Source organism: Pantoea eucrina (assembly GCF_001691555.1).
Classification (GTDB): Bacteria; Pseudomonadota; Gammaproteobacteria; order Enterobacterales; family Enterobacteriaceae; genus Pantoea; species Pantoea borealis.
Genome location: NZ_MAYN01000004.1, coordinates 56,887 through 172,229, shown reverse-complemented (window position 1 = coordinate 172,229; position 115,343 = coordinate 56,887). Strand labels below are relative to the sequence as shown.

Genomic DNA, 115,343 nt, shown 5'->3' with positions numbered 1-115,343 from the left:
CTACCTGGTCGTTTCGACTGACCGCGGGCTTTGTGGTGGTTTGAACATTAACCTGTTCAAAAAATTGCTGGCTGAAATGAAAGGCTGGGCAGACAAAGGCGTTCAGAGCGATCTGGCGATTGTCGGTTCTAAAGGCGTTTCATTCTTCGGCTCTGTCGGTGGTAACGTCGTGGCTCAGGTTACCGGCATGGGCGATAAGCCTGCGCTGTCCGATCTGATCGGCCCGGTAAAAGTTATGCTGCAGGCCTACGATGAAGGCCGTATCGACAAGCTGTATATCGTCAGCAACAAGTTTAACAACACCATGTCTCAGACTCCGACCATTACCCAACTGCTGCCGTTACCGCCAGCGGAAGGTGAAGAAGAGATGAAGGCGAAGACCTGGGATTACCTGTACGAACCCGATCCGAAGGCGCTGCTCGATACGCTGCTGCGTCGTTATGTCGAATCGCAGGTTTATCAGGGTGTGGTGGAAAACCTGGCCAGTGAGCAGGCCGCGCGTATGGTAGCGATGAAAGCCGCAACCGATAACGGCGGAAACCTGATCAAAGAGCTGCAGTTGGTCTACAACAAAGCTCGTCAGGCCAGCATCACCCAGGAACTTACCGAGATCGTCTCGGGAGCCTCCGCGGTTTAACCAGGCATATATCCTGTCGCCCGAGCGCGGCCGGATATTCTCGTATTAGGTAGAGGATTCAAGATGGCAGCTGGAAAGATTGTCCAGATTATCGGCGCCGTAGTTGACGTCGAATTCCCTCAGGACGCGGTACCACAGGTATACAGCGCTCTCGAGGTTAAGAATGGTGATACTCGTCTGGTGCTGGAAGTTCAGCAGCAGCTGGGTGGTGGCGTAGTACGTACTATCGCCATGGGTTCTTCTGACGGCCTGAAGCGCGGTCTGGAAGTAATCGATCTGAAAAAACCTATTCAGGTTCCGGTTGGTAAAGCGACCCTTGGCCGTATCATGAACGTGCTGGGCGAGCCTATCGACATGAAAGGCGACCTGACAGAAGAAGATGGCAGCGCAGTAGAGGTCTCCTCTATTCACCGCGCCGCGCCTTCCTATGAAGATCAGTCAAACTCGCAGGAACTGCTGGAAACCGGCATCAAGGTTATCGACCTGATGTGTCCGTTCGCTAAGGGCGGTAAAGTCGGTCTGTTCGGTGGTGCGGGCGTGGGTAAAACCGTAAACATGATGGAGCTGATCCGTAACATCGCGGCTGAGCACTCAGGTTATTCGGTCTTTGCTGGTGTAGGTGAGCGTACTCGTGAGGGTAACGACTTCTACCACGAAATGACTGACTCCAACGTTATCGATAAAGTAGCGCTGGTGTATGGCCAGATGAACGAGCCGCCGGGTAACCGTCTGCGCGTAGCACTGACCGGTCTGACCATGGCGGAAAAATTCCGTGATGAAGGCCGTGACGTTCTGCTGTTCATCGACAACATCTACCGTTATACCCTGGCAGGTACTGAAGTGTCTGCACTGCTGGGCCGTATGCCATCTGCGGTAGGTTATCAGCCAACGCTGGCTGAAGAGATGGGTGTGCTGCAGGAGCGTATTACCTCCACCAAGACCGGTTCAATCACCTCCGTACAGGCCGTTTACGTTCCTGCGGATGACCTGACTGACCCGTCTCCGGCAACCACCTTTGCTCACCTGGACTCAACCGTTACGCTGAGCCGTCAGATCGCCTCTCTGGGTATCTACCCGGCCGTTGACCCGCTGGATTCTACCAGCCGTCAGCTGGATCCACTGATCGTGGGTCAGGAGCACTATGACGTCGCACGTGGCGTACAGTCACTGCTGCAGCGTTACCAGGAGCTGAAAGACATCATCGCCATCCTCGGTATGGACGAGCTGTCTGAAGAAGATAAACTGCTGGTGGCACGTGCGCGTAAGATCCAGCGCTTCCTGTCTCAGCCATTCTTCGTTGCTGAAGTCTTCACCGGTTCTCCGGGTAAATACGTGACGCTGAAAGATACCATTCGTGGTTTCAAAGGCATCATGGAAGGCGAATTCGACCACCTGCCAGAGCAGGCGTTCTACATGGTCGGCGCTATCGAAGAAGCCGTAGAAAAAGCGAAGAAACTGTAATAACGGTTTCCCGGGAGGAATGGTATGGCTATGACTTATCATCTGGACGTGGTCAGCGCGGAGCAGCAGATGTTCTCCGGTCTGGTACAGCGTATCCAGGTGTCAGGTAGCGAAGGCGAGCTGGGGATCCACCCGGGCCACGCCCCGCTGCTGACTGCCATCAAGCCTGGCATGATTCGCATCGTGAAACAGCACGGCGACGAGGAGTATATCTACCTCTCCGGCGGCGTGCTGGAAGTACAGCCGGGCAGCACGACCGTTCTGGCCGACACCGCTATTCGCGGTGAAGACCTTGACGAAGCGCGCGCGCTGGAAGCGAAACGTAAAGCAGAAGAGCACATGAACAGCAGCCACGGCGACGTGGACTACGCTCAGGCCTCTGCGGAGCTGGCGAAAGCTATCGCGAAACTGCGTGTTATCGAGCTGACCAAAAAAGCGATGTAATCAGGCTTTATGCGTCATGAAATGCCAGCCCACCGGGCTGGCATTTTTTTTGCTCCGCGCCCGGCAAACCTGTTGTTATGCTCTGTCTCTGATCCCCCTTTCCGCTTTCCTCCGGTTGTCTAATTTCGCCACGAGAAAAATGTAGTAATCTCAGGGGTAAACCTTACACTTTCGAAAGTTAAATTGAGTCTGGAAAATTATGTCTGTAAGCGCGATGAGTGTGGTGATCCTGGCCGCTGGCAAAGGCACCCGTATGTATTCCGATCTGCCTAAAGTTCTGCACACGCTGGCAGGTAAACCTATGGTGCAGCATGTTATTGATGCTGCCACCGGGCTTGGCGCCCGGCAGGTCCATCTGGTCTATGGTCACGGTGGTGAGCTGCTGCAGCAAAAGCTGGCGCACAACACCCTGAACTGGGTGCTGCAGGCGGAACAGCTGGGTACCGGACACGCTATGCAGCAGGCGGCGCCCTTCTTTGCGGATGACGAAGATATTCTGATGCTGTATGGCGACGTCCCGCTTATCTCGCAGGCAACGCTGCAGCAGCTGCGCGCGGCAAAACCCGCTGGCGGCATCGGGCTGCTGACCGTGGTGCTGGATAACCCCACCGGCTATGGCCGGATTGTGCGGGAAAACACGATCGTGACCGGCATTGTTGAACAGAAGGATGCATCTGCTGAGCAGCTGGCTATTCAGGAGATCAACACCGGTATCCTGATCGCCAGCGGGGGCGATCTCCGGCGCTGGCTGGCACAGCTGGATAACAATAACGCGCAGGGCGAGTTCTACATCACCGATATCATCGCGATGGCGCATCAGGAAGGCCGCGTGATTAATACCGTTCATCCGGCGCGTATCAGTGAAACGGAAGGCGTAAATAACCGTCTGCAGCTGGCTACGCTGGAGCGTGCCTTTCAGCAGGAGCAGGCGGAAAAGCTGCTGCTGGCGGGCGTAATGCTGCGCGATCCGGCGCGTTTTGATCTGCGCGGTACGCTGGCGCACGGGCGCGACGTGGAGATTGATACCGGCGTCATCATCGAAGGGAATGTCACGCTCGGCAACCGGGTAAAAATTGGCACCGGCTGCGTGATCAAAAACAGCATTCTGGGTGATGACTGTGAGATCAGCCCTTACTCTGTGATTGAAGACGCGACGCTGGCTGCAGCCTGCACGGTCGGGCCGTTTGCCCGGCTGCGCCCGGGCAGCGAGCTGGCGGAGCAGGCGCACGTTGGTAACTTTGTGGAAATGAAAAAAGCCACGCTCGGCAAAGGCTCCAAGGCGGGCCACCTCTCCTACCTGGGTGATGCCGAAATAGGCGCGGGCGTTAACATCGGGGCAGGCACCATCACCTGCAACTACGATGGGGCTAACAAATTCAAAACGATTATTGGTGACGACGTCTTTGTCGGCTCCGATACGCAGCTGGTGGCGCCGGTGCGCGTGGCCGCCGGTGCAACGATTGCCGCCGGTACCACGGTGATGAAAGATGTCACCGCCGCCGATCTGGTCTACAACCGCAAAGAACAGCAGCAGAAAGCGGGCTGGCAGCGCCCGGTGAAGAAAAAATAAATTTTAAGGGCCGGCAAAGATCGGCCCGTTTAGCAGTGCTATAACGATATCCCCACTCTCTACAAGGCTCGGGGAACCGGCGTAGCCGGAAATCAGGTCAGATGACAACGCAATGGCCGAACGCCATGAAGTCAGGAAACGAATATGTGTGGAATTGTTGGAGCAGTAGCGCAGCGTGACATTGCAGAGATCCTGCTGGAAGGTCTGCGTCGTCTGGAGTATCGCGGTTATGACTCAGCCGGTCTGGCGGTCGTCGATCGTCAGGGGCACGTGACGCGTCTGCGTCGCGTAGGTAAAGTGGCTAATCTGGCGGAGGCCGCAGACCAGCAGCCGCTGATTGGCGGTACCGGTATTGCCCACACCCGCTGGGCTACGCACGGTGAACCTTCAGAGGCAAATGCGCATCCGCATGTCTCAGAGCAGATCATCGTGGTGCATAACGGCATTATTGAAAACCATGAGCCGCTGCGCGCGCAAATGATTGAACGTGGCTACCATTTTGCCTCCGAGACGGACACCGAAGTGGTGGCGCATCTGGTGCACTGGGAGCAGAAGCAGGGCGGTACGCTGCGCGAGGTGATCCTGCGCGTGATCCCACAGCTGCGCGGTGCTTACGGTATGGTTATCATGGACAGCCGCGATCCGTCGGTGCTGGTGGCCGCGCGCTCCGGCAGTCCGCTGGTGATTGGCCGTGGCGTGGGCGAGAACTTTATCGCATCCGATCAGCTGGCACTGCTGCCGGTTACCCGCCGCTTTATCTACCTGGAAGAGGGCGATATTGCTGAGGTTACCCGCCGCGAAGTCACTATCATCGATCGCGAAGGCCATCAGGTACAGCGTGCCGAGATCGAATCAAACGCGCAGTATGACGCGGGTGATAAAGGGATCTATCGCCACTATATGCAGAAAGAGATCTACGAGCAGCCTAACGCCATCAAAAACACGCTGGCGGGTCGCTTCCACGACGGGATTGTCGATCTGCGCGAGCTGGGTGAGCATGCAGAGTCGCTGCTGAGCAAAGTAGAGCATATCCAGATTATCGCCTGCGGCACCTCCTACAACTCCGGTATGGTATCGCGCTACTGGTTTGAATCACTGGCGAACATCCCCTGTGACGTTGAGATCGCTTCTGAGTTCCGCTACCGCAAATCCGCAGTACGTAAAAACAGCCTGCTGATCACCCTGTCGCAGTCGGGCGAAACCGCTGATACGCTGGCGGCCCTGCGTCTCTCTAAAGAGCTGGGTTATCTTGGCTCACTGGCTATCTGCAACGTGGCCGGTTCTTCACTGGTGCGCGAATCCGATCTGGCGCTGATGACCAAAGCGGGCACGGAAATTGGCGTGGCTTCCACGAAAGCCTTTACCACGCAGCTGACGGTACTGCTGATGCTGGTGGCTAAACTGGGCCGCCTGCACGGTATGAAGCCGGAAACCGAGCATGAGATTGTCCACGCGCTGCAGGCGCTGCCAAGCCGTATTGAGCAGATGCTGGCGCAGGACAAGATCATTGAGAGCCTGGCAGAAGATTTCTCTGACAAGCATCATGCACTGTTCCTTGGCCGCGGCGATCAATACCCGATTGCCATGGAAGGGGCGCTGAAGCTCAAAGAGATCTCCTATATTCATGCGGAAGCCTATGCGGCTGGCGAGCTGAAACACGGCCCGCTGGCGCTGATTGATGCTGATATGCCGGTGATCGTGGTCGCACCTAACAATGAGCTGCTGGAAAAACTGAAGTCCAACATCGAAGAAGTGCGCGCACGCGGTGGCCTGCTCTATGTCTTCGCCGATGGCGATGCAGGCTTCAGCGACAGCGAAGGGATGAAAATTATCTCACTGCCGCACGTGGAAGAGGTGATCGCCCCTATCTTCTACACCGTGCCGCTGCAGATGCTCTCTTATCATGTGGCGCTGATCAAAGGCACCGACGTGGACCAGCCGCGTAACCTGGCAAAATCGGTTACCGTTGAGTAATCGCTAAGCCGGGCGGGCCTGCAACGGGCCCGCCCGGTTTTTATCTTCGTCATAAAACTGTCATATTTCGTACATTTCGCTGTCATCAAACTGTCCTATTTTCCCTCCAGCAGCAATCACTGACTCCAACTAAAACGGCGTTAAGCCTGATTTATACTCCCCCGGAGGGAACATGACACTGATGCGTAGCACCGTAGCCCGACTCCTCGCCGCCACTTTCGCCGTCAGCGCAGTTTCTGCGTTTGCCGCCACCGATCTGACGGGTGCTGGCGGGACCTTCCCGGCCCCGGTTTATGCCAAGTGGGCAGCAGAGTATCAGCAGGCCACCGGTAGCAAAATCAACTATCAGGGGATCGGCTCTTCGGGTGGCGTAAAGCAGATCATCGCGAAAACGGTGGATTTCGGTGCCTCTGATGCGCCGATGAAAGAGGAAGATCTGCAGAAAAATGGCCTGTTCCAGTTTCCGACCGTTATCGGTGGTGTGGTGCTGGCCGTTAACCTTCCGGGTGTGAAGTCAGGCGAGCTGACCCTTGACGGCAAAACCGTGGGTGACATCTATCTTGGCACCATCAAAAAGTGGAACGATCCGGCGATTGCTAAGCTGAACCCGGACCTGAAGCTGCCTGACACCAATATCAACGTTGTGCGCCGCGCCGATGGCTCCGGTACCTCCTTTGTGTTTACCAGCTACCTGACCAAAGTGAACAGTGACTGGGCAGGCAAAGTAGGCAAAGGCAACACCGTTAACTGGCCAACCGGCCTTGGCGGCAAAGGCAATGATGGCGTGGCCGCCTTTGTGCAGCGTCTGCCAGGTTCAATTGGCTATGTCGAATATGCCTATGCGAAACAGAACAACCTGACCTACACCAAACTGCTGGATGCGGATGGCAAGCCGGTGGCCCCGAGCGAAAGCAGCTTTGCCAACGCCGCGAAAGGCGCTGACTGGAGCAGCTCGTTTGCCCAGGATCTGACGTTCCAGAAAGGTGACGACGCATGGCCGATCGCCTCCACCACTTTTATCCTGATTTACAAAGATCAGGCCAATGCGGAGAAGGGCGCAGAAGTGCTGAAGTTCTTTGACTGGGCCTATAAAGGCGGCAGTAAAACCGCAACGGCGCTGGATTATGCAGCGCTGCCGGAGAGCGTGGTGACGCAGATCCGCGCGGCATGGAAAGCGAATATCAAAGACAGCAGCGGCAAAGCGCTCTGGCAGTAAGCCACTGTCAGACTCGGCGGCTGGCTGAGTATTCCGGGGGCGGCTATCTGGCCGCCCTGCATATCCTCTGAGAACCGAGAATTTTATGGCTGCTACCAAGCCGACATTCAAAGCACCGGGTAAGCAAGGCGACATGATTTTTGGCGCACTGGTCAAACTCTCTGCGCTGATTGTCCTGCTGCTGCTGGGTGGCATTATTGTCTCCCTGATCGTCTCTTCCTGGCCCAGCATTCAGAAGTTTGGCTTCGCCTTTCTCTGGACCAAAACCTGGGATGCCCCAAACGAAGAGTTTGGCGCACTGGTGCCGATTTACGGCACGCTGGTGACCTCCCTGATCGCACTCATCATCGCGGTACCGGTAAGCTTCGGGATCGCGCTGTTTCTGACCGAGCTGGCACCCGGCTGGCTGCGTCGTCCGCTTGGCACCGCCATTGAGCTGCTGGCGGCCATCCCGAGCATTGTTTATGGCATGTGGGGTCTGTTTATCTTTGCGCCGCTGTTTGCAGAATATTTTCAGACGCCGGTCGGCAACGTCATGGCTAACATTCCCATCGTCGGCACGCTGTTCTCCGGCCCGGCGTTTGGTATCGGTATCCTGGCCGCAGGCGTCATTCTGGCGATTATGATCATTCCCTATATCGCTTCGGTGATGCGTGACGTTTTTGAACAGACGCCGGTGATGATGAAAGAGTCCGCATATGGCATCGGCTGCACCACCTGGGAAGTGATCTGGCGCATCGTGCTGCCGTTTACCAAAAACGGCGTTATCGGTGGCGTAATGCTGGGACTGGGGCGTGCGCTGGGAGAGACCATGGCGGTGACCTTTATTATCGGTAACACCTACCAGCTCGACAGCGCTTCGCTGTTTATGCCCGGCAACAGTATTACCTCAGCGCTGGCTAACGAGTTTGCTGAAGCGGAGTCGGGCGTGCATGTCGCTGCGCTGATGGAGCTGGGTCTGATCCTGTTTGTCATTACCTTTATCGTGCTGGCGATCTCGAAGCTGATGATCCTGCGGCTGGCCAAAAGTGAAGGGGCCCGTTCATGACCGCTATAGAAATGCAGAGCCGTACTGAGCTGGAAGCCTCGCGCCGTAAAATGCAGGCGTGGCGCAGTACAAAAAATAAAATCGCCCTGACGCTGTCGCTGCTCACTATGGCGTTTGGCCTCTTCTGGCTGATCTGGATCCTGTTCACCACGGTGACCAGGGGCGTCGACGGGCTAAGCTGGTCGCTGTTTACCGAGTCGACGCCGCCGCCCAATACCGCTGGCGGCGGGCTGGCAAATGCGCTGGCGGGCAGCGGCCTGCTGATTTTCTGGTCCACCTTTTTTGGTACACCGCTGGGTATTATGGCCGGGATCTGGCTGGCGGAGTATGGCCGTAAGAGCTGGCTGGCAGAGGTGATCCGTTTTATTAACGACATCCTGCTCTCCGCGCCTTCTATTGTGGTCGGACTGTTTGTTTACACCATTGTGGTATCGCAGATGCAGCACTTCTCCGGCTGGGCAGGCGTTGCGGCGCTGGCGCTGCTGCAGATCCCGATTGTGATCCGTACCACCGAGAATATGCTGCGGCTGGTGCCGGACAGCATGCGCGAAGCGGCATACGCGCTGGGCACGCCGAAGTGGAAGATGATCTCAGCCATTACGCTGAAAGCGTCGGTCTCCGGCATCATTACCGGCGTACTGCTGGCAATTGCGCGTATCGCCGGTGAAACCGCCCCGCTGCTGTTTACCGCGCTCTCAAATCAGTTCTGGAGCACTGACATGATGCAGCCGGTGGCTAACCTGCCGGTCACTATCTTCAAGTTCGCCATGAGCCCGTTTGCCGAATGGCAGAGTCTGGCGTGGGCGGGTGTGCTGATCATTACGCTGTGCGTGCTGCTGCTGAATATTGTTGCCCGCATGATCTTCACCAAAGGCAAACACTAATTTTCCGGCGCGGCTCTGGCGGCGCTGCATAAGAGAGATAAGCAATGAGTATGGCAACCCCTTCTGCCGGTAAAATCCAGGTGCGCAATCTGAACTTTCATTACGGTAAGTTTCACGCGCTGAAAGATATCAATCTGGATATTGCCCGAAATCAGGTCACCGCGTTTATCGGCCCGTCAGGCTGCGGAAAATCAACGCTGCTGCGCACGTTTAATAAAATGTATTCGCTCTATCCGGAGCAGCGTGCAGAGGGTGAAATTCTGCTGGATGGCGACAATATCCTCGCGTCACACCAGGATATCGCCCTGCTGCGCGCGCGCGTCGGCATGGTGTTTCAGAAGCCAACGCCGTTTCCGATGTCAATTTATGACAATATCGCCTTCGGCGTGCGTCTGTTTGAGAAGCTGTCGCGCGCGGATATGGATGAGCGCGTGCAGTGGGCGCTGACCAAAGCCGCGCTGTGGAACGAAACCAAAGACAAGCTTCATCAGAGCGGTTACAGTCTTTCCGGCGGGCAGCAGCAGCGTCTCTGCATCGCACGCGGTATCGCCATCCGGCCGGAAGTGCTGCTGCTGGATGAGCCCTGCTCGGCGCTGGACCCTATCTCCACCGGCCGCATCGAAGAGCTGATCACCGAGCTTAAGCAGGATTACACCGTGGTGATTGTGACGCACAATATGCAGCAGGCCGCCCGCTGCTCCGATCATACGGCGTTTATGTATCTTGGTGAGCTGATTGAGTTCAGCGACACCGATACGCTGTTTACCAAACCCGCACAGAAGCAGACTGAAGATTACATCACCGGTCGTTACGGCTGATTCAGGAGAGACCCATGGATAATTTAAATCTTAATAAACATATCTCCGGTCAGTTTAACGCCGAGCTGGAGCACATTCGCACGCAGGTGATGATCATGGGCGGCATGGTGGAGCAGCAGCTCACTGACGCCATTACCGCCATGCATAATCAGGATGCGGAACTGGCGCGCCGGGTGATTGAGGGCGACCAGAAGGTCAATATGATGGAGGTGGAGATTGATGAGGCGTGCGTGCGTATTATCGCCAAGCGTCAGCCCACCGCCAGCGACCTGCGGCTGGTGATGGCCATTATCAAAGCGATCTCTGAGCTGGAGCGTATTGGTGACGTGGCGGAGAAAATCAGCCGCACCGCGCTGGAAAAGTTTGGTCAGCAGCATCTGCCGCTGCTGGTCAGTCTGGAGTCGCTGGGCCATCACACGGTGCAGATGCTGCATGACGTGCTGGATGCGTTTGCGCGCATGGATCTCAGCGCCGCCATCACTATCTACCGCGAAGATAAAAAAGTGGATAAGGAGTACGAAGGCATCGTGCGCCAGCTGATGACCTACATGATGGAAGATCCGCGCACTATTCCCAGCGTGCTGACCGCCCTGTTCTGCGCGCGTGCCATTGAGCGAATCGGCGACCGCTGTCAGAATATCTGCGAAATCATCTTCTATTTTGTTAAAGGGCAGGATTTCCGCCATGTTGGCGGCGACCGGCTGGATGAACTGCTCTCCGGCGACGACGGCAGCAACCGGCCCTCCTGATTATCCTTTCCGGCTGCCGGCGCGGCAGCCATTACCATTTCTGATTGGTCACTCCGCCGCCCGCTCTTTATACTTGGCGCACTTTTTTTCGCCAGGTACTCTTTTATGTCCCTTTCCCGCTCTGCTAAACCTGCCGTAACGCCGGCTAAAGCGATGCTGGCCGCAATCAGCGGCTACGCCATGGATGGATTTGATCTGCTGATCCTCGGTTTTATGCTGCCGGCCATCAGCGTATCGCTGGTACTCGACCCGTCGCAGGCGGGCTCGCTGGTGACCTGGACGCTGATTGGTGCAGTGATCGGCGGCATTCTGTTTGGTCATCTCAGCGATCGCTTTGGCCGGATCCGCATCCTGACCGTGACGATACTGATGTTTTCCCTGTTTACCGGTCTGTGCGCGGTGGCGCAGGGCTACTGGGATCTGCTGGCGTACCGGACCCTGGCCGGGGTGGGGCTGGGCGGTGAATTTGGTATCGGTATGGCGCTGATCGCCGAAGCCTGGCCGCAGGAGAAGCGCAACCGTGCATCGGCCTGGGTCGGCATCGGCTGGCAGCTCGGCGTCCTGCTGGCTGCCTTTATCACGCCGCCGCTGCTCAGCGTAATTGGCTGGCGCGGCATGTTTCTGGTGGGCATGCTGCCTGCGCTACTCTCCTTTGTGCTGCGGCGCAGTATGGGTGAGCCGGAGAGCTTCACACGGCAGGTAAAAAGCGTACCGGCACTCTCATTTACAGCCCGTATAAAAATGCTGTTTGCTGACCGTGCCACCCGCAAAGCGAGCCTGGGCATTTTTATCCTCTGCTCGGTACAGAACTTTGGCTACTACGGTCTGATGATCTGGATGCCGAGCTATCTCTCCTCCAGCTTTGGTTTCAGCCTGACAAAATCGGGACTGTGGACCGCGGTGACCGTAGTGGGTATGACCCTGGGGATCTGGCTGTTTGGCGTGCTGGCCGATCGCTTCGCCCGCTGGAAAATTTTTCTGCTGTACCAGTTCGGTGCCGTGGCGATGGTGGTGGTGTATGCGCAGCTACGCGATCCGACGATCATGCTGTTTACCGGCGCCATCATGGGGATGTTTGTTAACGGCATGATTGGCGGCTATGGCGCGCTGATCTCCGATACGTTTCCGCCGCAGGCGCGTGCCACCGCGCAAAATGTACTGTTTAACCTCGGGCGCGGCGTTGGCGGTTTTGGTCCGCTGGTGATTGGCGCGCTGGCTACGCAGATTTCATTTACCGCGGCCATTACGCTGCTGGCGCTGATTTATCTGCTGGATATTTTCGCCACGCTGTTTCTGCTGCCGAAGAAGCAGAGTAATGAGGACTCGCTGGGCGCAATAGGCTGATAGCCTGCACGCACGCCAGGGGCGCATAAATGCGCGCCCTACAAAACATTGCAGGGGCGGCATTAGATGCATCCGCAGGGGCGGCATTTATGCCGCCCTGGTGTAAGGCGGTGCCGCCCGGGTCATCAGGCGATGCACGGCGTCTCATGCCAGGGGCGCATAAATGCGCCCCCTACAAAACATTGCAGGGGCAGCATTAGATGCATCCGCAGGGGCGGCATTCATGCCGCCCTGGTATCAGGCGATACCGCCCGGTTCATCAGGCGATGCACGGCGTCTCGTACCAGGGGCGCATAAATGCGCCCCCTACAAAACATTGCAGGGGCAGCATTAGATGCATCCGCAGGGGCGGCATTCATGCCGCCCTGGTATCAGGCGATGCACGGCGTCTCATACCAGGGGCGCATAAATGCGCCGCCTACAAAACATTGCAGGTGGATACCAGCGTCCAGCCGCGTGCCTGCCACAGCGCCGGTAGCTGCGCCATATCATCAAACCGCGTTACCAGCGGATGATCGATTGCGGGATTATGCGCATCGGCGCAGTAATAAAACACCGGAATACCTGCGGCAATGCCGGCGCGGGCGCCCGCTTCGGAATCATCCACCAGAATGCAGCGGTCAAGCGGCACCTGCATCTGTTCTGCGGCGTGAAACATCAGCTGCGGATCGGGTTTCCATGCCTGAATGTCATAGCCGCTGTAGAGGCGATCGGTAAACCACGGCAGCATGCCGGTGAGACCCAGCGAATGCTGCATTTTCTTTACCGGTCCGTTGGAAACCACGCACATCGGAACGCGGATCTGCGCCACCAGCGCCGCTGCACCGCTGATCGGCTGCAGCTCTTGCTCAAACAGGCGTGCGACTTCGGTGCGATAGGCGTGCTCCACCTCTGTTACCGGCAGCGCCTGATGATACTGTTCGCTGATGTCGCGAATAATGTCGTAAAGCTTCACGCCTTTATACCGCTCAAACATCTGCTGCAGCGATAGCGTAATGCCATAGCGCGCAAAAGTATTCACATAGCCCTGCGTGCAGAGCATTTCGCTGTCGACCAGCGTGCCGTCACAATCAAAGAACACACATTCCACTGTCATTGCATTCTATCCTTTTGATAACTGTTCAGCTTTTACTCTAGCCTGGATTACGCCAGGCAGCAGCAGGCAACCGGTTGCGAAAATTCCGTGTTTTACCGCGATAAAGCCTATAGGATACGCGGCGATAAATTTTTCAGCGGAACAGCAAAATGAAGACTCAGGGCCTGCTGCAGCGCATATTTAAACTGCAGGAACACGGGACCACGGTACGCACTGAAGTGATTGCCGGGTTCACCACTTTTCTGACGATGGTCTATATCGTCTTTGTTAACCCGCAAATCCTCGGCGCTGCCGGTATGGATACCCAGGCGGTATTTGTCACCACCTGCCTGATTGCCGCCTTTGGCAGTATCCTGATGGGGCTGATAGCAAACCTGCCGGTTGCGCTGGCACCGGCGATGGGTCTGAACGCCTTTTTCGCTTTTGTGGTAGTCGGTGCAATGGGGTATTCCTGGCAAATAGGGATGGGCGCCATTTTCTGGGGCGCGCTGGGACTGCTGATTCTGACGCTGCTGCGCGTGCGCTACTGGATGATAGCCAATATTCCGCTCTGCCTGCGTACCGGGATCACCGCCGGTATTGGCCTGTTTATCGCAATGATGGGGCTGAAAAATGCCGGCATCATTGTGCCAAACGCGGAAACGCTGGTGGCGGTCGGTAATCTGACGTCGCACAGCGTGCTGCTGGGGGCGCTGGGCTTTTTCATTATCGCTATTCTGGCATCGCGTAATATTCATGCGGCGGTGCTGGTCTCTATTGTGGTCACAACCAGCATAGGCCTTGCGCTGGGTGACGTCAGGTTCACCGGTTTCTTTGCGCCGCCGCCGTCAATCTCGGCGGTAGTGGGTGCGGTGGATATTAAAGGCGCGTTCAATATCGGTATGGCAGGCGTGATCTTCTCCTTTATGCTGGTCAATCTGTTTGACTCGTCCGGTACGCTGATTGGCGTGACGGATAAAGCGGGCCTGACCGATGAAAAAGGAACGTTTCCGCGTATGAAGCAGGCGCTGTATGTGGACAGCATCAGCTCCGTCACGGGGGCGCTGGCCGGTACGTCATCGGTGACAGCCTATATTGAGAGTTCGTCAGGGGTTGCCATTGGCGGCCGTACCGGGCTGATGGCGGTTATTACCGGCCTGCTGTTCCTGCTGGCGATATTCCTGTCGCCGCTGGCGGCGATGGTGCCGGGCTATGCGGCAGCGGGTGCGCTGATCTATGTCGGCGTACTGATGACGGCATCGCTGTCGCGCGTACGCTGGGACGATCTTACCGAAGCGGTACCGGCCTTTGTCACCGCGGCGATGATGCCGTTCAGTTTCTCAATTACGGAAGGGATCGCGCTGGGCTTTATCGCCTACTGCGTGATGAAGCTGGGAACCGGACGCTGGCGTGAAATCAGCCCCTGTGTCGTGGTGGTTGCGCTGTTGTTTACACTGAAAATCGCGTTTATCGACGCGCACTGACGCTCCAGGTGGCCTGGGTGGCCACCCGCTTCAGAGCTGTCGCATCTCCTGCTGTCCGGCGATACGCTCGCCGGGCAGGCTGGTCAGCCGCAGCGTATGCGAATCCATGTTCGGCTTATTCATTTCAATATCACGCAGCGCAACCCACTGCTGCTGCGCGTCAATCTCCCACAGACGCAGATGCTCTGTGCCAGGTGAAAGTGCACATGACCAGACCAGCGTCGGCTCGGCGTCGCAGATGGCCTGAATATCGGGAAATACCGTGGACCGCAACCGGCCTGACGCCGGATGAAGCCGCAGCGAAGAGAGGCCCCGATCTGCTTCATCGGTCAGCTTGAGAACGCTCTGGCGCAGCGTCCAGATTTGCGTTGCTGCCTCCATAAAATCCTGCTGCGCGTTGATCCACGCTTTTTCACCGGAAGAGAGCTCCTGCATCAGCGCTTCCTGCGTCTGCCGGCTGTGCGCGCGCACAATCTCCATATCCAGTCCGGCACGCCCGCCTTCTTCCGCCAGCAGCACGCCGGTGATATGGCCTGTATAGGAGATGCTGAAATCAGGCAGGGCCGGGTCGGCAAAGCGCGGACGCCCGCTGTTGCTGACGCTCAGCTGCGGCAGCTGATCAATGCCGTAGATCCGCAGCATCAGCTGTGCCAGCAGTTCGCGGGCAGCCAGAAAACGCCCGCGTCGCCGGTCGGGCAGACGGGCTGCGCTATCCAGCACATCCGGGGGGATCCGTGAAGTCGTTACCGGCAGGGGCGTGGTGCCCGTCCAGCGCACAAAATGACCAGCCATCTGTCGCTCCGTGAAAATGGGCGAATAATCATCAGCGGCATTGTAAGAATTTTCTTAGATGTTTGCATCCGGCTTTCCCTGAAGAACGGTAAATTCAGATAAGACTGAATATCAGCGCGGAATAAGGCGGGACAGAAACTCTGCCGGACCGACCGGCAGAGCGCAGACGGACTGCCGGCTTTCAGGCAAAGGCGGTGGCTTCATCGAAACTGAGTCGCGTCAGGCGCGGATGCAGTTTACCTGCCTCACCGTAGCCAAGATTGATCAGCATGTTAACCTGCCATTTGCTTTCGCTGAAGAAAGCGGCATTAACTTTGGCGGGATCAAAGCCGGACATCGGACCGGCATCCAGACCGAGCGAACGCGCGGCAAGGATCATGTAGCCTGCCTGCAGGCTGCTGTTACGGAACGCGGTCTCTTTTGTCAGCTCCGGGCTGCTGGTAAACCAGTTGCGCGCGTCACCAAACGGAAACAGTTTTGGCAGCTGCTCAAAAAATTCCGGATCCCAGGCGACAATCACCGTTACCGGTGCCGACATGGTTTTGTCCACGTTGCCTGAAGAGAGGGCGGGCTTCAGCTTTGCTTTGCCTTCCGCCGAGGTAACAAACACAAAGCGGCCCGGCGAACAGTTAGCAGAGGTCGGGCCCAGTGCTGTCAGGGTATAGAGCTCCCGCAGCAACGCCTGTGAAACCGGCTTATTCTGCCAGTGGCTGTGGGTGCGGGCGTCAGTAAACAGCGCATCAAGCGCCGCGCTGTCGAGCGGTGTACTCATGTTTCTCTCCTGTTCAGGCTGCGGCGCAGGCCCGGTTTTTAGCATGAATAATAGAGGCTGCGTTTAACGCAGCCTTCATCGTTATACTGCAAAGGAGAAAGGGTGCCAAATAACAAAGATGTATGATCGACCGGCAAAGAGCGGTACGCGCTTATTTCCCGATGCAGAAGCTGGAGAAAATACGGCCCAGCAGATCGTCAGAGGTAAATTCGCCGGTGATTTCACTCAGCGCCTGCTGTGCCAGCCGCAGCTCTTCCGCGAGCAGCTCTCCCGCCCACGCGCCCAGCAGCTGCGCTTTTCCCTGCTGCAGATGTGCGGCGGCACTCTCCAGCGCCTGCAGGTGGCGGCGGCGCGCAAGGAACCCGCCTTCCATATTTCCGGCAAAGCCCATGCTCTGCTTCAGATGATCTCGCAGCGTTTCCACGCCGTCGCCGGTCCGGGCTGAAAGGCGGATCAGCGCATGGCCGTTTGCCTCACTCAGTCCCAGGGTCTCACCGGTCATGTCCGCTTTGTTACGCACTACGGTAATGGGCAGCGCCGCCGGTAAGCGCGCGACAAAATCGGGCCAGATAGCCGCTGCCTCGGTAGCGTCCGTGGTTGTACCATCCACCATAAACAGCACCCGATCGGCCTGTTCAATCTCCTGCCAGGCGCGCTCAATGCCGATGCGCTCCACTTCATCGCTGGCTTCACGCAGTCCGGCGGTATCAATGATGTGCAGCGGCATTCCATCAATATGAATATGTTCGCGCAGAACATCGCGCGTGGTGCCGGCAATGTCAGTGACGATAGCCGCTTCGCGTCCCGCCAGCGCATTCAGCAGGCTCGATTTACCTGCGTTCGGGCGCCCGGCAATCACCACTTTCATGCCTTCACGCAGCAGGCTGCCCTGACGCGCTTCGGCGCGTACGCCATTCAGGTCGCCGATCACCGCATTAAGCTGCGCTTCAATCTTACCGTCGGAAAGAAAGTCGATCTCCTCATCCGGAAAGTCGATGGCGGCCTCGACATAGATACGCAGATGGGTCAGCGCTTCCACCAGCGCATTCACGCGCTGTGAAAATACACCCTGCAGCGAGTTCACCGCCGAGCGCGCCGCCTGCTCCGAGCTGGCATCAATCAGGTCGGCAATCGCCTCGGCCTGCGCCAGATCGAGCTTGTCATTCAGAAACGCACGCTCAGAAAACTCACCCGGTTGCGCAATGCGCAGGCCGGGCAGGGCGACAATGCGTTTCAGCAGCAGGTCGAGGATCACCGGTCCGCCGTGACCCTGCAGCTCCAGGACATCTTCACCGGTAAAGGAGTTCGGACCCGGGAACCACAGCGCAATGCCCTGATCCAGCACGCTGCCGTCTGCATCGGTAAAGGGCAGGTAATCGGCGTAGCGCGGCTTTGGCAGTTTACCCAGCACAGCCTGTGCAACGTCTGCTGCCCGGCTGCCTGAGATACGCAGTATACCGACGCCGCCGCGGCCCGGCGGGGTTGCCTGCGCAACGATAGTATCGCTGTGGCTCATGATCGTCCTCTTGCCCGCGCTGTGCCGGGCTGAAAAAATAGAAAAAAAACAGGGCGACATAAATGCCGCCCCTTGATTATACCTGTTGCTCAGCCGGGCTGAAGGTTACGCTTTCTTCTTGTCGCGGCTATGCAGGCCCCGTTTTTCCAGGCCGCGGTAAATCAGCTGCTGCTGGAGAATGGTGACCAGGTTGCTGACGATGTAGTACAGCACCAGACCCGCCGGGAACCACAGGAAGAAGACGGTGAAGATCACCGGCATATAGGTCATGATCTTCTGCTGCATAGGATCGGTCACGGTGGTCGGTGACATCTTCTGGATGAAGAACATGGTGATCCCCATCAGCACCGGCAGAATGTAGTACGGGTCCTGCGCAGAGAGGTCATGGATCCACAGTACAAACGGCGCGTGGCGCAGTTCTACCGAGCCAGACAGCATATAGTAGAGTGCCAGGAAGATTGGCATCTGAATAACCAGCGGCAGACAGCCACCCAGCGGATTCACTTTTTCCGCTTTGTAGAGCGCCATCATTTCCTGGCTCTGCTTCTGCTTGTCATCGCCCAGACGCTCACGCATCGCCTGAATCTTCGGCTGCAGCATGCGCATCTTGGCCATCGAGGTGTACTGCGCTTTGGTCAGCGGGTACATGATGCCGCGCACGATGAAGGTGATGACGATAATGGAGAAGCCCCAGTTACCGATAAAGCTGTGCAGGAACTTCAGCAGCTTGAACAGCGGCTGAGAGATAAACCACAGCCAGCCGTAATCCACGGTCAGGTCAAGGTGCGGCGCAATGGCAGCCATCTTATCCTGAATTTCCGGGCCGACCCACAGCGTTGCGCCCAGCGTCTGCTGTGCACCTGCACCAACCGTAACCGGCGCTGACTTATAGCCAATCGCCGCCACACCGTTGCCGAGGTTGCTGGTATACAGGGTGTTGTTGCCCTGTGTACGCGGCACCCATGCCGTGGCGAAATACTGCTGCAGCATCGCGACCCAGCCGTTGCTGGTGGTGGTGCTCAGGTTTTCGTTATCAGCGATGGTATCGAACTTATATTTCTCATATTTCGCATCGCTGGTGGAGTAGGCGGCACCGCGGAAGGTGTGCAGCGCAAAGTTGTTGCTGCCCGTATCGCGATGTTTAGGCAGGTCGATGGTCTGCTTCAGCTGACCAAACATCGCCACTTCCAGCGGCTGCTGTGAGGTGTTATTGATGTTGTAGTCAACGTTAACCGCAAACTCGCCACGCTTAAAGATGAAGGTTTTGGTATAAACCACACCGTTTTCGCCGGTCCAGCTCAGCGGCACACGCAGTTCAGTCTGGCCATCGGCCATGTCAAAGCTATCCTGTGCGGCAGTATAGAGTGGACGCGCGCCATTGTTCGGGTTATCCGGGCCGTTACGACCGGTCAGGCCGCTCTGCGCCTGATAAACAAATGCCGGCGTGGTTTCCAGCAGCTGGAATGGGGCGTCGGAGCCGAGCTTATCCGGGTAGGTCAGCAGCTGAGCCTGTTCAATATCACCACCGCGCGTGTTGATATTAAGTGACAGGACGTCAGTTTTAACGGTGATCGTTTTGCCCTGACCGCTGGCCGGCACGCCGGAAGTGGCGGCATCACCCGCTGCGCTGCTTGTGTTCTGCGTGGTCTGGGTCTGCTGTGGCTGCGGAGCGTGGTCCGTCTGCCAGGCTTGCCAGATCATAAAAGACACGAACAGAAAAGCGATGAGAAAAAGATTGCGTTGCGAATCCATCGTTAATGTTCTCTGGTATCAAAGGTTTTTGGCGGCACAGGATCGTCGCCACCCGGGTTCAAGGGGTGGCATTTTAATACGCGTTTAATCGTCAACCAACTGCCTTTTATCACGCCGAAACGGCGCAGGGCCTCAATCCCGTACTGCGAACAGGTGGGATGGAACCGGCAATGAGGTCCCAGCAGAGGGCTGATAGCGCGTTGATAGACGCGTATCAGGGCGATCAGGAGCCGCGAGCCAGGCGACAGTGACGACGCCATAGTTTCTCCAACGCTTCCATCAGTGCCCGGTTATCGAGGTCGGCAATCCCTTTTTTCGCAACAATAACAAAATCCATCGCAGGCAGTTCATGCTGACGCAGACGAAAACTTTCGCGGGTCAATCGCTTGATCCGGTTGCGTTCATGCGCGCGCTTTACATGTTTTTTAGCGACGGTAAGACCGATGCGGGGATGCCCCAGCGAATTGCGGCGGCCGAGGATGGTGATTTGCGGCGTGCCAGCCCGAAGAGGTTGCTGGAAGACGAAAGTGAAATGAGCGGGAGTTAACAAACGTAACTCCCTGGGAAATGCGAGCTGAACCACGAGGGTTAGCTTTTATTACTTAGAAACGGTCAGACGAGAACGGCCTTTAGCACGACGACGTGCCAGAACCTGACGACCATTTTTGGTTGCCATACGAGCACGGAAGCCGTGTGAACGGTTGCGCTTCAGTACGGACGGTTGAAAAGTGCGTTTCATGGCGATTTCTACCTAAACTTGAAAAATTTCACTGGGTGACGCGTTTTCGGGGCAGTAAAGCGACCGACGCCTCAATGTGTCTTTAATAAAGAGGCGGGATTGTAATAATTGTACAGTCCGGAGTCAATTTACTTCGCTGGTCGCGGGACCTGAATACCCGGAAACACCGCAATTCCGGGCATTAATGCACCACGTGCCAATGCCGGGTGGGGAATTATACGGCCTGTAAAGGAAAGCGCAAGGATCGTCCAGGATCTTCTTGCGATCGCACACGCTATCCACAGGGAAAAAAACGCGACGGCGGCTGAAAAATTCGCGTCTGCTGTGCGATCTTCGCTTGCTTTTTTGCCAGAACGGATAAACTGTTCAAAGGTTTTACACCCTGTGGATAAATTGGATCAAAACTGTGTAGAAAGGGAAGATCTCTGGTGCGCTTTGCGCTATGATCCGCCCTTCCGCTGACGATCCTCACTGCGATCGCCGGGGATGACTACCGCAGACAGCGGTCGCAGGCGCTTTCTGACCGCCTGTGTCAAAAAAGACAGTTTCTATTATTAGCGCCTGAAATTCTTATCGATTTTGTACGAGTGGAGTCCGCCGTGTCACTTACGCTTTGGCAACAGTGTCTTGCCCGTTTGCAGGATGAATTACCTGCCACCGAATTCAGCATGTGGATCCGTCCACTGCAGGCTGAGTTAAACGACAATACGCTGGCCTTGTATGCACCAAATCGGTTTGTACTCGACTGGGTTCGGGATAAATATCTCAACAGTATTAACGGGCTGCTGAACGAATTCTGCGGCGCAAATGTGCCGTTGCTGCGATTTGAAGTGGGCACGCGTCCTGTGGCTCAGGTTGCCGCTGCGCAGCCGGTGATGACCAGTACCGTCAGTGCGCCGGCGCCGGTGGAAACCCGCCCGGCACCGGCACAGCTGCTGCGTCCGAGCTGGGATTCCGTACCGGCACCTGCAGATGTGACGTATCGTTCGAATGTGAACAACCGCCATAACTTCGACAACTTTGTTGAGGGTAAATCGAACCAGCTGGCGCGCGCGGCGGCACGTCAGGTGGCTGATAACCCCGGTGGGGCCTATAACCCGTTATTCCTGTATGGCGGCACAGGCCTGGGTAAAACGCACCTGCTGCACGCGGTAGGGAATGGCATTATTGCCCGCAAGCCCAACGCCAAAGTGGTCTACATGCACTCTGAGCGCTTTGTGCAGGACATGGTAAAAGCGCTGCAGAACAATGCGATTGAAGAGTTCAAACGCTACTATCGTTCTGTGGACGCACTGCTGATCGATGATATCCAGTTCTTTGCCAATAAAGAGCGCTCGCAGGAGGAGTTTTTTCACACCTTCAACGCGCTGCTGGAAGGCAATCAGCAGATCATTCTCACCTCTGACCGTTATCCTAAAGAGATTAACGGCGTGGAAGATCGTCTGAAGTCGCGCTTCGGCTGGGGGCTGACTGTCGCCATCGAGCCGCCTGAGCTGGAAACGCGCGTGGCTATTCTGATGAAAAAAGCGGATGAGAATGACATCCGCCTGCCGGGTGAAGTCGCTTTCTTTATTGCCAAGCGTCTGCGTTCCAACGTGCGTGAGCTTGAAGGCGCGCTGAACCGCGTGATCGCAAATGCCAACTTTACCGGACGCGCCATTACTATCGACTTCGTGCGTGAAGCGCTGCGTGATTTGCTGGCGCTGCAGGAGAAGCTGGTTACCATCGACAACATTCAGAAAACCGTAGCGGAATATTACAAAATCAAAGTGGCGGATTTGCTGTCGAAACGCCGGTCGCGCTCTGTGGCGCGGCCGCGTCAAATGGCGATGGCGATGGCAAAAGAGCTGACCAACCATAGTCTGCCAGAGATTGGCGATGCGTTTGGTGGCCGTGACCATACCACCGTGCTGCACGCCTGCCGTAAAATAGAGCAGCTGCGTGAAGAGAGCCACGACATCAAAGAAGATTTCTCTAACCTTATCCGAACATTATCTTCCTGACGCATATGAAATTTATTGTTGAACGTGAGCAGTTGCTGAAGCCCCTGCAACAGGTAAGTGGTCCGCTTGGCGGACGTCCGACGCTGCCGATCCTCGGAAATTTGCTGCTGCAGGTAAATGAAGGATCGTTGCTGCTGACCGGAACCGATCTGGAAATGGAAATGGTGGCACGCGTGGCGCTGAATCAGGCTCACGAGCCGGGTGCAACCACGGTGCCGGCGCGCAAATTCCTTGATATCTGCCGCGGCCTGCCGGAAGGCGCTGAAATCAGCGTTATGCTGGAAGGCGATCGCATGCTGGTGCGTTCCGGGCGCAGTCGTTTTTCGCTGTCAACGCTGCCCGCCAGCGATTTTCCCAACCTGGATGACTGGCAAAGCGAAGTTGAATTTACGCTGCCGCAGGCCACGCTGAAACGGCTGATTGAAGCCACGCAGTTTTCAATGGCGCATCAGGATGTACGCTACTATCTCAACGGTATGCTGTTTGAAACCGAAGGTGAAGAGCTGCGTACCGTCGCCACTGACGGCCACCGTCTGGCGGTCTGCGCCATGCCGATTGGCCAGGCGCTGCCAGACCACTCTGTAATCGTACCGCGTAAAGGGGTGATTGAGCTGGTTCGGCTGCTGGACGGGGGCGAGAACCCGCTGCGCGTGCAGATTGGCAGCAGTAACATCCGGGCGCACGTCGGCGATTTCATCTTTACCTCTAAGCTGGTGGATGGTCGTTTTCCTGATTACCGGCGCGTGCTGCCAAAAAATCCGGACAAGGCGCTGGAGGCGGGCTGCGATCTGCTCAAGCAGGCGTTTGCCCGTGCGGCCATTTTATCTAATGAAAAATTCCGCGGCGTACGCATCTATATCACCGAAAATCAGCTGAAAATCACGGCAAACAATCCGGAGCAGGAAGAGGCAGAAGAGATGCTGGATGTCTCTTACAGCGGCACCGAGCTGGAGATTGGCTTCAACGTCAGTTACGTACTGGATGTGCTGAATGCGCTGAAGTGTGAGAACGTCCGTCTGCTGCTCACCGACTCTGTGTCCAGCGTACAGATTGAAGACGTAGCCAGTCCAGCTGCGGCATACGTCGTCATGCCGATGCGCTTGTAGCAGAAAATATCGGCCTGGCTTACTTGCCATTCTGGTCCCGGGCAGTGCTCGCCCCTGGTCACATACTTCAGTATGCTCCCAGGATCTGCGCGCTGGCCGTGACCAGACTGCCTGCGCCGCCAACGGCCCGCATTGTTAACGTTAGGCTATTCCCTTCTGGCTGGATTCGTTCATGGCTTTAACCCGCCTTCTGATTAAAGATTTTCGTAATATTGAGCAGGCTGACTTAGACCTGGCACCCGGTTTCAACTTCCTCGTCGGCGCCAACGGCAGCGGTAAAACCAGCGTGCTGGAGGCGATTTACACGCTGGGCCACGGGCGGGCGTTTCGCAGCCTGCAGGCGGGACGGGTGATCCGTCATGAGCAGGAGGCGTTTGTACTGCACGGGCGTATTGATGGCAGCGGTGAACGCGCGCTGGCGGTGGGGCTGACCAAAAATCGTGCCGGCGACAGTAAAGTGCGGATTGACGGCAGCGACGGGCATAAAGTGGCTGAACTGGCACAGCTGCTGCCGATGCAGCTGATTACGCCCGAGGGGTTTACATTGCTCAACGGCGGCCCCAAATACCGCAGAGCCTATATCGACTGGGGCTGTTTTCATGCTTACCCTGGTTTTTTTATCGCCTGGAGCAATCTGCGTCGCCTGCTGAAGCAGCGCAACGCGGCACTGCGTCAGGCCTCACGCTACAGCCAAATCCGTCCGTGGGATCAGGAGCTGGTACCGCTGGCCGCACAGATCAGCGCCTGGCGCGCAGAGTACAGCGCGGCCATTGCCAGTGAGATCACTGCGACCTGCAGCCAGTTCTTGCCTGAGTTTGCCCTGTCGTTCTCTTTCCAGCGCGGCTGGGATAAAGAGAGCGACTATGGCGACCTGCTGGAGCGCAATTTTGAGCGCGATCGCGCGCTTACCTACACCGCCAGCGGCCCGCACAAAGCGGATTTCCGTATTCGTGCAGAAGGGACGCCGGTAGAAGATTTACTCTCACGCGGACAGCTGAAGCTGCTGATGTGCGCGCTGCGCTTAGCGCAGGGCGAGTACCTGACGCGCAGCAGCGGACGTCGCTGTTTATACCTGATTGATGACTTCGCATCCGAGCTGGATGACACACGCCGGCGACTGCTGGCAGAGCGGCTGAAAGCCACACAGGCTCAGGTGTTTGTCAGCGCTATTGGCACAGAGCATGTAATCGATATGAGCGACGAAAAGGGCAAGATGTTCCGCGTGGAACAGGGTAAAATAGCGGTTCAACCTGAAGATTAAATGAGCGAGAAACGTTGATGTCGAATTCTTATGACTCCTCAAGTATCAAAGTCCTGAAAGGGCTTGATGCGGTACGCAAACGCCCGGGTATGTATATCGGCGATACGGATGACGGCACCGGTCTGCATCACATGGTATTCGAGGTCGTGGATAACGCCATCGACGAAGCGCTCGCCGGACACTGCAGTGATATCGTAGTCACTATCCACGCGGATAACTCCGTGTCGGTGCAGGATGACGGGCGCGGTATTCCGACCGGTATTCACCCGGAAGAGGGGGTCTCTGCGGCGGAAGTGATCATGACCGTTCTGCACGCCGGCGGTAAGTTTGATGACAACTCTTACAAAGTATCGGGCGGCCTGCACGGCGTGGGCGTTTCCGTGGTTAATGCCCTGTCGCAGAAGCTGGAGCTGACCATTCGTCGCGACGGCAAAGTGCACCAGCAGACCTACGTGCACGGCGTGCCGCAGGCGCCACTGGCCGTTACCGGCGATACCGAGACGACGGGTACGCGCGTGCGCTTCTGGCCAAGCCACGAGACCTTTACCAACGTCACCGATTTTGAATATGAAATCCTTGCCAAACGCCTGCGTGAACTGTCGTTCCTGAACTCCGGCGTCTCTATTCGCCTGCAGGATAAGCGCGACGACAAGAGCGACCACTACCACTACGAAGGTGGTATCAGGGCGTTTGTCGAGTATCTGAACCGCAACAAAAACCCGATTCACCCTAACGTGTTCTACTTCTCTACCGAGAAAGATGGCATCGGAGTGGAAGTGGCGCTGCAGTGGAATGATGGTTTCCAGGAAAACATCTACTGCTTTACCAATAACATCCCGCAGCGCGATGGCGGAACGCATCTTGCCGGTTTCCGTGCGGCGATGACGCGTACGCTGAACGCTTATATGGATAAAGAGGGCTACAGCAAAAAAGCCAAAGTCAGCGCCACCGGTGATGATGCGCGTGAAGGCCTGATTGCTGTGGTTTCCGTGAAAGTGCCGGATCCAAAGTTCTCTTCGCAGACCAAAGATAAGCTGGTCTCCTCCGAGGTGAAATCTGCGGTAGAGCAGCAGATGAATGAACTGCTGAGCGAATACCTGCTGGAAAACCCGGCGGATGCAAAAATTGTCGTGGGCAAAATTATCGATGCGGCGCGCGCGCGCGAAGCAGCACGCCGTGCGCGTGAGATGACCCGCCGCAAAGGCGCGCTGGACCTGGCGGGCCTGCCGGGCAAGCTGGCAGACTGCCAGGAGCGCGATCCGGCGCTCTCTGAAATCTACCTGGTGGAGGGTGACTCTGCAGGCGGATCGGCGAAGCAGGGGCGTAACCGTAAAAACCAGGCGATTCTGCCGCTGAAAGGCAAAATCCTTAACGTGGAAAAAGCGCGTTTCGACAAAATGCTCTCTTCGCAGGAAGTCGCCACGCTGATCACCGCGCTGGGCTGCGGTATCGGCCGCGATGAGTACAACCCGGATAAGCTGCGCTATCACAGCATCATTATCATGACCGATGCGGACGTCGATGGCTCACATATCCGTACGCTGCTGCTGACTTTCTTCTACCGTCAGATGCCGGAAATCATTGAGCGCGGCCACGTTTACATTGCGCAGCCGCCGCTGTTTAAAGTGAAAAAAGGCAAGCAGGAACAGTATATTAAAGACACCGACGCGATGGATCAGTATCAGATCGCCATCGCGCTGGACGGCGCTACGCTGCACACCAACGCCAGCGCACCGGCGCTGGGCGGTGAGCCGCTGGAGAGCCTGGTCGCTGAGTACAACAGCACGCAGAAGATGATCAAACGCATGGAGCGTCGCTTCCCGGCAGCCCTGCTTAATGCGCTGGTCTACCATCCAACGCTGGCAGGGCTGGATGATACCGCCGCCGTCAGCAGCTGGCTGGAGACGCTGGTAGCGTATCTTAACGAGCGTGAAGCACACGGCAGCACCTATGTGGCGCAGGTACGTGAAAACCGTGAGCTGCAGCTGGCTGAGCCGGTACTGCGTGTGCGCACCCACGGTGTGGATACCGACTACCCGCTGGATAGCGAGTTTATCGGTGGCCCGGAGTATCGCAAAATCTGTGCGCTGGGCGAGCAGCTGCGCGGCCTGATTGAAGAGGACGCCTATATCGAGCGTGGCGAACGTCGTCAGCCGGTTGCCAGCTTCGAGCAGGCGATTGAGTGGCTGGTGAAAGAGTCACGCCGCGGTCTCTCCATTCAGCGCTATAAAGGGCTGGGCGAGATGAACCCGGAGCAGCTGTGGGAAACCACCATGGATCCGGACAGCCGCCGTATGCTGCGCGTCACCATCAGGGATGCGATTGCTGCCGATCAGCTCTTCACCACGCTGATGGGCGATGCGGTGGAGCCGCGTCGCGCCTTTATCGAAGAGAACGCGCTGAAAGCCGCTAACATCGATATCTGATACGCTCTGACCCCTCCCGCCCGGGAGGGGTTTTTTATATCCGCAAAGTCCTTTCTCCTGCACCATCCGGCATCTCAACCACCAGGCTCAGCCTGCCGCCCACCGCATCTGCGATCCGCTGCGCCGATAAACTGGTCAATGAGAGCTGAATCGCGCTAGCATTAAAGCCAGACACTGAATTAACCGAGGACGTTATGGCGATAAAACTGATTGCGATCGATATGGACGGCACGCTGCTGAATCCGCAGCATGAAATTACTCCGGCGGTAAAAGCAGCCATCGGGCGGGCGCGCGATAAAGGCGTGTCGATTGTGCTGGCAACCGGCCGTCCGTTTGTCGGCGTTGAGCGCTATCTGACAGAGCTGGATCTGCGCCAGCCGGGTCAGTACTGCATCAGCAACAACGGCGCGCTGGCGCACCGCGCTGACAGCGGCGAAGTGGTTGCCGAGAAAACGCTGAGCTTTGACGATTACCTCTATCTTGAGCAGCTGGCGCGTGAACTCGGCGTGCATTTTCAGGCATTCGACAAATCTTTCCTCTATACGCCTAATAAAGACATCAGCGAATACACCATTCATGAAGCCAGCCTGACCGGTATTCCGGTGCGCTATCGCGCGGTTGATGAGATGGATCCGGCGACGCGCTTCCCGAAAATTATGATGATCGATAAACCGGCGCTGCTGGATAAAGCGATCTCCGGGCTGCCGGCGAACATGCGCGACAGCTACACCGTGCTGAAAAGCGCGCCTTATTTTCTGGAAATCCTTAACCCGCTGGTGAACAAAGGCTATGGCGTGAAGATGCTGGCGGAAAAACTGGGCCTGCAGCAGTCAGAGGTGATGGCGATTGGCGATCAGGAGAACGATCTGGCGATGATTGAATATGCCGGCACCGGCGTGGCGATGGGCAATGCCATTGAGTCAGTGAAAAAAATCGCGCAGTTTGTGACCAAAAGTAACAGGGAAGATGGCGTAGCGCACGTTATCGAAGAGCTGGTGCTGTAACAGCATCAGGTTTATGTGATTTCCGGCAAGCAGCATTTGTGCTGCTTTTTTGCGGCCCGACGGGCTGCGAAACTCTTACAGATAATTACCTCGCCGCTTTGCATCTATAGCGCGAAGGCTGCTGCAGGCCATGCACGCTTTCGCGTCCTTCAGGCTTCTTCATTGCCGTAATTAAAAACGCACCTCCATACAGGTAATGATGATCCGGCAGGAAGACCGCCTGCCAGAGCCCGCAGGAGCGGGTGTTGCCGTTCCCGGCGTGCTGACTCTCCTTTCTGACCCTGCGCCGTATCCACAACGGTAAAATCCGCCTGATTGTCTGTTTTGTGATCTGAATTGTAGTACGAGAAACATATATAGTACTACAATCTTCCGCAGTGGCTCAGGCAGCCGTTAGGTTTCATACCAGGAACGCAGTAATCTGACGGGCTGACCCCCTGCATATACCGGACCCCTATGACACAACAACCGCTGAGTAAAACAGAGCGCATCATCCATACGCTGGGTGAAGAGATCGTCGCCGGAAAATATGTACCGGGCGCGGCGCTGCCTGCAGAAGCAGAGCTGTGCGAACAATTCGGGACATCGCGCAACATAATCCGCGAGGTTTATCGTGCGCTGATCGCAAAGCGCCTGATGGAGATGAAGCGCTATCGTGGTGCGTTCGTAACGTCACGCAATCAGTGGAATTATCTCGATAGCGATGTACTGCAGTGGGCGCTGGCGCACGATCAGGATCCGCGCCTGATTGCCGCCATGAACGAAGTGCGTGTGCTGGTGGAACCGCAGATTGCGCGCTGGTCAGCCGAGCGGGCGACCTCTACCGATCTGGCCGCTATTGAACAGGCTTATAACGATATGGTAGCCAACCATCTCGATCGCGAAGCATTTAACGACGCTGATATTCGCTATCACGAAGCAGTGATGGGGTCTGTACATAATCCGGTGCTGCAGCAGCTCAACGTGGCGATAAGCCAGCTGCAGAAAGCGGTGTTTGCGCAAACGTACATGGCGGACGCCGGCAACATGCCGCGCACATTAGCTGAACATAAAGCGCTGTACGACGCGATTCGCCATCAGGATGGCGATGCCGCGGAACGTGCAGCAAAAGCAATGATTGCCAGCTCCACGGCCCGACTGAGAGACATTTTGTGACCAGCTATATCGCTATTGACTGGGGCTCAACAAATTTGCGCGCCTGGCACTATCAGCAGGGCGTCTGCGTTGATGAGCGCCGTTCGCCCGCCGGCATCACGCGCCTCGGCGACCAGACGCCAGCGCAGGTTTTTGCCAGCATCACTGCCGGCTGGCCCGTTGATGAGGTGCCGGTCATTATGGCTGGCATGGTCGGCAGTAATGCCGGCTGGCTGTCCGTTCCCTATCTGCCCTGTCCGGCCAGCCTGAATGCGCTGCACGATCATCTGACGTGTGTGGAGCAAAAAGCGTGGATTGTGCCGGGACTGAGCGTTGAACGTGATGATAACTATAACGTGATGCGCGGTGAAGAGACGCAGCTGCTGGGGGCGCTAACGCTGCAGCGGGTGCCGCTGTGCGTTATGCCTGGCACGCATGCCAAATGGGTTCAGCTGGAACAGGATCGGGTGCTTGATTTTCGTACGGTAATGACCGGCGAGCTGCACCATTTGCTGCTGCTGCAGTCGCTGATTGGTGCCGGTCTGCCCGGGCAGGAGACCTGCCAGGCGGCATTTATGCAGGGAGTGGAAAGAGGATGTCAGGATGCGTCTGTTATCGCCCGCCTGTTTGAAGTCCGTGCGGCGCATGTGCTGGGCGCACGCGATCGCCGGCATGTGAGCGAATTTCTTTCCGGCCTGTTGATTGGCCATGAAGTGGCGCTGATGACGCAGCAAATGGCATCGTCACCACAACCGATCGCCATCATTGGCGGTCATGCACTGGCGCAGCGCTACCAGCAGGCGCTGACTTTTATTAACCGGGATTCAGTTACGCTGGAAGGCGATGTTGCATTCCAGCATGGAATGAGGAGTATTGCGAATGTCCTGGCCCACTAAACTGCCGCTGATTGCCATTCTGCGCGGCATTACACCGGATGAAGCTGAAGCACATGTTGGTGCGCTCATTGACGCTGGCTTTGATGCCATTGAGATCCCGCTGAATTCGCCCGACTGGGCGCAAAGCATTGGGGCGATGGTGGCAAAGTTTGGCGATAACGCGCTGATTGGTGCCGGAACGGTGCTGGAAACGGCGCAGGTCGACACGCTGGCAACGCTGAACAGTAAACTGGTGGTTACGCCTAATACGGATGCGGCCGTGATTCGCCAGGCGGTCGCGCAGGGCATGATGGTTGCGGCCGGTTGTGCTACCGCTTCAGAAGCTTTTACCGCTTTAAAAGCGGGCGCACAGGCGCTGAAAATTTTTCCCTCTTCAGCCTTTGGCCCCGGCTATATCAAAGCGCTGAAAGCAGTCCTGCCGCCGGAAGTACCGGTGTTTGCCGTTGGCGGCGTCACACCAGAAAATCTGCATGAATTTATGGCTGCAGGCTGCATCGGCGCCGGTCTGGGCAGCGATCTCTATCGCGCCGGCCAGCCGCTGTCACGCACGGCAGAGAAGGCCCGCGCATTTATTGCTGCTTACAAGGACGCTGTACAATGAAAATTACCCGACTCACGACGTATCGCCTGCCGCCGCGCTGGATGTTCCTGAAGATCGAAACCGATGAGGGCATTACCGGCTGGGGTGAACCGGTGATCGAAGGACGCGCCCGCAGCGTTGAAACAGCGGTGCACGAACTGTCAGACTATCTGGTCGGGCAGGATCCGGCGCGCATTAACGACTTATGGCAGGTGATGTACCGCGGCGGCTTTTACCGTGGCGGCCCGATTCTGATGAGCGCCATTGCCGGCATCGATCAGGCGCTGTGGGATATTAAAGGCAAAGCGCTTGGCGTACCGGTGTATCAGCTGCTGGGCGGCCTGGTACGTGACAGTATCAAAGCGTACAGCTGGGTGGGCGGCGATCGGCCGGCGGAAGTCATCGATGGCATTCAGAAACTGCGTGCCATCGGGTTTGATACCTTCAAGCTCAACGGCTGCGAAGAGATGGGGATCATTGATAACTCCCGCAAAATCGATGCGGCGGTGAATACCGTTGCGCAAATCCGGGAAGCATTCGGCAGCGACATTGAGTTTGGACTGGATTTCCATGGCCGCGTCAGCGCGCCAATGGCAAAAGTGCTGATCAAAGAGCTGGAGCCTTATCGTCCGCTGTTCATTGAAGAGCCGGTGCTGGCCGAGCAGGCGGAATACTATCCGCGTCTGGCAGCTCAGACGCACCTGCCCATTGCCGCCGGTGAGCGGATGTTCTCGCGGTTTGAATTCAAACGCGTGCTGGAAGCGGGTGGACTGGCCATTCTGCAGCCCGATCTGTCGCACGCTGGCGGCATCACCGAATGCTACAAAATTGCCGCGATGGCCGAATCGTATGATGTCGCACTGGCACCGCACTGTCCGCTGGGGCCGATTGCGCTGGCGGCCTGTCTGCATGTCGACTTCGTATCGCGTAATGCGGTATTTCAGGAACAGAGCATGGGCATTCACTATAATCAGGGCGCCGAACTGCTCGATTACGTGATTAATAAAGACGATTTTAAAATGGACGATGGCCACTTTTATCCGTCAAATAAACCCGGCCTCGGCGTGGAGATTAACGAAGAGCTGGTTATTGAGCGCAGTAAAAATGCGCCGGACTGGCGTAATCCATTATGGCGCTTCCCGGACGGTTCTGTGGCTGAATGGTAACCGCGGTTCTGCTGCGCACGTTTGCGCGGGTGAATGATTAAAATAATCGCCTTACAACATGCCGGATTATTCAGGCTATTAAAAATTTATAAATATTTTAAAAGATGTGCCGGATAAATAAGGCTCAGGTTATTCCTCAGCCTTACTGACGGCACGGCATATTTACCGCTGCGGCGGCTTACATCCGAAAATCTTACCCTGCATTGTTTGCGGTGCGCCCTGTTACGCCCTGCGAACAACATCACGACGGAGAAACACCATGGATCTCTCTGCTGTTCAGGCCAGACCAACGCGGCGCCGTTATATAACGCTGTTAATGATCTTTATTACCGTGGTTATTTGTTATGTGGATCGCGCTAATTTAGCGGTGGCTTCGGCCCATATTCAGGAGGAGTTTGGTATTACCAAAGCGGAAATGGGTTACGTTTTTTCCGCCTTTGCCTGGCTATATACGCTTTGCCAGATCCCCGGAGGCTGGTTTCTCGATCGCGTGGGTTCACGGCTGACCTATTTTATTGCCATTCTTGGCTGGTCGGTGGCGACATTATTTCAGGGGTTTGCCACCGGCTTATTATCACTGATTAGCTTACGTGCAATTACCGGTGTATTCGAGGCACCGGCATTTCCGACAAATAATCGTCTGGTCACCAGCTGGTTTCCGGAGCAGGAGCGTGCGTCTGCCGTTGGCTTCTACACCTCCGGACAGTTTGTCGGGCTGGCTTTTCTGACGCCGCTGCTGATCTGGATCCAGGAACTGCTCAGCTGGCACTGGGTGTTTATCATCACCGGCGGAATTGGCATTCTCTGGTCGCTGGTATGGATCAAGGTGTACCGGGCACCAAAGCACAGCAAGGGGATCAACCAGGCCGAGCTGGACTATATTCGTGAAGGCGGGGCTATGGTCGACGGTGATGCACCGTCAGAGAAAAAAGCGCGTACCCGGCTTACCGCTGCCGACTGGAAACTGGTATTTCATCGTAAATTGTGCGGTGTGTACCTTGGCCAGTTTGCGGTGACCTCAACGCTGTGGTTCTTCCTGACATGGTTTCCTAACTATCTGACTCAGGAAAAACATATTGCCGCATTAACCGCCGGTTTCATGACCACCGTACCGTTTCTGGCTGCGTTTTTCGGGGTGATCCTGTCCGGTATCGTTGCCGACAGGCTGGTGCGCCGTGGGCGCTCTATCGGCTTCGCACGTAAAATGCCGATTATCTGCGGCCTGCTGATCTCCACCTGTATTATGGGCGCTAATTACACCAATGACCCCGTGTGGATTATGGTGCTGATGGCGCTGGCGTTCTTCGGTAACGGTTTCGCCTCAATCACCTGGTCACTGGTATCCTCACTGGCCCCGGTGCGTCTGATTGGCCTGACCGGCGGCATGTTTAACTTTATCGGCGGGCTTGGCGGTATCACGGTTCCGCTGGTCGTCGGTTATCTGGCACAGGATTATGGCTTTGCGCCGGCGCTTGTTTATATCTCCGCCGTGGCGCTGGTCGGCGCGCTCTCCTATATTCTGCTGGTCGGAGACGTGAAGCGCGTAGGCTGACAGGCGAGGCGCGCATGGAGGCGCGCATCCCCGCAAAACTGCTGCACCCCCTGAGGGAATCGCGTACCGTATCAGCATCGGTTATCTGTAAGAGCATCCCATGTCAGAAAAACAGCTTACCTTTGCGCAGCGGCATCATCAGCTGACCAATATCAACGTCTGGACCGCCGACAGCCAGTGGCTGGCGTTTGACGTGCGCCCCTCCGGTGCCTCCTTTACCGGCCTGACCATTGAGCGGGTTAACGTTTTTACCGGCGCCGTTGACGTTCTCTATCAGGCACGCGACGGTGCTCACGTTGGCGTAGTGACCGTCAGCCCCGATCTGCCGCCGCGCTACGTCTGTATTCATGGTCCGGAACATCCTGATGCAGACTGGCATTACGATTTTCATCATCGCCGTGGCGTCATCGTGCAGGAGGGGCATGCGGAAACGCTGGACGCCTGCGATATTACCGCGCCCTATACGCCGGGTGCACTGCGTGGCGGATCGCATGTACATGTCTTCAGTCCGGACGGCACCCGCCTCAGCTTTACCTACAACGACCATGTAATGCATGAACGGGACCCGCGCGAGGATTTACGTAACGTCGGCGTAGCCGTGCCGCTGCATCCGGTCTGCCCGGCTGAAAAACATCCGCGTGAGTATGATGGCAGTCACTACTGCGTGCTGATCAGCCAGACGCAGCGTGACCCGCAGCCCGGCAGCGATGCGATCGATCGCGCCTATGAAGAGTGCTGGATAGGCGAACGCGGCTATCAGAAAGCAGACGGCAGCTGGCAGCGCTGGGCTATCGCCTTTATCGGCGACACGCGCGACGCCAGCGGGCAAAAAGTGCCGGAAGTCTTTATCGTTGATTTACCGGAGGCGCTGACTGATTACGCCCGTCCCGGCAGTTCGCCGCTGGAGGGCAGCGATACCCGGCTGCCGGCACCGCCGGCGGGCGTGCAGCAGCGACGGCTGACGCAGACCCGGGGCCTGGCGCTGCAGCCGCGTCACTGGCTGCGCGCGGCTCCGGACGGCAGCGCAATTGCCTTTCTGCTGGCGGATGAACAGGGCATCATTCAGCTCTGGAGCGTGTCACCTAATGGCGGTGAGCCGCGGCAGATCACCCGGCTCAGCAGCAGTATCCAGTCTGCTTTCAGCTGGCATCCGCAGGGGGATGCCATCGCCTTTATCAGCGCCGGGCGTGTGATGCGCTGTGAAATAGCTGACGGTCGCTGTACGCCACTGACGCCAGTCAGTGCTGCCGCGCTGAGCGGCGACGCGGTGGTCTGGTCGCCGGACGGAAATCAGATCGCCTATATGCGTGAAGTAGCGGGCTGGCGCCAGCTGTTCTGCGTCAGTGCGACGCCGGCATCGCCGCAGCCGTAGCGAGGCTTGCCTGCGTATTGGCCTCTTTTTCACTTTGCAGTACGCGTTCGCGCGGTGAGGTACCGCGCTTATCCTCACCGGCGTGGAAGTAGTCCCACGGCAGCAGCAGCGTATCCAGCACGGCAGAGAAGGGCAGATCGAGCAGCGCCAGCGGCTTCAGCACCCAGCCCGTATCGTCATCAGTGAGCATTTTTGCGCTGGCGCGCGTGCCAGGATAGTAACCCTGGCTGCCGCCGGAGTGCGACATCATGCTGGAGCAGCCGGAAGTGGTTATCACACAGCACACCAGCAGGCCGGTCAGCGGAAAACGTTTTATCATCTTCATCGTCATCATCCCTTCAGTCATGGCTGCATCCCTGGCAGCAATAGGTCACCTGACGTCATCAGCGCTCTCTGGCCCTGTTTTCAGTGCAGGTGCAGGGTTTCCTGAGTGTATGTCATCTCACCGGTTTTGCTGCAAAAAAATCACGCCGGCGGCCCTTGAAAAGATCGCTACCATACCCATTTTCACATTACGGCCGTATGACTGTTGCCGCACGGGACAGTGCCGGGCCGGACAACCTGTCCATAGTGGAAGGTTGCCAAAACTTGCTGATTATCAGGAGTCTTATTATGCGTAACTTTGATCTCTCTCCACTTTATCGTTCTTCCATCGGTTTCGATCGTCTGTTCAATCTGCTGGAAACCAATCAGAATCAGGCGAACGGAGGCTATCCTCCTTACAATGTTGAGCTGGTGGATGAAAACCACTACCGCATTACGATTGCGGTGGCGGGCTTTGCTCAGAATGAGCTGGATATCACCGCCCACGACAATATGCTGGTGGTACGCGGCGCGCACCCTGAAGAGCAGCCAGAGCGCAAATATCTTTATCAGGGCATCGCCGAGCGTAATTTTGAGCGTAAATTCCAGCTGGCCGATCACATCGTGGTGCGCGACGCGCGTCTCGAACTTGGGCTGTTGAGTATCGATCTGGAACGCATCGTTCCTGAAGAAGCGAAACCGCGCCGGATTGAAATTCTGAAATAAGGCTGTCACACAAGCCTCAGGCGCCGCAGCAATGCGGCGTTTTTTTTGGCCAGGATCAGGCGCGGGAGAGCAGGCGCTGGCTCAGCAGGCCGCCAAAGACATTGATCAGCAGACCGGCAACGATCACCGCTGCGCCCAGCAGCTCCTGTGTGGTCAGCGCTTCATCCAGCACGACTGCCGCGCTGATAATACCCACCACCGGCACCAGCAGCGTCAGCGGGGCGACGCGCCAGGTTTCATAGCGGCTCAGCAGCCGGCCCCAGATGCCATAACCGATGATAGTGGCGATAAACGCAAGATAGATCAGCGCCAGAATAGTCTGCAGTGAAATTCCCTGCAGGCTGTGCACGATTAGCGTCCTGCCTTCAAACCACCACGAGCAGGCGAAAAAGGGAATAACCGGCACCAGCGCGCTCCATACTACCAGCGACATTACCGGCACATGGTGATTGCGCAGAATGACTTTATTGGTGATATTGCCCAGCCCCCAGGAGGCCGCCGCCGCCAGCGTCAGCAGCATGGTTGTCAGGGTAATGCCGCCTGCCGTCTGGCCAGTCATACCGGCGCTGGCGAGCAGATACATACCCAGCGTCGCAATCACAATGCCGGTAATGTGGTTCCAGCGCAGCTTCTCAGCCAGCAGCAGCGCACCCAGCAGCAGGGTGAAGAACGCCTGCGCCTGCAGCACCAGCGAGGCGACCCCGGCGGGCATACCAAGCTTGATGGCTAAAAACAGGAAGGCAAACTGTCCGAAGCTGATCGTCATGCCATAGGTCACCAGCCAGCGCAGCGGAATAGCCGGACGCTTTACAAACAGCAGAGCCGGAAACGCCACCAGTGCAAAGCGCAATCCTGCCAGCAGAAAAGGCGGCATGCCCTGCAGCCCGAGTTTGATCACCACAAAATTGACGCCCCACGCCACGACGACGCACAGCGCTAACAGCATATCTTTTACGGACATAAGGGCTTCCTGTTCTCAGGCTGCAGGCGGTTCCGGGTGCTTAAACCCGGTTCCCGTCTGAGGGTAGCGTAACGCTTTCGGCCTCGCGGAGTGCGCGCTCCAGCTCCTCCGCCAGAATCTGTACTGCACGCTCAATCTTTGCCGCTTCCGGCACATAGTTCATGCGCATGCACTGATGCGTATGCGGCCACGCCTGCTCCAGTCCCGGAAAGAAAAAGTGGCCTGGCACCATCAGCACACCGCGCGCCTTAAGACGCTGGTAGAGCACTTCAGTGGTGATAGGCAGATCGCGAAACCAGAGCCAGAGGAAAATGGCCCCCTCTGGCTTGTGGATCAGGCAGCGATCTTCGGGCAGATAGCGGCGCAGGATCGCCAGCGTCTCCGCCACTTTAGCCTGATAAAACGGGCGGATAACCTCATCAGACAGGCGCAGCAGATCGCCGCGGACAATCATTTCGTTTGCCAGCGCCGGACCAATGCTGCCGGGGGCCAGACTGATGATGCCGTTCATATTGCCCAGCGCACCAATGGTGCTTTCATCAGCAATAATGATCCCGCAGCGTGCGCCAGGCAGGCCGAGCTTGGAAAGGCTCATGCAGAGGATAGTATTGGGATTCCACAGCGGGCGCGCTTCGCTAAAGATAATACCGGGGAAGGGCACGCCGTAGGCGTTATCGATCAACAGCGGCACACCGTGCTGCTGTGCCAGCGCATCCAGCTGCAACAGCTCATCATCAGTGATCACGTTGCCGGTCGGATTAGTAGGGCGCGAGACGCAAATCAGCCCGATATCCTCATTCAGCGGCAGATGATCGAAATCGACATGATATTTAAACTGTCCCTCTGGCAGTAGCTCGATGGTGGGCTTCGCTGAAACAAACAATCCCTCCTCGAGACCGGCGTCGGCGTAACCAAGATATTCCGGCGCCAGCGGAAACAGCACGCGCTTTTTACTGCCGTCGGCGCGGTGTCCGGCAAACAGATTAAACAGGTAGAAAAACGCACTCTGGCTGCCGTTGGTGAGCGCAATATTTTGCGCCGTGATGGGCCAGCCGAACTGCTCGCGCAGCAGGGTGGCAAGCGATGCCAGCAGCTGCGCCTTGCCGCGCGGGCCGTCATAGTTGCACAGCGCCTCGCTCAGCGTGCCATCTTTATGCATCTGCAGCAGCAGCTGATCAAAATAGTCATTCATCGCCGGGATCTGTGCCGGGTTACCGCCGCCCAGCATGATGGTGCCGGGAGTGCGCAGCCCCTCTCCCATATCTTCCATCAGACGGGAGATACCGGTGGGTTGCGTAAATTTGTCGCCGAACTGAGAAAAGGACATAGGAAGTAAAAATTTTGTGAAAGAGAATGGAGAAAACCACCATAACGCCCGCCGCAGGCGGGCGCAATGGCTAAAGCGGTCGCATCAGCGCAGAACCTGCGGGTTAACGCAGTTTTTATCCGGTGTACCGGTCAGGGCGGCGATCAGGTTTTCAACCGCATCACGGGCCATGCCGTAGCGCGTCTCATGCGTGGCGGAACCAATATGCGGCAGCGTCACCACGTTCGGCAGGGTAAGGATCTCCGCCTCAGCGGGAACGGGTTCCACCTCAAAAACGTCCAGTCCGGCCGCCAGCAGGGTGCCCGCTTTCAGCGCGGCCGTCAGCGCCTGCTCATCTACGACCGGGCCGCGACCCGCGTTGATCAGAATCGCGCCGGGTTTCATCAGCTGCAGCTGCGCAGCACCAATCATGTGGTGTGTCTGTTCGGTCAGCGGCAGACTGATACAGACGAAATCACTCTCTTTCAGCAGCGTCTCCAGATCGCAGGCGCGCGCCTGAAAACGGCTCTCCGCTTCTTCATGCTGACGGCGGGCGTTATAGAGAATATTCATGCCAAAACCAAAATGGGCGCGCTGCGCCAGCGCCAGACCAATACGGCCCATGCCCAGAATTCCCATGGTTTTATGGTGAACGTCGGTGCCAAACAGATCCGGACCGATGCTCTTTTTCCAGTTCCCTTCCTTGACCCATTTATCCAGCTCGGCCACGCGGCGTGCGGTGCTCAGTACCAGTGCCATCATGGTATCAGCTACGGTTTCGGTCAGTACCGTCGGGGTGTGCATCAGCAGCACCTTGCGCTGATTCAGCGCATCAACGTTAAAGTTGTCGTAGCCGACAGAGACCGTGGAGCAGGCGCGCAGCGTCGGCATATGCGACAGCAGCGTGTCATCGACCTTGCCACCGGAACCGATAATGCCTTCTGCCTGTGCAAAGGCGTCTGCATGCTGATGCACCGTTTCTGGTGTGACATCTTTTACTTCAGTGACGCGAAAATGGGTGTCGAGCTGGCGGCGCAGATCGTCAGGCAGGCTTTTGTAAAGGATCACAGCAGGTTTCATGAATAGCTTCCTGTAGAAATAGGTGACGGGCGGCAGGTGCCGCCCGGAGAAGTCATTTCTTACGCTTTCAGGCGTGCTTCGCCCCGGGAATTGGCGGCGTTTTGTTTGCGGCAGGCTTGACGATCAGCGTCAGCCAGACCGAAACCAGCAGGGCTGAACCCATGAAGATATAAGACGCGGCCGGGCTGCCGGTTGCTCCATTAAGATAGCCGACAATCCATGAACCGATAAAGGAACCCAGTGCGCCCATGCTGTTAATCAGCGCCATAGCACCACCTGAAACGTTGCGTGGCAGCATTTCCGGAATGATGGCAAAGAAAGGACCGTAAGGGGCATACATGGCTCCGCCGGCAATCACCAGCAGCGCATAGGAGAGCCAGAAATTGCCCGGACCTACCAGATAAGAGCCGAGGAACGCCAGGGCACCAATCAGCAGCAGCGGCCAGACAAACAGTTTACGGTTTTGCGTTTTATCTGACGCCCACGACACCACCACCATGGCGATAGTGGCGACCAGATAAGGCACCGCTGAGAGCCAGCCCGCTTCCACCATACCCATCTGCGTGCCGTTGCGCAGAATGGAAGGCAGCCACAGCACAAAGCCGTATACGCCAATACTCCAGGCAAAATATTGCATGCAAAGAATGATCACATTGCGATTGCGAAACGCTTCACTGTAGTTGCGCACCGCTTTGATATTTTCCTGCTCTTTCTGCAGCTGCGCCTGCAGCGCGGCTTTTTCCTCATCGCTCATCCATTTTGCCTGCGCCGGTTTGTCCTGCACCAGGAACCACCAGGCGATGGCCCAGATCACCGCCGGAAAACCTTCGATGATAAACATCTCACGCCAGCCAAAGGCATTAATCAGATAGCCGGATACCACTGACATCCACAGTACGGTGACCGGGTTGCCGAGGATCAGAAAGGTATTGGCGCGCGAGCGCTCCGATTTAGTAAACCAGTTACTGATATAGATCAGCATCGCGGGCATGACGGCCGCTTCTACCACGCCGAGGATAAAGCGGATCGCCGCCAGCATCGGAATGTTACTGACGATACCGGTCAGCGAAGCGCAGCCGCCCCACAGGATCAGGCACCAGAAAATCAGTTTTTTTACGCTGCGACGCTCGGCATAGATAGCACCAGGGATCTGAAAGAAAAAGTAGCCGAGAAAAAACAGCGCGCCCAGCAGCGATGACATGCCTTTGGTAATGCCGAGATCGTCATTGATGCCGGCGGCAGAGGCGAAGCTGAAGTTCGCCCGGTCCAGATACGCCAGACTGTAGGTGATAAACACGATGGGCATGATATACCACCAGCGTTTTGGCGCGATTGTCTGCGATTTCATGCGTGACTCCTCTGGTTGAGGCGGGCACATTCCGTGGATGCGCCTCAGAATAATAGTGTTGTAGGGTAAGTAGTATTGTGCCGGCGCAGTAGATCAGTAATCACCCAGCGCCGCGCGGGTGGGTAAACCTTCGCTGTCGCCCGCCACCTGAATAGCGAGCGATCCGATTTTGTTGCCGCGCAGAATCGCCTGCGGCAGTGTTTTACCTTCCAGCAGGGCGCTGATCAGGCCTACGGCAAACCCGTCGCCTGCGCCTACGGTATCCACCACGTTGTCGACCAGCACCGGGGCGACCACGCCTTTTTCGCCCTGTGCCGTTTTATACCAGGCGCCGTCGCAGCCGGTTTTGATCACCACGGCTTTCACGCCTTTATCGAGGTAGAAATCAGCAATGGCTTCCGGCTGGCGATAGCCGGTCAGGATATAGCCCTCTTTTTCACCCGGCAGCACCCAGTCGGCATACTCTGCCAGCGCATTAAGCTGCTGGCGCATCTCTGCTTCGCTGCGCCACAGCACCGGACGCAGGTTGGGATCGAAAGAGATGGTTTTGCCCTGCGCGCGCATGGACTGCGCTGCATACTGCAGCAGCGCCAGCGAGGAGTCAGAGAGTGCAGCGGCCACGCCGCTCAGGTGGAGGTGGCGCGCACTGCCAAAATAGTCCGGATTGAAATCTTCCGGTGAGAGATGGCTTGCCGCCGATCCTTTGCGAAAATATTCCACTTCCGGATCGGAGCCGTCGTCAACGCGTGCTTTCAGCTGAAAGCCGGTACGGTAGCGGGGATCCGTGGTTACACAGCGGTGATCAACGTTTTCTTTTGCCAGCTGCTGCAGCGTAAAGCGTCCGAAGCTGTCATCACCTACACGACTGACCCAGCCAACCTGCAGGCCAAGCCGCGCCAGGCCAATGGCAACGTTCAGTTCGGCACCGGCAATACGCTTGATAAAGCGCTCTGCCGCTGCCAGGTCACCGGTTTGCTGCGCGATAAACATCGCCATCGCTTCGCCAATGGTAACGACATCAAGTTGAGAATGGTGTGTCATGGCAGGCTCCTCACGCGGCACGCAGCAGGTCAACATAGTGGCGGGTTACCGCCAGCAGATCGCCGCCTTCCAGCGGAAACTCAATACCGCGCGGTGCATCAGCGGGCAGGGCGTGCAGCAGCGTGCGCCAGCTCTCATCCGCCTCATCAAGGGCGATAGCACGAAACGAGTCGCGATGCGCAACCGCTGCCTTAACGTGCACATAGCTGACATAGCGACTGAGCTGGTGAGCGGCCTGCAGCGCATCCTCGCCCGTCCAGAGCCAGTTTCCCATGTCAAATGTCATATCCAGCGGCAGCGCGGCATCGCAGGTGTGGTGAAAAAAGCGCAGCATCGGCGCCAGCGTACTGTCAGCAGTCTGATCGTTCTCAATAACCAGCGTCACAGACGTAGACGCGAGGATTTCCACCAGCTGCGGGTCAGCCAGCTGAATAAAGTGGCCGATAGCGAGCTTCAGCCGCTGCGCACCGAGCTGTTCTGCTTCATGGAAAAACTGTGCCAGGCGTGGGTTGAGTGCACCATCTGCCAGCCACAGCGATTCCGGTACCGAGTAGCTGACCTGCAGCGACTGCTCACGCGCCGTCTGGCCCAGTTCCGGCAGCTGCAGCAGCTCAGTGTCGCTGAACAGCTCGCGACGGATCTCAACGCCGTCAGCGCCGGCCGCTTTGATCAGCGGCAGCAGGCGGATTTGCCCGCCAAGCTCGGCAATTTTATGCGCGCCATAGGCGGCAGTCACTACAATAATTTCTGGTCTCATTACGTCTCTCCGGGCACCAAACTGCCTCCCAATCGTTAAGAAAACGTTAGATGGAACCGGTTCCAAAGGAAAGACGCAGACTGCGGATTTATGATCCTGCTCACGAAGTCAGTATCAGGTCCCGATCTCAGCGCAGCGGCTGGCTCGACCCGCGAACGATCAGCTCGCCGGAAAAAACCTGATCCCGTATGGGCGCATCGCTGCCGTCAATGCGGGTGATCACCTGTTCCAGCGCCGCATAGCCAATCTGCCACGTAGGCTGACGCAGCGTGGTGATACCGACGCCGGCCAGCGCCGCCCACTCCAGTTCATCAAACCCCAGCAGGCCGATATCTTTACCCCAGACCAGCTCCAGGCGCTGGAGCGCCCGGGCCACCTGCAGCGTCAGGGCCCCATTGGCGGCTATCACGGCGACGCGTCTGCCGGCATGCTGCTGATAGAAGTTCAGCAGCGCCTGCTCCAGAGGGGCAGGCTGATGCAGCGGCACTTCCGCATTCTCCGCCACTGTGTCCGGCGCAGCGCCTGCGGTGGCGAAAAAGGCGCGCAGGCGTTCGCGGCGGGTGTTGACGCTGCCCAGCGGCTCACTGAGAAACAGCAGTGCGTTATAGCCGTTATCCAGCAGATGGCGCGTGGCGTGGCAGGCTGCTTCCTGGTTATTCAGTCCGACGACATCGCAGGCGAACTCAGGAATTTTACGGTCGATCAGCACCATCGGCAGCATTGACTGCTGCAGCCGGTTGAGCACTACCTCATGCATACCCACTGCATTAACCACAATACCCTCAACCTGATAGCTGCTCAGCAGCTGCAGATAGTGCTGCTCCAGATCGACCTCATTGTTGGTGTTACACATCAGTAGCGTAAAACCGCGGGCGCGGCAGGCGGCTTCAATACCGCTCAGCACATCCACAGAATAGGGATTGGTAATATCTGCAATGATCAGGCCAATTAATCGCGTGCGGCCGCGTTTCAGGCCGCGCGCCATCTGGCTGGGACGATAATTCAGCGCGTCAATTGCCTGTTCAATGCGGGTTTTCAGATCGGGCGAGAGAAGGTGTTCTTCCCCGTTCAGATAGCGGGAAACACTGGTTTTACCGGTATTTGCCGTGCGGGCAACATCGCTGATTGTGGCGCGTGGCGGCCTGGTTTTCATTGCATATCCCTGAGAAGTTAAATCAGGCGAAGACTACCACAGCACGCGCGGCACGCCATCATCAGGCGTCAGCGGCCAGGCGCAAAACCGGCTGCCAGAGCGTCTGTAACTCGGTAACCGGTCTGTCTGCCAGCAGCTGCAGCACCATATCTGCCACGCATTCGCCGATACGCTGCTGAGAGATTTGCAGAATCACATTAACCGGATGATCAATGATCGAGTCATGGGGCAGGCCGTCATATACGTAGAGCGCTATCGCGCCGGTACCGGAGAGCCGCTGCTGCTGCTGGAGCGCAATTGCAGCGCCCTCGCCGAGCGTGCTGCAGTCGGTGATAATGGCCTGCGGTGGCGCTGGATGGCGTAGCCAGGCGAGCGTCTGCTGCAGACCGGCACGGCGGGTGGGTGGCAGTGACGCGACAAATTCTGCGGGCTGTGCGGCAGCCTGCAGCGTATCCAGAAAGCCGCGGCGGCGATCGATGATATAGGTGCCCGGCTCATCGGTGCCGAGCCAGGCAAGCCTGCTCAGTCCCTGCTGCAGGGCGTGCTGTGCTGCCAGCTGTGCACCCGCATAGTTATCGTAATCGAACCAGGCGTAGGGCTGCGGCAGCTCACTACGGCCGAGGGTAAGAAAGCGAAACCCTTTCTGCTGCAGGCGCTGCAGGCGGGCATCGTGCGGGGTGGTATGGGTAACGATCAGCGCATCAAGCGCGCCGCTGCGCAGCATGCGCAGTAAATTGCGCTGCTGATCGCGCGGTTTATCAGGCAGCAGCAGCAGGTCGATATCCTGACGCGCAAGACACCGATCCAGCGTCAGCAGCATGTCGCTGTAGTAGCTGTCGTTAAGCGAGGCAGTGCTGACGGGTAATACCAGCCCGACGGCATTTGCCCGGCCGGTTTTCAGGCGGCGTGCCGCAATGTTTGGACGATAACCGCGGCGGCGCGCTTCGTCCTGAATGCGTTGTCGTGTTGTTTCCGCCACGTCATCGTAGCCGTTTAACGCGCGACTGACGGTGGTAACAGAGAGGCCAAGAGCGGTAGCGATCGCTTTGAGTGACATGGGCGTATCCGACCGGTTAAGTTTTCGTCACGCTGGTATGATCCAGTGTAGTATTCAGACAGCGAAGGCAGTATACACACTTTTCTGGAAGGGTTTCCAGTTATTTCCGGAAGGATTCAGAAAGCCGGCCTGCGGGCGCAGGCCGGCTGGGTACTTAGTTCAGCGGGCTGAGAGTGATCTCAACGCGGCGGTTCTGCGCTTTCCCCTCTTCAGTGCTGTTGCTGGCAACCGGGTTATCCGGACCCATGCCCTGCGTACGCAGACGATTCTGTGCTACGCCCTGCAGCACCAGTGCGCTGGCCACGCTTTCAGCACGCTGCTGCGACAAACGCATATTCAGCGCGCGCGACCCGGTGCTGTCGGTATAGCCGACAACGTTAACAGCAGTTTTTGGATACTCTTTCAGCACCATTGCCACGCCGTTCAGGGTGTTAGCACCGGCCGTTTTCAGCGTCGCGCTGCTGGAGTCAAAGGTCACATTGTTTGGCATATTCAGAACAATGTTGTCGCCCTGACGGGTTACGCTGACGCCCGTACCGCGCATTTTGTCACGCAGTTTTGCTTCCTGAACATCCATGTAATACCCCACGCCGCCACCCAGCGCTGCACCAGATGCCGCGCCGATCAGCGCACCTTTTTTACGATCTTTTTTGGAGGAGGAGAGCACGCCTACTCCGGCACCGACGACGGCGCCCAGACCCGCACCAATTCCGGATTTACCCGCCTGCGATTCGCCGGTATAAGGATTGGTAGTACAACCCGACAGCGCAAGGCTGCCGCTTACAAATAAGGCCAGCGTCAGAGCACGCTTTTTCATCATCAGTCCCTCAATATACTTATGGGTAACAGTCCCGGAAAGCCACTATTATGCCGTTCAAAGATAGGGAAATTCGTGAGGCTGAATCTGAAAATGTAACTTTTTGCGTTAAAGATTATCAGGATGGCAGAAACAGGTCGTCTGATGATCGTTAATCAGCCCGCAGGCCTGCATAAATGCGTGGCATATTGTGGGGCCGATAAATTTGAAGCCGCGCTGCTTCAGGGCTTTTGAGAGCGCTATTGCCGGTTCGGAAGTAACCGGTGCCTGCCGGTAATCAGCATAATGGTGCAAAATGGGGCGATCGTTCACGAATGACCAGATAAAGCAGGGAAAGTCTTCGCCCTCTGCTTCCAGCGCCAGCAGGGCACGTGCGTTCTGGACAATCGCTTCCAGCTTACCGCGATGGCGGATCAGCCCGCTCTCCTGCATCAGACGGTTGATATCTTTCTCGTTCATCCGCGCCACGGCTGCCGGCTCAAAATCATGAAACGCCTGACGGTAGTTTTCACGCTTTTTCAGCACGGTGATCCAGGAGAGGCCCGCCTGCTGCCCTTCAAGGCAGATCATCTCAAACAGGGCGCGCCTGTCTCGCTGCGCCACGCCCCACTCCTGGTCATGATAATTCACGTAAAGCGGATCTGCTGTTACCCAGCCACATCGCTGCATGTTCTGCTCCCTGGTTCTGCTGCGGACGTTAACCGGCGAGGCTGAAAACCGGCACCAAATGAGAAGCGCAACGAGTCAGGTGAAATATACTAAGCGCGCTAATTATTTTCTTATTTGGTTACATTATAATGCGTGAACATATTACTCTTATTAGCCGCGAGATGGCGGCCTTTCTCATCAGTGGATCGCTTCTGGTTTTCTGCATGTCGATGGTATACATCGATGTGGCGTGGATGCACAACGCGCTACACGAAACGTCGTTTACGGAAATCACACAGGCAGTGATGCTGACTCTGCTTGCTGCGCTTTTCTTTCGCGCCGCGTCGCAGCGACCGCAGCAGCGCAGCGCGCTGATTCTGGTGGGCGGATTTTACAGTTGCATGCTGATACGCGAGCTCGATTATCTGTTTGATTTTATTCAGCACGGTGCCTGGCTCTGGTTTGCGCTGGCGACCACCGCAGCCTCACTGGCGCTGGCGCTGCGCACGCCGGCGCAGATTCTGCCCGGCCTGGCTGCGCTGCTGCAGCACCGCAGCTGGCAGATGATGGCTGCGGGCTTACTGGCCATACTGGTGTTTTCCCGGCTGTTCGGTATGCATCAGCTCTGGCAGCAGCTGATGCTGGAAGGGTATAACCGGGTCGTGAAGAACATGGCTGAAGAGGGCTGCGAACTCTTTGGTTACAGTCTCTGCCTGATCGCATCGCTGCGCTACCTGTGGCAGACGCGTGTTACACAGCAGGATGCGGCCCGAGATAGCGTCTCGCCTGCGCTAAGCCATGCCCGTTACGCTCCGCGCTAATTCCTGCTTTTATGACGATCCCCGGTGTTAAAACAGGTACACTGTCTGTCTGGCGCCGGGTTATCTGGCGCCCCGGAATGCTCAACGTCAGGTCTCTTCATGTCCGTAAAAATCTTATCTTCAACGCTGGCCGGTCTGGACAGCTTCTGCCGCGATCCGCTTGCCGCACTGAATCAGGCCGATAATGGTACGCTGGCCGTGCTGCAGGATAACGCGCCCGCTTTTTATGCGGTTACGCCGCAGCGCCTGGCGGCGCTGCTGGCGCTGGAGGCGGCAACACAGCAGCCCAGCGATGTCGCGCTGGATGACAGTTTGTTTCAGCCGGATAGCGCAGCGCTGGCTATCCCGGCAGGTAAGTTTGCCATGTATCAGGGGTGGCAGCCCGACAGCGATTTTCAGCGTCAGGCAGCCGTATGGGGTGTGGCACTCAGCGAGCCGGTGACGCCTGCGGAACTGGCCACCTTTGTGGCTTACTGGCAGGCAGAAGGGCGGCCGTTTCATCATGTGCAGTGGCAGCAGAAGCTGGCACGCAGCGTACAGATGCACCGTGCCGGCAATGGTGGTCAGCCAAAACGCGATATTACGCGTATCGACAATACTGATTACGATATTCCCGATGGTTTCCGAGGTGAGTAATGAAAACTCCGACCAATCTTTTCAATCGCCTGAAAAAAATCATGCCGGCAGATGTGCAGCCAAAGTTTAAGAATGGTGCTGAACTGCTGGCGTGGAATCAGGAGCAGGGCCGTCTGCGTTCAGAAGCAATCGTGCGTGAAAACCGTGCCATGAAGATGCAGCGCATCATGGGCCGCTCCGGTATTCGCGAACTGCATATGAACTGCTCTTTTGACAACTATCGCGTAGAGAATGACGGGCAGCGCAAAGCGCTGATGCTGGCGCGCGAGTACGCGGCCGGATTTGAAAACAGTATTGCCAGCTTTGTTTTTACCGGCCGGCCCGGCACCGGCAAGAACCATCTGGCAGCGGCGATTGGGAATGATTTGATCATTCGCGGCAAGAGCGTACTGATTGTGACGGTAGCCGATTTGATGTCCAGCATGAAGGGCACGTTCAGCGGCGGCAGTGATATCACAGAAGAGCGGCTGCTGCAGGATCTTACTCTGGTTGATTTGCTGGTGATTGATGAAATCGGCATGCAGAGCGAGTCGCGCTACGAGAAAGTGATTATTAATCAGATTGTTGATCGACGTTCTTCCTCAAAGCGCCCTACCGGCATGCTCTCTAATCTCGATCCGGCAGGGATGAACAGCCTGCTGGGCGAGCGCGTAATGGACCGGATGCGACTGGGAAACAGCCTGTGGGTACGCTTCGACTGGGAGAGCTACCGCAGCCGCGTGCGTGGTGATGAATATTGATAGCTGAAACGCGTAAACTGCGCTGCAGCCTGCGCGCCAGGTGATGCCGGGCTGCTAAACTGAACCGTATCTCTTTGTCAGGTGAAGGTGCCATGAAAGCAGGCGGTAAAGGACCAGCGGTACTTCGACTGAATAATATGAAGCGGGTCATGACGCAGCTGCGTTCCACCCGTGTCACCTCCCGTCAGGACATTGCCCGGGCGCTGGATCTGAGCAAAAACACGGTTTCACTGATTATTGATGACCTGCTGGCGCAGGGGCTGGTCCGCGAGCTGGGGCCGGTCAGCGTAGCGGCCGCAGGGCGGCCCAAAATAGAGATCGCCCTGCGGCCGGAAAAACTAAAAAGCGCTGGCATCATGGTGGCGCGGCAGACGATTCACTGGCAGGTACGCGATTATTTCTCACAGGTCATTGCGGAACAGACGTGGCGCACCGAAACGGCCGTACCAGAGCGGCTGCTGCAGGAGCTGGCCGAAGTGTGTCAGACATTATGTGCTGCGCATCCGGAGCTGACAGGGATTGCCATTGGTCTGCCGGGCATCATTGATTCACAGCGCGGCTTTGTACACTTCTCTGCGCCACTGGGCTGGGAGAACGTGGCGGTGCTGGCGCCGCTGCAACGCTGCGTCCGCCTGCCGCTGCAGGTGCTCAACAACGTCAAGGCTGCCGCACTGCTCTCTGTACAGCAGCTGCAGCTCAGTAAGACGCAGAGCCATTTTTATCTGCGTATCGCTGAGGGCGTGGGCGGGGCGCTGATCGATCGTGGCGCGCTGTTTACCGGCAGCAGCTGGACCGCCGGAGAAATCGGTCATCTGCGGGTGCAGCGCGAGGGCCTGCTCTGCAGCTGTGGTCGCCGGGGGTGTCTTGAGACCCTGATTAGCCAACCCGCCATTCAGCAGCAGCTGAGCAAACGCAAGCCGGGTTTGCGCTGGCAGCAGGGCGAGAGTGACCCTTTACTTTTCAATCCGCTGATGAGCGAAGCAGGCGGGCATCTGGGGTTTGCGCTGAGTCAGGTTATGCAGCTGGTCAACCCGGCCTGTATTATTATTGATGCGCCGTGGAACAGCGCATCTGTTTTCAGGGATGCTGTAAAGCAGACGATGCAGGCCAGTACGCTGGCGTTCACTCACGCGCATACTACCCTCCATTTTCTGTCGCAGCGTCTTGAGCCGGCCCAGGGGCTGGCACTGGCTGTTATTGCGCAGTATGAACAGGCAGATTATTAACCCCGTGCACCACCTTCTTTGCCACATTGCTGACAGATCAGGCTAAGCCACCCCTTGTTACGGAACGCATCATGAAAACGCAGCGCATCACGCTGGATGATATTGCCACGCTGGCAGGCGTGACCAAAATGACGGTGAGCCGCTTTCTGCGCACTCCGGAAAAAGTGAAACCCGCCACCGCCGGGCGCATTGCGGCAGTGATCACTGAAATCGGGTACGAGGCAGAAAGAGAGAGTCCGGTTGCGCCGCGCGCACCGCGCATCGGCGTGCTGATCCCCTCTTTCTATAATCAGATTTTTGCAGATGTGCTGGCGGGAGTGGAGTCGGTGGCGCATACGCAGGGCTATCAGACGCTGGTGGTCAGTTATGACTACGATTTACAGCGCGAAGAGGAGCAGATTGCCACCGTGCTTGCTCTGGGTGTCAAAGGCCTGATACTGACCGGAACGGTACATACGCTGCGGGCTGAAAAATATCTGCAGGCCGCAAGCGTGCCGGTGGCTGAAGTGATGGGGCTGGGCACAGCGCCCGGGCGAATCAATGTGGGCTTCGATAATTATCGCGCCGGGTTTGAGATGACCCGCCTGCTGCTGAAGAGCGGCAAGCAGCACATTATCTATTTTGGCGCCATGTCCGATCACCGGGACGAGCAGCGCTACGCGGGCTACCGTGACGCAATGCTGCAGGCGCAGCGACCCGCGGGGCGTATTGTGCCAAAGCGCATCTCTTCTGTTTCCGCCGGTAATGAAATGATGGCGCAGGCGCGCCAGCGCTATCCGCAAATGGACGCTATTTTCTGCACTAACGACGATCTGGCCGTTGGCGTACTGCAGGCGTGTCATCAGGCCGGCATCGCCGTACCGCAGACGCTGGCGATAGCCGATTTTCACGGGCTTGATATCGGTCAGGTCACAACACCGGGGCTGGCCAGCGTGATCACGCCACGCTTTGAGATGGGCAAAATTGCCACGGAAAGGATATTGCAGCAGAGCAGTGGTCAGCCATCAGCGGCAGAGCAGGTGGAGCTGGCTTTCCGGCTGACCCGGGGACAAACCATCTGAACCGATGCAGGCCACCCGGGGGTGGCCTGCGCAGGCTGATTTAGTCGCGGGCAGCGGCCGGCGGCACGATAGAAGGCGGCGTATGATGCGCCCGTTTCAGGAAACGGCTTTCCAGCAGGGTCCATGAGGTCCACGCCAGTGCCAGAGTCATGACGATGGTCAGCAGCAGGCCGGCAAAGGCGTTAGCGCTGAACACACCAAAATGCTGCAGTACCTGAATAATTGGCCAGTGATAGAGGTACATGCCATACGAAAGATCGCCAAACTGGCTGATTTTTATCTCACGGCACAGGCTGGTACAGCAGAAAATCACCACTGAAGAGAACGCAACCGGCTCAATGATAAATGCATACTCGCTGCGTTTGCACAGCAGCCACGCCGCCATCGATACCAGCGTAATCATCTTCAGCCGATCAAAAGCGGGCTTGTGTACCGCCAGCAGGCTGCCAAAGAAGAAGTACGAGGAGAGGGCGACAAACTGCTTCGCCAGGGTATCTGCTTTGGGACCGCTATAGACAGAAGTAAAATAGAAGAACCAGGCGCAGGAAACGAGGAAGATCACGCCCCAGACTTTCAGCGGATTACGCTTCATCAGCGGAACGATAAAGGGCAACAGCACGTAGAGCGTCAGTTCTGCTTTAATGGTCCAGAGTGAGCCATCCATCGGCTGATTCGGGTTATCAGTAAACACCCCCGGCAGCGAAGCCTGAATAAAATTCAGAAAGGTAAAGTTTGCCACCAAATACTTAATCGTTTCACGATGTTTCAGGAAATCCATCAGCGGCAGCGTAGTCAGGCACAGGCCAATCGTAAAACACATCAGGATTACAAATATATAAGCGGGCAGAATACGCTGGGCACGCTTAATAAAATAGGAGTTCAGTGAGCGGCTTCTTAAGTAACTTTTTGCAATAAGAAATCCGCTTATTGCAAAAAATCCTTTCACAGCAAAATCGCTATTCAGATAGTGTGCAAGGAAACGAATGTCAGCATTCCTGGTGACTTCAGCTGAGTGAACCAGCAAAACGATAAAGGCGAGCGAAAGCCTGACAATATCAAAATTATTTTTTTCGTTCATATCAGTGTTCTTTTTAATGAAATGACAACGCGCTGTAACACTAATTAAAGCGCCTGTACCGGATGGTGTTCTGATTAAAAGCGTCTGGATCTGCCGTGGCAGACGTAAACTATTAGAGTTTTAAATGATAGAAAAATCAAGTGATGTATAAGGCCGGCATGATATTCAGAATTTCCCTGGTAGAGCGGAAAGGAAAGGGGATAAATTAAAAACGCTAACCGGTGGGTTAGCGTTTTTAACGATTAACGGAACAGCTGGAAGCTGCGTGAGACCTCATAGCCGACGATCGATTGCTTACTGGCCATGGTGTTGTAGTAGAGGTAGTAGAGCACCATCAGCACGGTTATCGCTACGGCAATCACCTTTCGCAGCTTTTTGGTTTCCCAGATGCAGAGCGAGATCAGCACGGGCTCAACCTGCAGCAGGTAGTTTGCCAGGCGGCCGCCAGAAGCATAGTCCTGCAGCGCCATACGCAGGCCACTGCCGATGGCGAACGTAATCGCCAGAATATAGTAAGTGTTAAATTTTGCCGGATCGGCGTTTCTGATCTTATCGCTCAGCAGCATATAGCTGAAGATAAAGACAAAACCAATGTTCTTCAGGTTAGAGAGCGTCAGAATACCCTGCTCCTGGCGCGACTCCGCATCGGCATAGCCCATGGCCCTGTCGCCGAGTGAACCCAGATGGCTGGAGAGTGCGGTAATCAGCGCCGAGCTTCCCATAAATGCCAGCGGCAGGCTGATAACAACGATCGCAATCGGCACATATTTGTTTTTGCGGATAATCATCGCCATCGGAATAAGCAGCGCGACAACAGCCGTTGCGTGGCAGAAAAACGACAGCAGAAACGTGGTCACCATACCCGATTTACTGCGACGCGACATATGCCAGATAAAGCCGAGCAGAAACGCCGAGCAGAGACCAAAGCGGATCTGGTTCATGTCTTTGTTGATAAACAGGTGCGCCGAGTAGACGGCCAGCGCGACCAGCGGCAGCGGCGTCAGCTTGCGGAAATAGTGCGCGTTAACGCATACCGCGATGAAGGCGATAACAAAGATAAAGATGTCAGCATTGGCCGTAAAAACGCGCGTTGCACCAGCAATCGCATAAATAGCAGGCTCATAGCGAAACTCGACCACGGCGCGCCAGAATCCCTCGATAATAATTTTATCGAGAAACTGTGCATAGAAGTCGCGATACTGGAAGTCATCAAGGCCGGTTCCCAGGCCACGGATGCCGCCAAAAGTAAAAAGTACTACAACAGCAATAAAATAAAGCCACGTCCTGATATGTGCTGTGTTTTCATTTTTACTTAACATGATTTCGACAATAGCGACGAAAGTCAGGCTAAGACTTATGATCCAGTAAATTCCCATGGTCACAGATTCTTATAGTTTAAAATGCACTTATAACATAGGGCTATGTTTTGGTAAACATGAGAAAAGTCTAATTTTTCCTGGCCCGGTATTTTATCAGATTACTGCCGGGATTATTATTCATCCGCTTTCTGCTATTTTCAAATTCTGCCGCTGATATTTTTCCTTTTCAGAGAGTTGCCGAGCCTCAGTCGTAAAGAAAAGGCAGAGCGCAGGGCAGGTTTGTGATTGTTTTTATTAATAATATGGAGCCAGAAGAATGATTTTTTTTCGCCTGATAAGCGCGTTTTTACTGCTTTATCTTCCACTGGCCTTTGCCGCTAAGGAAATTCCTATCTGGCCAGGCGAAAACATGACGCAAAATAAATTTATTAATTTCAGTAAAAATCCTGCTGATAATAATCGAGCCGTCACACAGGTTAATTCGCCGGAAATGATTTATGTGCCGCCAGCGGGAAAAAATAATCACACAGCCGTGCTTATCATTCCCGGTGGGGGGTTTTCTTATATTATGAAAGATCTTGAGGGCCTTAATATCGCCACAGTATTAAGCCGTCAGGGTTATTCGTCATTTGTTCTTCTGTATCGCATGCCACACGACGGAACTGCACAGCATCGCCTGGCGGCTTTTGCCGATGCGCAGCGGGCACTGCGGCTTATCCGGGCCAGCGCCCCGCACTACCATATTGCTGCTGACCGTATTGGCGTAATGGGTTTCTCAGCGGGGGCTTATCTGGCCGCGAATCTCAGTAACGATCCTGATGGTGATAACTATCCGGCACAGGATGCGCAGGACAGCGTTTCAGCACGTCCTGATTTCACCGCGCTTATTTACCCGGTACTCTCCCTTAAGGATGGCGTAACGCATCCGGGCACGCGTGCCGCGATGTATGGCAAAACCATCAGCCCGCAAACCATCATGCAGCAGTCGCAGGAAGCGCGCGTCAGTGCGCATACGCCGCCAACGTTTCTCGTCCAGGCGCTGAATGACGGCACGGCTTCACCGCAGAATACGCTGCTGATGTTTGCGGCGCTGCGCGAGCACAAAGTGAAAACAGAACTGCATCTGTTCCAGCAGGGCGGGCACGGTTTTGGCACCGGACAAAAACTGAAGCTGCCGGTACGAAACTGGCTGACGCTGTTTCATGACTGGCAGAGCCACCTGGCTGACCGGTAAAAGCGGGCATGCGCGCGCCTGGCCTACCGGTCAGCGCTTTCAGCTGACCAGCTGTCGCGTATCGATACGTTTCAGCAGCATCGCCAGCAGCAGACTTCCCAGCAGCGTCACGCCAAAGACCCACGGCAGGTCGAGCCAGGGTCGTGACATATCGTCATAATGGTGAGTGCGCAGATAGTGAATAAATAGCGCGTGAAAGCCATATACCGGCAGCGAATAGCGTGAAATGGTTGCCAGCAGCGGCAGCGGCCGCTGGTTCAGGCTGTTTTTAAACAGGACCAGCAGGCTGATGGCCGCGATAAAGACCAGCGGCCCGCAGTAAAGATACCAGGTGTCGTTAAAGGCGCCGTTGATTTTCAGCAGCTGTTTTGTTCCCAGTGCGATGCCCAGCACGCAGGCGATAAACACGCTACCCGCCAGCCAGCTGATCCGCCGGCCGCCTGTTTCCATACAGCCGATAGCGCGTCCGAGCAGGGCGTACAACAGGTAATAGAAGCTGTCGCCACTGACATAGAGATTGACCGGCAGCCAGCGAAAGGATCCCACTGACTGACTGACCGTATTCGGGTTGGCCACCACTGCCAGCACCACCACCAGCAGCGCCACGTAGCGTTTCTGTACCGTTTTGACCTGTATCAGCGGCGAAAGCAGGTAGATGCCGATAATCGCAAAGAAGAACCACAGATGATAGAACACCGGCTTCTGCAGCAGCTTCATAATGGAACGGCCTTCACTGATCGGCGTCAGCCAGGTGATATACGCCAGCGCAACCGCGCTGTAGAACAGCAGGCAAAGCACAATGCGTATCAGGTGCCGCGTCTGCGCGCTGCGCTCGCCAAAAAACAGGTAGCCTGAAATCATAAAGAACAGCGGCACGCAGACGCGTGAGGCAGCGTTCATCAGGTTGGTCACATCCCAGGTGATGCCGGTGACCGCCATCGGCCCGGTGATATACCAGGTCGTGGTATGGATCACGATCACCATCAGGCAGGCGACCGCGCGTAAGTTGTCGATCCAGCTAATTTTTTGCGGCATGGGATCCTCGCGTACAGATGGTGCGTGGAAGGGTAGCCGCTGTACCGCCACTCAACAATATCTGACGCCGTAATTCAGAGCCCTCTGTGCGGCCAGCGCGCGCGCGACCCGCACAGCCTCAGGATTTCCGGCTGCACATTGCCCGGTCAAAGGGTATACTGTCGAACTCTTTTTAATTCACCCGTATCCCGTGCGAATTCAACATGCAAAAGTTTGATACCAAGACCTTTCAGGGCCTGATCCTGACCTTGCAGGATTACTGGGCGCGCCAGGGCTGCACCATTGTCCAGCCGCTGGACATGGAAGTGGGCGCCGGCACCTCACACCCCATGACCTGCCTGCGCGCTATCGGCCCGGAGCCGATGGCCAGCGCCTACGTGCAGCCTTCACGTCGTCCGACCGACGGACGCTATGGTGAAAACCCTAATCGCCTGCAGCACTACTATCAGTTCCAGGTGGTGATTAAGCCTAACCCGGACAATCTTCAGGAGCTCTACCTCGGATCGCTGAAAGAGCTGGGTATCGATCCCACTGTCCACGATATTCGTTTCGTTGAAGATAACTGGGAGAACCCGACGCTGGGTGCCTGGGGCCTCGGCTGGGAAGTGTGGCTCAACGGCATGGAAGTGACGCAGTTTACTTACTTCCAGCAGGTTGGTGGCCTGGAGTGCAAGCCGGTCACGGGTGAGATCACCTATGGCCTGGAGCGTCTGGCAATGTATATCCAGGGCGTGGACAGCGTCTACGATCTCACCTGGAGCGACGGTGCCTTTGGCAAGACCACCTACGGCGATGTGTTTCACCAGAACGAGGTGGAGCAGTCGACCTATAACTTCGAGTATGCCGACGTCAGTTTCCTGTTCAGCTGCTTTGAGCAGTATGAAAAAGAGGCGCAGCAGCTGCTGGCGCTGGAGAAGCCGCTGCCGCTGCCAGCCTACGAGCGTATTCTGAAAGCGGCACACAGCTTTAACCTGCTCGACGCGCGCAAGGCGATCTCCGTTACTGAACGCCAGCGCTATATTCTGCGTATTCGCACCCTGACGAAAGCTGTGGCGGAAGCCTACTATGCGTCACGCGAGGCGCTGGGTTTCCCGATGTGCAACCGTAATAAGTAAGAGGCAGCCATGACCGATAAAACTTTCCTGGTGGAAATTGGCACCGAAGAGTTGCCTCCGAAAGCCCTGCGCAGCCTGGCAGAAGCCTTTGCAGCACACTTTACTGCCGAGCTGGACAGCGCTGGCCTGACGCACGGCGAAGTCAGCTGGTTTGCTGCCCCGCGCCGTCTGGCGCTGAAAGTGGCGGCACTGGCGGCGGCACAGCCCGATCGTGAGATTGAAAAGCGCGGCCCCGCTGTCGCAGCGGCGTTTGACGCTGCAGGTAATCCGACGAAAGCAGCAGAAGGCTGGGCACGCGGCAACGGCATTACTGTTGATCAGGCTGAACGCCTGAGCACTGACAAAGGCGAATGGCTGGTGCATCGCGCTGCGGTGAAGGGTGAGCAGGCCAGCGCGCTGCTGCCGGCAATGGTCACGACCGCACTGAGCAAGCTGCCGATCCCTAAACTGATGCGCTGGGGCGCCAGTGACGTCCAGTTTGTGCGCCCGGTGCATACCGTGACGCTGCTGCTCGGAGAGGAACTGATCCCGGCGACTATTCTGGGCGTGCAGTCAGCGCGCACCGTTCGCGGTCACCGCTTTATGGGTGAGCCAGAATTTACGCTGGAGCACGCCGATCACTATCCGCAGCAGCTGCTGGCGCGCGGCAAGGTGATGGCTGATTACGCTGAACGTAAAGCGAAAATCAAGGCGGATGCGGAAGCGGCCGCACAGCAGCTGGGCGGCATCGCCGATCTCAGCGACAGCCTGCTGGAAGAGGTGGCTTCGCTGGTGGAATGGCCGGTGGTGCTGACCGCAACGTTTGAAGAGAAGTTCCTGGCAGTGCCGGCGGAAGCGCTGGTCTATACCATGAAAGGCGATCAGAAATATTTCCCGGTCTACAGCCCGGAAGGAAAACTGCTGCCGAACTTCATCTTCGTGACCAACATTGAGTCAGGCGATCCGCAGCAGATCGTGGCCGGTAATGAAAAAGTTGTGCGTCCCCGTCTGGCGGACGCGGAGTTCTTCTTCAACAGCGATCGCAAAAAGCGTCTGGAAGATAACCTGCCGCGTCTGGAGACGGTGCTGTTCCAGAAAGAGCTGGGCACGCTGCGTGATAAGACCGACCGCATTCAGGCGCTGGCAGGCTGGATTGCCGCGCAGATTGGTGCAGATGTGGATCACGCAACCCGCGCCGGCCTGCTCTCCAAGTGCGACCTGATGACCAACATGGTGTTTGAATTTACCGACACCCAGGGCGTCATGGGTATGCACTACGCCCGTCATGACGGAGAAGCGGAGGATGTGGCGGTAGCGCTCAATGAGCAGTATCAGCCGCGCTTTGCCGGGGATGCACTGCCCTCTAACCCGGTGGCCTGTGCCGTCGCGATTGCAGACAAAATGGATACGCTGGCGGGCATTTTTGGTATCGGTCAGCATCCGAAAGGCGACAAAGACCCCTTTGCGCTGCGCCGCGCCGCGTTAGGCGTGCTGCGTATTATCGTCGAGAAGAATCTGCCGCTTGATCTGCAGAGCCTGACCGAAGAAGCCGTGCGTCTCTATGGCAGTAAACTGAGCAATGCGAAAGTGGTTGATGAGGTGATCGACTTCATGCTGGGCCGTTTCCGTACCTGGTATCAGGAAGAGGGCCACAGCGTCGATACCATTCAGGCGGTGCTGGCACGTCGTCCGACCCGCCCGGCAGATTTCGATGCGCGCATGAAAGCGGTATCGCACTTCCGCACGCTGGAGGCCTCGGCAGCACTGGCGGCGGCTAACAAGCGCGTATCAAACATTCTGGCGAAAGCCAGCGATCTGCTGAACGACAGCGTGCAGGCGTCATTGCTGAAAGAGAACGCTGAGATCCAGCTGGCGACCTTTGTCACCGCGCTGGGCGACAAGCTGCAGCCTTATTTTGCAGAGGGCCGCTATCAGGATGCGCTGGTGGAGCTGGCACAGCTGCGTGAGGCGGTGGATAACTTCTTCGATAACGTTATGGTTAACGCAGAAGATGATGCCGTGCGCGTGAACCGTCTGACGCTGCTGGCACAGCTGCGTCAGCTGTTCCTGCAGGTGGCAGACATTTCCCTGCTGCAGTAAGCAGCAGCAGGCTGCGGTAGCGAAAGGGACGAGCAATCGTCCCTTTTTTATTGCCGTTAACCTGCCGGCGGCACGGTACGCGCAAAGCTCTCACGCTGAAACAGGGTTTCCGCCAGCCTGACCAGCGCCGGACGGTTTACACACCAGTTAGGCAGGACGCGGCGGAAATTCAGATAGCCAATCATGCAGCCGGTCGCGATATCCGCCAGATTCAGGGTGCCGGTATTGAGCAGCTCCGCCTGTGCCGCAGCGGCCTCCAGCGCATCCAGGCCGCGCTGAATTTTTTCGCGGTTGCGCAGCAGCACCTCTTCAGACTGCTGCGTGCCGGGCCGCATTTGCTCCCGGACAATGGTCACAGCCGCGTCGTTAATGCCATCAGCCAGCTTTGCCAGCTGACGTATCTGCAGCGCGCGCAGCGCGTCATCAGGCAGCAGCGCTGGCGCGTCATTACGCAGTTCAATAACCTGAGCAATGACAGAAGAGTCGTACCAGGTTAATCCGCGCTCATCTATCAGGGCTGGCACCTTTCCCAGCGGATTGTAGTGCGGCACCTGACTGTCTTCAGCCCACGGCGTGTGGTTGATAAACTCAAACACAATGCCTTTTTCCAGCAGAATCACTGAAATTTTGCGCACGAACGGGCTGGTATAGCTGCCTATCAGTTTCATCAAAGCCTCCGTGTAAAACGCGGTACGTAACGGTTGCGCCCGGCCAGCTACTCGCCAGGGAGCATAAATGGGTTCAGGCTGCTGCGGGCAAAGCCTTCCTGCTCCATGCGCGCATCCAGCACCAGCGACGCAAGGTCATCGGCAACAGGCTCAACCGCCGGATCTCTCGCCTGGCAGAGCAGCTTCATATAGGTGCCGCAGTCGCCGCAGCTTTCTGCATTCACGGCAGCCTGATGATTATCGAGCGACCAGAGGTGCAGATCGCGCGTCTGCTCGCAGTTGCAGCAGCGGTCACTGGCGACGTGCCACTCACTTTCGCACAGGTTACAGTGCAGGTAGCGCACGCCTTCCTGCGCCATATCCATATGCACCAGGCCGGTGACCGGAACGCTGCCGCAGACCGGGCAGAACTGCCGGTGATCGCCCTGTTCCGTCCGCACCTTGCCGGGTATCATGGCGGCCATCTGCGCCCAGTAAAGCGACAGCGCTGCCCAGACGAAAGGAGATTTATCGCTGCTGACCCGGCTAAATTCACCCGCCAGCAGCGCGCTGGCAAGTGTCTCCAGCTCGCTGGCGGACGATTTTTCCAGATTTTCCAGCACCGCCAGCGCCTGGCCACTCATCTCCGGCTTGAGTTCCGCAATCAGTGAATGCAGCAGCAGCTGCCAGTGACGATCGCGTGGATAGTGGCGAATATCAAGCGGCGGCTCATTCCGCTGCGCGCTTTCTGCAAGGCGCGGATGCAGATCGAGCCGCAGCGGATGGTCGTACAGCACGATCTCCTGCGCCTGAGCGATAACCGCAGCAAAGCGCAGATAGTCGCCCAGCGGATTTTTTGCCGCCAGATGGCGCAGGCGTGCGGCGCGACGGCTATAGAGATTTTTCAGCCGGGGAAACAGCAGCGACGGGATCTGTTCCGCTGTCTGCGGTTCGCGTGCTTCCGGCTGATTCTGCGGAATAATGCGAATACTCATCAGGGACCACCTGTTTTTTCTGGCGATAACGCTGCCAACAATGAAAGCAGCACGACTACGCTGATGATAGCAGCCTGACACTCAGGCGGCTGCCTGACAGACGATTAACTGCCGGTAACGGCAGCCAGCCGGGCAGGTGACTCTGCTGCTGCCGGACGCCCAGCACATAAGTTGAAGAAAAATTTTCGGCTGACGTTCATGCTCAGCATCTGAACCGGCAGCCGGTATACCCTCCAGGCCGTGAGGCCCGCCGCTTTCTGATGGGTGCAATAAGAGAAAGATAACGTGACAGCAAAACAGCAGGCAGGTGAGCAACCTGTGAAAACGATCGCCGGTGTAAGCCAGGCTGAAGTGTGGCAGCGCCAGACGCCCGAAACGGCCGAAACCGACTGGCTGGCGCAGGAAGTGCCGGTAGCGCTGGTCTATAACGGCATTTCACACGTGGTAATGATGGCGACGCCCGATAACCTTGAGGCATTTGCGCTGGGCTTCTCGCTATCTGAAGGAATTATTGAACAACCGGCTGAGATTTACGGTATCGATGTGGTGCCGGGCTGCAACGGCATCGAGGTGCAGATTGAGCTTGCCAGCCGCCGGTTTATGGCGCTAAAAGCGCAGCGCCGGTCGATGGCGGGGCGAACCGGCTGCGGCGTCTGTGGCGTTGAGCAGCTGGAGCAGATTGGTAAACCGCTCCAGCCGCTGCCCTTTACCCAGACGTTTGACCTCGCTTTGCTGGACGGCGCACTGGCCCGGCTGCGTGATTATCAGCCCGCGGGCAATCTTACCGGCTGTACGCACGCTGCTGCCTGGCTCTCATCCGAGGGATTACTGCCGGGCGGTTGTGAAGATGTGGGACGGCACGTTGCACTGGATAAGCTGCTGGGTTTGCGCAGTCAGCAGCGATGGCAGCAGGGGGCGGTGCTGGTTTCCAGCCGCGCCAGCTACGAGATGGTGCAGAAATCCGCCATGTGTGGCGTGGAAATTCTGTTTGCGGTCTCGGCAGCCACCCAGCTGGCGGTAGAAGTTGCGCAGCGCAGTAATCTGACGCTGGTGGGCTTCAGCAAACCGGGGCGGGCAACGATCTATACCCATCCGCAGCGGCTGCGGTAGCCGTTTCAGGCCGCTGCGCCACAAACCCTTATCGTTTCTACGGCATTGATAACCCTTTTATGGATCATGATTTTAACTATAATGATCCCACTGCTTACGCGGCACACTGGTAAGGTGATGCTGCAAAACATTAAATGGAGAGGAAGAACATGAGTTATTCACTGCCATCCCTGCCGTACGCCTACGACGCACTGGAACCGCACTTCGACAAGCAGACGATGGAAATCCATCACACCAAACACCACCAGACCTACGTAAACAACGCTAACGCAGCGCTGGAAGGTACCGAATTCGCCGATCTGCCGGTTGATGAGCTGATTACCAAACTGGATCAGCTGCCAGCAGACAAAAAAGGCCCGCTGCGTAATAACGCCGGTGGCCACGCTAACCACAGCCTGTTCTGGAAAGGTCTGAAGACCGGCACCACGCTGCAGGGCGATCTGAAAGCGGCTATCGAAAAAGATTTCGGCAGCGTTGAAAACTTCCAGGAAGCGTTTGAAAAAGCCGCTGCTACCCGTTTTGGTTCCGGCTGGGCATGGCTGGTTAAGCAGGGTGATAAGCTGGCCGTGGTCTCTACCGCTAACCAGGACAACCCGCTGATGGGCGAAGCGATCGCCGGTGCGTCTGGCTATCCTATTCTGGGCCTGGACGTCTGGGAGCACGCTTACTACCTGAAGTATCAGAACAAGCGTCCGGACTACATCAAAGCGTTCTGGAACGTAGTGAACTGGGACGAAGCGGCAGCACGTTTTGCTGCAGCAAAATAATCAGCGCTGATTTCTGCGTTATAAACCGGTGCATGTCACCGGTTTTTTTTGTCTGCATAACGGCAACCTAAACCCCGGCTAAACAGCAAACCGTTTCATTCTGACGGGGCGGGGTCATTAACGAATCGTTGAAGCGGCTGTGCTTAACATTGCAGCAGGTTTTTTCGAGACGTTAAGCTCCTTATGACAACAATTACACACACTGAACCGGGCGATCTCACTTCGTCAGCGCTGTTTTTTCCGCTGATCAGCGGCAAACTGCGCCCTGATAATCTCTGGCACAGCGGCCGCTTTCGTACCAAATTTGCGTTGCGATCGGCGCTCTATCCGCTCACGACGCTGACCTATCTGCAGCAGTTAGCACAGCTGCCGTTTTTGCCGCAGCTGATGGCCAGCCAGGGCCTGCTGCCTGCCAAGCCGCATCGTCCCTATCTCTGTTCACGGTTTAGCGTGGCGCAGCGCGCACGCGCCATTGTGCAGCACTACCAGCATGTTGCGCAGCTCACGAATCCCGATCTGCGTCAGATGATGCTGAACCCGGCCGGTACGCCTGTTGCCCGGCTCAGCGGCAGAAATGAAGAGCAGTTTACGATTGCCTGCAGCTCCGGCTATTACGATCGCGAAGGTGAGCTGACGCTGACGCTGCACTATCAGGATATGCTGCTGGCCTCGCTCTCATTCTCGCTGATTGGCGAGCCGCAGCGGCGCACACTGTTTATTGGCGGACTGCAGGGGCCGCGCAAGCATATTCCGTCGGAAGCGATCCGCGAAGCGACTAAAGCGGCGCACGGTCTGTTTCCCAAGCGCGTGCTAATGGAAGCGCTGTTTCTGCTGGCGGAGGCGTGTGGCGCAGAAGCGATAGCCGCCGTCGGCGACACCACGCATGTGTTCCGCAGCCTGCGCTATCGGCACAGTAAAGGGGATAAGTTTTTTGCCAGCTACAGTGAGTTCTGGCTGTCGCTGGGCGGCGAGGAGCGAGCCGATGGCTGCTTTACGCTGCCGCGGCAGATGGAGCGCAAAGCGCTGGAGGAGATAGCCAGTAAAAAACGCGCCGAATATCGCCGGCGCTACACGCTGCTCGATAGCCTGAAAGAGCAGGTTCAGCAGGCCGCCGGCTGCGCTCACCGCGCAAACCGTGCAGCCTGAACAGCTTCAGAACGGCTGTTTTGCGTAGCCGGTCATGACTTTCAGACCCATTTCACGTCCCAGCGCGGTCATCGGATGCACTACCACCAGGCCGCGCACGCTTTTCTTCAGCGCACCCATGTTGGCCTGCTCTTTTTTCGTGATTTCACGGCTGAATGGCAGCTGCTGCAGCTGCTGTGCTTCTTTGCTCAGCTTTTCATCACGCACGCCGCGCAGACGTTCAATCTCCTGCACCAGCGTCTCTTTCTCTTTCAGCAGCGCGCCCAGCTTTTCAGCGTCACCCGCTTCCAGCAGCTGGGGCTCTTTGCGGTTCAGTGCGTCCAGCTGATCGCTGAGGCGTTTGATCTCGGCTTTGACTTGTTCTTTCATTGGAAAAACTCATTAAGGAAAACAGGGAAAGGATACATTAATTTATGCCGGGCGGGCAGTATGACTGTTCGATACACCGCTGCCTGACGTCAGACAGCGGGCTTTTTAAATGCCTGCTTGTGCGAAATACGTGAAATAAGTTCGGTCAGAGAGAGCACCATGGTGGATCGCACCATCTGCAGATAACGCTGCTGCTGCATAATGCGCAGCGCCTCATCATCGCGGATGAAGTCGGGTTTTGGCGGCCAGGCGACCACGCAGTGCAGTTCATTAAACGGGCCCAGCACTTCATCATCGGTAAAGCGATAGTCGCTGGCGTCGTGATTCAGCTCTTCGCGTAGCGTCAGCAGCAGTTCGCAATCCTCATACTCCTGACGCGTAATCACGCCAAGCCCGTAAACAAGCTTAAGCCGGACCGACAGCTCGCCCAGCGGGCCATCTCCCAGCAGCAGCGGCTCAACGGCGTACCTTACGGCATAATCATCTTTGCGAAAGACCTGCAGCACCAGCAGATTAACCGCTTCTGCCAGCAGTTCAACTGCAGCAATCAGAAAGCTTCTCACCGAACGACCGGCGTTCAGGCGCTCAAGCACCTGGTTTTCAAAAGCCTGCTTCTCTTCCATCATTGCCTGCATCGTTCAGCTACCATCTGCGGGCGCAACGTGGTTGCGCCCGGTTTGCTCACCAGAGGGCGCGCATTATGCCATAGCGTCGTAAGCGCTCACCACAGCCTGTACTGCCTTGCTCTCCGGCTCCAGTCCGGAAATGTTTACCAGCGCGCCCGCTACGCCCTGTTCCGCGATCAGCGTGGCCAGCTCCTGCGCCTGCGGATCGGCATCGCTGCGATAGTGCATTGCGGCCGCGATCCCCTGCACCAGATTACCGTGCGGCAGCTGATATTCCAGCGTACCGAGCAGCGGTTTAACCAGACGATCGCCCGCGCTCAGCTTGCGCAGCGGCTGACGTCCCACACGCTCGACGTCATCTTTCAGGTAAGGGTTTTCAAAGCGGGTAAGGATTTTGCTGATGTACGCCGCATGTTTTTCTGCATCAAAACCGTAGCGCCTGATCAGAACGGCGCCGCTCTCCTGCATGGCCCCCTCAACCACCGCGCGAATGCGGCTATCCAGGATCGCATCGCGAATGGTCGCATGACCCGCCAGTTTGCCCAGATAAGCGGTAATGGCGTGACCGGTGTTAAGCGTAAAGAGTTTGCGTTCAACAAACGCCATCAGGTTGTCTGTCAGCTCCATGCCCGGGATCGCCGGTAGCGTGCCTTTAAACTGCGTTTTATCAACAATCCATTCGCTGAAGGTCTCAACGGTCACTTCCAGCGGATCGCTGCTGCCGGCTTCAGAAGGGGGAACAATGCGATCCACCGCGGAATCAACAAAGCCGACGTGCGCTTCTGCCCAGGCGTGGTGCTGCGCCGGCAGCGCCTTCAGGACATGCTGTTTTAGCTGACTGGTGCCACGCACCATATTTTCGCAGGCGATGATATTGAGCGGCTGCGTATTTCCCTGGTCGTGACGTGCGATCAGACCCTGTGCCACACTGCCGGCAATACGCTCAAGGATCTGCGGTCCGACGGCGGTAGTGACCAGATCGACTTCAGCGATCAGCGCGATGATGTCATCGCTGGTGCTGTTAACGGCGCTGACGCCGGTGACCGTTTCCGTTTTTGCCTGTTCGCCAACAACATGAACCGGATAGGCGTGACGGGCGTTGAGGGCGTCCAGGACGACCTGATTGACGTCAGCAAAGATCAGCTCAATACCGGCATCTGCCAGCAGTTTGCCGATAAATCCGCGACCAATATTGCCTGCTCCAAAATGTAACGCTTTCATAAAATTGACCCATCTCAAATAGCGAAAGGGCGGGCATTTCCGCCCCGAAAACAGGGCGGGCCTGCCCGCCCCGGGGAAAAAACTGCTGGCTGATTACGCTTTTACGCCGCTGCCTGAGAGCAGATCCAGCACTTCCTGCACGCTGCGGGTCTGCGCCAGCCGTTCAATCACGCTGTCATCATCCAGCGCGTTGGTCAGGCTGGTGATCACCTGAATGTGCTCATTGTTGCGGGCCGCAATGCCGATTACCAGGCGTGCAACCTCATCCGGCTCATCGCCAAACTGTACGCCTGCCGGATACTGACAGAACACTACGCCTGTTTTCAGCACGCGATCTTTCGCTTCTACCGTACCGTGCGGAACCGCAATCGACTCACCCAGATACGTTGGCGTCAGCTTTTCACGCGCCAGCATCGCTTCAACGTATTCTGGCTGGACATAGCCGCCTTTTACCAGCTGCTCACCGGCAAAGCGGATCGCCTGCTCTTTGTTGCTGGCGGTCAGGTCGAGGAATACGTTATCAGTACCGAGCTTAAACAGGTGCGTATTCTCATTATCAAAGCTGTCTCCCAGCGTTGTCTGCACCGTTTCGCGATGCGTCACGCTGCGGTTTACCGTCACCAGACGCTCGGTCAGGTTGGTGTAGAGCGCGCTATCAAGGAAGTTATTCAGCGAGATATGCTGTGCCTGAGGTGCCTGTCGCATTGCCCGCTCTGTGAGATCGCGGTGCGTGATCACCAGATCAACATCACCCGGCAGCGCGTTAATCGCGCTGTTCGTCACCGAGACACTGGTGAGGCCCGCATCCTGAACTTTTTTGCGCAGCACGCCGGCACCCATAGCGCTGGAGCCCATACCGGCGTCACAGGCAACGATGATTTTACGCACGTGGCTTACGTCTACGCTGTTAGCGTCGGCCACAACCGGCGCGCCTGCAACCGGCTGACCTTTCGACTGCGCTTTCATGTCACGCATACGCTGGGTGGCCGCTTCAATATCATCCTCTTCTTTGACTTTGCTGGTTTTCAGCAGAATGGAAGAGACAACAAAAGAGACGGCAAATGCGGCCACGATAGCGGCAACGTTAGCAAAATAGGCGCCTTTCGGCGTCATCGCCAGCACGGCCAGAATGGAACCTGGTGAAGCCGGCGAAACCAGACCGCCATTGAGCAGCGTCAGCGTAAATACGCCGGTCATACCGCCCAGGATCACCGCCAGCAGCAGACGCGGTGCCATCAGCACATACGGGAAGTAAATTTCGTGGATACCACCCAGGAAGTGGATAATGGCTGCACCCCCCGCTGACTGTTTAGCGCTGCCGCGACCAAAGATCATGTAGGCAACCAGCACGCCCATGCCCGGGCCTGGGTTGGCTTCAATCAGGAAAAAGATCGATTTACCTGCTTCGCTCGCCTGCTGAATACCCAGCGGCGAGAAAATGCCGTGGTTAATAGCGTTGTTAAGGAACAGGATTTTTGCGGGTTCAACAAAAATAGAGGTCAGCGGCAGCAGGTTGTTCTGCACCATCAGGTTGACCCCGGCGGCGAGAATGTGCGACAGCCCCTGCACCAGCGGACCAATCGCCAGGAACGCCAGCAGCGCCAGCAGCATACCGATGATGCCGGCGGAGAAGTTATTCACCAGCATTTCGAAACCGCTTTTGATCTTGCCGTCAACGGCCCGGTCAAACGCGCGAATTGCCCAGCCGCCCAGCGGTCCGGCAAGCATAGCGCCGAGGAACATCGGCATATCAGCACCGACAATGACGCCCATGGTTGTAATCGCACCGACAACGCCACCGCGATCGCCGCCAACCAGACGGCCGCCGGTAAAGCCGATCAGCAGCGGCAGCAGATAGGTGATCATCGGACCGACGAGCTTCGCCAGCGTTTCGTTCGGGATCCACCCGGTTGGAATAAACAGCGCGGTGATGATACCCCATGCGATAAACGCACCGATGTTAGGCATCACCATATTACTCAGAAAGCGACCAAAGCTCTGCACTCTGACCTTGACTGATGAGGACATAAACCCACCCCTTATTGAGACGCGCTGCAACAGGAGCGCGCATTTGTTTTTGTTGAGACGTTACGGCGGGGGCCGCGGCATTACTGTATGCAGGCGGACTCTAGCACTAGTTAAGGGGCGTGCGTAGCGTCCTGAATTAGTGTGATCTATATCACGCAAAAATGGGGTGGGCAGGGGGGTGTAACGTGATTTGCATCACACAAAAGCGGCTTAAAAAAACAGCAGTGCCGGAAAATTGCGCAAAAAAGCGGCCTTTTTGTGATAAGACTCACCTTTTAGCGATGAGGTTTTATTACAAAAGTGTGATTCCAGTCACAAACAATTTCTGGTCATAATTGCGCCAGATCACAGGCGGGCAGATAAAGCGGCAGACCGTTATAAAGCGAAGCGCAGCAAGAATCGGGCAGTGGTGATACTGCCCGAGCCCAGCGTTATTGCCAGGAACCCTGTACGGCATTTTGCGCCTGCGTAAGCGCCTGCGCGTTTGCTGACAGCTCGCTCATGAGCGCATTGTACTGGGTGGCCTGATCCTGCGTCGGGAACTGTACGCCGCCATCATTAAAACTGACACGCGTTCCCTGCGATTGCAGATAGTCACCGGTCTGTACTGCGCTCTGGCTCAGCGCCTGCAGCTTAGGCAGCAGCGGGATCAGCGTACCTGCCGGCTGGGTAACCACTTTCGCGTAGGCTGCGTCATACGACTTTTTCAAATCGTCGGGCTGTTTAAGCGTGGCCTTGCTGCTGTCGGCCTGCATTTTCGCGCTCTGGATCTGCTGAGTCAGAACGCTGAGATTACCGCTGACCTGGCGCAGGGTATCGCGGCGGGTCAGATAATCCTGCGGAACGCGAATTGCAGCCAGCTCATCGACAACCGGACGCATTCCCTGTTCCGTGGCCTGGCTCACCTGCTGAGAAAAGCCATACAGAATGGCATAGTCGCTGGCATAGTTACCGAAGGTCTGCTTCTGATTCTCACTCAGCGCCGGCAGATGTTCACCGCTGCGCATCACGGTATTTTGCAGAAAATCGTTAAACGCTTTGCGCTGATCGCCCTCTTTGTCACCGCAGGCGGTGAGTTGTAATACAACCAGCGCGCTGGCAAGCAGCATGCCGGTACGCATCCAGATGCGGGAAGTTCCTGACGCCATGTTTCAACTCCTGTCGTGACAAAATGGCAATGTATGAATCGCTGAGAATGGTCCTAAAGAATAGTGCAATGGCCTGGCCTGCACAATGACCGAAAGATGTGCAGCGCGGCACGCTCAGGTTAGCGCACCAGCACGGCGTATTAAGGGGTCTTTCTCCGGTAAGCCGCTGCAGGGCAGCTGCCGCGTTTTATCTCCTGACCGGCAGGTAATCTGAAGGAGAACGCGCAGTAAGGCCGGCCTCATTCATCACCTTTCTTTTAATATGCATCAGACGGGTGCATGCCTGCTCTATTATTGCGCATGATCCGCGCAAAAATGCCACAGCGGTGGCGCAAAAGCCCTGCAGGATGCGGAATGTAAACCTGGCGCTATTTTTGCTCTATTCCGGGTGGGTTCAGAGTGTGACAGACAGCAAGTTTTTACCTGACAGGCACTTAAGTGTTATTGCAGGTTTTAGCCATAAGCAAGATGAAAAAATAATCAAAAAACAGGCAGCAATTCCTGGAATCTGACCCATACTAAGAAACCCGGCAATTATTGCATTGCGCTGACATGTTTTGCAGCGTCCAGCAGGCTGTGTCCCGTAACGGTTTTATAACTCTAACGTCCAAACCGCTGCGGGATGCAGCCTGATAAAGCCTGGTTTCAGCATCATTTGATGCTTACCTCTCTACTTTCACGTGCTTCATAGTGAGTTTTAAGGAGTTCTCTATGGAATTAAAAGATCCAATGGTTGAATTACTCAGCAGTCTTGAGCAAATTGTTTTGACACGTGATGCCAAGCCTTCTGTATCAGATATTGCACTTAACACGGTGTCAGTTCCCGAGCCACAGCGTTTACGTGAGATGACCGGCATGCAGGTGGATGAATTCGCCCGCGTAATGGGGGTGAGCGTCTCATCAGTGAAAAGCTGGGAAGCGCAACGCACGCGCCCCTCCGCTACGGCACGCAAATTGATGAAGTTGCTGCAGGCGAATCCCTATCTGGGACGGCAGCTGCTTGAGTAACAGAATTACCGCTTCTCCGACCCGCCTGCACGGCGGGTTTTTTATTCCAGCGTTTCAAACTTAGCCGCCTGACGGGCAAACCAGCTTTCCGGAACGTTATAGGGAGGCTGCGACAACTGCTGCAATCCCTGTTTAATATTTTGATGTGCCTGCTGCCAGAGCTGTTTATCGCCCTGCAGCAGCAGCTGAATCTGCACCTGCTTCTCAATCAGATAGACACGCGCAAAATCCGGGTCAAACTGCACTATTGCACGGGTATTATCGATAATATCTGCCAGTTTGATGGTCTGCGCGTCGGGCGAGGCGTCTGCCGTATGCCGAAAATGTGCCAGCTTGCGCGCCGCACGGTTTCTGGCCTGCGGCTGCGCGCTGTCGGTCAGCATAGCGACCAGCCCGGCCACGCGCTGGCCAAACTGCTGCTCAATATCCTGCAGCGTACTGGATGTGTCTTCTACCGTGTCGTGCAGCCAGGCAGCAGCCAGCATCTCTTCATCATCGGTGACGCTGCGCACCAGTTCAGCCACTGCCTGCGGGTGAACGATATAGGGCTCATCGGTATATTTACGCCGCTGGCCTGTAGCCGCATGAAGCTCAGTAGCAAAACGACGCGCCTGCTCCTCCAGTGAATCCTGCATCTTCACTCTCCCGTGAAAAGTAGCTTGCAATTATCTAGCGCGCTATCTATATTGGTTTGCATGAACAGTAATCAAGATGGCAAAAAAGTGAAGCGTCCGCCACTCCAGGTTGATCAGCATCTCTGTTTCGCACTCTACTCAGCCAATCTGGCGATGCATAAAGTCTATCGTCAGCAGCTGGCAGCGCTCAATATCACCTATCCGCAGTATCTGGTGATGCTGGTGCTCTGGGCGCAGGATGATGTCACGGTGTCAGAGATTGGCGAACAGCTGTTTCTTGATTCCGCTACGCTGACGCCGCTGCTTAAGCGAATGGAAACTGCCGGGCTGGTGCGCCGGCAGCGTTCACGCCAGGATGAACGCCAGGTCGTGGTGACGCTGACCGATGAGGGACGTGCGTTACAGGCGCGTGCCGCTGCGATTCCGGAAGCGGTGCAGTGTGCCACTGCCTGCGATACCGACACAATGGCAGCGCTGAAACAGCAGCTTGATATGCTGCGAACTAATCTGAACCGCGCAGGCTGACTGCGCAGGTAAGAAAGCATTAACCCCGGCGCGAATAAGTAGCGCACTATTATATAGCGAATGGAGATAAAGTATGTCTTTAGAGAAAGTAGTGTATACCGCTAAAGCAAAAGCAACCGGTGGCCGTGATGGTCGTGCAACCTCCTCTGACAACGTGCTGGACGTCAAGCTGGGCGTGCCAAAAGAGATGGGCGGTGCCGGCGGTGAGGCGACCAATCCGGAACAGCTGTTCGCTGCGGGTTATTCAGCCTGTTTCCTCGGCGCCATGAAATTTGTTGCCAGCCGCGACAAAATCGCCATGCCAAAAGAGGCGTGGATTGAAGGCGAAGTCGGCATTGGCCCGATCCCGACCGGTTTTGGCATTGAAGCTACGCTGAATATTCACCTGCCGGAGATGGATACTGCAGAAGCACAGAAGCTGGTTGATGCCGCACACATTGTGTGTCCTTACTCCAATGCCACCCGTGGCAATATCGACGTCACGCTGAATATCATCAACTAAGCCGGTACGTGATTAAAAAGGCTCCTGCGGGAGCCTTTTTTATTTGCCCGATTTTGCGCCAGACAAAAAAATCTGGTCTAACCATTGGTTAAATGTTCTACTGCTGCGCTTAATACGGCATCGCAGTTATTTTCGGTTCAGATTCGTCCCGATCCTGCTCGATACGTCACGCTTTTCCATTCTCAAAGCGAACCTTGCTGTCTGAACAGAGTCACAGGAACGGTGATAAATCGACACCGGGTCGGGAACATAAAATTTAAATGAATTACATCAAAAGCTTAACACAGCAGAAGCTCTCTCTGCTGCTCGCACTTTATCTTGGCATTTTGCTAAACCTGCCAATTTTTTACCGCCGCTTTGACGGCTTCTTAACCAAATCAACCCTGTCCGACTGGCTTTCTGCTGTTGCTGAAGTCACAGCCGCTGTTTTGCTTACCTTTTTCCTGATGCGCCTGCTTTCGCTGGGAGGAAAATGGGCTTACCGCGTACTGGCCAGTCTGCTGGTGGTGATTTCAGTGGCCGCAGCGTATTACATGACTTTCTTTAATGTCGTAATCGGCTACGGCATTGTGGCGTCGGTCATGACAACCGACATCGATCTCTCGAAAGAAGTGATCGGCCTGCACTTTATTGTCTGGATGGTGCTGGTCAGCGCGCTGCCGCTGCTGCTGATCTGGCGCAACCGGCTGCGTATGACGCTGATCGAGCAGCTGAAAACACCGGGGCAGCGTCTGAAGCCGGTAGCCATTTTGCTGCTGAGCGTGGCGCTGGTATGGCTGCCGATCCGCTATTTTGACAAACTGCAGAAAACGCAGGAAGAGATCACGAATATCGATCTGCCCAGCTACGGCGGGGTAGTGGCACACTCTTATCTGCCCTCTAACTGGATCGCCGCGCTGGGCCTGTTCACCTGGACTAAAGTGGATGAAAAGCTGGACAGCGAAGCGCTGTTTGATCCGGCGAAAAACTTTACCTATGTCGCACCGGCGGGCATTGATGACACCTACGTAGTGTTTGTGATCGGTGAAACCACGCGCTGGGATCACATGGGGATGCTGGGCTACGATCGCGATACCACACCAAAACTCTCCAAAGAGAAAAACCTGGTGGCGTTTCGCGGGGAATCCTGCGATACCGCAACCAAGCTGTCGCTGCGCTGCATGTTTGTTCGCGAAGGCGGCACCATGGATAACCCGGGCCGTACGCTGAAAGAGCAGAATGTGTTTGCCGTCATGAAAGAGCTGGGCTTTACCTCTGAGCTGTTCGCTATGCAGAGTGAGGTCTGGTTTTATGACAATGCCGATGTGAATAATTTCTCTTTCCGCGAGCAGATCGGCTCAGAGAAGCGTAATCAGGGTAAAGCGGTGGACGATATGCTGCTGGTGCCGGAACTGCAGGCTTCGCTGCAGCGTTTTCCGAAAGGCAAACATCTGGTAGTGCTGCATACCAAAGGCTCACACTATCTTTACTCGCAGCGCTATCCGCGCAGCTTTGCACGTTATCAGCCTGAATGCATGGGTGTGGATGACACCTGCAGCAAGGCACAGTTGATCAACGCTTATGACAACTCCGTTTTGTATGTGGACTCCATGCTCGACAGCGTACTGGATCAGCTGCGTGATAAAAAAGCGCTGGTGTTCTATGCGGCAGACCACGGTGAATCAATCAGCGAAAATATGCATCTGCACGGAACCCCGCGTGAGATGGCGCCGCCTGAGCAGTTCCGCGTGCCGATGATGGTCTGGGCGTCCGATAAATATCTGGACGATCCGGTTAACCGCAGCAACTTTGAGCGGCTGCAGGCGCAGCAGCGTATCGGTAAAACACACCGTCACGTTGAGCTGTTTGATACCGTACTGGGCTGTCTGGGCTACACCTCACCCAATGGCGGTATCAATCCGGCGAACAACTGGTGTCAGGCGCCCGCCGCTAAAGCGCAGAGCAGTCTGTAACCGATCTACCCGCGCGGGATCACCTTAACCGCGCGGGTTGCCTGCTTTTCAGGCAATCAGGCAGCTTTAAAGGCAAAAGGGATTGACGCTGTAAAGGCGCAGCAGTAATATTCGCCCCCATCGGCGAGTAGCGCAGCTTGGTAGCGCAACTGGTTTGGGACCAGTGGGTCGGAGGTTCGAATCCTCTCTCGCCGACCATCATTTAAGAAACCTGCTTTGCGAAAAGCAGGTTTTTTTTCGTCTGTCGTATTTGCACTCTCAGGGTGAAATACGCGACCGCTCCGTAAAGGCGCTGCCTCATCCCTGATCGCCCGGCACACGCCATCCATGGCGTGTGATGCTTTACTCCACGGCCCCGCATTTCACCCTTTATCCGGCTTCGGTGATGACTGAGGATTTACTGGCCTTCCCTGAGCCAGACTCACATCCCGGCAGCGACCAGGCAAAGTCATCAATTTACGCGTTCCATTAATCATCACCGGGATAAACCTTATTATCCCTCAACACCGCTCTTCATCCCTTGCTGCATCAAAGCACCTTTCTTAATTCGCGACGCATTCTGCTTATGACCAGCTTTTGCTTTTTGCTGATTTCTTATGCCATTACGCCAGCATATTTCGCTGCCTGAACGTCATAACGCACAGGGAATCGTTCAGATATTCAACATTTACCGACAACTTTAAGATGTTTTTTAACGGTGATAATCACTGTTATCTGACGCAAGCGCCAGATAATCCAGCGGTATCGAGCGCTTTTTCACCGCTTTATATATCGGTTTCTCTCTCCAACACTCTTTTTTATCGTTGCTTGCACTTACTCACACTCTGTGTAAATAACCCCACATTGTATTGACGTTCGTTGCAACTGTTGACAAATTGATGCCTCAGTAAGATGTAGAGACGGACGCATCCGGCTGGTTAATCCCGCCAGGGCAACAACAATAACCGCTCACATTCTGGTCGCTGTCAGACCTGCCCGTACCGCATAAAAAAATCAGAGGGCGGGCGATGCACACAACATCACATCACAATGGAGCAAAACATGATGAACTCCCGGGCTAAATCCAGGATGCTAAAGGCCGGTCTCAGCCTGATTGCGATGACCGTCGCCGCCGGTGTTCAGGCGAAGACCCTTGTCTACTGCTCAGAAGGCTCGCCGGAAGGTTTCAACCCGCAGCTCTTTACCTCTGGCACCACCTATGACGCCAGCTCGGTCCCTATCTATAACCGTCTGGTGGAGTTTAAAACCGGCACCACGGAACTGAAGCCAGGCCTGGCTGAAAAGTGGGATGTCAGTGAAGATGGTAAGACCTACACTTTTCATCTCCGTCAGGGCGTAAAGTGGCAGAGCACAAAAGATTTCAAGCCTACGCGTGAATTTAACGCCGACGACGTGGTGTTTTCATTTGAGCGCCAGCTCGATAAAAACAATAAATTCCACGGTGTCTCTGGCGGCAGCTACGAATATTTCGAAGGCATGGATATGCCGAAGCTGATCGGCAAAATTGAGAAAGTTGACGATCACACCGTGCGTTTTACCCTGACCCGTTCTGAAGCGCCTTTCCTCGCTGACCTGGGTATGGACTTCGCTTCTATTCTTTCCAAAGAGTATGCGGATAACATGCTGAAAGCCGGCACGCCGGAAAAACTCGACCTTAATCCGGTCGGCACCGGTCCATTTGTGCTGCAGCAGTATCAGAAAGATTCACGCATTCTGTATAAAGCGAACCCGGACTTCTGGGGGACTAAACCAAAAATCGATCGCCTGGTCTTCTCTATCACGCCAGATGCATCAGTGCGCTACGCCAAGCTGCAGAAGGGCGAGTGCCAGGTAATGCCTTATCCGAATCCTGCTGACATCGCCAGCATGAAGAAAGACAGCAAAATCAATTTGATGGAGCAGCCTGGCCTGAACGTAGGTTATCTCTCATTCAACACAGAGAAAAAGCCGCTGGATAACGCCAAAGTACGTCAGGCGCTGACCATGGCGGTGAATAAGCAGGCGATCATCGATGCGGTCTATCAGGGAGCCGGGCAGGCAGCGAAAAACCTGATCCCGCCAACCATGTGGGGCTACAACGACGAGATCAAGGATTACGCTTACGATCCGGAAAAAGCCAAAGCGCTGCTGAAAGAAGCTGGCATGGCAGATGGCTTCTCTATCGATCTCTGGGCAATGCCGGTGCAGCGTCCTTATAACCCGAACGCGCGCCGCATGGCTGAGATGGTTCAGGCTGACTGGGCGAAGATTGGCGTAAAAGCCAAAATTGTTACCTATGAGTGGGGCGAATATCTCAAGCGCGCCAAAGCAGGTGAACACCAGACGGTAATGATGGGCTGGACCGGCGACAATGGCGATCCGGATAACTTCTTTGCCACGCTGTTCAGCTGTGCCGCTGCGAAAGATGGCTCCAACTACTCACGCTGGTGCTACAAGCCGTTTGAAGATCTGATCCAGCCGGCACGTGCCGAAGCCGATCACAACAAACGTATTGCGCTCTACAAGCAGGCACAGGTTGTTATGCACGATCAGGCTCCGGCGCTGATCATTGCCCACTCAACCGTGTATGAGCCTGTCAGCAAGAAAGTGAGTGGCTATGTGGTGGATCCATTAGGTAAGCATCACTTCGAAAACGTCGATATTCAGGAATAACCCTTTCGGATTATCACGGTGAGGGCCAGCCTGCTGGCCCTCGGATACGCACTTTGCCATCCGCACCCCGTACTTTTTTCCGGCAAATACTTTTACTGAAGCGCTGCCTGCATCGCGTCCGGCTTTGCCGACCGCGCGTTGTGAGCAATGTAGTCCCGTGACGACTTCCCGCTGCGGGAGAATGACAGAGAATCCGGCTTATGCTGCAATTCATACTCCGACGTCTGGGCCTTGTCATCCCGACGTTTATCGGTATTACCTTACTGACCTTTGCGTTTGTTCATCTGATCCCCGGCGATCCGGTGCTGATCATGGCGGGCGAGCGCGGTATCTCTCCGGAGCGTCATGCACAGCTGATGGCGCAGTTTGGCCTCGACCAGCCGATGTGGAAGCAGTACATCACCTATATCAACGGAGTGCTGCACGGCGATCTCGGTATTTCCCTGAAGAGCCGCATTCCGGTATGGGATGAGTTTGTACCGCGCTTCCAGGCGACGCTGGAGCTGGGCATCTGCGCCATGCTGTTTGCGATCGCCGTGGGTATCCCGGTGGGCGTACTGGCCGCCGTAAAGCGCGGCTCCATTTTCGATCATACCGCCGTAGGTATCTCCCTGACCGGTTACTCCATGCCGATTTTCTGGTGGGGGATCATGCTGATCATGCTGGTATCGGTGCAGCTTAACCTGACGCCGGTATCGGGCCGGGTCAGCGATACCATCTTCCTTGATGACAGCCATCCTCTGACCGGCTTTATGCTGATCGATACGCTGCTGTGGGGAGAAGAGGGCGACTTTAAAGATGCGGTCATGCATATGATCCTGCCGGCGATTGTGCTGGGCACTATTCCGCTGGCGGTGATTGTGCGTATGACGCGCTCCTCCATGCTGGAGGTGCTGGGCGAGGATTATATCCGCACTGCCCGCGCGAAGGGACTGACGCGTATGCGGGTGATCGTCGTGCATGCGCTGCGCAACGCGATGCTGCCGGTCGTCACCGTTATTGGTTTGCAGGTCGGTACGCTGCTGGCCGGGGCGATTCTGACCGAAACTATCTTCTCGTGGCCGGGGCTGGGCCGCTGGCTGATTGAAGCGCTGCAGCGCCGTGACTATCCGGTGGTGCAGGGCGGCGTGCTGCTGGTTGCCATCCTGATCATTCTGGTCAACCTGCTGGTTGATCTGCTGTATGGCGTGGTTAACCCGCGCATCCGACATAAGAAATAAGGGGGAGTTATGTCTGCTGTTGAACCCGCGCGCGTAACTGCCGCACCAAAGCCGATGACCCCGTTTCAGGAATTCTGGCACTATTTTAAACGTAATAAGGGCGCGGTTATCGGCCTGGTCTACATCACGCTGATGCTGCTGATTGCGATTTTTGCCGATTTTCTGGCACCGCACGGTCCGGCGGAGCAGTTCCGCGATGCGCTGCTGCATCCGCCGATATGGCAGGAAGGCGGCAGCTGGAGCTATATCCTCGGCACCGATGATGTGGGTCGCGATATTTTGTCGCGCCTGATGTTCGGCGCACGCCTGTCGCTGCTGGTAGGCTGCCTGGTCGTGCTGCTGTCACTGATTTTCGGCGTGATCTTTGGCCTGATGGCGGGCTATCTCGGTGGCGTAGTGGATGCCACTATTATGCGTCTGGTCGATATCATGCTGGCGCTGCCCAGTCTGCTGCTGGCGCTGGTGCTGGTAGCGATCTTCGGCCCCTCCATCGTCAACGCGTCACTGGCGCTGACGTTTGTGGCACTGCCGCACTATATCCGCCTGACGCGCGCAGCGGTGCTGGTGGAGGTTAACCGCGATTACGTGACCGCTTCCAGCGTAGCCGGTGCGGGCACGCTGCGTCAGATGTTCATCAATATTCTGCCAAACTGCCTGGCTCCGCTGATTGTGCAGGCATCGCTCGGTTTCTCCAACGCCATCCTCGACATGGCGGCGCTGGGCTTTCTCGGAATGGGGGCGCAGCCGCCGACGCCGGAGTGGGGCACCATGCTCTCCGACGTGCTGCAGTATGCGCAAAGTGCCTGGTGGGTAGTGACCTTCCCTGGAGTGGTCATTCTGCTGACGGTTCTGGCATTCAACCTCATGGGCGATGGTTTGCGTGATGCACTCGACCCGAAACTCAAGCAGTAAAAGAGGCACCGAGATGGCGTTATTAAATGTAGAGAAGTTATCGGTGCATTTCGGCGACGAAAAAACACCGTTCCGTGCGGTTGACCGCATCAGTTATCAGGTAGAGCAGGGCCAGGTGGTAGGGATTGTCGGTGAATCAGGCTCCGGTAAATCGGTCAGCTCCCTGGCGATTATGGGCCTGATCGATTTTCCTGGCCGGGTCATGGCAGAGAAGCTGGAGTTTAACCAGCGTGATTTGCAGAAGATTTCAGAAAAAGAGCGCAGGCAGCTGGTTGGCGCAGAAGTCGCCATGATTTTCCAGGACCCGATGACCAGCCTGAATCCCTGCTATACCGTCGGCTTTCAGATTATGGAAGCGCTCAAGGTGCATCAGGGCGGCAGTAAACGCACCCGGCGTCAGCGCGCCATCGATCTGCTGGAGCAGGTCGGCATTCCCGATCCGGCCTCGCGGCTGGATGTCTATCCGCACCAGCTGTCGGGCGGCATGAGCCAGCGCGTGATGATCGCCATGGCGATCGCCTGCAAGCCTAAACTGCTGATTGCCGATGAGCCAACCACGGCGCTGGATGTCACCATTCAGGCGCAGATCATCGAACTGCTGCTGGCGCTGCAGAAGCAGGAGAACATGGCGCTGATCCTCATCACCCATGACCTGGCGCTGGTTGCCGAAGCGGCGCATCACATCATTGTGATGTATGCCGGACAGGTCGTGGAGAGCGGCAAAGCCGTGGATATCTTCAAAGCGCCGCGTCATCCCTATACGCAGGCGCTGCTGCGGGCGCTGCCGGAGTTTGCGGCAGACAAAGCGCGGCTGGCCTCGCTGCCGGGCGTGGTGCCGGGTAAATATGACCGCCCCTCCGGCTGTCTGCTGAATCCGCGCTGCCCCTATGTGACCGATCGCTGCCGTACCGAAGAACCTGCGCTGCGCGACATTCCGGGCCGCCAGTCTAAATGTCACTTCCCACTGGATGATGCCGGGAGACCGACCTATGAGTCCTGATAACACGAAGCAGGATTACCTGCTGCAGGCGATTGACCTGAAAAAACACTACCCGGTTAAGAAAGGCCTGTTTGGTCAGGAGCGTCTGGTTAAGGCGCTGGACGGCGTCTCCTTTAACCTTGAGCGGGGTAAAACGCTGGCGGTAGTGGGCGAGTCGGGCTGCGGAAAATCCACGCTGGGTCGTCTGCTGACCATGATTGAAACTCCGACCGAAGGCCAGCTTTACTGGCACGGACAGGATTTGCTGAAGCACGATCCGCAGGCGCAAAAACTGCGCCGGCAGAAAATTCAGATCATTTTTCAGAATCCCTACGGCTCGCTCAACCCGCGCAAAAAAATCAGCCAGATCCTTGAAGAGCCGCTGATTATTAACACCGCGCTGAGCAAAGCAGAGCGGCGTGAAAAAACGCTGGAAATGATGGCGAAAGTGGGTCTCAAGACCGAACATTACGATCGCTACCCGCATATGTTCTCTGGTGGTCAGCGCCAGCGTATTGCGATTGCGCGCGGGCTGATGCTGGATCCGGATGTCCTGATCGCGGATGAGCCGGTCTCAGCGCTGGATGTTTCTGTACGTGCGCAGGTGCTGAATCTGATGATGGATTTGCAGCAGGATCTCGGCCTCTCTTACGTCTTTATTTCGCACGATCTCTCAGTGGTCGAGCACATCGCCGATGAAGTCATGGTGATGTACCTCGGACGCTGTGTGGAAAAAGGCAGTAAAGAGGCGATCTTCAGCAATCCGCGCCATCCTTATACGCAGGCGCTGCTTTCTGCCACGCCACGCCTTAATCCGGATGAGCGTCGCGAGCGCATTAAACTGACCGGTGAGCTGCCCAGTCCGCTTAATCCACCGCCAGGCTGCGCGTTCAACGCGCGCTGCCGTCGCCGTTTTGGCACCTGCGTACAGTTGCAGCCAAAACTCAAACGCTATGGCGATCAGCAGGTGGCCTGCTTTGCCGTTGATCAGGATGAAAACCAGCCGCTGGAAACGTCCTGATTAACGCCATTAATAAGAAAGGCTCCCGCGGGAGCCTTTCTTTTTTCAGCAAAAACAGTTCAGTGATGCTAATCTTTATCAGGCTGGCTGACAAAACTGCCGGAAATTTATCATATTACGTTATCTGATAGTCAGCGACAGAACATCCCGCGCCGCGCGCTAAGACAAATTCTGAAATAAGCGCGCAGGCGTTGCAGGCTCAACCGGCGAAAATACGCAACGCTGAATTCATGAATATCCTTTATTTACATTGAGTTATATGGATATAAGTTCATCGTTCGTTTTGGTTAATGGCAATGCATAAGGCGCTTTTTGCGGCGCATTTCCTGCCGGCAAGACAGCTGGTTTCTCACGCCTGCAGATAAAACCGCTTAATCAGATATGCGGTTTTAATAATCAGAATTTTCTCACCGTCTTTTAATGTGTGTGCTATATTCGCCAAAAAATTCCCTCTGCTTTCACAGGCACTGATCATGAAGAATTATGACGATCTGCAGCGTTTCAAAGAGAAAACGCAGACGCTTGATATCGATTTCAAAGATATGTCGGGTCAGGCGCAGAGCGCCGATCATCATCAGTGGGCTATTCTGCGCCAGCTGAGCACAGATGACGCGCCGGAACTGGGCCAGGGGCAGCGTATCGATCTGCCGCAGCCGCAGCCCGCTGGCCCTGAAGCATTTGCTGCGCCAGCTATGCCAGCCGCTCCGCGTGCTCCGGCTGAGCACCGCACCTCTGTTCTCAGTCAGACGGCCAGCGCGCCAGCCAGCGAAGCCGCACCGGGCAGCAGTGGGTTGTTTCCGCCGCCGTCGCCACAAAAGCGCGCGCCGGCAGCAATGCCAGCGGCAGTGCTCGTTGAGCGGCAGCATGCCGGCTCACTGTTTCCGCCTCCGCTTCCTGAGCCGGTCGTGACCCGCCCTGCTGCTCCGCTACCGCCTGCCAGCGCGGTGCCGGCCGCCGCAGTAGCCCCGGCTCCGGTCACTCCGTCCGCCTCTGCACGCTTCAGTACGCTGTTTCGTTCGCGTCCGGCTGAGCCCGCTGTATTGTCCAAAGAGACACCCCTTAAACCGCTACTGGAGAAGATTGCGTTATGCCGTTAGTTTGTGTGTGCTCGCCAAAAGGGGGAGTAGGGAAGACCACGATGGCGGCCAACCTTGCGTGGAGTCTGGCGCGCGCCGGCAGCAAGGTGCTGGCAATTGATTTTGATGTGCAGAATGCGCTGCGTCTGCATTTTGGTGTGCCGCTGCAGGATGGACGTGGCTTTGTTGCGCGTTCCGAAGAGCAGGCTGACTGGAGCCAGTCGATTCTGACCACCGGCGGAAATATTTTTGTGCTGCCCTATGGTGACGTTACAGAGGAGCAGCGTGAACGCTTTGAACACAAGCTTGCCAGCGACGCCCATTTTCTGCGGCGTGGTCTGGATACCGTGCTGAATTACCCCGGCCTGGTGATTGTGGCTGATTTTCCTCCCGGTCCGGGGCCGGCGCTTAAAGCGATGCAGCAACTTGCCGATATGCATTTGGTCGTGATGCTTGCGGATACGGCGTCGGTGTCACTGCTGCCGCAGATTGAAAATAACCGCATGATTGGTCAGCCGCTGAATAATAAACATGGCCACTATTTTGTGCTGAACCAAAGCGATAATCGCCGCAATATTAGCCGGGAAGTGACGTCATTCATGCAGCAGCGTCTGGGCGATAACCTGCTCGGCGTTGTCCACCGTGATGAAAGCGTGGCGGAAGCAAATGCATCACAGCAGTCAGTTTATGATTTCAGTCCTGCCTCGGCGGCCGCATTTGATATTGAACTGGTGGCGAAACGCATAGCGAATCTGCTGAGCATCCAGGTTGGTAATGGTGAAGTTCAGGCACCGATCCGCAGCCAGTATTAATAGCCGGCTTCGGCCCGGCTCAGATAATTTACAACGCTTTTTCAGGGTGACTCATGAGTAAACTCGGGTTTTACCTGCTGCTGCTGGTGCTCGCACCGGTTGCGGCGGTAATCATCATCACGCCTATGGACAGCCAGAAACAATATATTTTTGGTTTAATCAGCATCGGGATGATGTTTTTACTGGGCTTCAGCAAAAGCCGTAAAATAACCGTGGTAATGGTTATTCTTTCCGCGCTGATGTCGACCCGATATATCTGGTGGCGCACTACCGAAACGCTGGAATTTAATTCCGAGATTGAAGCTATTCTCGGTATTGGTCTATATCTGGCTGAGCTTTATGTCTGGCTGATTTTAATTCTCGGGTTCCTGCAGACCACCTGGCCTTTAAAGCGTACGATTGAACCGCTGCCGGATGATACCCGCCTGTGGCCTACGGTGGATGTTTACGTACCGACCTATAACGAAAGTCTGGATGTGGTGCGCGATACCGTGCTGGCGGCGCAGTGTATTGACTACCCGCGCGACAAAATCAAAGTCTATCTGCTGGATGACGGCAAGCGCAGCGAGTTCGCGGTATTTGCCGCCGACGTGGGCGTTGGCTATATCACGCGCGATGATAACCGCCACGCCAAAGCGGGCAATCTTAACCACGCGATGACGATTACCAAAGGCGAGCTGATCTGCGTATTCGACTGCGATCACGTCGCCACGCGCGCTTTCCTGCAGGCAACGGTCGGCCCTTTCCTGAAGGATCCAAAGCTGGCACTGCTGCAGACGCCGCACTATTTCTATTCGCCCGATCCGTTTGAGCGTAACCTGCGTGCCGCCCGCACTATCCCTAATGAGGGATCGCTGTTTTATGGTCCGGTACAGCAGGGCAATGACAACTGGAATGCGACTTTTTTCTGCGGTTCCTGTGCCGTTATCCGGCGCAGTGCGCTGGAAGAGATCGGCGGCTTTGCTGTTGAAACCGTAACAGAAGATGCGCACACCGCGCTGAAAATGCAGCGTCGCGGCTGGGGCTCAGCATTCCTCGCGATCCCGCTGGCGGCCGGTCTGGCGACCGAGCGCCTTGGCCTGCACGTTATTCAGCGTACCCGCTGGGCGCGCGGCATGACGCAGATTTTCCGCGTGGATAATCCGCTGTTTGGTCGCGGCCTGAAGTGGCAGCAGCGTCTCTGCTACCTCAACGCCATGCTGCACTTCCAGTTTGGCCTGCCGCGCGTGGCATTTCTTACCGCGCCGCTGGCTTATCTGCTGTTTAACCTGAATATCATCCACTCCTCGGCGTCGCTGATCTTCGCGTATGTGCTGCCGCATCTGGTGATGTCCCTCTATGTAAACTCCCGCATGAATGGTCGCTTCCGCTATACCTTCTGGGGAGAGATTTACGAAACGGTGATGTGTTTCCATCTGGTGATCCCAACCCTTCTGACGCTGCTGTCGCCAAAACACGGCAAGTTCAACGTAACGGACAAAGGCGGCCTGCTCGATCAGGGCTTCTTTGATTTTCATATCGTACGGCCGCACGTCATCGTCGCGACGCTGCTCTCCATCGGTATTGTCGCCGGCGTGGTTCGCGCGACGGCACATGACTATTTCGGGGTCGATCCCTGGGTTATTGCGCTTAACGTTGGCTGGGCGATTTTTAGTCTGGTTATTTTAATGGCGGCCATCGCCGTGGCGCGCGAAACCAAACAGGTGCGTAAAACCATTCGTATTGAGGTGCAGATCCCGGCTGTGATCCACTACGCCAGCGGGATTTCGTCGCGTACCCGCACCAGCGATCTCTCGATGGGCGGCGCGCAGCTGGATGCGCCTGACAACCGGCATGAACAGGATGAGATTGAAGAGATCGATCTGCTGCTGAAGTCCGGCACCATCACCATTCCGGTCAGTAAAATTTCCGGTGATGCGGAGACGATTCGCCTGCGCTTTGGCGCAATGCCGCTGGCGCGTCGCCGCGAGCTGGTGCGCGTCGTGCTGGCGCGAGCGGATGCGTGGATCCAGCCGGAGTATAAGCAGGATAATCCGCTGGTGTCGATCGGCACTATTATTCGTACCGTTTTTGAGCTGTTCTGGCTGACCTGGAAAGATCGCCGCGAGAAGCACAAGCGTGATGACCAGCCTGCGGCGAAAGAGGACAGCGCAGCATGAAGAAATTAACGCAAACGCTGCTCGCCAGTTCGCTGGCGACCGCACTGCTGCTGACATCGGTTCAGGCTGAAGAGCCTGCGGTTACGCAGGACAGCAGTGCGCTGTCAGCCGTGCCGCCGCCGGAAGGGCTCGACAGCACGGCTGACGCGCAGCTGCAGCAGGCGGCCGGTGCCGCCCCGTACACGCCGGAGAGCAGTACTGCCGCGCCAGCTGAGGCTGAAGCGCCGGCAATCCTGTTGCCTGCGCCTGATACCGGAAGCGCCATTCTTAACCAGCCGGTAAGCAGTACCATTTCGGTGTCGCAGATGGGGCAGAAGCAGGGTATCACCCTGACCGGCGGGCAGCTGCAGTCGGGCATTGTCTTTACCCTGCCCGGTGATGAGGTAGTTACCAACGCACGGCTCAACCTGTCGCTGCGCGTCTCATCAGCGCTGGCCGCGCGCAATACGTCGCTGCAGCTGATGCTGAACGGACAGCCGCTCGGCACGCTGCCGCTCGGCTCCAGCGACAGCGACGTCAGTGACTATCAGCTGGATATTCCGGCTGCCATGGTAGTGTCAGATAACAACCTCAGCTTTAAAATCAACGATGCGGATAAGCTGCTGTGTGAAAAAGAGAGCGCACAGCAGTATCAGGTAACGATTCTGCCGCAAACCACGCTGAGCCTGGAGGGCCAGCAGCTGAATATCGGCACCAGCCTGCGTAACTTCCCGCGTCCGTTTATTGATGCGCAGCGTATGACGCCGGCCAGCGTCACCTTTGGTTTTGCCAGCAGCGTAACGCCGGATGCGGTGAGCGCTGCCGCACTGGTGGCGTCGTGGATGGGCATTCAGTCTGACTACCGCGGTATACGTTTTCCGGTGAGTCGCGGCGTGCTGCCAGAGCGTAACGGTATTCTGATTGGGCATCCGGGCGACAAAATCGGTACGGTGACGCTGCCGGCCAGCAATGGCCCGCTGCTGCAGGTCATCGATAATCCTGATAATCCGGTCTATAAACTGCTGCTGATTGTGGGCAGTGACGACGCGCAGCTGCGTCAGGCGGCGAATCGTCTGACAACCAAACCGCTGACCACGGATGCGAGCCAGCTTAACGTGCAGCCGCAGCCGCTGGCCCAGCGTAAACCTTATGACGCGCCGCGCTGGATCAACACCTCACGTCCGGTACGCCTGAGTGAGCTGCTGCGAAAAGATCAGAGCCTGACCACCACCGGTATCTGGCACGATGCGCTGCGCGTTAACTTCCGCGCGGCACCCGATCTGTTTTTGTGGGATGGCGATACGATCCCGGTAAACCTGAACTACCGTTTTCCCACTGAAAGCTGGATCGACGAAAACAATTCGTTTCTGAATGTCGCCCTCAACGGAACCTTCCTGCGTAATCTGACGGTCAACAAAGTTGGCCTGCTGGAGAGCGCCTGGCACCGGCTGGGGGGTGACGCGCGCCAGGAGCACTACACCCTGAAGCTGGAGCCCTATCTGATTTACGGTGATAACCAGCTGGCGCTCTACTTTAATATCAAGCCCAAAGCGGATGCGCCGTGCGGCGTACTGCTTAACAACAATATCAAAAGCCGCATCGAAGAGGATTCGTGGATCGATCTGAGCCACACCCGTCACTTCACCATGCTGCCGAATCTCTCTTACTTTGTCGGGGCCGCGTTCCCGTTTACGCGTCTGGCAGATTTTTCGCAGACCACGCTTCTGCTGCCGGAAAAACCGGGTGATGCGGAGATCGCCACGCTACTCGATATGGCGGCGCGCGCGGGTAACGCAACCGGGGTGGCGCTGGTACAAAATCAGGTACTGTTTGGCCTGCCTGAAGGCGGCACCAATCTGAGCCGGCTGCAGCAGAATGATGTGCTGGCGGTGAGCACCATGCAGCACAGCGCCTTTACGCAGCAGATGCTGCACGGCACGCCGTGGCAGACCAGTGGCAATACGCTGAGCGTTAACGAGCCAGGCCTGATGGAAAAACTGCACGGCTGGCTGACCGGCGACTGGTATCGCCAGGAGCTGGATGCCGATCGCTACTTTTCCTCAAATGAGGCGTGGCGCGGCTTTGTCAGCTATCGCTCGCCGTGGAGCGCCGACCGGCTGGTGGTCATGACGGTGGCAACCAGCGATCAGCAGCTGCTGCGCCTGCATGACGATCTCAATTCAGCGCGTATCAACGCCGGTATTCGCGGCGATACCGCCATCATTACCGATGAAAATGGGATCCGCAGCTTCCGGGTTGGTCCGCAGTTTCCGAGCGGTGAAATGCCGTGGTACATGATGGTGGTCTGGTATGCCAACCAGCACTCGGTGCTGATGGCACTGGCCGCGCTGCTGGTGGCCGTACTGATCGGCAGCAGCGCCTGGCTCATGCTGAAGCGTCATGCATGGCGGCGTCTTAACCCCAAAGCAGACAGTCAGTCCGGCAGGAAGTAAGGATAAAAAATGCATAAAAATATACTGAGTGCCGGCATCCGCCACGCCCTGTTGCTGGGCGGGGCGCTGACGCTTTCTCAGCCGCTGCTGGCGGCAGAGAGCAATAACCCTGCGCTTCAGGCGCTGTTTGACCAGGCGGCCTACTGGCATCAGAAAGCGCATGACGATCTGGCGAAGGCGTCGTTGCAGAAAATTCTGCAGGCGGAGCCCAATAATACTCAGGCGCTCTATCTGCTGGCGCTCTACTCTCAGCAGACCGGGAGTACCGCCGAGGCAGCACAGTGGCGTGCGCGGCTGAGCGCCGTTTCACCCAATGATGCGCATCTGGCCGAGCTGGATAACGCACGTCAGCTGCAGAGTATTCCGCAGGCGCAGCTGTCGCTGGCGCGTCAGCAGGCGCGCAGCGGCAATATCGCTGCCGCGCTGCAGACGTGGCGTAATACCTTTAGCGGCAACGAACCACCGGCGAGCGTCGCCGCCGAATATTACCTGGCCATGGCCGGCGATCGCACGCTGCTGCCGCAGGCCGTAGAGGCACTGCGCCAGTTCGCTGCCGATCATCCGCAGGATACCGGCGCGCAGCTGGCGCTGGGCAAAGCGATGACCTATCAGGAGTCGACCCGCCGGCAGGGGATCGAGCTGCTGGCCGGTATGGCTGACGGCAACAAAGAGGCCGATCGCTCGCTGCGTCAGGCGCTGCTCTGGCTGGCACCGCAGGCCTCTGATGCTGCGCTCTATCAGACATGGCAGCAGCGTCATCCTCAGGATAACGGGGTGCTGGATTACTACCGCAAAAACGTGGGCGGTGCGGAAAAAGGGGCCGGCTTTACGGCACTGAACAGTGGCGATGTCAGCGGTGCGCAGTCCAGCTTTGAGAAGGTGCTGCAGGCGAACCCGCAGGATGCGGATGCCCTGGCGGGTATGGGTTATGTCGCGCAGCGTGCCGGACGCTACGCTGAAGCCGCAGACTACCTGAACCGGGCGGCACAGCTGGGCGGCGATCAGAGTGAGGCACGGCAGAAGCAGGCGGCGGACGCCCGTTTTTACGCACAGCTCGCGGCCGCGCAGCAGGCGCTGAAAAGTGGCGACAGTGCACAGGCGCTGTCGCTGAGTGAACCCCTGACCCAGGCGGAAGGTGAAAAAGGCGTAGCGGCTAAACTGTTCCGTGCCGATGTGCAGCGCCGCACTAATCAGCCGGAGCAGGCGGAGCAGACCTACCGTGCGATCCTGCAAAGCGATGCGGATAACCGCAGCGCCAAAGAGGGGCTGTTCTATGTGCTGCGTCAGCAGAACCGCAGTGCTGAAGCCAGCAGCCTGCTCGCCTCACTGCCCGACAGCGTGCGGCAGAGCGTGGCGCCACGCGGTAACAACAGCGATCCCATCCGGGCACAGGCGAAACGCGAGCAGGCCGCAGGCAACAGCGCTGCCGCGATCGCCACGCTGACCAGTGGCGTACAGCGCTATCCCACCGATGGCTGGCTGCGTCTGGATCTGGCGCGGCTCTACCGCGCGCAGGGCAATACGCTGATGGCCGCCAACGTGATGCAGCCGGTGATGCGCAATGGCGCGACCAGCAGCGAACTCTATGCCGGTGCGCTTAACGCCAGTGAAAGCGGCGCATGGCAGCAGGCCAGCCAGCTGCTGGCGCGTATTCCCGATCGCAGTAAAACCGCTGCCATGCGCGAGCTGGCGCAGCGCGTTAACTTCAATCTGCAGATGGCGACGGCTGACCAGTATCTGGCGCAGGGCTCGGATGCGGCGGCGGCGAACACGCTGCGCGCGCTGGCCGCCACGCCGCCGGCTAATCCGGTGGACGCCGGCAATCTGGCGGAGAAACTGGCTAAAGCGGGTGATATCACCAGCGCCGTAGCGGTGGTACGCAGCAACATGCAGCGCGGCGTGCAGGGTAACGCCGGGGACTATGCTGCGCAGGTCACGGTGCTTAATCAGGCCGGATTAGGCAGTGAAGCGCAGCGTTTTCTCAGTTCACCTGAGCTGCAGGCACGCAGTACGCCCGCGCAGCTGGCTGATGTACGCAACGGCTATCTGATCAACGAAGTGGATCGCCTGCGTGAGCAGAAACAGTATGCGGCGGCCTATGACAAACTGGTGGGTGCGCTGCAGCAGGATCCGCAAAACCGCGATCTGATGTTTGCCATGGCGCGCCTCTATCAGTCCGGCAAAATGAATAAAGAGGCGGGCGTGGTCTATGACTATCTGATCACGCAGGATACGCCGCAGCAGGACGCGCGCACCGGCGCCATTAACGTGGCGCTGGCAGAGAATGATATCAGCAGGGCAAACACGCTGACGCGCGGGCTGCGCAATGAAGAGACACCGGAGCGGCTGCTGCTGCTGGCGCGCGTAGCGGAAGCCAACGGCGAACATAGCGAAGCGATGCGTTATCTGCGTACCGCGCGCGGTAAAATGATTGGTCTGCAGGGTGCACAAAGCGGCAGCGTACCCACGGTTGGCGGACTGGCGCTGGCGGATAATCCCTTTATCAATCGCAGCACCTCGCCGGTTGGCCGGTCATCTTCCAGCTATGGCGCGGTCATGCCGTGGCAGAACGCACCGGCTGCAGGCAGCACCGCCGACAGTACGCTGGCAGCCAATACGCCTGTGCTGCAGCAGAACCAGACGCTGCATCAGATTGACACGATGATGGACGCGCTGCAGGAGAAAACCGGGACCTGGGTACAGGGACAGATGCAGGTGCGCGGACGCGATGGCGAATCAGGATTGAGTAAGCTGACCGAAGCGAAAGCGCCGCTGACCTTTTCCACGGTGCCGTTTGGCGAGTCGCGGTTTGATTTTACTGTTACGCCGGTTTCACTGACCGCGGGCAGCGCTGGCGGAGATGCATGGCGCCGCTTTGGCAGCAATGCGCTGGTGCAGGGCAATGTCGTGGCAGCCGGGGATGCGAAAATCACGGACGTTCCCGCTTCAGCCACCGATTCACAGTCCGCTTCCGGCGTTGAGCTGAATATGGCGCTGAAGGGCGACAGCTATAAAATCGATATTGGCAGCACGCCGCTGGGCCAGGATCTCAGCACGCTGGTGGGCGGGATCCAGTGGTCACCAAAACTCACGGATTTCCTGACGCTGATCCTGACCGGTGAACGCCGGGCCATGACCGACAGCCTGCTCTCCTATGTGGGAGCAGAAGATAAGACCAGCGGTAAACGCTGGGGACGCGTCACGAAAAACGGGGCGAATGCGCTGCTGAGCTATGACAACGGCGATGCCGGACTCTATGCCGGCGGTGGCGCCTATAGCTATATTGGCGAAAATGTGGCGAGCAACCAGAGCGTGCAGGCAACCGCAGGCGTTTATGTACGGCCTTTCCATTATGACGATCGCGAGCTGAAGGTGGGGATGAACCTCTCCTGGATGGATTTCTCCAAAAACCTCAGCTATTTCAGTTATGGGCAGGGCGGTTATTTCAGCCCGCAGAACTACGCGTCCGTCTCGTTCCCGGTGGAGTTCAGCCGTCAGTTTGACGATTTGAAAGTCAACGTCGGGGGATCGGTCGGCTATCAGTCTTACAGCCAGGACAAGAGCGCCTACTTCCCGGACAACGCTGCGCTGCAGTCGCAGCTGCAGAGTCTGGCCGACCGCGGCTTTGTCAGAAGTGCTTACTACAGCGGTGAAAGTAAAAATGGCGTGGGCTACAACCTGCACGCCGGTGCAGATTATAAGATCAACAAAGATGTCACGATCGGCGGTCAGCTGGGGTATGACACCTTTGGCGACTATAACGAAAGCACCGCTAACCTCTACTTCCGCTATATGTTTGGAGACAACTGATGAGCGAGCAACCCACCGCACGTGCGACCTGGTCGCATCAGCCTGGCTGGTTTGATCTGGTCTGCGTAATGACAGAGAGCGTACTGGAGAACGGCGGCGACGAGGCCGCGGCTTTCCTGGCCAGCACCGGGGAGACGCTGGCCAGGCGTTATCCACTGCCGGTTGCGCATACCGTGCAGGATCTGGAGCGGGAGATGAATCTGCAGCTGGCCCGCTTCAACTGGGGATTTGTGCAGCTGCATCCGGCAGAAAATGCGATTCAGATTGAGCATCATGCGCTGCCGGCAGGTCACGACACGCTGCCAGCGGAACGCTGGCAGCTGGCAATGGGCGCCGTGCTGGGCGGCCTGTATGCGCAGTGGCTGCGCGATCAGGGCGGCAGCGACGCAGTACCGCTGACGCTGGAAAACAACAATGGCGTAACGCTGCTGTATCGATATCAATAGGAAGCGGTAATGAATGTAATGCGGCACGGGCGTCAGTGGATGCTCTGTTTAATGATGATATTTTTTAGCGCCCAGGCGACGGCAGACGGCTGGAGCAGTTATAAATCCCGCTTTCTGAACAGCGACGGACGCATTGTCGATACCGGCAATAAAGGCGTCAGCCATACGGAAGGTCAGGGCTACGGGATGCTGCTGGCGGTGGCGAATAACGATCGGGCTACGTTTGATCTGCTGTGGCAGTGGACGCGTACGCACCTGCATAATCCGCAAAATGATCTGTTCTACTGGCGTTATGTGCCTGACGCTGCCGATCCGGTGGCGGACAAAAATGACGCCAGCGACGGTAATGTGCTGATCGCCTGGGCACTGCAGCGTGCGGCACAGAAGTGGGGAGGCGACTACCAGCAGGCTTCCGATCGCATTCAGCGTGCGATCATCAAACTGAACGTGATCGATTATGCCGGACATAAAGTTATGCTGCCCGGTGCCAGCGGCTTTAATAAATCGAGCTACGTCGTGCTGAACCCCTCCTATTTCCTGTTTGCCGCCTGGGAGGCGTTTGCCCGGCAGAGCCATCTGCGCGTCTGGAATGCGCTCATTGACGATGGTATGACGCTACTGGGTGAGATGCAGTTTGGTAAAACCGCGCTGCCGCTGGACTGGGTCGCGCTGAACGCCGATGGCTCTGTCGCCCCGGCTGTGGGTTACTCTAACCGGTTCAGTTATGATGCGATTCGCGTGCCGCTGAATATCTGGTGGTACGATCCGCAGAGCCTGCGACTGGTGCCGTTTCAGCGCGTCTGGCAGGGCTATCCGCGCCAGACCACACCGGCCTGGTTCGATGTCCTGGCTAACAGCCCGGCACCCTATAATATGGAAGGTGGCCTGACCGCCGTACGCGATTTGACGCTGAACCAGACCAGTCATCTCAGCGACCGCATTCAGCCGGAACAGAATTACTTCTCTGCCAGTCTGCAGCTGCTGGTATGGCTTGCCCTGCAGGAAAAGCGTTAATGCTGCTCCGCGAGCGCGCGGTGCGCGCTCGCTTTCTCCCGTAACCTGTACGGGTAAAACGCTGAAAACGCGTCTCCCTTCCTCCCGACTGATGATTTTCACTCTTATCGCGACGTACAACCTCTGAGACCTGGGATATACTTGCTGCGCATTCAGGCTACTATCACTGCGGATTATGGCGGCATTGCGGCCGGGAGAGATTTTGTTGCGCGTCAGTCGCTCGTTAACCATCAAGCAAATGGCAGCCGTGTCTGCGGTTGTGCTGGTAACGATCACGATTTTTATCGTTATCCAGCTTTTTCATTTTGTGCAGCAGCGCAGGATTGACTACGCCCAGCAGATGGAGAATGTGGCGCACACGGTACGCCAGCCACTCTCAGAAGCGGTGCTGAAAGCGGACATTCCTCAGGCTGAACATATTCTTAACACGCTCAAACCCGCCGGTATCCTGTCGCGGGCGGATGTTGTGCTGCCCAATGCGTTTCAGGCACTGCACGCCGACTTCGCACCGGAAAAGCCGGTTCCGCGTCTGGTCGCCCGCCTGTTTGAGCTGCCGGTGCAGATCACGCTGCCGCTGTATGCGATTGAGCGGGGCGGCATGCCAAAACCCATCGCCTATCTGGTGCTTCAGGCGGACTCCTCGCGCGTTTATCAGTTTTTGCTGAGCACGCTCTCAACCATGATCACCACCTGGCTGCTGATGGCGCTGATCCTTTCGGTTGCGATCAGCTGGTGTATTAACCGCCTGATTGTGCATCCGCTGCGCGATATTTCACGCGAGCTGCAGGAACTGCCGCCGCCCGCCATTCTGACACACAAGCTGACGCTGCCCGGCAATCACCGTGATGATGAGATAGGCATGCTGATCCGCAGCTATAACCGTAATCAGCAGGTGCTGGAGTCTGTTCACGATGAGATGAGCCGTCTGACCACCCATTTTGCCGTGACGGATCTGCCTAATCGCACGCTGTTTCTGGCGCTGCTCGACCAGCATTTGCAGCAGCGTCACCGGCAGCAGCCCTGGAGCGTCATGGTTATTCGGATTGAAACGCTGCAGGAAGCCAACGGCGTGCTGAGCGATGAGCAGCGCGATACGCTGATGCTCACGCTGGTCGGGAAAATCCGCAGCACGATTGATGACCATACCCTGCTGGCGCAGACGGGCCTCAGCGATTTTGCGCTGCTGCTGAAGCGGGCGCACAACCCGTTCCGCGCAATGCGCCTGGCGCGCAACCTGATGCTGCGCATCAATCAGCCGGTAAATCTGTATCAGCTGCAGCTGCGACCCAATGCCAGTATCGGGCTGTCACTCTCTGATGAGAGCCTGTGCTCTGCCCGTGAGCAGCTGGATCGGGCGACATCCGCCATGATGTCAGCACGTCATCAGGGGAAAAATCAGATCCTGTTCTTTGATCCGGTACTGACTGAGCGGGCGCAAAAGCGGCTGACCCAGGAGCATGACATTCTGCAGGGGCTACAGGAGGGCGAGTTTGCGCTGTATCTGCAGCCACAGCTCAACATGGCAACCGGCGAGCTGGCGGGTGCTGAAGCACTGCTGCGTATGCGCATGGCGGATGGCAGCTACGGGCTGCCGGAAGAGTTTATCGCCAGCGCGGAAGAGATTGGTGTGATTTCTGCCATCGGCCGCTGGGTGTTTGAAGAGGCGTGCCGTATTCTGGCCGGCTGGCAGCGACGGGGTATTACGCTGCCGCTGAGCGTGAATATTTCAGCCGTCCAGCTGCGCGACAGCGGCATGGTGGCTCATCTGCAGAGCCTGCTGGAGCGGCATCGCATCCAGGCGGGATCGTTAGTACTGGAAGTGACCGAAACCGCCGGGATAGGCGACGCAGAACAGGCGATGGCGCTGCTGCGCGCGCTGCAGCAGACCGGGGTTGCCGTCGCGCTGGACGATTTTGGTATGGGTTACTGTAATCTCAATTATCTGCATCAGTTTAAAGCGTTACCGGTGAACAAGCTGAAGATGGATCGCAGCTTTGTTGCCGCGCTGCCGGATGATGACACCATGGTGCGCATTGTGTCCGCCGTGGCAAAGATTGTGGATGCTGATGTGATAGCGGAAGGCGTTGAAACGGCCGAGCAGCGCGACTGGCTGCTGGCGCGTGGCATCACTATCGGTCAGGGCTACCTGTACGCTGAAGCCCTGTCGCTTACGACCTTTGAGCAGGGCTGGCTGCAGCGCTATTCACACCCGTGATAGTGACCTTATCAATTGATTGTTCTGCAGAAACCGCGGCACAGCGCTAGCTGAAGCGTTTCAGTTCATAGTTAGAGTTTTGTAACTTTTGTAAGGAATGTCAGGGGATACTCATCCTGTTAACAGGGTGTTATTTTCAATTCATCGGTAAGGTTTTACGCGCTCAGGCGGCTTGCCGCATGCGTTTCTCCCTGACACAGGCGGTGAATGCCGTCTCTACCTGGACACCTGTTATGAAACTGTTTAAAAGCCTCTATTTTCAGGTGCTGGTTGCCATCGGCATCGGCGTTCTGTTAGGCCATTACTATCCGGAATTGGGCGCGCAAATGAAGCCGCTTGGTGATGGTTTTGTAAAGCTGATCAAGATGATCATCGCCCCCGTGATCTTCTGTACGGTGGTGACCGGTATCGCCGGCATGGAGAGCATGAAAGCCGTTGGGCGCACCGGCGCAGTCGCGCTGCTCTATTTTGAAATCGTCAGTACTATCGCGCTGCTAATCGGGCTGGTCGTGGTAAACGTGGTTCAGCCTGGCGCTGGAATGAACGTGGATCCGGCTACCCTCGATGCGAAAGCCGTGGCTGTCTATGCACAGCAGGCAGAACAGCAGGGTGTGATCGCGTTCCTGCTTGATATCATCCCGGGCAGCGTCATCGGTGCATTTGCCAGCGGCAACATTCTGCAGGTACTGCTGTTCGCTATTCTGTTTGGCTTCGCGCTGCATCGCCTCGGCAGCGCCGGCACCGTGATGTTCAACGTTATTGAAAGCTTCTCAAAAGTGATCTTTGGCGTGATTAACATGATCATGCGTCTGGCGCCTATCGGTGCATTTGGCGCCATGGCCTTCACTATCGGTAAATATGGTGTCGGCTCGCTGGTGCAGCTCGGCCAGCTGATCATCTGTTTCTATATCACCTGTATCCTCTTTGTGGTGATCGTGCTGGGCGCGATTGCACGCTGGGCTGGCTTTAACATCTTTAAGTTTATCGGCTATATCAAAGAAGAGCTGCTGATTGTGCTGGGCACTTCATCGTCTGAATCAGCGCTGCCGCGCATGCTGGATAAAATGGAGCGCCTCGGCTGTAAGAAATCGGTAGTAGGGCTGGTCATTCCGACGGGCTACTCGTTCAATCTGGATGGCACCTCAATCTATCTGACCATGGCTGCTGTGTTTATTGCGCAGGCAACCAACGCCCATATGGACATTGTCCATCAGATCACCCTGCTGGTGGTTCTGCTGCTCTCCTCTAAAGGGGCGGCCGGCGTTACCGGAAGCGGCTTTATTGTTCTGGCCGCGACGCTCTCTGCGGTAGGGCATCTGCCGGTAGCGGGTCTGGCGCTGATTCTGGGCATCGACCGCTTTATGTCCGAAGCGCGCGCGCTGACCAACCTGGTAGGTAACGGCGTGGCCACGGTGGTGGTGGCTAAATGGGTGGGCCAGCTGGATGAAAACCAGCTGAAAGAGACGCTTTCTTCAGCGAAAAAGGTCAATCACGTCTCTCATACCGGCGCATAATCCTCAATTTGCGTTAATTTCTGATTAAATGCCCGCTGTCACTTGCCCTGACAGCGGGCATTTGCATAATAAACCCCGTTGATTTTTTTCCCGATTTTTTTCCTCGTTGCGCGACTTCCTGGCCATCTTGTGGTCAAAGGAACTGTCATTAAATAAACGCGGCGGCAATACGCCGTGCGGGCCGCTTTCCCGGTGGCCAGTCAGTCCGCGCTAACGAGCGTTTATCTGTTTGATTAGGGGTTCACATGCAGGGCACCAGAATTCGGCTTTTGGTTGGCGGCTTGCTGCTTGCAGCGACCGGTTTCGGCGCGCAGGCCGAAACACTTCAGCCCGATCCCGCCTGGCAGGAGGGCAAACTGGACAATGGGTTCAGTTGGCAGCTGCTGACCACACCACAACGTCCCAGCGATCGCATTGAGCTTCGTCTGGTAGTCAATACCGGCTCGCTGGTGGAGAGCGCACAGCAGACCGGTTTCAGTCACCTGTTACCGCGCCTGGCGATGGTGCATAACACCGCGCTGGATACCAATCAGCAGCGCGCGCTGTGGCAGCAGGCGATGGATCCGCAGCGTCCGCTGCCACCCGCGATCTCGTCATATGACTACACCCAGTACAATCTCAGTCTGCCCAATAACCGGCCAGAACTGCTCAAAGAAGCCTTAAACTGGCTGGCCGCGACCGCAGGTAAAATGAGTATTAATGAGCAGGTGGTCACAACGGCTTTAAGCGCTACCGATCCCATCGCTACCTGGCCACCCAATACGCAGGATGTCTGGTGGCGCTATCGCCTGAAAGGCTCAACCATGCTGGCGCATGACCCTGGTGAAGCGCCACGCGCACCGGTCGATTCTGCCCAGCTGAACAGCTTTTACCAGCAATGGTATACGCCAGATAATATGACGCTCTATGTCGTCGGCAATGTCGACAGCCGCAGTATTACGGAGCAGATTGGCAAGACCTTCTCAGCGCTGAAAGGAAAACGCGATACGCCGGCACCGCTGCCGACGCTGGCACCGCTGCCGCATCAGCCGGTTAATCTGGTTGATGGCTCTCTGGCGCAGGATCGGCTGTCGCTGGTGTGGGATACGGCCTGGCAGCCGATTCGCGAATCGCAGTATCTGCAACGCTACTGGCAGAGCGATCTGGCGCGTGAAGCGCTGTTCTGGCATGTGCAGCGCGCGCTTGCAGACAATAAAGCACAAAATGTGCAGGTCGGCTTTGACTGCCGCGTGCTTTATCAGCGTGCGCAGTGCTCCATCAATATGGAAAGCCCCAATGCCTCACTGCCGCAAAATATGAATCAGATTGCGAAAGCGCTGGCCGTGGTTCGCGATAAAGGGCTGCCGCAGGATGAATTTGATGCGCTTATGGCGCAGAAGCTGCTGGAGCTGAATAAGCTGTTTACGACCTACGCCCGCACGGATACCGATATTCTGATGGGGCAGCGTCTGCGCTCGCAGCAGAATGCAGTGGTGGATATTGCTCCTGAGCAGTATCAGAAGCTGCGTCAGTCTTTTCTGAGTGAGTTAACACGCGAGCAGCTCAACCAGGAGCTGCGTCAGCAGCTGACGCAGGAGCTGACGATGGTACTGATCCAGCCGCAGGGCGAAGCAGAAACCAATGTGAAGATGTTGCAGGAGAGCTGGAACAAGGTGATGACGGTGCCCGATGCGCCTGCAGCACCGGCAACAGAAGAGAGCAGTAAAGCAGAAATCAGCGCCGACCCGGCCATTCCTGCCTCCTGAGGCACCCGCCCCAACCCGGGGCGCATAAATGCGCCCCCTGCAATGAAACTCCCGCAGGGGCGCCATTAATGGCGCCCGGTTGCCCGCCCCAACCCGGGGCGCATAAATGCGCCCCCTACAATGAAACTCCCGTAGGGGCGCCATTAATGGCGCCCGGTTGCCAGCCCCAACCCGGGGCGCATAAATGCGCCCCTGCAATGAAACTCCCGTAGGGGCGCCATTCATGGCGCCCGGGACGGGAATAACGTCAGGTTTTCGCCCGCAGCCATTCGGTAACCAGCATTGGCCAGCTCGCCAGGGGCAGATCGGCCACGCCGCGAATACCAAAACCGTGCCCGCCCTTCTGATAAAAATGGATCTCCGCCGGAATTTTATGCTCACGCAGCGCGCTAAAAAACAGCATGCTGTGGTTAACGGAAACCGCTTCATCATCAGCCGCATGGATCAGCAGCGCTGGCGGCGTCTGCGCATGAACGCGCGTCTCCAGCGAATAGGCATCGATAGTTTTCTGATCCGGCCAGGCACCCAGCAGGCGCGTACGTGAACTTTCATGCGCCAGACCGTCACGCATACTGATAATCGGGTAGATCAGCACCATAGCATCGGGACGTGGTGAGAGTGCATCGCTGCGATCCTGTACCGGATAGAGCTTCTCGTTAAACCGCGTTCCCAGCGAGGCAGCGACGTGCCCGCCCGCAGAAAAGCCCATCATCACAATATATTTACCGTTTTTCCCCTGCTGCGCCCGTTCGCGCAGCACGCGGACCGCCCGCTGGGCATCGGCCAGCGGCGCATCTGCGCCTTCATGATGCCCGTCATACGGCAGGCGATATGTCATGACGGCCAGCGTATAACCCATCGAGGTAAAAAACGTTGCCAGCGCGCTGCCTTCACGATCGATCAGTACCCGCTGGTAACCGCCGCCCGGTGCTACCAGCAGGGTAATACCGTTAGAGGTTTCCGGATACCAGATGGCCATTTCCGGACAGCGCACGCCGGTTGCTGCGCGATCGTAAGGTTCATACTCTTTAGCCAGGTCGACAATCTGCGGCTGAGCGCGGGAGTCACTGGCACCTGGCGCATCACCGGATGGCCAGATATTGATAATTTCTGTGTGCATAAATCTGTCCTGAGCAGGGCATATAGTCGTTGTTTTTCTGCGGCCGAAGGAACAGCGTCCTGCTGTTATTGATTAAAAGATGGCCTTATTTCAGTTTGTCGTCCAGCCGAAAAACAGTAAGTCAGGCAGAATCAGACTATGCCTGGCTGGCAGGATCTGGCTTTTAATGCACTGAATTTAAAGGGTTATGTTTAGGAAGAATAATGTGTGCGTATCACAGCGAGCGTGCAAAAGATAAAAGAAAAGCCCTAAGTGCAATGAAGGGGATAAAACAGAGTGTTAAGGCAAATCTGTTATAGAAAAATGCAGCAGAAAATGACGCCTCTCTGCGCCTTTTTCCGAACCCTTCCGGCGACTGCGTCTTGAGCGACGTAGTTTGCCTTAAGTCTTTTAAAGGGCCATCTGGTGACGATTTAGCAGACAAAGCATCCTCTGTTTCTGCGATTAAGCCAGAGGCGCGCTGTTAGACTCGACGCCCTATATGGCTGCACAAAGCGATAAAGTTATCCAGGAACCAGCCGATACTTGCCGCCGGGTTGCTTTCTGCAGGCACTCACCACCGACCAGGAAAAAACCATGGTGATGAAAAATTTTGGACACCGGCTGCCCGCTTCTCCCGAATATACCCAACCGGACATTTCGTTTTCCTGGCAGCAGTGTCAGCGGACTTATACTTTTCAGCCCATTTATCAGATAACCGGCCGCCTGCTGGCGATTGAGCTGCTGACCGCTGTCACGCACGCCGCTATGCCGGAAAAGCGGCTTTCACCGGAAAACTACTTTGCTGCGCTGTCGACAGAGCAGCGGCTGGATGTGGTACATGAACAACTCTCTCTGCTGTTGACGTGTTCCCGCTTTTTCATCCGCCATCAGCTGGTGGCATCGGTCAATATTGATGGGCCGACGCTGCTGGCGATACAGCAGCATCCGGATCTCCGGACGCTGATCGGCCGGCTGCCGTGGGTGCGTTTTGAACTGACTGAACATCATGCGCTGCCGCAGGAAGAGATGGTGGCACAGATGCCGGAACTGGGGCCGCTATGGCTGGATGATTTTGGCTCCGGCATGGCAAATTTTTCCGCGCTCACCGAGCTGCGCTATGACTATATCAAATTGTCCCGTGAACTCTTTATGCTGCTGCGCGCGTCAGAAGAGGGGCGGATCCTTTTCTCAACGCTGCTGATGCTTATCAACCGTTACTGCAATGGCGTTATAGTGGAAGGCGTGGAAACTGAAGAGGAGTGGCGTCAGGTGCAATCTTCACCCGCTATTGCGGCACAGGGATACTTTTTCTCCCGTCCGCTGCCTTTCAGCCAGCTGGAGTCTCTGCCGTTAATGCTTCTCTGATGTTGTTACGCCGCGTCTCGACTATCTTTAATGAGACGTGGGAACAAGGAGGAAAAAGCATGACTCGCACGGGAAAAGCTGCCAGCTGGGTGGCCGGTATTCTGTTGCTACTGATCGTGGTACTGGTTGTGGTAATAGCCACTTTTGACTGGAACCGCCTGAAACCAACCATCAACCAGAAAGTCTCAGCAGAGCTGAACCGTCCCTTCGCTATACGCGGCGATCTTGGCGTGCACTGGGCGCGTAACCGCGCTGAGCCGGGCTGGCGCAGCTGGATCCCCTGGCCGCAGGTTCACGCTGAAGATATCATGCTGGGCAATCCCCCCGACATTCCTGACGTCACCATGGTACATCTGCAGCGCGTTGATGCGACGCTGGCACCCCTGGCGTTGCTGCATAAAGAGATCTACCTGCCATGGATTAAACTGCAGCAGCCTGACGCGCGCCTGATACAGCTCGCCAGCAAAAAGAACAACTGGACATTTACGCTCGCCAGCAGTGAAAACAGCAAAGCCGACGCCGCTCCTTCTGCCTGGTCGTTCCGGATGGATAACATTCTGTTTGATCAGGGGCAGCTGCGCTACCGCGATGCGATCAACAAAGCCGATGTCACGGTAAATATCAACTCCCTCGGTAAACCCGTGCCTTATGCCCAGGTCACCGGCGGCAATGATAAGCAAAAAGGTGCCGGCGATTTTGTTTTTGGCTGGCAGGCGAAAGGCACCTATAACCAGCAGCCGCTTTCCGGCGAAGGCAGAATTGGTGGCATGCTCTCACTGCGCAGTAAAACCACGCCGTTTCCGCTGCAGGCAGATGTGCGTAACGGCACCACGCGGGTGAGGCTGGAAGGCACGCTGCAGGATCCGCTGAACCTGGGCGGGCTGGATGTGCGTCTGCGTTTTTCCGGCGATACGCTGGCCAGTCTTTATGGCTTAACCGGCGTGCTGCTGCCTGATACCCCGCCTTATGAAACGGATGGCCATCTCACGGCCCGCTTTAATGATGCAAAGGGCGCGCTGTTTCGCTATGAAAAATTCAATGGTCACATCGGTGACAGTGATATTCACGGGTCACTCACCTATCGTCAGGGCAAACCCCGGCCGAAGCTGAGCGGTGAGCTGACTTCACGTCAGCTGCGCATGGCCGATCTTGGCCCGCTGATTGGTGTTGATTCCGGTAAAGGCAGCGAGAAAACGGCGCGGGCGAAGGCGCAGCGTGGTGAAGCCGCCACGCAGCCAGCCGATCGTGTACTGCCTTACGATAAGTTTGAGACCAAAAGCTGGGACGCGATGGATGCCGATGTGAAGTTTAGCGGCAAGCGCATTGAACACAGCAGTAAGCTGCCGCTCAGCGATCTCTACACGCATCTGACGCTGGAAAAAGGCGATCTGCTGCTTGATCCGCTGCGCTTTGGTATGGCCGGCGGCAATATTAATACCACTATCCGGCTGGAAGGCAGTCGCTCGCCCATGCGCGGCCGGGCCGATCTGCACGCGCGTAAGCTGCAGCTGCGCCAGCTGTTTCCTGATGTAACCGCGATGCAGCGCAGTCTGGGCCAGCTCAACGGAGACGCAACGTTAAGTGGTACCGGTAATTCGGTTGCCGCTCTGCTGGGCAGCAGCAACGGCCAGCTGCGGCTGCTGATGAACAACGGCCTGATCAGCCGCAGCCTGATGGAAATTGCCGGGCTTAACGTCGGAAACTATGTGGTGGGTAAACTGTTTGGTGATGATGAAGTGCGCATCAACTGTGCCGCCACCGATCTGACGCTGCGCCAGGGGGTGGCAACGCCGCGCCTGTTTGTGTTCGACACCGAAAATGCGGTGATCAACGTTACCGGCAACGTGAACTTTGCTAACGAGCGGCTCGATCTGTCGGTGAATCCGGAGAGTAAAGGCATTCGCATTATCACGCTGCGTTCTCCGCTCTACGTGCGCGGAACCTTTAAAAATCCGGATGCCGGAGTAAAAACGGGGCCGCTGATTGCGCGCGGTGCAGCGGCCGTGGCGCTGGGTGCTGTTGTGGCGCCGGCCGCCGCACTGCTGGCCCTGATTTCACCCAGCGACACGGACGACAATCAGTGCAGCAATGTGCTGCAGCAGATGAAGAGTCAGAGTGATTAATTGCGCCACAGCACCTTAATGATGTGGTAACCAAACGCGGTTTTTACCGGTCCGTAAGGCTTCAGCAGCGGACAGGTAAAAACCGCCTTATCAAAAGCCGGTACCATCTGCCCCTGACGAAACTCCCCTAAATCTCCGCCATTGCGGCCGGACGGGCAGGTTGAATGTTTTTTTGCCAGCTGCTGAAAGTTGCCCCCTTTTTCCAGCTGCGCCAGCAGGGCTTTCGCCTGCGCTTCCTCTTTCACGAGGATATGTAAAGCTGCTGCGGTTTTCGCCATGATGCTTTCCCGTTATGTATAATGTGCGACGCATTATATCCCCGTCATACTTCAAATTGCAGATGTGCTGGCCGCGCAAGCTCGCTCCGGTCACTTACCCAGGTAAGCTCCCGAAGACTCATCCACTTGCCGCCTGCCTGCAATTCGATTTATTTAAGGGATCATCCCTGAAATTGAATTTGTTGAGTGAAATTACGTTATGCGTTTAAACCCCGGCCAACAACGTGCTGTCGAATTTGTCACCGGCCCCTGCCTGGTGCTGGCGGGGGCAGGTTCCGGTAAAACCCGCGTCATTACCAATAAAATTGCTCACCTGATCCGCGAATGCGGCTATCAGGCGCGCCACATTGCAGCGGTCACGTTTACCAATAAGGCGTCGCGCGAAATGAAAGAGCGCGTGGCGCAAACGCTGGGACGTAAAGAGGCGCGCGGCCTGATGATTTCAACCTTTCATACGCTGGGGCTGGAGATTATCAAGCGTGAATATGCCGCGCTGGGCATGAAGTCGAGCTTTTCGCTGTTTGACGATCAGGATCAGCTGGCGCTGCTGAAAGAGCTGACCAGCCAGTGGCTGGAAGAGGATAAAACGCAGCTGCAGCAGCTGATTGCCACGATCTCTAACTGGAAAAACGATCTGATCGATCCGCAGGGTGCCGCTGCGATAGCAAAATCTCAGCGCGACCAGATATTTGCGCACTGCTATCAGCTTTATGATCAGCATCTGAAATCCTGCAACGTGCTCGATTTTGACGATCTCATCCTGCTGCCTACGCTGCTGCTGCAGCGTAATGAGGCGGTACGGGAGCGCTGGCAGCAGCGTATTCGCTATCTGCTGGTGGATGAGTATCAGGATACCAACACCAGCCAGTATGAGCTGGTAAAACTGCTGGTGGGGCCGCGCGCGCGATTCACCGTGGTGGGCGATGACGATCAGTCTATTTACTCCTGGCGCGGGGCGCGTCCGCAAAACCTCGTACTGCTGAAAGAGGATTTTCCGGCGCTGGAGGTGGTCAAGCTGGAGCAGAACTATCGCTCTTCGCAGCGTATTCTCAAAGCGGCTAACATTCTGATCGCCAATAACCCGCACGTGTTTGAAAAGCGTCTCTTTTCCGAACTGGGCGTGGGCGAGTCGCTGAAAGTGCTGAGCGCGAATAATGAAGATCATGAAGCAGAGCGCGTGACCGGCGAGCTGATTGCGCATCACTTCATTAACCGCACGCAGTATAAAGATTACGCCATTCTCTATCGCGGTAATCACCAGTCGCGCGTGTTTGAAAAGCTGCTGATGCAAAACCGCATTCCCTATCGTATTTCCGGTGGCACCTCGTTCTTTTCGCGTCCGGAGATCAAGGATCTGCTGGCCTACCTGCGCGTGCTGACCAACCAGGACGACGACAGCGCGTTTCTGCGTATTGTGAATACGCCGCGTCGTGAAATCGGACCGGCTACGCTGCAGAAGCTGGGTGAGTGGGCCACGCTGCGTAACAAGAGCCTGTTTCATGCCAGTTTTGACATGGGGCTGACTCAGACGCTGAGCGGACGCGGCCTGGAGCATCTGCAGCGTTTTACGCACTGGCTGAATGAGATTGTGCAGCTGACTGAACGTGAGCCGATCACTGCGGTGCGTGACCTGATCCGCGGCATCGATTATCAAAGCTGGCTGTTTGAGACCTCCGGCAGCCCGAAAGCCGCAGAGATGCGGATGAAAAACGTCAATACGCTGTTTCAGTGGATGACAGAAATGCTCGAAGGTGATGAGCTGAATGAACCCATGACGCTGGCGCAGGTTGTTACGCGCTTTACCCTGCGCGATATGATGGAGCGGGGGGAAAGTGATGAAGATCTCGACCAGGTTCAGCTGATGACGCTGCACGCATCAAAAGGGCTGGAATTTCCCTATGTCTATCTGGTAGGCATGGAGGAGGGGCTATTGCCGCACCAGAGCAGCATTGATGAGAACAACATTGAAGAGGAGCGGCGTCTCGCCTATGTGGGCATTACGCGCGCGCAGAAAGAGCTGACCTTTACCCTCTGCCGGGAGCGCCGCCAGTATGGCGAACTGGTTCGTCCTGAACCCAGTCGTTTTTTACTGGAACTGCCGCAGGATGACGTTGAGTGGGAGCGTGAGAAAAAAGTGGTGAGCGCAGAAGAGCGCGTAAAAACCGGGCAAACCCGGGTTGCCGGTTTGCGTGCAATGCTGGCAAATGCAAAAAAGTGATGGCAGTCGTTACGCCATCAGGAGAAGGTCAGAAGCCAGTGCACGTATGACTGGTAGTGGCTCTCCTGCTCCAGCAGCTCGGCGCGCAGCGGATGCGCCTCCAGCCAGCCCGCCGGCAGCGTCAGGTGCAGCGCATCCTCTTCTGCCAGTAAGCGTACCGCCGGGAGCGTATCGTCACGGCGGCGCGTGGAGAAGATGATCGCCAGGCGCAGCAGGCGGCTTAAACGCTCGGCCGTACGCGGCGGCACCGCATTTTGCTGAGCCAGCAGGGCCAGGTCGATACTGCCGCTCTGGTTCTGCAGCAAACAGGCGAGCACTTTTTTCTGTGCGGGCGTAAAGCCCGGCAGATCAAGATGGCGGATCAGATAAGCAGCGTGCCGGGGAGCCTGACGAAAATCAACGCTCAGGCCAATTTCATGTACGGCACAGGCGCTCAACAGCAGATCGCGGCAGCGCTGGTCAAGCTTCCAGCTCTGGCTGACCTGACGAAAAAATCCTTCAGCCAGCTGCTGTACCCGCGCGGCCTGTTCCACATCAATAGAAAAACGGCGCTGCACATTGTGCAGGGTACGGCTGCGGATATCGCGATTGATCGGCAGATGCAGCATGCCATACACCAGACCTTCGCGCAGCGCACCGCCTGCCAGCGTCATGCTGTCAATGTTAAGCTCATTGAAAATCGCGATGAGAATCGACAGACCGCTGGGAAAGACCAGTGCCCGCTCCAGCGTCAGGCCTTCAATCTCCAGCTCTTCCAGCTTGCCGCACTGAATAGCACGCTGCCTGAGCTGCTGCAGTTTACTCAGGGTGATACGCTCATCCATCCCCTGCGCCACCATGATCTCCTGCAAGGCCTGAACGGTACCGGACGCACCGACACAGACCTGCCACCCTTTTTCACGCAGCGCGCCTGCCACCGGTTGCAGCATGTCGCGCGCTGCCTGCTCTGCCCGATCAAAATTTTCCTGCGTCAGATGGCGATTGCTGAAAAAACGCTCCAGCCAGGTGACGCAGCCCATTGAGAGGCTGAACAGGGTGGTTGCATGCGAGCCTTCACCGGTAACCAGCTCGGTGCTGCCCCCGCCAATATCGACGACCAGACGCTGGTCGGAGCCGCCGGTCGTATGGGCCACGCCCTGATAGATCAGGCGCGCTTCTTCCTCACCGCTGATAACATTGACCGGACAGCCAAGGATCGCTTCAGCGGTGGTCAGAAAGGCTGGCGCATTGCGCGCGATGCGCAGCGTGGCGGTCGCCACCACGCGGATCTGCTCTGGCGGGATATCCTGCAGCTGTTCCGAAAACAGTTTCAGGCACTGCCAGCCGCGCTGCATCGCCTCAGCAGAGAGTTCGCTGTCAGCATTGAGTCCTGCTGCCAGCCGGACTTTGCGCTTGATGCGCGCAACGGTCTGAATAGTGCCGGAAACTTCACGCACCACCAGCATATGAAAGCTGTTAGACCCGAGGTCGATCGCTGCATAGAGTGATGATGCGCTTAGCATGTAGGGTTAACCTGAGCGTTTACGGTTATGGTTACGGGGCGCACTGCTCCGGCGATTACTGTTATTACCGCCGCGGCGCTGACCGTTGCCGGTGCGGTTCCGCTGCAGACGTTTTGCCGGTGGCAGATCGCTGAGCAGCGCCTCGCTGTTGTATTTGCTTACCGGAATGCCGTGACCGATATACTCCTCAATCGCAGGCAGGTTAAGCGCATACTCTTCGCACGCGAGGCTGATAGAGTGCCCGCTGGCACCGGCACGGCCGGTACGACCAATACGGTGAACATAATCTTCGCGATCGTCCGGCAGGTCATAGTTAAAGACGTGCGTCACGGCCGGAATATGCAGACCGCGCGCTGCCACATCTGTTGCCACCAGAATATCCACGTCGCCTTTGGTAAAATCATCCAGAATGCGCAGACGCTTTTTCTGCGGGACATCGCCGGTCAGCAGACCCACGCGATGACCATCGGCGGCCAGATGGCCCCAGATATCTTCACAGCGGTACTTGGTGTTAGCAAAGATGATGGCGCGATCTGGCCACTCTTCTTCAATCAGCGTCTGCAGCAGACGCATTTTCTCTTCATTAGATGGATAGAAGAGCTCTTCTTTAATGCGGTGGCCGGTTTTCTGTTCCGGTTCCACTTCAACATATTCCGCGTTATTCATATGCTCAAACGCCAGTTCCCGGACGCGATAAGAGAGCGTCGCGGAAAACAGCATGCTCAGACGCTGCGTGGCAGGCGGCATGCGGCGGAATAGCCAGCGAATATCTTTAATAAAGCCGAGATCGAACATGCGATCGGCTTCGTCCAGCACCACAACCTGAATGGCACCCAGGTTCACATGATTCTGCTTGGCGTAATCAATCAGACGTCCGGTAGTGCCTACCAGGATGTCGACACCGTCAGCGAGCACTTTAAGCTGTTTGTCATAGCCATCGCCGCCGTAAGCCAGCCCCATTTTCAGGCCGGTGACTTTGGCCAGCGGCTCCGCATCGGCGTGAATCTGTACGGCCAGCTCACGCGTAGGGGCCATGATCAGCGCACGCGGCTGATTAACCTGACGCCCTTCAGCAGCAGGGTGAGAAAGAAGATAATGAAACGTTGACGTCAGAAACGCCATCGTTTTGCCGGTACCGGTTTGCGCCTGACCCGCAACATCACGCCCTGAAAGCGCAAAAGGCAGTGCGAGCGCCTGAATAGGCGTGCAATGCTGAAAGCCTTTAGTATCAAGGGCTTCCACGACCTGAGGGTGCAGGGCGAAGTCGGAAAACTTCTGTTCGGTTAAGTGTGTTTTGCTCATAGTGTGGTAGAATATCAGCTTACTATCGCTTTACGAAAGCGTATCCGATGAAATAAAGTTAACCAACGTTGGTATATTTTACGCCAATTCGCCAGGCATAATCTTTGGAGTTAAACATGAGCAGCGATAAAATCGTTCACCTCACCGATGACAGTTTCGATACTGACGTGCTGAAAGCCGAGGGTGTTACCCTGGTTGACTTCTGGGCTGAATGGTGTGGTCCTTGCAAAATGATCGCCCCGATCCTTGATGAAGTTGCTGAAGAGTACGACGGTAAGCTTACCATCGCCAAGCTGAACATTGATGAGAACCCAGGTACCGCGCCAAAGTATGGCATCCGTGGTATTCCGACCCTGCTGCTGTTTAAAAACGGCGAAGTGGCGGCAACTAAAGTGGGTGCGCTGTCTAAAGGCCAGCTGAAAGAGTTCCTGAACGCCAATCTGGCGTAAGCGCAACGCGCTCTGTTCCGCAGTGGTGAATTTTTTCGCCACTGCTGGACGCCGCTGGTCAGGCGTGCTAATTTGACGATACTGCATTACGCACTTACCTTTGTAGTTTGCATCTAAAGATTTCTCTTGTCAGACCCCGCTCGAGTTGAACGTTTTTGTGGTTTGGCAATCTGACGGCTAGCATACCCGGCATCATCTTTCGACCGTCTCTCGCTTCCTATCGCCCTATCAGACGATACCCGCCGAGCAGCGTTGAAAAAGAGCCATTAACAGGCATGGAATTTTTGCCATACCATTCACGACAATCATTTCGAGAATTACCCCGAGTTTAAGAACCCATCACTATGAATCTTACCGAATTAAAGAATACGCCGGTTTCTGAGCTGATTACTCTCGGCGAAAATATGGGGCTGGAAAACCTGGCGCGTATGCGCAAACAGGACATTATTTTCGCCATCCTCAAACAACATGCGAAGAGCGGCGAAGACATCTTTGGTGATGGCGTGCTGGAGATATTGCAGGACGGATTTGGTTTCCTCCGTTCCGGAGACAGCTCCTACCTCGCCGGTCCTGATGATATCTATGTTTCTCCCAGCCAGATTCGTCGTTTTAACCTGCGTACTGGTGATACCATTTCCGGTAAAATCCGTCCGCCAAAAGAGGGCGAGCGCTATTTTGCCCTGCTGAAAGTTAACGAAGTTAACTACGATAAGCCGGAAAACGCCCGCAGTAAGATTCTGTTCGAAAACCTCACGCCGCTGCACGCTAACAGTCGTCTGCGTATGGAGCGGGGTAATGGCTCAACTGAAGATTTAACCGCTCGCGTCCTGGATCTGGCGTCGCCAATTGGTCGCGGCCAGCGTGGTCTGATTGTGGCACCGCCTAAAGCGGGTAAAACCATGCTGCTGCAGAATATTGCGCAGAGCATTGCTTACAATCATCCGGATTGCGTGCTGATGGTCCTGCTGATCGACGAGCGTCCGGAAGAAGTAACCGAGATGCAGCGTCTGGTTAAAGGCGAAGTTATCGCCTCTACCTTTGATGAGCCAGCATCACGTCACGTGCAGGTTGCCGAGATGGTGATTGAAAAGGCCAAGCGCCTGGTTGAGCATAAGAAAGATGTTATCATCCTGCTCGACTCCATTACCCGTCTGGCGCGTGCCTACAACACCGTGGTACCTGCCTCAGGTAAAGTACTGACCGGTGGTGTTGATGCCAACGCCCTGCATCGTCCGAAGCGTTTCTTCGGCGCAGCACGTAACGTGGAAGAGGGCGGTAGCCTGACGATCATCGCTACAGCGCTGGTTGATACCGGTTCGAAGATGGACGAAGTGATTTACGAAGAGTTTAAAGGTACAGGTAACATGGAACTGCACCTGTCACGTAAAATTGCGGAAAAACGCGTCTTCCCGGCCATTGACTACAACCGCTCCGGTACCCGTAAAGAAGAGCTGCTCACTTCTCAGGAAGAGCTGCAGAAGATGTGGATCCTGCGTAAAATTATTCATCCGATGGGTGAGATTGACGCGATGGAGTTCCTCATCAACAAGCTGGCAATGACCAAAACCAACGATGAATTCTTCGATATGATGAAGCGCTCATAAGCGGCTAAAAGCGAAGCAATTATATTGTTACGCAGGTAATAGATCGGCATTATTTCTGTTAAACGCCACGGCTTATCGTGGCGTTTTTTATTTGTGCGCATTAGGATTAGGCGAGTCAGAAAACGTTTAGAATGACGCAAGCAGAAAGGCGGCGATTTTTTCAGCAATTGCGCGCGCTGCGGCCTGGTCAGACAGGGATATACAGCAATAACCGGGGTTTTGGTTATTGTTGTCCACGATTTTAGCTGAGAGCGTTAATGTGAATTTACTCACTATGGGTGCAGAGCTGGGTTTAACTTTTCTCTTCTCTCTGGCATTCCTTTTTATGGCCCGCAAGGTCGCAAAAAAAATCGGGTTAGTTGATAAACCTAATGCAAGGAAAAAGCATCAGGGTGTTATTCCTCTCGTTGGCGGTATTTCCGTTTACGCCGGCGTTTGCTTCGCGTTCCTTATTACGCAGTCCTATATGCCGAATGGCCTGCTCTATCTGTTCTGTGCTGGCGTGCTGGTACTGGTAGGCGCGCTCGACGATCGCTTTGATATCAGCGTAAAGTTTCGTGCCTGTATGCAGGCGATTATCGCCGTCGTGATGATGTATGGCGCTAAGCTCTATTTGCTGAGTCTGGGTTTTATTGTGGGTCCGGTAGAGATTGTCGTGGGTCCCTTTGGCTATGTATTAACGCTGTTCGCCGTCTGGGCGGCAATTAATGCGTTTAACATGGTTGACGGTATTGATGGCTTGCTGGGCGGGCTCTCCTGTGTGACGTTCGGAGCAATGGGTATCATTCTCTATTTCGACGGCATGACCAGCCTGGCTATGTGGTGTTTCGCTATGATCGCCGCCACTATTCCCTATATCCTGCTGAACCTGGGTTTTCTGGGCAAACGCTATAAAGTATTTATGGGTGATGCCGGCAGCACCATGATCGGTTTCACCATTATCTGGATCCTGCTGGAAACCACTCAGGGCCTGAGTCATCCTATTACGCCGGTCACCGCGCTGTGGCTGATCGCCATTCCTTTAATGGATATGGTAGCCATCATGTATCGCCGGTTACGCAAGGGCATGAGTCCCTTCTCAGCCGACAGGCAACATATTCACCATCTCATCATGCGTGCCGGCTTCTCGTCACGGCAGGCTTTTTTGCTGATCACGCTGGCGGCGGCGCTGCTGGCAGGCATTGGGGTGCTGGGCGAATATCTGGCTTTCATACCTGAGTGGGTCATGCTGGTGCTCTTCCTGGTGGCATTTCTGCTCTACGGCTACTGTATTAAGCACGCGTGGCGTATGGCACGAATGATTCGCCGTCTCAAGCGCAGATGGAATCACGCGCATATCAATAAAACATGACCTGGATAAGCATCCGATAAGGACACCGCTGTTATGACCGCTGTTGTGGAGAATGAACTGGATATTCGCGGCCTGGGCTGCACGCTGTGGCGTGGTAAACGCTGGATAGCGGGCTGCGCTGTTCTGTTTGCCCTGCTGGCCTGGCTGGCTTCAATGCTGATGAAACAGGCGTGGAGCACCACGGCGGTGACCGACAGGCCAACGGTGAACATGCTGGGCGACTACTATGTACAGCAGCAGTTTCTGAATAACCTTGATATCCACAGCACTACGCTGAGCCTGAATAATCCGGCACCTACCGTAATGGATGAGGTGTATCAGGAGTTCACCATGCAGCTCGCGTCATGGGATACGCGTCGCGACTTCTGGCAGCAGACCGACTATTTTAAAAGTCGTAAAAGCGGTAATGCACACAATGATGCCGCCCTGCTGGATGACATGATCACCAATATCCAGTTTATGCCGGCAGATAGCGCGCACAACACGCTTGATACGGTCCGGCTGGTGGCAGAAACCGCAGGTGACGCTAACAATCTTTTACGGCAGTACATTGCCTACGCCAGTGAGCGTGCGGCCCGTCATCTGAATGAAGAACTGAAAGGCGCATGGCAGGCGCGAGACGTGCAGCTGCAGTCGCAGGTTGACCGGCAGCAGGCCGTGGCGCAGGCAGTATACGATCGCCAGCGTCAGCGTATTGAACAGGCGCTGAAGCTGGCCAGCCAGCAGGGTATTACCGATAACCGGGCGCCCGCTGCGGGTGAAAGTCTGCCAGAGAGCGACCGCTTTTTACTGGGGCAGCAGCGACTGCAGGCTCAGCTCGATATGCTGCAGGCCAGCGGCCCCGCCTACGATTTAAGCTATGATCAAAACAGGGCGATGCTGAGCACGCTACAGGCTGGCCCTCGTCTGGATAAACAGTTCCAGACTTACCGCTACCTGCGCACGCCGGAAGAGCCCGTTTCACGCGATAGCCCGCGCCGTCTGTTTATGATGGTGATGTGGGGAGCGATCGGTGCGCTGGTCGGCGCGGGTGTGGCGCTGGTGCGCCGGCCGCGTGCGTTATCAGCTATTCGCCAATAAGAGAATCAGCGTGAAAGTACTGACTGTATTTGGCACCCGTCCTGAAGCCATTAAAATGGCGCCGCTGGTGCAGGCACTGGCGCAGGATGCTGCATTTGAATCCCGACTGTGCGTCACCGCACAGCACCGTGAAATGCTCGATCAGGTGCTGCATCTGTTTCAGCTGCAGCCCGATTACGATTTAAATATCATGCGTCCGGAGCAGGGACTGACCGAAATCACCTGCCGTATTCTGCAGGGCATGAAAACCGTTTTAGCCGATTTTAAACCTGACGTGGTGCTGGTGCATGGTGATACCACCACCACACTGGCTGCCAGCCTGGCGGCCTTTTACCAGCAGATCCCGGTAGGGCACGTTGAAGCGGGCCTGCGCACCGGTAACCTGATGTCACCCTGGCCGGAAGAGGCCAACCGCACGCTGACGGGACATCTGGCAAGCTATCACTTTACCCCCACTACGACATCGCGGCAGAACCTGCTGCGGGAAAATCTTCCTGATGCGCGTATTTTCGTCACCGGCAACACGGTGATCGATGCGCTGCTGTGGGTACGCGATCGCGTCCTGACCAATGCCGATCTCAATGCCCGCCTGGCGGCGCGCTATCCGTTTCTGGATCCGGACAGAAAGCTGATCCTGGTTACCGGTCACCGGCGCGAAAGTTTTGGTAAGGGTTTTGAGCGTATCTGCAGCGCGCTGGCGCAGATTGCCCGCCTTCATCCGCAGGCGCAGATTGTCTATCCGGTGCATCTCAATCCCAACGTCAGCGAGCCGGTTAACCGGATACTTAGCGGCATCGATAATATCATTCTGATCGAACCGCAGGAGTATCTGCCGTTTGTCTGGTTAATGAACCGTTCATGGCTGATCCTCACCGATTCCGGTGGGATTCAGGAAGAAGCGCCGTCGCTGGGGAAACCGGTGCTGGTGATGCGTGATACCACAGAGCGGCCGGAAGCGGTCGCGGCAGGGACGGTAAAACTGGTTGGTACGGATATCGATACCATTGTCGCTGAAGTCACCCTGCTGCTGCAGGATGAAGAGGCGTGGCAGAGTATGAGCCGGGCGCACAACCCTTATGGCGACGGCCACGCCTGTGCACGCATTCTGCAGGCGCTGAACAACAACAGAGTTTAATTATGTCTTTTAATACCATTTCCGTCATCGGACTGGGTTACATCGGGCTGCCAACGGCAGCCGTTTTCGCTTCAAGGGGAAAGCAGGTCGTGGGCGTGGATGTCAATCTGCGCGCCGTTGACACCATTAACCGGGGTGAAATCCATATCGTGGAGCCCGATCTCGGTGAGGTCGTCCGGCAGGCGGTACAGCAGGGGCTGCTGCGCGCCACCACAACGGCAGAACCGGCAGAGGCGTTTCTGATCGCAGTGCCGACGCCCTTTATGAACGATCATCAGCCAGACCTGAGCTTTGTCCGTGCGGCAGCGCTGTCGCTGGCACCGGTACTGAAAACCGGCGATCTGGTTATTCTGGAGTCTACCTCGCCGGTCGGCGCCACAGAGCAGATGGCAGAGTGGCTGGCAGAGGCGCGTCCCGATCTGCGTTTCCCTCAGCATGAGGGTGAAAGCGATATCTTTATCGCCTACTGTCCGGAGCGGGTGCTGCCTGGCAAAGTTATGACCGAACTGCTGGAGAACGATCGCGTGATTGGCGGCATGACGCCCGCCTGCTCAGCGCGGGCCAGCGAGCTGTACCGTATTTTTCTGCGCGGTGCCTGCGTTGAAACCAACGCGCGTACGGCGGAGATGTGCAAACTGACGGAAAACAGCTTTCGCGATGTCAATATTGCCTTTGCGAATGAGCTGTCACTGATTTGCGCCGATCAGAAGATCAACGTCTGGGAGCTGATAGCGCTGGCGAACCGTCATCCGCGCGTTAATATTTTGCAGCCTGGCCCCGGCGTGGGCGGGCACTGCATTGCCGTCGACCCGTGGTTTATTGTGGCGCAGAACCCGCAGCAGGCGCGGCTGATCCGCACCGCGCGTGAAGTGAATGATGCCAAGCCTGGCTGGGTACTGGAACAGGTAAAACAGGCGCTGGCAGAGTGTGTGACGCAGAGTGATAAGCGTGCCAGCGAGATCGCAATTGCCTGCTTCGGGCTGGCCTTTAAGCCCGATATCGACGATCTGCGTGAGAGTCCGGCGATGGCGGTAGCGCAGCGTATTGCGGCGTGGCACAGCGGAAAAACCTGGGTTGTCGAGCCGCACGTTACGACGATCCCTGACCGGCTGGCGCAGGACGCGTCGCTGGTGTCTGCAGAGCAGGCGCTGCAGCAGGCTGACATTCTGGTCATGCTGGTCGATCATGCCCGGTTCCGGGCGATTGACGCCGCGCAAATTGCCCAGCCGTGGATTGTCGATACCAAAGGAGTCTGGCGATGAAGCGCTTTCTGATCACCGGCGGCGCGGGATTTATTGGCTCAGCGCTGGTGCGCTTTCTGATTGAAAGCACGGAGCACCAGGTGGTGGTGGTGGATAAGCTGAGCTATGCCGGCAATCTGGCGTCGCTGGCTGACGTGCAGCACGATCCGCGTTTTACCTTTGAGCAGGTTGATATCTGTCACCGGCCAGAGCTTGACCGGGTACTGGCGCAGTATCAGCCCGACTACGTGATGCATCTGGCAGCAGAAAGCCATGTCGATCGCTCGATTGATGGTCCGTTTGCCTTTATCGAAACCAATATTGTCGGCACGTATCATCTGCTGGAAGCGGTACGCCACTACTGGCAGACGCTGGAGAGCACGCGCCAGGCTGATTTCCTGCTGCATCATATTTCTACGGACGAAGTGTTTGGCGATCTGCACGGCACGGACGACTTTTTTACCGAAACCACGCCTTACGCGCCGAGCAGCCCCTACTCCGCATCAAAAGCCAGCAGCGATCATCTGATGCGTGCCTGGATGCGAACCTATGGCCTCCCCGTGGTAGTGACCAACTGCTCCAATAATTATGGCCCGCGCCATTTTCCGGAGAAGCTGATCCCGCTGACCATCATCAATGCGCTGGCGGGCAAGGCGCTGCCGGTTTATGGCAACGGCAGCCAGATCCGCGACTGGCTCTATGTGGAAGATCATGCGCGCGCGCTCTATACCGTTGTCAGTCACGGCAAAGCAGGCGAGACCTATAATATTGGCGGTCATAATGAGCGACGTAATCTTGATGTGGTGCATGCCCTGTGCGATCTGCTCGATGAGCTTGCCCCCGGGCAACGTCCTGCGGCGATCGGCAGCTATCGTGAGTTGATCACCTTTGTTACCGACCGTCCCGGACACGATCTGCGTTACGCCATCGATGCCGGTAAAATTGCCCGCGAACTGGGCTGGACACCACAGGAAACCTTTGAGAGCGGCATACGTAAAACGGTGGAGTGGTATCTGGCTAACCCGCAGTGGTGGCAGGCTATTCTCAACGGCAGCTATCGCGCTGAACGCCTCGGCTTAACCACATCGCGCTGAAGCATAGCCAGAAGGAGCAATGATGAAAGGTATTATTCTGGCGGGTGGTTCAGGAACGCGCCTGCATCCGATTACCCGCGCAATTTCCAAGCAGCTGCTGCCGGTGTATGACAAGCCGATGATTTATTATCCCCTTTCTGTCCTGATGCTGGCGGGCATCCGCGATGTGTTAATCATCACCACGCCTGACGATCGGGCGCACTTTGAGCGTCTGCTGGGCGATGGCAGTGAGTTTGGTATCCGGCTGTCATATGCGGAGCAGCCAAGCCCGGATGGGCTGGCACAGGCTTTTATTATTGGTGAATCGTTTATTGGCGACGACCACTGCTGTCTGGTGCTGGGTGATAATCTCTACTTTGGACAGGGTTTCAGTCCGAAGCTGAAAAAGGTGGCTGCACGCACTGAAGGTGCAACGGTATTTGCCTATCAGGTAATGGATCCCGAGCGGTTTGGCGTGGTGGAGTTTGATGAAGCGTTTAATGCGCTTTCAATCGAAG

Annotated in this window: 99 protein-coding genes and 1 tRNA gene (2 of these 100 only partly in view); 66 read left to right on the top strand and 34 right to left on the bottom strand. The window is 56.5% G+C overall.

Translation table 11 applies throughout. From position 1 onward, the window contains the following. From atpG to BBA90_RS03170, 11 genes are all read left to right on the top strand, one after another. Positions 1–637, top strand: partial view of a F0F1 ATP synthase subunit gamma gene (gene atpG / locus BBA90_RS03220; protein ID WP_039381430.1) — the 3' portion only. The gene continues 230 nt to the left of window position 1, outside the view; the window shows 637 of its 867 coding nt (coding positions 231–867); its start codon lies off the left edge, out of view; its stop codon occupies positions 635–637. 63 nt (positions 638–700) lie between these two features. Then, a complete protein-coding gene (gene atpD / locus BBA90_RS03215; RefSeq protein WP_065647895.1) occupies positions 701–2,098 on the top strand; it encodes a F0F1 ATP synthase subunit beta in 1,398 nt (465 codons plus the stop codon). Positions 2,099–2,122: 24 nt separating this feature from the next. After that, the gene (locus BBA90_RS03210) at positions 2,123–2,542 is read left to right on the top strand and encodes a F0F1 ATP synthase subunit epsilon (RefSeq protein WP_039381436.1); all 420 of its coding nucleotides are present in this window, start codon (positions 2,123–2,125) and stop codon (positions 2,540–2,542) included. Between the two features lie 199 nt (positions 2,543–2,741). Continuing rightward, positions 2,742–4,112: a bifunctional UDP-N-acetylglucosamine diphosphorylase/glucosamine-1-phosphate N-acetyltransferase GlmU gene (gene glmU, locus BBA90_RS03205; protein WP_065647894.1), complete on the top strand. Its 1,371-nt coding sequence runs from the start codon at positions 2,742–2,744 to the stop codon at positions 4,110–4,112. Positions 4,113–4,256: 144 nt separating this feature from the next. Continuing rightward, positions 4,257–6,086: a glutamine--fructose-6-phosphate transaminase (isomerizing) gene (gene glmS / locus BBA90_RS03200; RefSeq protein WP_039381443.1), complete on the top strand. Its 1,830-nt coding sequence runs from the start codon at positions 4,257–4,259 to the stop codon at positions 6,084–6,086. 172 nt (positions 6,087–6,258) lie between these two features. Continuing rightward, on the top strand, positions 6,259–7,302 hold the full coding sequence (gene pstS / locus BBA90_RS03195; RefSeq protein WP_065647893.1) for a phosphate ABC transporter substrate-binding protein PstS: 1,044 nt from the start codon (positions 6,259–6,261) through the stop codon (positions 7,300–7,302). A gap of 85 nt (positions 7,303–7,387) precedes the next feature. Further along, the gene (gene pstC / locus BBA90_RS03190; RefSeq protein ID WP_065647892.1) at positions 7,388–8,350 is read left to right on the top strand and encodes a phosphate ABC transporter permease PstC; all 963 of its coding nucleotides are present in this window, start codon (positions 7,388–7,390) and stop codon (positions 8,348–8,350) included. Beyond that, a complete protein-coding gene (gene pstA / locus BBA90_RS03185) occupies positions 8,347–9,234 on the top strand; it encodes a phosphate ABC transporter permease PstA (protein ID WP_065647891.1) in 888 nt (295 codons plus the stop codon). Before pstC ends, pstA begins: the two co-directional genes overlap by 4 nt. Positions 9,235–9,278: 44 nt before the next feature. Then, entirely contained in the window at positions 9,279–10,052 is a 774-nt protein-coding gene (gene pstB, locus BBA90_RS03180; RefSeq protein WP_039381453.1) for a phosphate ABC transporter ATP-binding protein PstB, read from the top strand. A gap of 14 nt (positions 10,053–10,066) precedes the next feature. Next, positions 10,067–10,801, top strand: coding sequence for a phosphate signaling complex protein PhoU (gene phoU / locus BBA90_RS03175; protein WP_065647890.1), 735 nt, complete (start codon positions 10,067–10,069; stop codon positions 10,799–10,801). Positions 10,802–10,906: 105 nt separating this feature from the next. Further along, entirely contained in the window at positions 10,907–12,145 is a 1,239-nt protein-coding gene (locus tag BBA90_RS03170; RefSeq protein ID WP_065647889.1) for an MFS transporter, read from the top strand. 418 nt (positions 12,146–12,563) lie between these two features. On the opposite strand, the gene yieH is transcribed toward BBA90_RS03170, so the two are convergent. Continuing rightward, a complete protein-coding gene (gene yieH / locus BBA90_RS03165) occupies positions 12,564–13,241 on the bottom strand; it encodes a 6-phosphogluconate phosphatase (protein ID WP_065647888.1) in 678 nt (225 codons plus the stop codon). Between the two features lie 149 nt (positions 13,242–13,390). On the opposite strand from yieH, the gene BBA90_RS03160 reads away from it, so the two are divergent. Continuing rightward, positions 13,391–14,704, top strand: a complete 1,314-nt coding sequence (locus tag BBA90_RS03160; protein WP_065647887.1) for an NCS2 family permease — start codon at positions 13,391–13,393, stop codon at positions 14,702–14,704. A gap of 30 nt (positions 14,705–14,734) precedes the next feature. Here BBA90_RS03160 and BBA90_RS03155 read toward each other — a convergent pair whose 3' ends face one another. The 7 genes from BBA90_RS03155 to rpmH form a co-directional block, all read right to left on the bottom strand. Beyond that, complete coding sequence (locus BBA90_RS03155) at positions 14,735–15,496, bottom strand: 4'-phosphopantetheinyl transferase family protein (protein WP_065647886.1); 762 nt, start codon at positions 15,494–15,496, stop codon at positions 14,735–14,737. Between the two features lie 181 nt (positions 15,497–15,677). Next, positions 15,678–16,268 carry a malonic semialdehyde reductase gene (locus BBA90_RS03150; RefSeq protein ID WP_065647885.1) on the bottom strand — a complete coding sequence of 197 codons (591 nt, stop codon included), beginning with the start codon at positions 16,266–16,268 and terminating at the stop codon, positions 15,678–15,680. A 151-nt stretch (positions 16,269–16,419) separates the two neighbouring features. Next, complete coding sequence (gene mnmE, locus BBA90_RS03145) at positions 16,420–17,784, bottom strand: tRNA uridine-5-carboxymethylaminomethyl(34) synthesis GTPase MnmE (protein WP_065647884.1); 1,365 nt, start codon at positions 17,782–17,784, stop codon at positions 16,420–16,422. 105 nt (positions 17,785–17,889) lie between these two features. Then, complete coding sequence (yidC, locus tag BBA90_RS03140) at positions 17,890–19,536, bottom strand: membrane protein insertase YidC (protein ID WP_065647883.1); 1,647 nt, start codon at positions 19,534–19,536, stop codon at positions 17,890–17,892. 2 nt (positions 19,537–19,538) lie between these two features. Further along, positions 19,539–19,796: a membrane protein insertion efficiency factor YidD gene (gene yidD / locus BBA90_RS18570; protein ID WP_071668252.1), complete on the bottom strand. Its 258-nt coding sequence runs from the start codon at positions 19,794–19,796 to the stop codon at positions 19,539–19,541. Then, positions 19,760–20,119 carry a ribonuclease P protein component gene (gene rnpA / locus BBA90_RS18565; protein ID WP_071668251.1) on the bottom strand — a complete coding sequence of 120 codons (360 nt, stop codon included), beginning with the start codon at positions 20,117–20,119 and terminating at the stop codon, positions 19,760–19,762. Before rnpA ends, yidD begins: the two co-directional genes overlap by 37 nt. A 15-nt stretch (positions 20,120–20,134) precedes the next feature. Further along, complete coding sequence (rpmH, locus tag BBA90_RS18560) at positions 20,135–20,275, bottom strand: 50S ribosomal protein L34 (protein WP_003849659.1); 141 nt, start codon at positions 20,273–20,275, stop codon at positions 20,135–20,137. 599 nt (positions 20,276–20,874) lie between these two features. Between rpmH and dnaA the strand changes: the two genes are divergently transcribed. From dnaA to BBA90_RS03080, 11 genes are all read left to right on the top strand, one after another. After that, complete coding sequence (dnaA, locus tag BBA90_RS03130; RefSeq protein ID WP_039381492.1) at positions 20,875–22,278, top strand: chromosomal replication initiator protein DnaA; 1,404 nt, start codon at positions 20,875–20,877, stop codon at positions 22,276–22,278. 5 nt (positions 22,279–22,283) lie between these two features. Further along, positions 22,284–23,384, top strand: coding sequence for a DNA polymerase III subunit beta (gene dnaN / locus BBA90_RS03125; protein ID WP_065647881.1), 1,101 nt, complete (start codon positions 22,284–22,286; stop codon positions 23,382–23,384). A gap of 172 nt (positions 23,385–23,556) precedes the next feature. Further along, positions 23,557–24,645, top strand: a complete 1,089-nt coding sequence (gene recF, locus BBA90_RS03120) for a DNA replication/repair protein RecF (protein WP_065647880.1) — start codon at positions 23,557–23,559, stop codon at positions 24,643–24,645. Between the two features lie 17 nt (positions 24,646–24,662). Next, positions 24,663–27,071 (top strand): DNA topoisomerase (ATP-hydrolyzing) subunit B, encoded by a 2,409-nt coding sequence (gene gyrB / locus BBA90_RS03115; RefSeq protein ID WP_039381501.1) that lies wholly within the window; start codon positions 24,663–24,665, stop codon positions 27,069–27,071. A 194-nt stretch (positions 27,072–27,265) separates the two neighbouring features. Continuing rightward, entirely contained in the window at positions 27,266–28,075 is an 810-nt protein-coding gene (gene yidA / locus BBA90_RS03110) for a sugar-phosphatase (protein ID WP_065647879.1), read from the top strand. A 456-nt stretch (positions 28,076–28,531) separates the two neighbouring features. After that, positions 28,532–29,230 (top strand): FadR/GntR family transcriptional regulator, encoded by a 699-nt coding sequence (locus BBA90_RS03105; protein ID WP_065647878.1) that lies wholly within the window; start codon positions 28,532–28,534, stop codon positions 29,228–29,230. Beyond that, positions 29,227–30,105: a 2-dehydro-3-deoxygalactonokinase gene (locus BBA90_RS03100; RefSeq protein ID WP_065647877.1), complete on the top strand. Its 879-nt coding sequence runs from the start codon at positions 29,227–29,229 to the stop codon at positions 30,103–30,105. The genes BBA90_RS03105 and BBA90_RS03100 overlap by 4 nt, the downstream gene beginning before the upstream one ends. Beyond that, positions 30,089–30,706 (top strand): 2-dehydro-3-deoxy-6-phosphogalactonate aldolase, encoded by a 618-nt coding sequence (locus tag BBA90_RS03095; RefSeq protein ID WP_065647876.1) that lies wholly within the window; start codon positions 30,089–30,091, stop codon positions 30,704–30,706. The genes BBA90_RS03100 and BBA90_RS03095 overlap by 17 nt, the downstream gene beginning before the upstream one ends. Then, a complete protein-coding gene (gene dgoD / locus BBA90_RS03090; protein WP_065647875.1) occupies positions 30,703–31,851 on the top strand; it encodes a galactonate dehydratase in 1,149 nt (382 codons plus the stop codon). Before BBA90_RS03095 ends, dgoD begins: the two co-directional genes overlap by 4 nt. Positions 31,852–32,110: 259 nt before the next feature. Next, positions 32,111–33,403, top strand: a complete 1,293-nt coding sequence (locus BBA90_RS03085; protein WP_065647874.1) for an MFS transporter — start codon at positions 32,111–32,113, stop codon at positions 33,401–33,403. 100 nt (positions 33,404–33,503) lie between these two features. After that, a complete protein-coding gene (locus BBA90_RS03080) occupies positions 33,504–34,775 on the top strand; it encodes a DUF3748 domain-containing protein (protein ID WP_065647873.1) in 1,272 nt (423 codons plus the stop codon). Here the strand turns inward: BBA90_RS03080 and BBA90_RS03075 are convergent. Next, on the bottom strand, positions 34,744–35,100 hold the full coding sequence (locus BBA90_RS03075; protein WP_065647926.1) for a YceK/YidQ family lipoprotein: 357 nt from the start codon (positions 35,098–35,100) through the stop codon (positions 34,744–34,746). The genes BBA90_RS03080 and BBA90_RS03075 overlap by 32 nt on opposite strands. Before the next feature lie 287 nt (positions 35,101–35,387). On the opposite strand from BBA90_RS03075, the gene ibpA reads away from it, so the two are divergent. Beyond that, positions 35,388–35,804, top strand: coding sequence for a small heat shock chaperone IbpA (gene ibpA, locus BBA90_RS03070; protein ID WP_039381531.1), 417 nt, complete (start codon positions 35,388–35,390; stop codon positions 35,802–35,804). 55 nt (positions 35,805–35,859) lie between these two features. Here the strand turns inward: ibpA and BBA90_RS03065 are convergent, their stop codons facing one another. The 10 genes from BBA90_RS03065 to BBA90_RS03020 form a co-directional block, all read right to left on the bottom strand. Continuing rightward, positions 35,860–36,765 carry an EamA family transporter gene (locus tag BBA90_RS03065; RefSeq protein ID WP_065647872.1) on the bottom strand — a complete coding sequence of 302 codons (906 nt, stop codon included), beginning with the start codon at positions 36,763–36,765 and terminating at the stop codon, positions 35,860–35,862. A 40-nt stretch (positions 36,766–36,805) separates the two neighbouring features. Next, positions 36,806–38,092: a valine--pyruvate transaminase gene (locus BBA90_RS03060; protein ID WP_065647871.1), complete on the bottom strand. Its 1,287-nt coding sequence runs from the start codon at positions 38,090–38,092 to the stop codon at positions 36,806–36,808. A gap of 84 nt (positions 38,093–38,176) precedes the next feature. Continuing rightward, positions 38,177–39,151, bottom strand: coding sequence for a glyoxylate/hydroxypyruvate reductase GhrB (gene ghrB / locus BBA90_RS03055; RefSeq protein WP_065647870.1), 975 nt, complete (start codon positions 39,149–39,151; stop codon positions 38,177–38,179). 67 nt (positions 39,152–39,218) lie between these two features. After that, positions 39,219–40,499, bottom strand: coding sequence for an MFS transporter (locus BBA90_RS03050; protein ID WP_065647869.1), 1,281 nt, complete (start codon positions 40,497–40,499; stop codon positions 39,219–39,221). A gap of 93 nt (positions 40,500–40,592) precedes the next feature. Beyond that, positions 40,593–41,540, bottom strand: a complete 948-nt coding sequence (locus BBA90_RS03045; RefSeq protein ID WP_065647868.1) for a sugar kinase — start codon at positions 41,538–41,540, stop codon at positions 40,593–40,595. A 10-nt stretch (positions 41,541–41,550) separates the two neighbouring features. Next, positions 41,551–42,297, bottom strand: a complete 747-nt coding sequence (locus BBA90_RS03040) for a sugar phosphate isomerase/epimerase family protein (protein ID WP_065647867.1) — start codon at positions 42,295–42,297, stop codon at positions 41,551–41,553. Between the two features lie 127 nt (positions 42,298–42,424). Next, complete coding sequence (locus tag BBA90_RS03035; protein ID WP_065647866.1) at positions 42,425–43,450, bottom strand: LacI family DNA-binding transcriptional regulator; 1,026 nt, start codon at positions 43,448–43,450, stop codon at positions 42,425–42,427. Between the two features lie 61 nt (positions 43,451–43,511). Then, positions 43,512–44,507: a LacI family DNA-binding transcriptional regulator gene (locus BBA90_RS03030; protein ID WP_065647865.1), complete on the bottom strand. Its 996-nt coding sequence runs from the start codon at positions 44,505–44,507 to the stop codon at positions 43,512–43,514. A gap of 154 nt (positions 44,508–44,661) precedes the next feature. Continuing rightward, positions 44,662–45,324, bottom strand: coding sequence for an OmpA family lipoprotein (locus tag BBA90_RS03025; protein ID WP_065647925.1), 663 nt, complete (start codon positions 45,322–45,324; stop codon positions 44,662–44,664). 108 nt (positions 45,325–45,432) lie between these two features. Continuing rightward, on the bottom strand, positions 45,433–45,993 hold the full coding sequence (locus BBA90_RS03020; protein WP_065647864.1) for a DNA-3-methyladenine glycosylase I: 561 nt from the start codon (positions 45,991–45,993) through the stop codon (positions 45,433–45,435). Positions 45,994–46,121: 128 nt separating this feature from the next. Here BBA90_RS03020 and BBA90_RS03015 point away from each other — a divergent pair, with 128 nt between their 5' ends. The 5 genes from BBA90_RS03015 (at position 46,122) to BBA90_RS02995 (ending at position 50,456) form a co-directional block, all read left to right on the top strand. After that, a complete protein-coding gene (locus BBA90_RS03015; RefSeq protein ID WP_065647863.1) occupies positions 46,122–46,793 on the top strand; it encodes a hypothetical protein in 672 nt (223 codons plus the stop codon). A 99-nt stretch (positions 46,794–46,892) separates the two neighbouring features. Then, entirely contained in the window at positions 46,893–47,429 is a 537-nt protein-coding gene (gene dnaT, locus BBA90_RS03010) for a primosomal protein DnaT (RefSeq protein WP_065647862.1), read from the top strand. Beyond that, a complete protein-coding gene (gene dnaC / locus BBA90_RS03005; RefSeq protein WP_065647861.1) occupies positions 47,429–48,169 on the top strand; it encodes a DNA replication protein DnaC in 741 nt (246 codons plus the stop codon). Before dnaT ends, dnaC begins: the two co-directional genes overlap by 1 nt. Before the next feature lie 92 nt (positions 48,170–48,261). Next, on the top strand, positions 48,262–49,395 hold the full coding sequence (locus BBA90_RS03000; RefSeq protein WP_065647860.1) for an ROK family transcriptional regulator: 1,134 nt from the start codon (positions 48,262–48,264) through the stop codon (positions 49,393–49,395). Between the two features lie 71 nt (positions 49,396–49,466). Then, entirely contained in the window at positions 49,467–50,456 is a 990-nt protein-coding gene (locus BBA90_RS02995; protein ID WP_065647859.1) for a LacI family DNA-binding transcriptional regulator, read from the top strand. Positions 50,457–50,496: 40 nt separating this feature from the next. Here the strand turns inward: BBA90_RS02995 and BBA90_RS02990 are convergent, their stop codons facing one another. Both BBA90_RS02990 and BBA90_RS02985 read right to left on the bottom strand, forming a co-directional pair. Next, positions 50,497–51,534, bottom strand: coding sequence for an acyltransferase family protein (locus BBA90_RS02990; RefSeq protein ID WP_065647858.1), 1,038 nt, complete (start codon positions 51,532–51,534; stop codon positions 50,497–50,499). 242 nt (positions 51,535–51,776) lie between these two features. Then, positions 51,777–52,853, bottom strand: a complete 1,077-nt coding sequence (locus BBA90_RS02985; RefSeq protein ID WP_240484877.1) for an EpsG family protein — start codon at positions 52,851–52,853, stop codon at positions 51,777–51,779. Between the two features lie 316 nt (positions 52,854–53,169). Between BBA90_RS02985 and BBA90_RS02980 the strand changes: the two genes are divergently transcribed. Continuing rightward, complete coding sequence (locus BBA90_RS02980) at positions 53,170–54,087, top strand: alpha/beta hydrolase (protein ID WP_065647856.1); 918 nt, start codon at positions 53,170–53,172, stop codon at positions 54,085–54,087. A 39-nt stretch (positions 54,088–54,126) separates the two neighbouring features. Here BBA90_RS02980 and BBA90_RS02975 read toward each other — a convergent pair whose 3' ends face one another. Continuing rightward, positions 54,127–55,122, bottom strand: a complete 996-nt coding sequence (locus BBA90_RS02975; protein WP_065647855.1) for an acyltransferase — start codon at positions 55,120–55,122, stop codon at positions 54,127–54,129. Between the two features lie 203 nt (positions 55,123–55,325). On the opposite strand from BBA90_RS02975, the gene glyQ reads away from it, so the two are divergent. After that, the gene (glyQ, locus tag BBA90_RS02970; protein ID WP_065647854.1) at positions 55,326–56,237 is read left to right on the top strand and encodes a glycine--tRNA ligase subunit alpha; all 912 of its coding nucleotides are present in this window, start codon (positions 55,326–55,328) and stop codon (positions 56,235–56,237) included. 9 nt (positions 56,238–56,246) lie between these two features. Continuing rightward, positions 56,247–58,316 (top strand): glycine--tRNA ligase subunit beta, encoded by a 2,070-nt coding sequence (gene glyS / locus BBA90_RS02965; protein ID WP_065647853.1) that lies wholly within the window; start codon positions 56,247–56,249, stop codon positions 58,314–58,316. Positions 58,317–58,372: 56 nt separating this feature from the next. Here the strand turns inward: glyS and BBA90_RS02960 are convergent, their stop codons facing one another. Together BBA90_RS02960 and fdhE are read right to left on the bottom strand one after the other, a co-directional pair. Beyond that, a complete protein-coding gene (locus BBA90_RS02960) occupies positions 58,373–58,984 on the bottom strand; it encodes a glutathione S-transferase (RefSeq protein WP_065647852.1) in 612 nt (203 codons plus the stop codon). A 47-nt stretch (positions 58,985–59,031) separates the two neighbouring features. Further along, entirely contained in the window at positions 59,032–59,958 is a 927-nt protein-coding gene (gene fdhE / locus BBA90_RS02955) for a formate dehydrogenase accessory protein FdhE (RefSeq protein ID WP_065647851.1), read from the bottom strand. 318 nt (positions 59,959–60,276) lie between these two features. On the opposite strand from fdhE, the gene fdhD reads away from it, so the two are divergent. From fdhD to BBA90_RS02940, 3 genes are all read left to right on the top strand, one after another. Next, the gene (gene fdhD, locus BBA90_RS02950; protein ID WP_065647850.1) at positions 60,277–61,068 is read left to right on the top strand and encodes a formate dehydrogenase accessory sulfurtransferase FdhD; all 792 of its coding nucleotides are present in this window, start codon (positions 60,277–60,279) and stop codon (positions 61,066–61,068) included. A gap of 149 nt (positions 61,069–61,217) precedes the next feature. Then, positions 61,218–61,835, top strand: a complete 618-nt coding sequence (sodA, locus tag BBA90_RS02945; protein ID WP_065647849.1) for a superoxide dismutase [Mn] — start codon at positions 61,218–61,220, stop codon at positions 61,833–61,835. Positions 61,836–62,018: 183 nt separating this feature from the next. Further along, positions 62,019–62,981 (top strand): VirK/YbjX family protein, encoded by a 963-nt coding sequence (locus BBA90_RS02940; protein WP_065647848.1) that lies wholly within the window; start codon positions 62,019–62,021, stop codon positions 62,979–62,981. Positions 62,982–62,987: 6 nt separating this feature from the next. Here BBA90_RS02940 and BBA90_RS02935 read toward each other — a convergent pair whose 3' ends face one another. From BBA90_RS02935 to BBA90_RS02915, 5 genes are all read right to left on the bottom strand, one after another. Further along, positions 62,988–63,350 (bottom strand): YibL family ribosome-associated protein, encoded by a 363-nt coding sequence (locus BBA90_RS02935; RefSeq protein WP_065647847.1) that lies wholly within the window; start codon positions 63,348–63,350, stop codon positions 62,988–62,990. Between the two features lie 89 nt (positions 63,351–63,439). Continuing rightward, on the bottom strand, positions 63,440–63,985 hold the full coding sequence (gene mtlR, locus BBA90_RS02930) for a mannitol operon repressor MtlR (RefSeq protein ID WP_206099886.1): 546 nt from the start codon (positions 63,983–63,985) through the stop codon (positions 63,440–63,442). A 63-nt stretch (positions 63,986–64,048) separates the two neighbouring features. Beyond that, complete coding sequence (mtlD, locus tag BBA90_RS02925) at positions 64,049–65,197, bottom strand: mannitol-1-phosphate 5-dehydrogenase (protein ID WP_065647846.1); 1,149 nt, start codon at positions 65,195–65,197, stop codon at positions 64,049–64,051. 93 nt (positions 65,198–65,290) lie between these two features. After that, on the bottom strand, positions 65,291–67,225 hold the full coding sequence (locus BBA90_RS02920) for a PTS mannitol transporter subunit IICBA (protein WP_065647845.1): 1,935 nt from the start codon (positions 67,223–67,225) through the stop codon (positions 65,291–65,293). A 431-nt stretch (positions 67,226–67,656) separates the two neighbouring features. Then, on the bottom strand, positions 67,657–68,373 hold the full coding sequence (locus BBA90_RS02915) for a DUF3053 domain-containing protein (protein WP_065647844.1): 717 nt from the start codon (positions 68,371–68,373) through the stop codon (positions 67,657–67,659). A 711-nt stretch (positions 68,374–69,084) separates the two neighbouring features. Between BBA90_RS02915 and BBA90_RS02910 the strand changes: the two genes are divergently transcribed. Beyond that, on the top strand, positions 69,085–69,381 hold the full coding sequence (locus BBA90_RS02910) for an HTH-type transcriptional regulator (protein ID WP_039381633.1): 297 nt from the start codon (positions 69,085–69,087) through the stop codon (positions 69,379–69,381). A 41-nt stretch (positions 69,382–69,422) separates the two neighbouring features. Here BBA90_RS02910 and BBA90_RS02905 read toward each other — a convergent pair whose 3' ends face one another. Continuing rightward, positions 69,423–70,016, bottom strand: coding sequence for an HD domain-containing protein (locus BBA90_RS02905; RefSeq protein ID WP_065647843.1), 594 nt, complete (start codon positions 70,014–70,016; stop codon positions 69,423–69,425). Between the two features lie 60 nt (positions 70,017–70,076). Between BBA90_RS02905 and BBA90_RS02900 the strand changes: the two genes are divergently transcribed. The 19 genes from BBA90_RS02900 to BBA90_RS02810 all read left to right on the top strand — a co-directional run bounded on the left by BBA90_RS02900 (position 70,077) and on the right by BBA90_RS02810 (position 97,002). Next, positions 70,077–70,541 (top strand): MarR family winged helix-turn-helix transcriptional regulator, encoded by a 465-nt coding sequence (locus BBA90_RS02900; RefSeq protein ID WP_065647842.1) that lies wholly within the window; start codon positions 70,077–70,079, stop codon positions 70,539–70,541. 73 nt (positions 70,542–70,614) lie between these two features. Then, positions 70,615–71,043 (top strand): organic hydroperoxide resistance protein, encoded by a 429-nt coding sequence (locus BBA90_RS02895; protein WP_065647841.1) that lies wholly within the window; start codon positions 70,615–70,617, stop codon positions 71,041–71,043. Positions 71,044–71,303: 260 nt separating this feature from the next. After that, positions 71,304–72,995, top strand: coding sequence for a kdo(2)-lipid A phosphoethanolamine 7''-transferase (gene eptB / locus BBA90_RS02890; protein WP_065647840.1), 1,692 nt, complete (start codon positions 71,304–71,306; stop codon positions 72,993–72,995). Between the two features lie 121 nt (positions 72,996–73,116). Continuing rightward, a tRNA-Pro gene (locus BBA90_RS02885) sits at positions 73,117–73,193 on the top strand. An 843-nt stretch (positions 73,194–74,036) separates the two neighbouring features. Then, positions 74,037–75,647: a dipeptide ABC transporter periplasmic-binding protein DppA gene (dppA, locus tag BBA90_RS02880; RefSeq protein ID WP_065647839.1), complete on the top strand. Its 1,611-nt coding sequence runs from the start codon at positions 74,037–74,039 to the stop codon at positions 75,645–75,647. A gap of 200 nt (positions 75,648–75,847) precedes the next feature. Next, on the top strand, positions 75,848–76,867 hold the full coding sequence (gene dppB, locus BBA90_RS02875) for a dipeptide ABC transporter permease DppB (protein ID WP_065647838.1): 1,020 nt from the start codon (positions 75,848–75,850) through the stop codon (positions 76,865–76,867). A 9-nt stretch (positions 76,868–76,876) separates the two neighbouring features. After that, positions 76,877–77,779, top strand: coding sequence for a dipeptide ABC transporter permease DppC (dppC, locus tag BBA90_RS02870; protein WP_065647837.1), 903 nt, complete (start codon positions 76,877–76,879; stop codon positions 77,777–77,779). A 13-nt stretch (positions 77,780–77,792) separates the two neighbouring features. Continuing rightward, on the top strand, positions 77,793–78,779 hold the full coding sequence (gene dppD, locus BBA90_RS02865) for a dipeptide ABC transporter ATP-binding protein (protein WP_065647836.1): 987 nt from the start codon (positions 77,793–77,795) through the stop codon (positions 78,777–78,779). After that, a complete protein-coding gene (dppF, locus tag BBA90_RS02860; protein WP_065647835.1) occupies positions 78,769–79,779 on the top strand; it encodes a dipeptide ABC transporter ATP-binding subunit DppF in 1,011 nt (336 codons plus the stop codon). The genes dppD and dppF overlap by 11 nt, the downstream gene beginning before the upstream one ends. Positions 79,780–80,252: 473 nt before the next feature. Further along, the gene (gene bcsO, locus BBA90_RS02855; protein ID WP_065647834.1) at positions 80,253–80,876 is read left to right on the top strand and encodes a cellulose biosynthesis protein BcsO; all 624 of its coding nucleotides are present in this window, start codon (positions 80,253–80,255) and stop codon (positions 80,874–80,876) included. Then, positions 80,867–81,667: a cellulose biosynthesis protein BcsQ gene (gene bcsQ, locus BBA90_RS02850; protein WP_065647833.1), complete on the top strand. Its 801-nt coding sequence runs from the start codon at positions 80,867–80,869 to the stop codon at positions 81,665–81,667. The genes bcsO and bcsQ overlap by 10 nt, the downstream gene beginning before the upstream one ends. Positions 81,668–81,720: 53 nt before the next feature. Beyond that, positions 81,721–83,826 carry a UDP-forming cellulose synthase catalytic subunit gene (gene bcsA / locus BBA90_RS02845; protein ID WP_065647832.1) on the top strand — a complete coding sequence of 702 codons (2,106 nt, stop codon included), beginning with the start codon at positions 81,721–81,723 and terminating at the stop codon, positions 83,824–83,826. Beyond that, a complete protein-coding gene (gene bcsB / locus BBA90_RS02840; RefSeq protein WP_065647831.1) occupies positions 83,823–86,258 on the top strand; it encodes a cellulose biosynthesis cyclic di-GMP-binding regulatory protein BcsB in 2,436 nt (811 codons plus the stop codon). The genes bcsA and bcsB overlap by 4 nt, the downstream gene beginning before the upstream one ends. 9 nt (positions 86,259–86,267) lie before the next feature. After that, on the top strand, positions 86,268–90,068 hold the full coding sequence (locus tag BBA90_RS02835) for a cellulose biosynthesis protein BcsC (RefSeq protein WP_065647830.1): 3,801 nt from the start codon (positions 86,268–86,270) through the stop codon (positions 90,066–90,068). Continuing rightward, positions 90,068–90,514, top strand: coding sequence for a cellulose biosynthesis protein BcsD (bcsD, locus tag BBA90_RS02830; RefSeq protein ID WP_065647829.1), 447 nt, complete (start codon positions 90,068–90,070; stop codon positions 90,512–90,514). The genes BBA90_RS02835 and bcsD overlap by 1 nt, the downstream gene beginning before the upstream one ends. Positions 90,515–90,523: 9 nt before the next feature. Beyond that, positions 90,524–91,528, top strand: a complete 1,005-nt coding sequence (locus tag BBA90_RS02825) for a glycosyl hydrolase family 8 (protein ID WP_065647828.1) — start codon at positions 90,524–90,526, stop codon at positions 91,526–91,528. A 205-nt stretch (positions 91,529–91,733) separates the two neighbouring features. Beyond that, positions 91,734–93,743, top strand: a complete 2,010-nt coding sequence (hmsP, locus tag BBA90_RS02820) for a biofilm formation regulator HmsP (RefSeq protein ID WP_206099887.1) — start codon at positions 91,734–91,736, stop codon at positions 93,741–93,743. Positions 93,744–93,976: 233 nt separating this feature from the next. Next, complete coding sequence (locus tag BBA90_RS02815) at positions 93,977–95,257, top strand: dicarboxylate/amino acid:cation symporter (protein ID WP_065647923.1); 1,281 nt, start codon at positions 93,977–93,979, stop codon at positions 95,255–95,257. 245 nt (positions 95,258–95,502) lie between these two features. Then, entirely contained in the window at positions 95,503–97,002 is a 1,500-nt protein-coding gene (locus tag BBA90_RS02810; RefSeq protein ID WP_065647826.1) for a M16 family metallopeptidase, read from the top strand. A gap of 247 nt (positions 97,003–97,249) precedes the next feature. Here the strand turns inward: BBA90_RS02810 and BBA90_RS02805 are convergent, their stop codons facing one another. Continuing rightward, the gene (locus tag BBA90_RS02805) at positions 97,250–98,122 is read right to left on the bottom strand and encodes an alpha/beta hydrolase (protein WP_065647825.1); all 873 of its coding nucleotides are present in this window, start codon (positions 98,120–98,122) and stop codon (positions 97,250–97,252) included. 576 nt (positions 98,123–98,698) lie between these two features. On the opposite strand from BBA90_RS02805, the gene pdeH reads away from it, so the two are divergent. Both pdeH and BBA90_RS02795 read left to right on the top strand, forming a co-directional pair. Then, on the top strand, positions 98,699–99,469 hold the full coding sequence (gene pdeH / locus BBA90_RS02800; protein ID WP_065647922.1) for a cyclic-guanylate-specific phosphodiesterase: 771 nt from the start codon (positions 98,699–98,701) through the stop codon (positions 99,467–99,469). A gap of 59 nt (positions 99,470–99,528) precedes the next feature. Beyond that, the gene (locus BBA90_RS02795; RefSeq protein ID WP_065647824.1) at positions 99,529–101,592 is read left to right on the top strand and encodes an AsmA family protein; all 2,064 of its coding nucleotides are present in this window, start codon (positions 99,529–99,531) and stop codon (positions 101,590–101,592) included. Here BBA90_RS02795 and ppiC read toward each other — a convergent pair. Next, positions 101,589–101,870: a peptidylprolyl isomerase PpiC gene (gene ppiC, locus BBA90_RS02790; RefSeq protein ID WP_065647823.1), complete on the bottom strand. Its 282-nt coding sequence runs from the start codon at positions 101,868–101,870 to the stop codon at positions 101,589–101,591. The two genes, BBA90_RS02795 and ppiC, sit on opposite strands and share 4 nt — an antisense overlap. A 199-nt stretch (positions 101,871–102,069) precedes the next feature. Here ppiC and rep point away from each other — a divergent pair, with 199 nt between their 5' ends. After that, entirely contained in the window at positions 102,070–104,088 is a 2,019-nt protein-coding gene (gene rep, locus BBA90_RS02785; RefSeq protein ID WP_065647822.1) for a DNA helicase Rep, read from the top strand. Between the two features lie 17 nt (positions 104,089–104,105). On the opposite strand, the gene ppx is transcribed toward rep, so the two are convergent. Together ppx and rhlB are read right to left on the bottom strand one after the other, a co-directional pair. Continuing rightward, entirely contained in the window at positions 104,106–105,590 is a 1,485-nt protein-coding gene (gene ppx, locus BBA90_RS02780; RefSeq protein ID WP_065647821.1) for an exopolyphosphatase, read from the bottom strand. Between the two features lie 6 nt (positions 105,591–105,596). Continuing rightward, positions 105,597–106,892 (bottom strand): ATP-dependent RNA helicase RhlB, encoded by a 1,296-nt coding sequence (gene rhlB / locus BBA90_RS02775; protein WP_065647820.1) that lies wholly within the window; start codon positions 106,890–106,892, stop codon positions 105,597–105,599. A gap of 116 nt (positions 106,893–107,008) precedes the next feature. Here rhlB and trxA point away from each other — a divergent pair, with 116 nt between their 5' ends. The 8 genes from trxA to rfbA all read left to right on the top strand — a co-directional run. Then, positions 107,009–107,341, top strand: coding sequence for a thioredoxin TrxA (gene trxA / locus BBA90_RS02770; protein WP_039381699.1), 333 nt, complete (start codon positions 107,009–107,011; stop codon positions 107,339–107,341). Between the two features lie 344 nt (positions 107,342–107,685). Then, the gene (gene rho, locus BBA90_RS02765) at positions 107,686–108,945 is read left to right on the top strand and encodes a transcription termination factor Rho (protein ID WP_039381703.1); all 1,260 of its coding nucleotides are present in this window, start codon (positions 107,686–107,688) and stop codon (positions 108,943–108,945) included. A 274-nt stretch (positions 108,946–109,219) separates the two neighbouring features. Next, a complete protein-coding gene (gene wecA, locus BBA90_RS02760; protein ID WP_065647819.1) occupies positions 109,220–110,296 on the top strand; it encodes a UDP-N-acetylglucosamine--undecaprenyl-phosphate N-acetylglucosaminephosphotransferase in 1,077 nt (358 codons plus the stop codon). Between the two features lie 33 nt (positions 110,297–110,329). Beyond that, a complete protein-coding gene (wzzE, locus tag BBA90_RS02755) occupies positions 110,330–111,376 on the top strand; it encodes an ECA polysaccharide chain length modulation protein (protein ID WP_065647818.1) in 1,047 nt (348 codons plus the stop codon). A gap of 10 nt (positions 111,377–111,386) precedes the next feature. Continuing rightward, on the top strand, positions 111,387–112,511 hold the full coding sequence (gene wecB / locus BBA90_RS02750) for a non-hydrolyzing UDP-N-acetylglucosamine 2-epimerase (RefSeq protein WP_065647921.1): 1,125 nt from the start codon (positions 111,387–111,389) through the stop codon (positions 112,509–112,511). Positions 112,512–112,513: 2 nt separating this feature from the next. Then, positions 112,514–113,773, top strand: coding sequence for a UDP-N-acetyl-D-mannosamine dehydrogenase (gene wecC, locus BBA90_RS02745; protein WP_065647817.1), 1,260 nt, complete (start codon positions 112,514–112,516; stop codon positions 113,771–113,773). Next, the gene (rfbB, locus tag BBA90_RS02740; RefSeq protein WP_065647816.1) at positions 113,770–114,846 is read left to right on the top strand and encodes a dTDP-glucose 4,6-dehydratase; all 1,077 of its coding nucleotides are present in this window, start codon (positions 113,770–113,772) and stop codon (positions 114,844–114,846) included. The genes wecC and rfbB overlap by 4 nt, the downstream gene beginning before the upstream one ends. A 22-nt stretch (positions 114,847–114,868) precedes the next feature. Beyond that, on the top strand, positions 114,869–115,343 hold the 5' portion of the coding sequence (gene rfbA, locus BBA90_RS02735) for a glucose-1-phosphate thymidylyltransferase RfbA (RefSeq protein ID WP_065647815.1). Its footprint extends 407 nt past the window's final position; the window shows 475 of its 882 coding nt (coding positions 1–475); its start codon is at positions 114,869–114,871; its stop codon lies beyond the right edge, outside the window.

What these genes read in the sequence shown, in the direction of transcription:
- atpD (WP_065647895.1), top strand. Translation starts at nt 701, where the DNA reads ATGGCAGCTGGAAAGATTGTCCAGATTATCGGCGCCGTAGTTGACGTC.
- BBA90_RS03210 (WP_039381436.1), top strand. Translation starts at nt 2,123, where the DNA reads ATGGCTATGACTTATCATCTGGACGTGGTCAGCGCGGAGCAGCAGATG.
- glmU (WP_065647894.1), top strand. Translation starts at nt 2,742, where the DNA reads ATGTCTGTAAGCGCGATGAGTGTGGTGATCCTGGCCGCTGGCAAAGGC.
- glmS (WP_039381443.1), top strand. Translation starts at nt 4,257, where the DNA reads ATGTGTGGAATTGTTGGAGCAGTAGCGCAGCGTGACATTGCAGAGATC.
- pstS (WP_065647893.1), top strand. Translation starts at nt 6,259, where the DNA reads ATGACACTGATGCGTAGCACCGTAGCCCGACTCCTCGCCGCCACTTTC.
- pstC (WP_065647892.1), top strand. Translation starts at nt 7,388, where the DNA reads ATGGCTGCTACCAAGCCGACATTCAAAGCACCGGGTAAGCAAGGCGAC.
- pstA (WP_065647891.1), top strand. Translation starts at nt 8,347, where the DNA reads ATGACCGCTATAGAAATGCAGAGCCGTACTGAGCTGGAAGCCTCGCGC.
- pstB (WP_039381453.1), top strand. Translation starts at nt 9,279, where the DNA reads ATGAGTATGGCAACCCCTTCTGCCGGTAAAATCCAGGTGCGCAATCTG.
- phoU (WP_065647890.1), top strand. Translation starts at nt 10,067, where the DNA reads ATGGATAATTTAAATCTTAATAAACATATCTCCGGTCAGTTTAACGCC.
- BBA90_RS03170 (WP_065647889.1), top strand. Translation starts at nt 10,907, where the DNA reads ATGTCCCTTTCCCGCTCTGCTAAACCTGCCGTAACGCCGGCTAAAGCG.
- yieH (WP_065647888.1), bottom strand. Translation starts at nt 13,241, where the DNA reads ATGACAGTGGAATGTGTGTTCTTTGATTGTGACGGCACGCTGGTCGAC.
- BBA90_RS03160 (WP_065647887.1), top strand. Translation starts at nt 13,391, where the DNA reads ATGAAGACTCAGGGCCTGCTGCAGCGCATATTTAAACTGCAGGAACAC.
- BBA90_RS03155 (WP_065647886.1), bottom strand. Translation starts at nt 15,496, where the DNA reads ATGGCTGGTCATTTTGTGCGCTGGACGGGCACCACGCCCCTGCCGGTA.
- BBA90_RS03150 (WP_065647885.1), bottom strand. Translation starts at nt 16,268, where the DNA reads ATGAGTACACCGCTCGACAGCGCGGCGCTTGATGCGCTGTTTACTGAC.
- mnmE (WP_065647884.1), bottom strand. Translation starts at nt 17,784, where the DNA reads ATGAGCCACAGCGATACTATCGTTGCGCAGGCAACCCCGCCGGGCCGC.
- yidC (WP_065647883.1), bottom strand. Translation starts at nt 19,536, where the DNA reads ATGGATTCGCAACGCAATCTTTTTCTCATCGCTTTTCTGTTCGTGTCT.
- yidD (WP_071668252.1), bottom strand. Translation starts at nt 19,796, where the DNA reads ATGGCGTCGTCACTGTCGCCTGGCTCGCGGCTCCTGATCGCCCTGATA.
- rpmH (WP_003849659.1), bottom strand. Translation starts at nt 20,275, where the DNA reads ATGAAACGCACTTTTCAACCGTCCGTACTGAAGCGCAACCGTTCACAC.
- dnaN (WP_065647881.1), top strand. Translation starts at nt 22,284, where the DNA reads ATGAAATTTATTGTTGAACGTGAGCAGTTGCTGAAGCCCCTGCAACAG.
- recF (WP_065647880.1), top strand. Translation starts at nt 23,557, where the DNA reads ATGGCTTTAACCCGCCTTCTGATTAAAGATTTTCGTAATATTGAGCAG.
- gyrB (WP_039381501.1), top strand. Translation starts at nt 24,663, where the DNA reads ATGTCGAATTCTTATGACTCCTCAAGTATCAAAGTCCTGAAAGGGCTT.
- yidA (WP_065647879.1), top strand. Translation starts at nt 27,266, where the DNA reads ATGGCGATAAAACTGATTGCGATCGATATGGACGGCACGCTGCTGAAT.
- BBA90_RS03105 (WP_065647878.1), top strand. Translation starts at nt 28,532, where the DNA reads ATGACACAACAACCGCTGAGTAAAACAGAGCGCATCATCCATACGCTG.
- BBA90_RS03095 (WP_065647876.1), top strand. Translation starts at nt 30,089, where the DNA reads ATGTCCTGGCCCACTAAACTGCCGCTGATTGCCATTCTGCGCGGCATT.
- dgoD (WP_065647875.1), top strand. Translation starts at nt 30,703, where the DNA reads ATGAAAATTACCCGACTCACGACGTATCGCCTGCCGCCGCGCTGGATG.
- BBA90_RS03085 (WP_065647874.1), top strand. Translation starts at nt 32,111, where the DNA reads ATGGATCTCTCTGCTGTTCAGGCCAGACCAACGCGGCGCCGTTATATA.
- BBA90_RS03080 (WP_065647873.1), top strand. Translation starts at nt 33,504, where the DNA reads ATGTCAGAAAAACAGCTTACCTTTGCGCAGCGGCATCATCAGCTGACC.
- BBA90_RS03075 (WP_065647926.1), bottom strand. Translation starts at nt 35,100, where the DNA reads ATGAAGATGATAAAACGTTTTCCGCTGACCGGCCTGCTGGTGTGCTGT.
- ibpA (WP_039381531.1), top strand. Translation starts at nt 35,388, where the DNA reads ATGCGTAACTTTGATCTCTCTCCACTTTATCGTTCTTCCATCGGTTTC.
- BBA90_RS03065 (WP_065647872.1), bottom strand. Translation starts at nt 36,765, where the DNA reads ATGTCCGTAAAAGATATGCTGTTAGCGCTGTGCGTCGTCGTGGCGTGG.
- BBA90_RS03060 (WP_065647871.1), bottom strand. Translation starts at nt 38,092, where the DNA reads ATGTCCTTTTCTCAGTTCGGCGACAAATTTACGCAACCCACCGGTATC.
- ghrB (WP_065647870.1), bottom strand. Translation starts at nt 39,151, where the DNA reads ATGAAACCTGCTGTGATCCTTTACAAAAGCCTGCCTGACGATCTGCGC.
- BBA90_RS03050 (WP_065647869.1), bottom strand. Translation starts at nt 40,499, where the DNA reads ATGAAATCGCAGACAATCGCGCCAAAACGCTGGTGGTATATCATGCCC.
- BBA90_RS03045 (WP_065647868.1), bottom strand. Translation starts at nt 41,540, where the DNA reads ATGACACACCATTCTCAACTTGATGTCGTTACCATTGGCGAAGCGATG.
- BBA90_RS03040 (WP_065647867.1), bottom strand. Translation starts at nt 42,297, where the DNA reads ATGAGACCAGAAATTATTGTAGTGACTGCCGCCTATGGCGCGCATAAA.
- BBA90_RS03035 (WP_065647866.1), bottom strand. Translation starts at nt 43,450, where the DNA reads ATGAAAACCAGGCCGCCACGCGCCACAATCAGCGATGTTGCCCGCACG.
- BBA90_RS03030 (WP_065647865.1), bottom strand. Translation starts at nt 44,507, where the DNA reads ATGTCACTCAAAGCGATCGCTACCGCTCTTGGCCTCTCTGTTACCACC.
- BBA90_RS03025 (WP_065647925.1), bottom strand. Translation starts at nt 45,324, where the DNA reads ATGAAAAAGCGTGCTCTGACGCTGGCCTTATTTGTAAGCGGCAGCCTT.
- BBA90_RS03020 (WP_065647864.1), bottom strand. Translation starts at nt 45,993, where the DNA reads ATGCAGCGATGTGGCTGGGTAACAGCAGATCCGCTTTACGTGAATTAT.
- BBA90_RS03015 (WP_065647863.1), top strand. Translation starts at nt 46,122, where the DNA reads ATGCGTGAACATATTACTCTTATTAGCCGCGAGATGGCGGCCTTTCTC.
- dnaT (WP_065647862.1), top strand. Translation starts at nt 46,893, where the DNA reads ATGTCCGTAAAAATCTTATCTTCAACGCTGGCCGGTCTGGACAGCTTC.
- dnaC (WP_065647861.1), top strand. Translation starts at nt 47,429, where the DNA reads ATGAAAACTCCGACCAATCTTTTCAATCGCCTGAAAAAAATCATGCCG.
- BBA90_RS03000 (WP_065647860.1), top strand. Translation starts at nt 48,262, where the DNA reads ATGAAAGCAGGCGGTAAAGGACCAGCGGTACTTCGACTGAATAATATG.
- BBA90_RS02995 (WP_065647859.1), top strand. Translation starts at nt 49,467, where the DNA reads ATGAAAACGCAGCGCATCACGCTGGATGATATTGCCACGCTGGCAGGC.
- BBA90_RS02990 (WP_065647858.1), bottom strand. Translation starts at nt 51,534, where the DNA reads ATGAACGAAAAAAATAATTTTGATATTGTCAGGCTTTCGCTCGCCTTT.
- BBA90_RS02985 (WP_240484877.1), bottom strand. Translation starts at nt 52,853, where the DNA reads ATGTTAAGTAAAAATGAAAACACAGCACATATCAGGACGTGGCTTTAT.
- BBA90_RS02980 (WP_065647856.1), top strand. Translation starts at nt 53,170, where the DNA reads ATGATTTTTTTTCGCCTGATAAGCGCGTTTTTACTGCTTTATCTTCCA.
- BBA90_RS02975 (WP_065647855.1), bottom strand. Translation starts at nt 55,122, where the DNA reads ATGCCGCAAAAAATTAGCTGGATCGACAACTTACGCGCGGTCGCCTGC.
- glyQ (WP_065647854.1), top strand. Translation starts at nt 55,326, where the DNA reads ATGCAAAAGTTTGATACCAAGACCTTTCAGGGCCTGATCCTGACCTTG.
- glyS (WP_065647853.1), top strand. Translation starts at nt 56,247, where the DNA reads ATGACCGATAAAACTTTCCTGGTGGAAATTGGCACCGAAGAGTTGCCT.
- BBA90_RS02960 (WP_065647852.1), bottom strand. Translation starts at nt 58,984, where the DNA reads ATGAAACTGATAGGCAGCTATACCAGCCCGTTCGTGCGCAAAATTTCA.
- fdhE (WP_065647851.1), bottom strand. Translation starts at nt 59,958, where the DNA reads ATGAGTATTCGCATTATTCCGCAGAATCAGCCGGAAGCACGCGAACCG.
- sodA (WP_065647849.1), top strand. Translation starts at nt 61,218, where the DNA reads ATGAGTTATTCACTGCCATCCCTGCCGTACGCCTACGACGCACTGGAA.
- BBA90_RS02940 (WP_065647848.1), top strand. Translation starts at nt 62,019, where the DNA reads ATGACAACAATTACACACACTGAACCGGGCGATCTCACTTCGTCAGCG.
- BBA90_RS02935 (WP_065647847.1), bottom strand. Translation starts at nt 63,350, where the DNA reads ATGAAAGAACAAGTCAAAGCCGAGATCAAACGCCTCAGCGATCAGCTG.
- mtlR (WP_206099886.1), bottom strand. Translation starts at nt 63,985, where the DNA reads ATGCAGGCAATGATGGAAGAGAAGCAGGCTTTTGAAAACCAGGTGCTT.
- mtlD (WP_065647846.1), bottom strand. Translation starts at nt 65,197, where the DNA reads ATGAAAGCGTTACATTTTGGAGCAGGCAATATTGGTCGCGGATTTATC.
- BBA90_RS02920 (WP_065647845.1), bottom strand. Translation starts at nt 67,225, where the DNA reads ATGTCCTCATCAGTCAAGGTCAGAGTGCAGAGCTTTGGTCGCTTTCTG.
- BBA90_RS02915 (WP_065647844.1), bottom strand. Translation starts at nt 68,373, where the DNA reads ATGGCGTCAGGAACTTCCCGCATCTGGATGCGTACCGGCATGCTGCTT.
- BBA90_RS02910 (WP_039381633.1), top strand. Translation starts at nt 69,085, where the DNA reads ATGGAATTAAAAGATCCAATGGTTGAATTACTCAGCAGTCTTGAGCAA.
- BBA90_RS02905 (WP_065647843.1), bottom strand. Translation starts at nt 70,016, where the DNA reads ATGCAGGATTCACTGGAGGAGCAGGCGCGTCGTTTTGCTACTGAGCTT.
- BBA90_RS02900 (WP_065647842.1), top strand. Translation starts at nt 70,077, where the DNA reads ATGAACAGTAATCAAGATGGCAAAAAAGTGAAGCGTCCGCCACTCCAG.
- BBA90_RS02895 (WP_065647841.1), top strand. Translation starts at nt 70,615, where the DNA reads ATGTCTTTAGAGAAAGTAGTGTATACCGCTAAAGCAAAAGCAACCGGT.
- eptB (WP_065647840.1), top strand. Translation starts at nt 71,304, where the DNA reads ATGAATTACATCAAAAGCTTAACACAGCAGAAGCTCTCTCTGCTGCTC.
- dppA (WP_065647839.1), top strand. Translation starts at nt 74,037, where the DNA reads ATGATGAACTCCCGGGCTAAATCCAGGATGCTAAAGGCCGGTCTCAGC.
- dppB (WP_065647838.1), top strand. Translation starts at nt 75,848, where the DNA reads ATGCTGCAATTCATACTCCGACGTCTGGGCCTTGTCATCCCGACGTTT.
- dppC (WP_065647837.1), top strand. Translation starts at nt 76,877, where the DNA reads ATGTCTGCTGTTGAACCCGCGCGCGTAACTGCCGCACCAAAGCCGATG.
- dppD (WP_065647836.1), top strand. Translation starts at nt 77,793, where the DNA reads ATGGCGTTATTAAATGTAGAGAAGTTATCGGTGCATTTCGGCGACGAA.
- dppF (WP_065647835.1), top strand. Translation starts at nt 78,769, where the DNA reads ATGAGTCCTGATAACACGAAGCAGGATTACCTGCTGCAGGCGATTGAC.
- bcsO (WP_065647834.1), top strand. Translation starts at nt 80,253, where the DNA reads ATGAAGAATTATGACGATCTGCAGCGTTTCAAAGAGAAAACGCAGACG.
- bcsQ (WP_065647833.1), top strand. Translation starts at nt 80,867, where the DNA reads ATGCCGTTAGTTTGTGTGTGCTCGCCAAAAGGGGGAGTAGGGAAGACC.
- bcsA (WP_065647832.1), top strand. Translation starts at nt 81,721, where the DNA reads ATGAGTAAACTCGGGTTTTACCTGCTGCTGCTGGTGCTCGCACCGGTT.
- bcsB (WP_065647831.1), top strand. Translation starts at nt 83,823, where the DNA reads ATGAAGAAATTAACGCAAACGCTGCTCGCCAGTTCGCTGGCGACCGCA.
- BBA90_RS02835 (WP_065647830.1), top strand. Translation starts at nt 86,268, where the DNA reads ATGCATAAAAATATACTGAGTGCCGGCATCCGCCACGCCCTGTTGCTG.
- bcsD (WP_065647829.1), top strand. Translation starts at nt 90,068, where the DNA reads ATGAGCGAGCAACCCACCGCACGTGCGACCTGGTCGCATCAGCCTGGC.
- BBA90_RS02825 (WP_065647828.1), top strand. Translation starts at nt 90,524, where the DNA reads ATGAATGTAATGCGGCACGGGCGTCAGTGGATGCTCTGTTTAATGATG.
- BBA90_RS02815 (WP_065647923.1), top strand. Translation starts at nt 93,977, where the DNA reads ATGAAACTGTTTAAAAGCCTCTATTTTCAGGTGCTGGTTGCCATCGGC.
- BBA90_RS02810 (WP_065647826.1), top strand. Translation starts at nt 95,503, where the DNA reads ATGCAGGGCACCAGAATTCGGCTTTTGGTTGGCGGCTTGCTGCTTGCA.
- BBA90_RS02805 (WP_065647825.1), bottom strand. Translation starts at nt 98,122, where the DNA reads ATGCACACAGAAATTATCAATATCTGGCCATCCGGTGATGCGCCAGGT.
- pdeH (WP_065647922.1), top strand. Translation starts at nt 98,699, where the DNA reads ATGGTGATGAAAAATTTTGGACACCGGCTGCCCGCTTCTCCCGAATAT.
- BBA90_RS02795 (WP_065647824.1), top strand. Translation starts at nt 99,529, where the DNA reads ATGACTCGCACGGGAAAAGCTGCCAGCTGGGTGGCCGGTATTCTGTTG.
- ppiC (WP_065647823.1), bottom strand. Translation starts at nt 101,870, where the DNA reads ATGGCGAAAACCGCAGCAGCTTTACATATCCTCGTGAAAGAGGAAGCG.
- rep (WP_065647822.1), top strand. Translation starts at nt 102,070, where the DNA reads ATGCGTTTAAACCCCGGCCAACAACGTGCTGTCGAATTTGTCACCGGC.
- ppx (WP_065647821.1), bottom strand. Translation starts at nt 105,590, where the DNA reads ATGCTAAGCGCATCATCACTCTATGCAGCGATCGACCTCGGGTCTAAC.
- rhlB (WP_065647820.1), bottom strand. Translation starts at nt 106,892, where the DNA reads ATGAGCAAAACACACTTAACCGAACAGAAGTTTTCCGACTTCGCCCTG.
- trxA (WP_039381699.1), top strand. Translation starts at nt 107,009, where the DNA reads ATGAGCAGCGATAAAATCGTTCACCTCACCGATGACAGTTTCGATACT.
- rho (WP_039381703.1), top strand. Translation starts at nt 107,686, where the DNA reads ATGAATCTTACCGAATTAAAGAATACGCCGGTTTCTGAGCTGATTACT.
- wecA (WP_065647819.1), top strand. Translation starts at nt 109,220, where the DNA reads ATGGGTGCAGAGCTGGGTTTAACTTTTCTCTTCTCTCTGGCATTCCTT.
- wzzE (WP_065647818.1), top strand. Translation starts at nt 110,330, where the DNA reads ATGACCGCTGTTGTGGAGAATGAACTGGATATTCGCGGCCTGGGCTGC.
- wecC (WP_065647817.1), top strand. Translation starts at nt 112,514, where the DNA reads ATGTCTTTTAATACCATTTCCGTCATCGGACTGGGTTACATCGGGCTG.
- rfbB (WP_065647816.1), top strand. Translation starts at nt 113,770, where the DNA reads ATGAAGCGCTTTCTGATCACCGGCGGCGCGGGATTTATTGGCTCAGCG.